The sequence below is a fragment of the Flavobacterium columnare NBRC 100251 = ATCC 23463 genome (assembly GCF_002530675.1).
Lineage (GTDB): Bacteria > Bacteroidota > Bacteroidia > Flavobacteriales > Flavobacteriaceae > Flavobacterium > Flavobacterium columnare.
This window is the reverse complement of the sequence record NZ_PCMX01000016.1, coordinates 1-98,775: the sequence shown is the minus strand read 5'-3', so window position 1 is coordinate 98,775 and position 98,775 is coordinate 1. Positions and strand designations below refer to the sequence as shown.

General features: G+C 31.9%; 82 protein-coding genes and 1 pseudogene. 35 read left to right on the top strand and 48 right to left on the bottom strand.

All coding sequences use genetic code 11. The annotated features are described in order from the left end of the window. Positions 1-58: 58 nt before the first annotated feature. Positions 59-283, top strand: a pseudogene (locus B0A78_RS02870) (IS982 family transposase); the annotation flags it as partial. A 288-nt stretch (positions 284-571) separates the two neighbouring features. Here B0A78_RS02870 and B0A78_RS02865 read toward each other — a convergent pair. After that, complete coding sequence (locus tag B0A78_RS02865) at positions 572-1,288, bottom strand: geranylgeranylglyceryl/heptaprenylglyceryl phosphate synthase (RefSeq protein ID WP_014166749.1); 717 nt, start codon at positions 1,286-1,288, stop codon at positions 572-574. A gap of 125 nt (positions 1,289-1,413) precedes the next feature. Beyond that, the gene (locus B0A78_RS02860; protein WP_065213792.1) at positions 1,414-2,055 is read right to left on the bottom strand and encodes a 4'-phosphopantetheinyl transferase family protein; all 642 of its coding nucleotides are present in this window, start codon (positions 2,053-2,055) and stop codon (positions 1,414-1,416) included. 252 nt (positions 2,056-2,307) lie between these two features. On the opposite strand from B0A78_RS02860, the gene ahcY reads away from it, so the two are divergent. The 3 genes from ahcY (at position 2,308) to B0A78_RS02840 (ending at position 6,965) form a co-directional block, all read left to right on the top strand. Continuing rightward, positions 2,308-3,624 carry an adenosylhomocysteinase gene (gene ahcY, locus B0A78_RS02855; RefSeq protein ID WP_014166747.1) on the top strand — a complete coding sequence of 439 codons (1,317 nt, stop codon included), beginning with the start codon at positions 2,308-2,310 and terminating at the stop codon, positions 3,622-3,624. A gap of 648 nt (positions 3,625-4,272) precedes the next feature. After that, complete coding sequence (pnuC, locus tag B0A78_RS02845; protein WP_041253606.1) at positions 4,273-4,905, top strand: nicotinamide riboside transporter PnuC; 633 nt, start codon at positions 4,273-4,275, stop codon at positions 4,903-4,905. After that, entirely contained in the window at positions 4,860-6,965 is a 2,106-nt protein-coding gene (locus B0A78_RS02840) for a DUF4301 family protein (RefSeq protein WP_077225472.1), read from the top strand. The genes pnuC and B0A78_RS02840 overlap by 46 nt, the downstream gene beginning before the upstream one ends. A gap of 328 nt (positions 6,966-7,293) precedes the next feature. On the opposite strand, the gene B0A78_RS02835 is transcribed toward B0A78_RS02840, so the two are convergent. From B0A78_RS02835 to B0A78_RS02825, 3 genes are all read right to left on the bottom strand, one after another. Beyond that, entirely contained in the window at positions 7,294-8,046 is a 753-nt protein-coding gene (locus B0A78_RS02835) for an enoyl-CoA hydratase/isomerase family protein (protein ID WP_014166743.1), read from the bottom strand. Positions 8,047-8,368: 322 nt separating this feature from the next. Further along, a complete protein-coding gene (locus B0A78_RS02830; protein WP_014166742.1) occupies positions 8,369-9,118 on the bottom strand; it encodes a uroporphyrinogen-III synthase in 750 nt (249 codons plus the stop codon). A 34-nt stretch (positions 9,119-9,152) separates the two neighbouring features. Next, positions 9,153-9,818: a DUF4271 domain-containing protein gene (locus tag B0A78_RS02825; protein ID WP_014166741.1), complete on the bottom strand. Its 666-nt coding sequence runs from the start codon at positions 9,816-9,818 to the stop codon at positions 9,153-9,155. 102 nt (positions 9,819-9,920) lie between these two features. On the opposite strand from B0A78_RS02825, the gene B0A78_RS02820 reads away from it, so the two are divergent. The 3 genes from B0A78_RS02820 to B0A78_RS02810 are packed head-to-tail and all read left to right on the top strand — an operon-like array spanning position 9,921 to position 12,399. Further along, positions 9,921-10,646 carry a polyprenol monophosphomannose synthase gene (locus tag B0A78_RS02820; protein WP_065213795.1) on the top strand — a complete coding sequence of 242 codons (726 nt, stop codon included), beginning with the start codon at positions 9,921-9,923 and terminating at the stop codon, positions 10,644-10,646. Between the two features lie 14 nt (positions 10,647-10,660). Continuing rightward, on the top strand, positions 10,661-11,998 hold the full coding sequence (locus B0A78_RS02815) for a dihydroorotase (protein ID WP_065213796.1): 1,338 nt from the start codon (positions 10,661-10,663) through the stop codon (positions 11,996-11,998). 14 nt (positions 11,999-12,012) lie between these two features. Next, positions 12,013-12,399 (top strand): DUF4296 domain-containing protein, encoded by a 387-nt coding sequence (locus tag B0A78_RS02810; RefSeq protein ID WP_065213797.1) that lies wholly within the window; start codon positions 12,013-12,015, stop codon positions 12,397-12,399. A gap of 125 nt (positions 12,400-12,524) precedes the next feature. On the opposite strand, the gene B0A78_RS02805 is transcribed toward B0A78_RS02810, so the two are convergent. Continuing rightward, entirely contained in the window at positions 12,525-13,502 is a 978-nt protein-coding gene (locus B0A78_RS02805) for an NAD-dependent epimerase/dehydratase family protein (protein WP_014166737.1), read from the bottom strand. 494 nt (positions 13,503-13,996) lie between these two features. Between B0A78_RS02805 and tyrS the strand changes: the two genes are divergently transcribed. The 3 genes from tyrS to B0A78_RS02790 all read left to right on the top strand — a co-directional run bounded on the left by tyrS (position 13,997) and on the right by B0A78_RS02790 (position 20,754). Beyond that, entirely contained in the window at positions 13,997-15,307 is a 1,311-nt protein-coding gene (gene tyrS, locus B0A78_RS02800) for a tyrosine--tRNA ligase (protein WP_065213798.1), read from the top strand. Between the two features lie 204 nt (positions 15,308-15,511). After that, the gene (locus B0A78_RS02795; protein WP_097609340.1) at positions 15,512-18,742 is read left to right on the top strand and encodes a reprolysin-like metallopeptidase; all 3,231 of its coding nucleotides are present in this window, start codon (positions 15,512-15,514) and stop codon (positions 18,740-18,742) included. 95 nt (positions 18,743-18,837) lie between these two features. Beyond that, positions 18,838-20,754 (top strand): S9 family peptidase, encoded by a 1,917-nt coding sequence (locus B0A78_RS02790; protein WP_014166734.1) that lies wholly within the window; start codon positions 18,838-18,840, stop codon positions 20,752-20,754. Between the two features lie 63 nt (positions 20,755-20,817). Here B0A78_RS02790 and glmS read toward each other — a convergent pair whose 3' ends face one another. Genes glmS through B0A78_RS02775 form a run of 3 tightly spaced genes read right to left on the bottom strand, consistent with a single transcriptional unit; the run spans position 20,818 to position 25,115 of the window. After that, entirely contained in the window at positions 20,818-22,665 is a 1,848-nt protein-coding gene (glmS, locus tag B0A78_RS02785) for a glutamine--fructose-6-phosphate transaminase (isomerizing) (protein ID WP_014166733.1), read from the bottom strand. Position 22,666: 1 nt separating this feature from the next. Further along, the gene (locus B0A78_RS02780; RefSeq protein ID WP_014166732.1) at positions 22,667-24,301 is read right to left on the bottom strand and encodes a DUF4270 domain-containing protein; all 1,635 of its coding nucleotides are present in this window, start codon (positions 24,299-24,301) and stop codon (positions 22,667-22,669) included. Positions 24,302-24,305: 4 nt separating this feature from the next. After that, positions 24,306-25,115 (bottom strand): glycogen/starch synthase, encoded by an 810-nt coding sequence (locus B0A78_RS02775; protein WP_014166731.1) that lies wholly within the window; start codon positions 25,113-25,115, stop codon positions 24,306-24,308. Between the two features lie 107 nt (positions 25,116-25,222). Between B0A78_RS02775 and panC the strand changes: the two genes are divergently transcribed. The 8 genes from panC (at position 25,223) to B0A78_RS02735 (ending at position 34,364) form a co-directional block, all read left to right on the top strand. Continuing rightward, entirely contained in the window at positions 25,223-26,071 is an 849-nt protein-coding gene (gene panC, locus B0A78_RS02770; protein WP_065213801.1) for a pantoate--beta-alanine ligase, read from the top strand. Between the two features lie 14 nt (positions 26,072-26,085). Next, entirely contained in the window at positions 26,086-26,436 is a 351-nt protein-coding gene (gene panD / locus B0A78_RS02765) for an aspartate 1-decarboxylase (RefSeq protein ID WP_014166729.1), read from the top strand. Beyond that, complete coding sequence (locus B0A78_RS02760; protein WP_014166728.1) at positions 26,411-27,400, top strand: lysylphosphatidylglycerol synthase transmembrane domain-containing protein; 990 nt, start codon at positions 26,411-26,413, stop codon at positions 27,398-27,400. The genes panD and B0A78_RS02760 overlap by 26 nt, the downstream gene beginning before the upstream one ends. A 139-nt stretch (positions 27,401-27,539) precedes the next feature. Then, positions 27,540-28,805, top strand: coding sequence for an alpha/beta hydrolase (locus B0A78_RS02755; RefSeq protein WP_014166727.1), 1,266 nt, complete (start codon positions 27,540-27,542; stop codon positions 28,803-28,805). Between the two features lie 6 nt (positions 28,806-28,811). Continuing rightward, positions 28,812-30,173 (top strand): DNA repair protein RadA, encoded by a 1,362-nt coding sequence (gene radA, locus B0A78_RS02750; protein WP_065213803.1) that lies wholly within the window; start codon positions 28,812-28,814, stop codon positions 30,171-30,173. Between the two features lie 11 nt (positions 30,174-30,184). Continuing rightward, complete coding sequence (locus tag B0A78_RS02745; protein ID WP_065213804.1) at positions 30,185-30,700, top strand: hypothetical protein; 516 nt, start codon at positions 30,185-30,187, stop codon at positions 30,698-30,700. A gap of 8 nt (positions 30,701-30,708) precedes the next feature. After that, positions 30,709-32,676, top strand: coding sequence for a transglycosylase domain-containing protein (locus B0A78_RS02740; RefSeq protein ID WP_065213805.1), 1,968 nt, complete (start codon positions 30,709-30,711; stop codon positions 32,674-32,676). Between the two features lie 65 nt (positions 32,677-32,741). After that, positions 32,742-34,364, top strand: a complete 1,623-nt coding sequence (locus B0A78_RS02735; protein WP_014166723.1) for a DUF4139 domain-containing protein — start codon at positions 32,742-32,744, stop codon at positions 34,362-34,364. A 124-nt stretch (positions 34,365-34,488) separates the two neighbouring features. Here the strand turns inward: B0A78_RS02735 and B0A78_RS02730 are convergent, their stop codons facing one another. From B0A78_RS02730 to B0A78_RS02720, 3 genes are all read right to left on the bottom strand, one after another. Beyond that, positions 34,489-35,523 (bottom strand): aldo/keto reductase, encoded by a 1,035-nt coding sequence (locus B0A78_RS02730; protein ID WP_014166722.1) that lies wholly within the window; start codon positions 35,521-35,523, stop codon positions 34,489-34,491. 94 nt (positions 35,524-35,617) lie between these two features. Continuing rightward, positions 35,618-36,586: an OmpA family protein gene (locus B0A78_RS02725; RefSeq protein WP_014166721.1), complete on the bottom strand. Its 969-nt coding sequence runs from the start codon at positions 36,584-36,586 to the stop codon at positions 35,618-35,620. A gap of 21 nt (positions 36,587-36,607) precedes the next feature. Continuing rightward, a complete protein-coding gene (locus B0A78_RS02720) occupies positions 36,608-37,366 on the bottom strand; it encodes an exodeoxyribonuclease III (protein ID WP_065213806.1) in 759 nt (252 codons plus the stop codon). A gap of 254 nt (positions 37,367-37,620) precedes the next feature. Between B0A78_RS02720 and B0A78_RS02715 the strand changes: the two genes are divergently transcribed. From B0A78_RS02715 to B0A78_RS02705, 3 genes are all read left to right on the top strand, one after another. Beyond that, positions 37,621-39,432 (top strand): GNAT family N-acyltransferase, encoded by a 1,812-nt coding sequence (locus B0A78_RS02715; protein ID WP_065213807.1) that lies wholly within the window; start codon positions 37,621-37,623, stop codon positions 39,430-39,432. A gap of 92 nt (positions 39,433-39,524) precedes the next feature. Continuing rightward, positions 39,525-39,947 (top strand): hypothetical protein, encoded by a 423-nt coding sequence (locus tag B0A78_RS02710; RefSeq protein ID WP_014166718.1) that lies wholly within the window; start codon positions 39,525-39,527, stop codon positions 39,945-39,947. Between the two features lie 70 nt (positions 39,948-40,017). Beyond that, positions 40,018-40,518, top strand: a complete 501-nt coding sequence (locus B0A78_RS02705) for a septal ring lytic transglycosylase RlpA family protein (RefSeq protein ID WP_014166717.1) — start codon at positions 40,018-40,020, stop codon at positions 40,516-40,518. On the opposite strand, the gene B0A78_RS02700 is transcribed toward B0A78_RS02705, so the two are convergent. Then, the gene (locus B0A78_RS02700) at positions 40,515-40,994 is read right to left on the bottom strand and encodes a CYTH domain-containing protein (RefSeq protein ID WP_014166716.1); all 480 of its coding nucleotides are present in this window, start codon (positions 40,992-40,994) and stop codon (positions 40,515-40,517) included. The genes B0A78_RS02705 and B0A78_RS02700 overlap by 4 nt on opposite strands. 84 nt (positions 40,995-41,078) lie before the next feature. Here B0A78_RS02700 and dinB point away from each other — a divergent pair, with 84 nt between their 5' ends. Beyond that, on the top strand, positions 41,079-42,155 hold the full coding sequence (dinB, locus tag B0A78_RS02695) for a DNA polymerase IV (RefSeq protein ID WP_014166715.1): 1,077 nt from the start codon (positions 41,079-41,081) through the stop codon (positions 42,153-42,155). 12 nt (positions 42,156-42,167) lie between these two features. Here dinB and pyk read toward each other — a convergent pair whose 3' ends face one another. The 12 genes from pyk to B0A78_RS02625 all read right to left on the bottom strand — a co-directional run bounded on the left by pyk (position 42,168) and on the right by B0A78_RS02625 (position 53,920). Continuing rightward, the gene (pyk, locus tag B0A78_RS02690; RefSeq protein ID WP_065213808.1) at positions 42,168-43,601 is read right to left on the bottom strand and encodes a pyruvate kinase; all 1,434 of its coding nucleotides are present in this window, start codon (positions 43,599-43,601) and stop codon (positions 42,168-42,170) included. A gap of 2 nt (positions 43,602-43,603) precedes the next feature. After that, entirely contained in the window at positions 43,604-44,089 is a 486-nt protein-coding gene (locus B0A78_RS02685; protein WP_014166713.1) for an IPExxxVDY family protein, read from the bottom strand. A gap of 819 nt (positions 44,090-44,908) precedes the next feature. Then, entirely contained in the window at positions 44,909-46,180 is a 1,272-nt protein-coding gene (bioA, locus tag B0A78_RS02675) for an adenosylmethionine--8-amino-7-oxononanoate transaminase (protein ID WP_014166711.1), read from the bottom strand. A gap of 55 nt (positions 46,181-46,235) precedes the next feature. Further along, the gene (gene bioD / locus B0A78_RS02670) at positions 46,236-46,853 is read right to left on the bottom strand and encodes a dethiobiotin synthase (RefSeq protein WP_014166710.1); all 618 of its coding nucleotides are present in this window, start codon (positions 46,851-46,853) and stop codon (positions 46,236-46,238) included. A 783-nt stretch (positions 46,854-47,636) separates the two neighbouring features. Next, positions 47,637-48,527: a DUF3078 domain-containing protein gene (locus tag B0A78_RS02660; RefSeq protein WP_065213809.1), complete on the bottom strand. Its 891-nt coding sequence runs from the start codon at positions 48,525-48,527 to the stop codon at positions 47,637-47,639. A gap of 11 nt (positions 48,528-48,538) precedes the next feature. Then, a complete protein-coding gene (locus tag B0A78_RS02655; RefSeq protein ID WP_014166707.1) occupies positions 48,539-49,045 on the bottom strand; it encodes a DUF2480 family protein in 507 nt (168 codons plus the stop codon). A gap of 69 nt (positions 49,046-49,114) precedes the next feature. Next, positions 49,115-49,438: an SUF system Fe-S cluster assembly protein gene (locus tag B0A78_RS02650; protein WP_014166706.1), complete on the bottom strand. Its 324-nt coding sequence runs from the start codon at positions 49,436-49,438 to the stop codon at positions 49,115-49,117. Positions 49,439-49,523: 85 nt separating this feature from the next. Then, a complete protein-coding gene (locus B0A78_RS02645) occupies positions 49,524-49,943 on the bottom strand; it encodes a SufE family protein (protein WP_014166705.1) in 420 nt (139 codons plus the stop codon). A 25-nt stretch (positions 49,944-49,968) separates the two neighbouring features. Then, a complete protein-coding gene (locus B0A78_RS02640; RefSeq protein ID WP_014166704.1) occupies positions 49,969-50,496 on the bottom strand; it encodes a hypothetical protein in 528 nt (175 codons plus the stop codon). Positions 50,497-50,509: 13 nt separating this feature from the next. Continuing rightward, positions 50,510-51,724: an aminotransferase class V-fold PLP-dependent enzyme gene (locus B0A78_RS02635; RefSeq protein WP_014166703.1), complete on the bottom strand. Its 1,215-nt coding sequence runs from the start codon at positions 51,722-51,724 to the stop codon at positions 50,510-50,512. A 62-nt stretch (positions 51,725-51,786) separates the two neighbouring features. Next, on the bottom strand, positions 51,787-52,950 hold the full coding sequence (locus tag B0A78_RS02630; RefSeq protein ID WP_014166702.1) for a hypothetical protein: 1,164 nt from the start codon (positions 52,948-52,950) through the stop codon (positions 51,787-51,789). After that, positions 52,937-53,920 (bottom strand): DUF2157 domain-containing protein, encoded by a 984-nt coding sequence (locus tag B0A78_RS02625; RefSeq protein ID WP_014166701.1) that lies wholly within the window; start codon positions 53,918-53,920, stop codon positions 52,937-52,939. The genes B0A78_RS02630 and B0A78_RS02625 overlap by 14 nt, the downstream gene beginning before the upstream one ends. 176 nt (positions 53,921-54,096) lie before the next feature. On the opposite strand from B0A78_RS02625, the gene B0A78_RS02620 reads away from it, so the two are divergent. Beyond that, a complete protein-coding gene (locus B0A78_RS02620) occupies positions 54,097-55,434 on the top strand; it encodes a serine hydrolase domain-containing protein (protein ID WP_065213814.1) in 1,338 nt (445 codons plus the stop codon). Positions 55,435-55,704: 270 nt separating this feature from the next. Here the strand turns inward: B0A78_RS02620 and B0A78_RS02615 are convergent, their stop codons facing one another. The 9 genes from B0A78_RS02615 to B0A78_RS02575 all read right to left on the bottom strand — a co-directional run bounded on the left by B0A78_RS02615 (position 55,705) and on the right by B0A78_RS02575 (position 65,197). Beyond that, positions 55,705-56,451 carry an SH3 domain-containing protein gene (locus B0A78_RS02615; RefSeq protein ID WP_014166699.1) on the bottom strand — a complete coding sequence of 249 codons (747 nt, stop codon included), beginning with the start codon at positions 56,449-56,451 and terminating at the stop codon, positions 55,705-55,707. 160 nt (positions 56,452-56,611) lie between these two features. After that, on the bottom strand, positions 56,612-58,408 hold the full coding sequence (locus B0A78_RS02610; protein ID WP_065213815.1) for a BatD family protein: 1,797 nt from the start codon (positions 58,406-58,408) through the stop codon (positions 56,612-56,614). 17 nt (positions 58,409-58,425) lie between these two features. Then, positions 58,426-59,181, bottom strand: coding sequence for a tetratricopeptide repeat protein (locus tag B0A78_RS02605; RefSeq protein WP_249030937.1), 756 nt, complete (start codon positions 59,179-59,181; stop codon positions 58,426-58,428). Positions 59,182-59,214: 33 nt separating this feature from the next. Next, entirely contained in the window at positions 59,215-60,258 is a 1,044-nt protein-coding gene (locus B0A78_RS02600) for a VWA domain-containing protein (protein WP_014166696.1), read from the bottom strand. A 35-nt stretch (positions 60,259-60,293) separates the two neighbouring features. After that, positions 60,294-61,295: a vWA domain-containing protein gene (locus B0A78_RS02595; RefSeq protein WP_014166695.1), complete on the bottom strand. Its 1,002-nt coding sequence runs from the start codon at positions 61,293-61,295 to the stop codon at positions 60,294-60,296. Further along, positions 61,295-62,881, bottom strand: coding sequence for a BatD family protein (locus B0A78_RS02590; protein WP_014166694.1), 1,587 nt, complete (start codon positions 62,879-62,881; stop codon positions 61,295-61,297). Before B0A78_RS02590 ends, B0A78_RS02595 begins: the two co-directional genes overlap by 1 nt. A 3-nt stretch (positions 62,882-62,884) precedes the next feature. Beyond that, the gene (locus B0A78_RS02585; RefSeq protein WP_014166693.1) at positions 62,885-63,178 is read right to left on the bottom strand and encodes a four helix bundle protein; all 294 of its coding nucleotides are present in this window, start codon (positions 63,176-63,178) and stop codon (positions 62,885-62,887) included. A 90-nt stretch (positions 63,179-63,268) separates the two neighbouring features. After that, the gene (locus tag B0A78_RS02580; protein ID WP_014166692.1) at positions 63,269-64,135 is read right to left on the bottom strand and encodes a DUF58 domain-containing protein; all 867 of its coding nucleotides are present in this window, start codon (positions 64,133-64,135) and stop codon (positions 63,269-63,271) included. A 57-nt stretch (positions 64,136-64,192) separates the two neighbouring features. Continuing rightward, positions 64,193-65,197: an AAA family ATPase gene (locus tag B0A78_RS02575; RefSeq protein WP_014166691.1), complete on the bottom strand. Its 1,005-nt coding sequence runs from the start codon at positions 65,195-65,197 to the stop codon at positions 64,193-64,195. Positions 65,198-65,370: 173 nt separating this feature from the next. Between B0A78_RS02575 and B0A78_RS02570 the strand changes: the two genes are divergently transcribed. Next, a complete protein-coding gene (locus tag B0A78_RS02570) occupies positions 65,371-66,507 on the top strand; it encodes an ATP-binding protein (protein WP_014166690.1) in 1,137 nt (378 codons plus the stop codon). 6 nt (positions 66,508-66,513) lie between these two features. Here B0A78_RS02570 and rnc read toward each other — a convergent pair whose 3' ends face one another. The 3 genes from rnc to B0A78_RS02555 form a co-directional block, all read right to left on the bottom strand. After that, entirely contained in the window at positions 66,514-67,260 is a 747-nt protein-coding gene (gene rnc, locus B0A78_RS02565) for a ribonuclease III (protein WP_014166689.1), read from the bottom strand. A gap of 9 nt (positions 67,261-67,269) precedes the next feature. Next, positions 67,270-68,520 carry a beta-ketoacyl-ACP synthase II gene (gene fabF, locus B0A78_RS02560; protein ID WP_014166688.1) on the bottom strand — a complete coding sequence of 417 codons (1,251 nt, stop codon included), beginning with the start codon at positions 68,518-68,520 and terminating at the stop codon, positions 67,270-67,272. 197 nt (positions 68,521-68,717) lie between these two features. Then, on the bottom strand, positions 68,718-68,954 hold the full coding sequence (locus B0A78_RS02555) for an acyl carrier protein (protein ID WP_014166687.1): 237 nt from the start codon (positions 68,952-68,954) through the stop codon (positions 68,718-68,720). Between the two features lie 220 nt (positions 68,955-69,174). Here B0A78_RS02555 and purN point away from each other — a divergent pair, with 220 nt between their 5' ends. Beyond that, complete coding sequence (gene purN, locus B0A78_RS02550) at positions 69,175-69,738, top strand: phosphoribosylglycinamide formyltransferase (protein ID WP_014166686.1); 564 nt, start codon at positions 69,175-69,177, stop codon at positions 69,736-69,738. Between the two features lie 19 nt (positions 69,739-69,757). After that, positions 69,758-70,237: a ribonuclease HI gene (gene rnhA / locus B0A78_RS02545; protein ID WP_014166685.1), complete on the top strand. Its 480-nt coding sequence runs from the start codon at positions 69,758-69,760 to the stop codon at positions 70,235-70,237. 737 nt (positions 70,238-70,974) lie between these two features. Here the strand turns inward: rnhA and B0A78_RS02540 are convergent. The 3 genes from B0A78_RS02540 to ileS form a co-directional block, all read right to left on the bottom strand. Then, the gene (locus B0A78_RS02540) at positions 70,975-71,568 is read right to left on the bottom strand and encodes a lipoprotein signal peptidase (RefSeq protein ID WP_014166684.1); all 594 of its coding nucleotides are present in this window, start codon (positions 71,566-71,568) and stop codon (positions 70,975-70,977) included. A gap of 112 nt (positions 71,569-71,680) precedes the next feature. After that, the gene (locus tag B0A78_RS02535) at positions 71,681-72,061 is read right to left on the bottom strand and encodes a TraR/DksA family transcriptional regulator (RefSeq protein WP_014166683.1); all 381 of its coding nucleotides are present in this window, start codon (positions 72,059-72,061) and stop codon (positions 71,681-71,683) included. Positions 72,062-72,116: 55 nt separating this feature from the next. Next, entirely contained in the window at positions 72,117-75,578 is a 3,462-nt protein-coding gene (gene ileS, locus B0A78_RS02530) for an isoleucine--tRNA ligase (RefSeq protein ID WP_014166682.1), read from the bottom strand. 159 nt (positions 75,579-75,737) lie between these two features. Between ileS and B0A78_RS02525 the strand changes: the two genes are divergently transcribed. Then, positions 75,738-76,445, top strand: coding sequence for a hypothetical protein (locus tag B0A78_RS02525; RefSeq protein WP_014166681.1), 708 nt, complete (start codon positions 75,738-75,740; stop codon positions 76,443-76,445). A gap of 5 nt (positions 76,446-76,450) precedes the next feature. Next, positions 76,451-77,116, top strand: coding sequence for a hypothetical protein (locus tag B0A78_RS02520; protein WP_014166680.1), 666 nt, complete (start codon positions 76,451-76,453; stop codon positions 77,114-77,116). Between the two features lie 5 nt (positions 77,117-77,121). On the opposite strand, the gene recO is transcribed toward B0A78_RS02520, so the two are convergent. The 4 genes from recO to gdhA form a co-directional block, all read right to left on the bottom strand. Next, a complete protein-coding gene (recO, locus tag B0A78_RS02515; RefSeq protein WP_014166679.1) occupies positions 77,122-77,841 on the bottom strand; it encodes a DNA repair protein RecO in 720 nt (239 codons plus the stop codon). Positions 77,842-77,847: 6 nt separating this feature from the next. Next, complete coding sequence (locus B0A78_RS02510; RefSeq protein ID WP_077225483.1) at positions 77,848-78,843, bottom strand: acyltransferase family protein; 996 nt, start codon at positions 78,841-78,843, stop codon at positions 77,848-77,850. A 3-nt stretch (positions 78,844-78,846) separates the two neighbouring features. Further along, the gene (gene porZ / locus B0A78_RS02505; protein WP_014166677.1) at positions 78,847-81,135 is read right to left on the bottom strand and encodes a type IX secretion system anionic LPS delivery protein PorZ; all 2,289 of its coding nucleotides are present in this window, start codon (positions 81,133-81,135) and stop codon (positions 78,847-78,849) included. Positions 81,136-81,245: 110 nt separating this feature from the next. Further along, entirely contained in the window at positions 81,246-82,589 is a 1,344-nt protein-coding gene (gene gdhA, locus B0A78_RS02500) for an NADP-specific glutamate dehydrogenase (protein WP_014166676.1), read from the bottom strand. A gap of 194 nt (positions 82,590-82,783) precedes the next feature. On the opposite strand from gdhA, the gene B0A78_RS02495 reads away from it, so the two are divergent. Continuing rightward, positions 82,784-83,587: a THC0290_0291 family protein gene (locus tag B0A78_RS02495; RefSeq protein ID WP_041253296.1), complete on the top strand. Its 804-nt coding sequence runs from the start codon at positions 82,784-82,786 to the stop codon at positions 83,585-83,587. A gap of 43 nt (positions 83,588-83,630) precedes the next feature. Here B0A78_RS02495 and B0A78_RS02490 read toward each other — a convergent pair whose 3' ends face one another. The 4 genes from B0A78_RS02490 to B0A78_RS02475 all read right to left on the bottom strand — a co-directional run bounded on the left by B0A78_RS02490 (position 83,631) and on the right by B0A78_RS02475 (position 88,606). Beyond that, positions 83,631-84,779: a cystathionine gamma-synthase gene (locus B0A78_RS02490; protein ID WP_097609337.1), complete on the bottom strand. Its 1,149-nt coding sequence runs from the start codon at positions 84,777-84,779 to the stop codon at positions 83,631-83,633. Positions 84,780-85,282: 503 nt separating this feature from the next. After that, a complete protein-coding gene (gene amaB, locus B0A78_RS02485; protein ID WP_014166673.1) occupies positions 85,283-86,851 on the bottom strand; it encodes an L-piperidine-6-carboxylate dehydrogenase in 1,569 nt (522 codons plus the stop codon). Between the two features lie 78 nt (positions 86,852-86,929). Further along, positions 86,930-87,460: a 3-hydroxyanthranilate 3,4-dioxygenase gene (locus tag B0A78_RS02480; protein WP_014166672.1), complete on the bottom strand. Its 531-nt coding sequence runs from the start codon at positions 87,458-87,460 to the stop codon at positions 86,930-86,932. 54 nt (positions 87,461-87,514) lie between these two features. Continuing rightward, complete coding sequence (locus B0A78_RS02475; RefSeq protein WP_014166671.1) at positions 87,515-88,606, bottom strand: endonuclease/exonuclease/phosphatase family protein; 1,092 nt, start codon at positions 88,604-88,606, stop codon at positions 87,515-87,517. A gap of 139 nt (positions 88,607-88,745) precedes the next feature. Here B0A78_RS02475 and B0A78_RS02470 point away from each other — a divergent pair, with 139 nt between their 5' ends. From B0A78_RS02470 to B0A78_RS02445, 6 genes are all read left to right on the top strand, one after another. After that, positions 88,746-91,556 (top strand): carboxypeptidase-like regulatory domain-containing protein, encoded by a 2,811-nt coding sequence (locus tag B0A78_RS02470; protein WP_065213819.1) that lies wholly within the window; start codon positions 88,746-88,748, stop codon positions 91,554-91,556. A gap of 10 nt (positions 91,557-91,566) precedes the next feature. Continuing rightward, on the top strand, positions 91,567-92,199 hold the full coding sequence (locus tag B0A78_RS02465; protein ID WP_158649152.1) for a choice-of-anchor J domain-containing protein: 633 nt from the start codon (positions 91,567-91,569) through the stop codon (positions 92,197-92,199). 6 nt (positions 92,200-92,205) lie between these two features. Then, on the top strand, positions 92,206-93,642 hold the full coding sequence (locus B0A78_RS02460) for a DUF5689 domain-containing protein (protein ID WP_014166668.1): 1,437 nt from the start codon (positions 92,206-92,208) through the stop codon (positions 93,640-93,642). Positions 93,643-93,737: 95 nt separating this feature from the next. Beyond that, positions 93,738-94,958 carry a GTPase HflX gene (gene hflX, locus B0A78_RS02455; protein WP_014166667.1) on the top strand — a complete coding sequence of 407 codons (1,221 nt, stop codon included), beginning with the start codon at positions 93,738-93,740 and terminating at the stop codon, positions 94,956-94,958. A 298-nt stretch (positions 94,959-95,256) separates the two neighbouring features. Further along, positions 95,257-96,183 carry a PfkB family carbohydrate kinase gene (locus B0A78_RS02450; RefSeq protein ID WP_065213821.1) on the top strand — a complete coding sequence of 309 codons (927 nt, stop codon included), beginning with the start codon at positions 95,257-95,259 and terminating at the stop codon, positions 96,181-96,183. Between the two features lie 89 nt (positions 96,184-96,272). Then, a complete protein-coding gene (locus B0A78_RS02445; RefSeq protein ID WP_065213822.1) occupies positions 96,273-98,171 on the top strand; it encodes an amidophosphoribosyltransferase in 1,899 nt (632 codons plus the stop codon). Positions 98,172-98,775: the final 604 nt, after the last annotated feature.

The window sequence follows — 98,775 nt, the reverse complement described above, 5'->3', positions numbered from 1 at the left end:
ATTTGAATTTTCTTTGGCATACCTAAAATTATAAATTATTCTAGTAAAATTAAAATGATATAAACCTCAGTTTTATCAGTACAAAAAATTCAGAAAACGAATAGAAACTTTATTCTCTCAATTATGCGACCAATTCATGATAAGAAGAAATTACGCTAAGTCTTTCCAAGGATTTAAAACAAGAATTCTTTCGAAAATAACAACACTAACAACTATACAATATTTAAACAGATTCGTATTCAATAGAAATATCAATAATTTAAAAATTAATCTAATTCAATAATGCACTACGGATTAAATTATAATTTGTAGCACTATTTTATCTAAAGTCTATACAATGGGTATATAGTCATTTTAAATTTATAAAGAATAAAGAAAACCAATCTTTTCCCTAAAATTTCTTTACTTTATAACATTTAGCTAACAGTAAAACCAGAAACCGTTTGATACATTTATATTATAAGACATAAAAGAAGTATAATTAAGAGATTTCAATATGTAAACTATTTTCCCGAAATTATATAGTATGTCTTTAAAACTATAAATCTTTAATTCTAAAAAACAACTTGAATCAATCAAAAAAGTTCGAATCATTTTCAAATGCAGTACCTATTACAACCATATCTGCACCCGCTTGATACACTTCTTTAATTGCTTCTTTTGATCGAATTCCTCCTCCAACAATGATTGGTATTCTAAGACTTTTTGAGATTTTACGAATCATTTCTAATGGTACTTTTTCTAACGCTCCACTTCCTGCTTCTAGATACATAAGTTTGTTTCCTAAATACTCGCCTGCTTTAGCTGTTTTATAAGCTAAATTAATATCGTTTCTCTCTATAGGTTTTGTTTTACTTACTCGTTCAACGGCTGTTTCTTTCCCCCCATTTACTAAAATGTAACCTGTAGGAATAATTTCTAAATTCGAGTTTTCGAGCAAATCTATGGCATTAACATGATGTTCTATTAAATACTCGGGGTTACGTCCTGAAAGCAAGCTTAAAAACAATACACCGTCTGCTTCATGTGAAATTTGCGAAGGGTGTCCTGGAAAAATCAATATAGGTAAGTTACATTCTTTTTTTAATTCTATGATTAATTCATCTATAATCCAGTTTTTAACAATACTTCCTCCTATAAAAATATGAGTAGCTGGAGATTCATTAATTTTTTTTACTAGTCTATTAATATTGGACAGTTCTATTTTATCTGGATCGATTAAAATAGCTAATAACTTGTGTTTTCTCTTTTTTGCATTAAAAATAGACTCATAAACCGTAATTGACATCATTAATTAATTTAACTCTGTAAATTTAATCTTTTTTATTAAAACTAATATTTTACGAATATTACCATTATAATTCTATAGAAGAAGTCACAAAAAACAAGCAATATCTTTCATTAATTTCATTCTCAGGATCTATAAGCACAAACTAACATATAATCCTCTATAGAACAAAAATCAATATCAAAATCTTCAATTAAATTTTTAAAACGCAATTGCGCTTTACAATGATTGTCATGTAAGTTAAACACTTCTTCAAAAATATGATCAGGAAAACTAATGCCTACTTCATTTTTTATTTTAAATATAGATTCTTTTATTCCCCAAATAACAATCGCTTTTTGCATTTGTTCCTTTACTGAAAGATTTTCGATATGCTTCATATTCATATAACGAGGAGCTATACGAAGAACTTTTTCTTTTATCTTCTCTAAATCTATCCCTACGGGTTCATTGCTTAATGCCAGTGCTGAAAATTCTCCAGAATGAGAAATACTTACTTCTACTGCTGACTTATTCTTTTCTGATTTAAGTATAGGTTTACCACTAACATCATAATATAAATCATGATCTGTATAACCACAATATTGCAATAGCATTCGAACGCCTAAAAAACTTTTTCGGTGATTTTCAGAACTCATTTTTTCAAGTCGAGCAAGGGACTGATCTTTTAGCAATACGTTTTCAAATAATTGATTGTAAGTTTCTGTGGTTTTCCAAAGATATATGGTAGTGTCTTTTGAAAAATGTATTTCTTTATAAAAAGGCATCTTGAATCTTATTAATTCCTAAAATTTGTTTAATTCATTTGAAAATAGATAATACAACTTCAAATTTTACTTTTAACAGTAGCACAAACAATAGAAAATGGATTTAAAAACATAAAATGTATTGATAATTAAATAGTTACAGTAAAAAAACAATTATTAATTTATACAAATCTGTTGGCAAATCAAAAACTAATCCGTAATTTTGCATCCGATTTATAAAATTTAATATTTAAAAACAAATATACTAAATAGATGAGTACTACAACAATTCCGTATGTACCTTATAAAGTTAAAGACATTTCTTTAGCAGAATGGGGAAGAAAAGAGATTCAATTAGCAGAAGCTGAAATGCCTGGTCTAATGGCTATCCGTGCTGAATATGGGCCGAGTCAACCCTTGAAAGGTGCTCGTATTGCAGGCTGTCTACACATGACTATTCAAACAGCTGTATTAATTGAAACTTTAGTAGCTCTAGGTGCTGAAGTAACTTGGTCTTCTTGTAACATTTTCTCTACACAAGATCATGCAGCAGCAGCAATTGCAGCAGCAGGTATTCCAGTATATGCTTGGAAAGGTATGAATGCAGAAGAATTTGACTGGTGTATTGAACAAACTTTATTCTTTGGTGAAGAAAGACAACCATTAAATATGATTCTTGATGATGGTGGTGACTTGACAAACATGGTATTTGATAAATATACTGAATTAGTTGAAGGAATCAAAGGTTTATCAGAAGAAACAACAACAGGTGTTCATCGTTTATACGAAAGAATGAAAAACGGTACGTTATACATGCCTGCTATCAACGTAAATGACTCTGTTACAAAATCTAAATTTGATAACAAATACGGTTGTAAAGAAAGTGCAGTAGACGCTGTTCGTCGTGCAACAGATGTAATGTTAGCAGGTAAGAGAGTAGTTGTTTGCGGTTATGGAGACGTAGGTAAAGGTACAGCAGCTTCTTTCCGTGGTGCTGGTTCTATCGTTACCGTTACCGAAATTGACCCTATTTGTGCTTTACAAGCAGCTATGGATGGTTATGAAGTTAAAAAGTTAGACACTGTTATAGGTAATGCAGATATCGTGATTACTACAACTGGCAATAAAGACATTGTAGTAAGTCGTCATTTTGAAGCTATGAAAGACAAAACTATCGTTTGTAACATTGGTCACTTTGACAATGAAATAGACATGGCATGGTTAAACGCTAACCACGGTGCTACAAAACAAGAAGTAAAACCTCAAGTAGATATTTACAACGTAAACGGTAAAGAAATTATCATCTTAGCTGAAGGTCGTTTAGTAAACTTAGGTTGTGCTACAGGTCACCCATCATTTGTAATGAGTAACTCGTTCTCTAACCAAACGTTAGCACAAATTGAGTTATGGACTAACAGTACAGCTTACAAAAATGAAGTATATATGTTACCAAAACATTTAGATGAAAAAGTGGCTGCTTTACATTTAACGAAATTAGGTGTTGAATTAGAAACTTTATCTGAAGAACAAGCTGCTTATATTGGTGTAGAAGTTAAAGGTCCTTTTAAACCTGAATACTATCGTTACTAATTAATTGATAAGATGATACTATCGACTTATATTAAAGTCTATTTTATTAGCTTATTAAAAAATATAAGATAAACTGTATAAGTATAAAGAGGCTGTCCAAAAAGTAATAAATTAACATTATGTGATTTCTCCCTTTGGTCGAAATGACAAGATTGCGAACTTTTTGGACAGTCTCTTTTTTAGAATATCTTCTATATTTTTACAATTTCTCAACTTTTAGTACCCTCAGTCATAATTTTTATTTTGAGTTTTTGTTCATAATAAAATTCCTTAACCTTCTGGTTTTCATAAATTCTATTTTTTATCAAAAAATACTCCTTTCTTTTCGAATATCAGGCATACATTCCTTCTTTTCGGATATAAACCCCATAAACTATACCGCTTCCTATACCAGAATTCAAATTTTACAGCTGTATTATACCCCATGTTTTCTACCAATACAGAAAAAGAAATGATAAACGATTTTATTCAATTATTGTATTTCTTAAAAAACAGTATTTTTCAAAAATATAACACAATATTCTTTCCTTTTTCTAATCCATTTTTCATTAGTTTTGCTAGAGAAGAATTTATATTTTACGGATTAATTAAGTCTAATCGACATTTTTCAAATTGTTTTTTAAAAAAACAAAAAAGCTTATAAAAAATATGATTAATGAAATACTTGCACAATACCAAAACATTCCAAACTGGCAAATTGCACTAGAAACTATTGCTTTTATTTTCGGAATTTTAAGTGTATGGTTTGCTAAAAAGGAAAATTACTTGGTTTATCCTACTGGAATTATTGCAACTACTATAACCGTTTATATTATGTATAAAGCCAAGTATATGGCCGACATGAGTATTAATATTTATTACACCTTCATGAGTATTTACGGTTGGCACAAATGGGTTCAGCCCAACCTGAATAAAAACAATACATCAAAAATCACAAGAACTAATAAAAAAGAAAAACTAATTGGATTTATAATGTTCTTATTAACAGGTATTATTTGTATTGGTATTTATACTATTTTTAAAGTCAAAATATATACAAATAATTGGATTGATATTTTCACTACTTGTATTTTTTTTACAGCTATGTGGTTTATGGCATTAAAAAAAATTGAAAGTTGGAGTTTATGGATTCTTGGAGATTTTCTTATCATCCCCATCCTTTGGTCCCGAGAACTTTATATCTTTGCCCTCCAATATATTATTTTCACAATTTTAGCTATATTCGCCTATTTAGAATGGAAGAAAATCTTAAACAAAGAAAAAGCAACATCCTCAGAATAACCACTTACGGACCCGAGAGCACTGGAAAAACCACATTAGCACGTGATTTAGCTAGATATTTTAACACCACTTGGATAGTAGAATATGCAAGAGATTTTCTTTTAGAAATTCTTGGTAAAGAAGGGCGTACTTGTGAAGAAAAGGATTTATTACCTATTGCTATTGGTCAAATTGCTATTGAAAATGAAGCTCTAAAAAAAGCTCATAGATTTTTATTCTGTGATACAAATGCACTCGTTACTAAAGTCTACTCAGACATTTATTACAATCAATGCTCTCCAGAATTAGAAGAAGCTGCTAATTTACACCACTACGACCTCTATTTCTTAACAGATAAGGACATACCATGGGAACCCGATGATTTGAGAGATAGTGCTGAATACCGAGATTCTTCCTTTGAGATATTTAAAAAAAATTTAATTCAATACAACAAACCCTTTGTTTTAATCAGTGGTAATAAGGAAGAACGCTTAAAAAAGGCAACCCAAATTGTAACCGATCTAGAAAAAGCCTTAAATGCAGGACTTACAAACCATGAATTTGTAGAACTCTACAACCAAAACAAAAACATTGATTTAATCATCAAACAAATTCATTCCTTAAAAAAAGGAATTGTTAAAACAACATTAGAAGCTCCCGCTACAATTGGAAATGGGATTATAAAACTAGACACACAAGAGCTAAATTATTATATCAATTATTTTGATGTCAATAAAACCGATAAAACATTAGAAAAATTCATTCCTGCTTCAGGTGCCGCAACTAGAATGTTTAAATTTTTAAATGATTTTATACTCGATTTTAACCCTGAGGAGGAAACCATAAACGGTTATATTAATAGAACGAACAATACTGCTTTAGAAACATTTATTGCAGGTATTGAAAAATTTCCTTTTTATCACCAAGTTGTTTCCAAACTAGTTCTACAAAATAATCAATACAAAAAGTTATCTACTTCTAGTAAAAATTATTTATTTATTAAAACAATACTGGAGGATCCTGATTTTAATTTTCTGAACAAACCAAAAGCAGTATTACCTTTTCATAAATACGAAGAGAAGATTATCACACCTATTGAAGAACATTTCAAAGAATCGAATCAATACGCTTCCTGTAGTAACGGAAATATCCACTTCACCATCTCAATTGAACATGAAACACTATTTTCTGAATTAATTAAACAGTTACCTAATGAATTAAAAGAAAATTTACGCATAAGTTTTTCTTATCAAGATCCTTCTACTGATTCTATTGCACTAACAAAAAATAATAAAATATTAAAAAATGCAAAAGGAAATTTTATATTTCGTCCAGGAGGACATGGTGCTCTACTCTACAATTTAAATCAAAGAGAAGCTGATATCCTTTTCATTAAAAACATTGATAATGTATCTCGAAATCATTCAGAAATTATAACAAAATACAAAAAAGCTTTAGCTGGCATTCTACTAGAAATCCGCAGTGAAAGTCACAACTACTTAAAAGAACTTAATAAAAATAAATACAACAATATTTTAATACAAGAAATTAAAAACTTTATTCAAGAGAAACTTTCTATCATTATTAATCCCGATTTTGATGAATACAAAGAAGAAAGTCAAATCAAAATTTTAAAACATTTCTTAAACAGACCTATACGCGTATGTGGAATGGTTAAAAATGAAAATGAACCAGGAGGCGGCCCTTTTTGGATAAAAGACAAAAAAGGAAACTCAACGCTACAAATCGTTGAATCTGCCCAAATTGATTTAGAAAATGACGAACAAAAATCTATTTTTAAATCCGCCACTCATTTTAATCCTGTGGATATTGTTTGCTCTATAAAAGACTATCAAGGCAATAAGTTCAATCTATTAGACTTTACAGATCCTAACACGGGGTTTGTAGTCAAAAAAAACAAAGACGGAATTCAATACAAATCATACGAATTACCTGGATTATGGAATGGCAGTATGGCCAATTGGATTACCCTTTTTGTAGAAGTTCCTCTTGATACTTTTACTCCTGTAAAAACGATTAATGACCTTTTAAAACCTGCACATCAACCAGAAAATTTATAATGGTTAAAAAACTTACTACAGCCCACATCCCGTGGGCTTTTTGCTTTATAATTCTATCCTCTTTTAAATTGTATGACAAACTCTAATCTTAAAAAAAACATTCCCATTCTTCTAATCTTCGTTTTTTTTCTAGGAACAGAGTTTCTAAATTAATATCCTCTTTTTGTCCCAGATTATGCGTTAGACTTTATAATGAAGATCAAAAGACAAAGAAGATAAAAAAGTCATTATTTATACTATGTAATACATTTCTAATCCCTAATCCAAGCTTAAACAATCTATATTTACAATAACCGTATTATAGTATAACAAACGTGATTCGTTTCCTTTATTTCTTAAAAGCGTTCAAAGCATTTTTTGTAAAATCAGATAAAACTAATTTTCCAGAAACAGCTGCACGATCATACAATAATTCATCCCAGTGACTTGTCCCTTCCCATAAGACTTTCTTAAATTCCAGCAAAGCTTCTGGATTATAGCCCGCTAATTGTTTTACAAATTCACCCAATGCCTGATCCATAGTTTCTACATCTTCAAACAACTTAGAATACAATTTATGTTGAAATCCCCACTCTGCACTTTTCCATTCTGTAGGTGAAAGCGTCATTTCGGCCATAGCTGATTTGCCTATTTTTCTTGAAACAGCTGGTTCTATTACAAAAGGGCCTATACCTATAGCTATTTCCGATAATTTTATAGCTGCATTATGGGTAGCAAAAGTATAATCGCAAGCAGACACAAGACCTACTCCTCCTCCAACTGTTTTACCTTGAACTCTTCCTATAATTATTTTTTCGCATTTTCTCATAGCATTGATAACATTTGCAAATCCACTAAAAAAAGTTTTCCCTGTTTCTAAATCATTTACTTCTAGTAATTCATCAAAAGAAGCTCCTGCACAAAAAGCCCCTATTCCTTCGCTTTGTAAAACAACTACCGCAACTTCTTTGTTTTCGCTAATTGCATAAATTTCTTCTGCTAATGATTTTAATTGTTCGCTTGGAAATGAATTACTAGCAGGATGTGAAAAAGTAATTCTTGCAATTTTGTCTTTTATAAGGGTATTAATGGCTCCTTTCATATTTTAATTTTTTATTTATTACAATTCAAATAGTCTTTTTTAATTATTAACAAGGCACTAACAAATTCCACTTTCACAAGTAATTTACTTCTAATTTTGTTACAGAGGAAACTATCCGAAAAGGTCACAATCTTATTGATTTCGACCTAAGGAAGGTTCAAACGAAGTGAACAGGCGAAAAAACCGCACAATCTTAATCATGTGAGTTCTCCTGTCGTCAAAGCGACACAGTAAACGTTGAGTTTTGACTTTTCAGACACCCTTATTTTCTTTTAAAAAAAAATCCCGATTTTATCGGGATTTAAGAATATACATATAAAAATTATTTTCCTTTATTTACTTCGGCTACATATTTCTCAAGTGCCATCGTCATAGAAGGCACTCCTGGTGCTGGTGCCATGATATCTATACGCAAACCATGATCAATAGCTTCTTTTTGGGTTGTGCTTCCAAATACCGCTATACGTGTGTCGTTTTGTTTAAAATCAGGAAAATTTTTAAACAATGACTGAATACCTGTTGGACTAAAAAAGGCTAATACATCGTAATATACATCTTTTAGATCCGATAGATCACTCATTACTGTTCTGTAAAAGGTACCTGGAGTCCAATCTAATTTTAAATTATTTAAAGTTTGAGGCACATCTGCATTTAGTTTATCAGACGCAGGTAGCAAAAATTTTTCATCTTTATACTTTTTAAAAAAAGAAGACATATCTGCAAAATCCTTTTGCCCTACATAAATCTTTCTTTTTCTGTAAACCACATACTTCTGCAAGTAATAAGCAACTGCCTCCGACTGACAAAAATAACGTAAATCTTCAGGAACCTTATAACGCATTTCCTCTGCCACTCTAAAAAAATGATCAACAGAATTCTTACTAGTTAAGATAATCGCTGTATAATTATTCAAATCAATTTTTTGAGCGCGAACCTCTTTAGCGGGCACTCCTTCTACATGAATAAAGGGTCTAAAATCAACTTTTATTTTATGTTTATTTTGTAAATCAAAATAAGGCGAGTTCTCAACTTTTGGCTCGGGTTGCGATACTAAAATCGTTTTCACTTTCATAGTCAAAAAATGTTGTTTTTGTACAATTATGCTTTTACCTATTTGTAATGTAATAATACATAAAAAAATACGGTGCAATTTCCAGGGCGCAAATATACAAAATAAAATAAAACAACTTCCTTAAAAGTAAGTTTTGATAATTTCGCAATGACACAAGATAAGTTACTGCATTTATTATTAAAATTATAACTAAAACTCCAAGAATAACATAGTGATTCATTAAATTAGTATAATATAATACCATATCTACAGGCAGCAATAAAATCCCCAAATAAGTCCTATAACTCACTTTAAAAAGATTAAACTGCTCCACAAATAACTCTGTATCAAATGAAGTGGCTATAATTTTTTCTATTAAATATTTTGACAAAACAAAAAAAGTCAAAAAGGTAATAATTTGAATAAAGCTTATCCAATTCGTTTTTGTGGTATATCCATAATAGGATAAAACTAATTGAATAAAAAAGGAAAACGATATTAACTGAACAAAGAACAATAATATTGTAAACCAAGTCATTAGGTTACTCGGATCCTTATAAATTTTTATGTATTTGTTATTATATACTAACTTAACAAAATCAGTAAAGCGTTTTTCAAAAACGGCCTTAGTAATCGTTACCACCCCTATAGTTGCAATAAAAACTATAGTAATCCAATTTTTACTCTCTACAATTCGAGGAATTAACTCATAGTTATTCATAATACAAAATTACAAAATTTTCATTCCCTTTATCGAATTATAAATAATTTAGGAGTCACATAATTTAAAAAGATTATTTTTGCAGCACAATTTAATAAACTTATGCAGGACTCCATCGTTATCATACCTACTTACAACGAAATAGAAAATATTGATGCCATTATTAGGGCTGTTTTTGCTCTACCTAAAAAATTTGATATTTTAATTGTCGATGATAACTCACCTGATGGCACTGCAGATCGGGTAATTGAATTACAAAAAGAATACCCCGAAGCATTACACCTTGAAAAAAGGCAGGGAAAGGCAGGATTAGGAACGGCTTATGTACATGGTTTTAAATGGGCTATACAACATCATTATGACTATATTTTTGAAATGGATGCTGATTTTTCACACAACCCTAATGACCTCATAAAACTTTACGAAGCTTGTAAAACACAAAATGTGGGTATGTCTATTGGTTCTCGATATATCACGGGAGTAAATGTAGTGAATTGGCCTTTAAACCGTGTTTTACTATCGTATTTTGCTTCTGTCTACGTCCGATGGATTACTGGAATGCAGATTCAAGATGCCACCGCTGGTTTTATATGCTACCAACGTCAAGTATTAGAAAAAATAAATCTGAACCAATTAAAGTTTACGGGATATGCTTTTCAGATAGAAATGAAATACAGAACTTTTGCTAATCATTTTAAAATTATTGAAGTCCCTATTATTTTTACGGATCGCACAAAGGGCGAATCTAAGATGAGTGGTGCTATCATACGAGAAGCTATTTTTGGTGTGATCCTGTTACGAGTTCGCAGAATGTTTAATCTACTATAAAAACTCAATATATTATGAAAACTATTTTAATTAAAAACGCTCAGATAGTAAATGAAGGCCATATTTTTAAAGGAGATGTTTTAATTGAAAACGAGTTTATCATAGACATCGCTGAGCACATTACTCCCTTAGAAGAATTTCAGGTCATTGATGCTCAAAACAACTATTTAATTCCTGGAGCTATAGATGATCAAGTACATTTTCGTGAACCTGGTCTAACCCACAAAGGAACCATAGCATCTGAATCCAAGGCCGCTGTAGCAGGAGGCATAACCAGTTTTATGGAACAACCTAATACTGTACCTAATGCGGTAACACAAGAATTGTTAGAACAAAAATACGAAATAGCCTCTAAAACTTCTTACGCTAATTACTCCTTTATGATGGGAGCTACTAATGATAATTTAGAGGAAGTACTCAAAACCAATCCGCGCAATGTAGCTGCTATTAAAATCTTCTTAGGCTCTTCCACAGGCAATATGTTAGTAGATCGTGAAGAAGTACTCGAAAAAATATTTAGCAATACGAATATGGTTATTTGTGTGCATTGTGAAGACGAAACAACCATTCAGAATAATTTAGCTGATTATAAACAAAAATATGGCGATAATATCCCTATGGAGTACCACCATTTAATAAGAAGCAAAGAAGCTTGTTATATTTCTTCTTCTAAAGCTATAGAATTAGCTAAAAAAACAGGTGCCCGTTTGCATATTTTTCATCTTTCTACAGCTAAAGAAACAGATTTACTAGACAATTCCGTTCCGTTAGAAAATAAAAAAATAACAGCCGAAGTATGTGTACACCACCTATGGTTTACCAATAAAGATTACACAGATAAAGGCACACTAATTAAATGGAATCCTGCCGTAAAAACAGAAACAGACAAAAACGCATTGTGGGAAGCCTTATTAGACAACCGCATTGACGTTATTGCCACAGATCATGCGCCTCATACACAAGAAGAAAAACAAAACCCTTACACAAGCGCTCCTTCAGGTGGTCCTCTTGTACAACATGCTGTAGTAGCATTATTTGAAGCTTTTCATCAAGATAAAATTTCTATTGAACGAATTGTTGAAAAAATGGCTCATAATCCAGCTAAATTATTTCAGATAGATCGTCGTGGTTTTATCAAAAAAGGATATTATGCTGATTTAGCCATTGTCAATACAAACTCTCCTTGGACAGTTTCTAAAGACAATATTCTATACCAATGCGGTTGGTCTCCTTTTGAAAATTACACTTTTAAATCAAAAATTACACATACTTTTGTAAATGGTAATTTGGTATACGAAAACAATCAAATTAAAAATCTTCAACAAGGGATGCGATTAGAATTTAACCGATAAATAATACTTATAATATGAACAAAATAGCTTGCTTTTTCTTAATTATCTTTTTTTTATCTTGCCAAAATGCTCCTATTAAGGAACCCGATAATCTTATAGATGAAGCAACTATGGAAAAAATACTATACGATTTGGCATTAATCCAAGCTATTAAAGGTCATGATGCCAAATTGCTACCAAAGAATCAGATTGATCCTCAAAAATATGTTTACAAAAAATACCATATAGACAGCTTACAACTTGTAAATAGCAATAAATACTATTCTTCTGACATTGTAAACTACAAAAAAATGTATGATCATGTCATAGAAAAAATCAAAACAGAAAAAATCAAAACAGAAAAACTACGACAAACCGAATTAAAAAAAGAAAAACTAAAAAAAGAAGAATCATCTAGGTAGAATTATTAAAAAAACCTATTATACTTTTTTATGTCCCTACTAAACATAGAGTTCACACGATCTGCATATAGTTGAGCAAAATTAACCCCAACCATCATAGAAAAATGTATTTTAACTAAATTTAATTAATTTATTTTTAAATAATCTTGTACGGTTATAAACTCAACATTAATTGCCTTCTTAACTTTTGAATGATCATAATAATCCATAGTTTGCAAAGTACGTATCATATCTTTAGATAAAACTCTAGTTTTACCAAATAATCCTAAGAACCAATCGAGAACATACGCTAATTTTAAAACTCCTGATTTTATCAAAATAGTTGGCTTTTTAACTCGTAATTTATCCGCTATAAGACTTGTTACTTCTTGGTACGAGATTGTTTGAGCAACCACTATAAAACGCTGACCTGAGATAGTACTTTCCATTAATTTTTTCATAATACAAACCACATCATTTACTGATACAAAACCAGTACCTCCATTTGTATAAAAAGGAATTTGAGAAGCCACTTTATTATATATATCCCCACTTCCTTCTCTCCAAAACAAAGGCCCTAAAACAACCCCTGGATTAACAATTACTACTGGTAATCCTTCTTGATAGGCACGCCATACCTCCATTTCTGCTCCATATTTAGAAATAGCGTAATCACTATGTGGTAACTCTGGATTCCATTCCGTTTCTTCTGTTATTTTATCTTCATACTCTTTTAGATCACCTAAAGCAGCAATAGAACTTACATAACATAACTTTTGAACTCCAAAATCAACAGACAAATTAACTACATTAGCAGTTCCTTCAATATTTACTCTTCTTAAATTTTCTTCTTGTTTGGGATCAAAAGATATTAAAGCGGCACAATGATAAACTTGGGTAACACCTTGAAAAGCCAATTCTAAAGAAGATAGATCTAGTATATCTCCTAGAATCCAATTTATTTTATCAAACTGATCTTTTTTATGATGGTACTCAAATACTTTTTTTACTCGCTCTTTGTTTTTTTCTGTACGAAATAAAGCCTTTACCTTCTCTCCTGAATCAATTAAGTTCAAAATTAAGTGTGAACCTACCAATCCTGTTGCTCCTGTAACTAAAATCATGGTTCAAATATAAAAAAGATTAAAATTATATCATCTAATTTAACTATAGTAAAACTCATTTATGTTAATTCATAAATAGCCATAAGTCTTTTGAACCTAGAAACTTTGTAATGAAGATAAAAAGAGCAAAGAAGAAAAAATACACATTTTTTTTTCGCAGATATAGTTTTGCTACATTAAGGACAAAAAATGAAGGATTTTTTTAGAGTCAACGTTATTTTCATCTATAATAAATTACAATGTATAATCTGAATTTAATTTGTTTTGACAACAAACACTAACGATATTAAAAAAGCAAGCAGAACAACTTTCTGAAAAAAAATTCGCACACATCTAAAAAACACCAAAAATTCATTGCCTCCCCTATAGTGTTGGAGTAAACAACCTAAACATTAACACTTCTTTTTAGAATACCCTGAGCTTATTAAAAATCTGATATAGGAGTTCTAAAATCTAAAAACTAAAAACTTATCTTTGCAAAAATTTTTTGAATAATGAAAAACATAATTGCTGAATTACAATGGCGTGGACTGGTACACGATATGATGCCAGGAACAGAAGAACAATTGTTAAAAGAAAGCACGGCAACATATATAGGGTTTGATCCAACATCTGACTCGCTGCATATAGGAAGTTTAGTTCCTATTATTTTGTTAGTTCACCTTCGAAACTTTGGACACAAACCTTTTGCTTTAGTAGGAGGTGCTACCGGAATGATTGGAGATCCTTCAGGAAAAAGCAATGAACGTAATTTATTAGATGAGGAAAGTCTTTCTAAAAATGTAGAAGGTATTAAGACTGTTTTATCAAAATTTCTTGATTTTGATGCTACCGATCATAATGCACCTGTACTAGTAAACAACTATGATTGGATGAAAACATTTTCTTTCATAGATTTTGCTCGAAATGTAGGAAAACGAATTACCGTTAACTATATGATGGCTAAAGATTCTGTAAAAAAACGCCTTTCAGGCGAAGCAGGCGATGGCATGTCGTTTACAGAATTTACCTACCAATTAATTCAAGGATACGATTTTTACCACTTACACAAAACATACGGATGTAAACTACAAATGGGGGGTAGCGACCAATGGGGGAACATTACCACTGGTACTGAGTTAGTTCGTAGAATGAATGTAGATACCGAAGAAGAAGGTGCTAAAGCGTATGCCTTAACTTGCCCTTTAATTACTAAGGCAGATGGATCAAAATTTGGTAAAACAGAAAGTGGTAACGTATGGTTAACAGCCGATAAAACCTCTGTATATAAATTTTACCAATTTTGGTTAAACACTACAGACATAGACGCGGAAAAATACATCAAAATATTTACTTTCTTAGATAAAGAGGTAATAGACACGCTAATTGAAGAACACCGTCAGGCACCTCATTTAAGAGTTTTACAACGCAAATTAGCAGAGGAAGTAACAACTTTTGTTCATAGCAAAAAAGATTTAGAAAAAGCCGTTGCCGCTTCTCATATTCTTTTTGGGAATTCTACTTCTGAGGATTTAAAAAATGTAGACTCAGAAACTTTTTTAGAAGCATTTGAGGGAGTCCCCCAAGCAACCATTTCAAGAGAAGCTATCGAGGAAGGAATCAATATTGTAGATGTACTTAACGCTAAAACAAGTTTTTTAAAATCAAATGGTGAAGCACGTAGAGCATTAACTGAAAATTCTATCTCTGTTAACAGAGAAAAAGTAAACGAAGAATTTATTCTTCAAACAAAAGATCTCATCAACAATGAATTCGTATTACTTCAAAGAGGTAAAAAAAACTATTTTGTTATAAAAATTAACTAAAAATACAATTTAACACAAAAAACCGCTTTAAACAAGCGGTTTTTTTTATTTAAAAAAAACCAGTATTTATAAGCATTTCAGCAATTAATTATACTTTACTTATTTTAAACTGTTTTTTTAATTCATTTTGTTACAAATTATTTTATTTTATTGAAAAAATATAAATATATTCGCAGCCATTATTAACACCAACCAACCAACAAAATGAAAAAGAAGCTACTTTCAATTGCCTTAATGGCAACGGGGGTTCTATTGGCTCAAGATGGCTTATGGAAACGTGCAAACGCCAATCAAAAGAATCTACTAGAAAGCAAAATTCAACTTCCTGAAAAAAATTTATTTGATTTAAATGTCGATTTAATCAAAGAGCAATTAGCAAAATCACCTAATCGATTTAGTCGTTCTACTTCAGCAACAATTATATCACTTCCTAACTCTGAAGGCAATTTAGAAAATTTTAGAGTTTATGAAAATTCTAATATGGATCCTGCTTTGCAAGCTAAATATCCTCAAATCCGATCCTATATAGGAATAGGCATTGACAATCCAACTTCAACTGCCTATTTTAGTATATCTCCTTTAGGATTTAAGTCTATGACATTAAACGCTGGAAAATCAGCCTCTTTTATTGAACCCTATTCAAAAGATCTAAAAACTTATTCTGTGTATAAAAAAGCAGATAAAAAACAAAATTTAAGTTCTTTTGAATGCAAGATACTTGACAAGATAGAGCCTAACCTAAAAACTACGGCTACAAATTTGCGTCCTAATGCGGATGATGCGACCTTAAGAACTTTTCGATTGGCACTATCCGTAACAGGAGAATATACGACTTATTTTGGAGGAACTAGAGCACAAGCATTGGCTGCTATGAATGCAACAATGACCCGTATAAATGGCGTATTTGAAAAAGATTTCAATATTCGAATGAATTTAATTGCTAACAATGATGTCCTTATCTATACCAATGCCTCTACAGATCCCTATTCAGCAGCATCCACAGGCACAAACGGTGCTTGGAATACGGAATTACAAAACAACCTAACTAATACTATTGGCAATGCTGCTTACGACGTAGGTCATCTTTTTGGAGCTTCAGGCGGTGGTGGCAATGCCGGTTGTATTGGTTGCATTTGTGTAGATGATACTTCTAGCAAAACTGATAAAAATAAAGGCTCTGGTTATACTTCCCCTTCTAACGGTATCCCTGCTGGTGATACTTTTGACATTGACTATGTTGCTCATGAGTTAGGGCATCAATTTGGTGCTAACCACACACATTCTTATAGCAGTGAAAGAACAGGAGCTAATATGGAGCCTGGTTCTGGATCTACAATTATGGGATACGCAGGTATTACTCCTCAAGATGTACAACGAAATTCAGATGCCTATTTTCATGCCTATAGCATTCAACAAGTAACAAATAACATAAAAAATAAGGCTTGTTCTGTAAATACTGCAACTGGCAACGCTATACCTACTGCAAATGCAGGTTTAGACTTTACGATTCCTAAAAGCACTCCGTTTATACTTACAGGAACAGGTACTGATGCTGATGGAGATGCTTTAACCTATATTTGGGAACAATTTGATAATGCTACTTCAACACAAACTGGAACAAGCTCTGCTGCTAGTGCTACCAAACCTTCTGGTCCTATATTTAGATCATATAACCCAACGAATTCTCCTTCGAGGTATTTTCCTCAAATGGCTTCAGTTCTAACAGGATCAACCACTACTCAAGGTATGGATATTTTAGTAGAAGCCTTACCATCTGTTGCAAGAACCATTAACTTCCGCTTTACCGTTCGCGACAATAGAGCTGGTGGTTCTGCTAATAATTCCGATGACATGATTGTTACAGTAAATGGAACCGCAGGTCCTTTTGCTATTACATCACAAGGAATTGCTACATCTTACACAGGAGGCACTTCTCAATTAATAACTTGGAATGTAGCAGGTACTACTGCAAATGGCGTTAACTGCTCTAATGTGGATATTTTATGGTCAACAAATAACGGTGCAACTTGGACAACTTTATTAGCTGGAACTCCTAATGATGGAACAGAAAGTATAACTATTCCTAATACCCCTACTCCTACAGGTAGAATTATGGTAAAAGGTTCTAATCATATCTTTTTTGATATTAATAATGCTAATATTACTGTAACTGCGGGTTCATCTGATACAATACCCCCAACAGCTCCTGCCTTAAGCGCATCTGGTACAACAACTTCTTCTACTAACTTGTCTTGGAGTGGTGCTTCTGATAATGTAGGAATTACAGGATATGACGTGTATTCAGGAACCACCTTATTAGGTTCCATCACATCCACAACTTATAATGTAACAGGCCTAACACCTTCTACAACCTATTCTTTTACAGTTAAAGCTAAAGATGCAGCTGGTAATATTTCTATTGCAAGTAATATTATTAGTGTAACAACTTTAACTCCTGTAGTTGATACAGTTGCTCCAACATCTCCAGTCTTAAGTGCATCTGGTACAACATCTAATTCAACTAACTTATCTTGGAGTGGCGCTTCTGACAATGTAGGAATTACAGGATATGATGTGTATTCAGGAACCACCTTATTAGGCTCCATCACATCCACAACTTATAATGTAACAGGCTTAGCACCTTCTACAACCTATTCTTTTACAGTTAAAGCTAAAGATGCAGCTGGTAATATTTCTATTGCAAGCAATGTTGTCAATGCAACTACACTATCTAATACACTCAATTATTGCACATCAAAAGGCAATAGTACTGCTGATGAAAAAATAGGAAAAGTTGTAATTGGAACAATCAATAATGCTTCTACTAGCACTGTTGGTTATGAAAACTTTACAATGCTATCTACTTCAGCAGTAAGAGGTTCAACTCAAACGATAACAATTACCCCATCATGGAAATCGACTGCTTATCCTGAAGGTTATTCTCTTTTTATTGATTATAACCAGGATGGTGATTTTACAGATTCAGGTGAAAGTGTTTGGACTAAAGCTCCTTCTACTACAACCTCTGTTTCTGGTACATTTACAATTCCAACCACTGCAACTTTAGGAGCAACAAGAATGAGAATTTCTATGAAATACAATGGAATTCCTACTTCATGTGAAACTTTTTCTTATGGCCAAGTAGAAGACTATACAATGAATATTACTTCTACTGCAAAAGAAAATGAAAAGAATGAAAATGGTATTTCAAATTTTGAAATTACCGTATTCCCTATTCCATCTTCTGAAACACTTACAATTAAAGGTGTTTCTGAAATGGCAACTTATAAAGTATACAACTTAGTTGGACAAACCGTTTTAGAAGGAAAAATAAACAATGAACAAATCAATGTAACCAATTGTAAAGCTGGAAGCTACATATTAGAAGTTTCTGACTCACATTCAACTGTTACTAAACGCTTTATCAAAGAATAACTTTGATAATTAACCCAACCCCCAACCAAAAAGCTATCTCCTAGAGGTAGCTTTTTTTGTAAATAAAATCATTATTTTAGCAAAAAAGATCAAAAATGAAAAAACTAGCGCTATTAAGCGTAACGCTTATGAGTATTAATTCTGGAATCGCACAAAACACCATGACTCCCGATTTGTTGTGGAAATTGGGTCGTGTAACACCTCTTGGAGTATCAAAAGATGGAAAAAATATTATTTATAAAGTAGCTACCCCATCTATTGAGGAAAACAAATCTATTAGTAAATTTTATACCATTCCTATTACAGGTGGTAATGCCAATGAAATTAAAGAGTACACAGAATTGATAAAAAACAAGAACATTTCTCCTGATGGAATGTACTTACTTTCTGACAAAGAAGTTAAAATAACTCCTGTATTAGGAAAAGATTTTTACCCAGAATTATCTCTATCAGAGGCTCAAGTGTACGACGGTCTTGATTATCGTCATTGGGATACCTGGAGAGACGGCACATACAATCATGTCTTCTTTGGCGGAGTACCTGCGCCTAATGTTCGTTTGGCTCCACCTATAGACATTATGGAAGGAGAACCTTACGATGCTCCACAAAAACCATTTGGAGGGGATGAAGATTATATTTGGTCTCCTGATAGTAAAAACATCATCTATGTCTGTAAAAAAAAGACTGGAACGGCTTATGCAACTAGTACGAACACTAATTTATATCAATATAATATTGAAACTAAACAAACTGTAAATCTTACGCCTAATAATCTGGGTTATGATACACACCCTGATTTTTCGCCAAACGGTGATCTTACTTGGTTACAAATGAAACAGGATGGTTACGAGGCTGATAAAAATGATATTATTGTAAAACATAAAGGAATTGAAATAAACCTAACTGCTAACTGGGATGGAACAGTAGAGAGTTTTAAATGGAGTAAAGATGGTAAAAAAGTCTATTTTATTGCTCCTATAGATGGCACAAAACAATTGTTTGAAGTAAACTTCCCTGGATTAACCAAAATAGCTATTGGAGTTAAACAAATTACTAATGGTGATTTTGACGTAACACAAATTATAGATTCTACACCTGATCAAATTCTTTTGATGAGAAATGACATCAATCATGCGTCTGAAATTTATTCTTATCATTTAAAAAACAAATCTTGGAATCAAATAACTCATGTTAATACAGAAATCTATAATAATTTAAATTTATGTAAAACAGAGAGACGTTACGTAACCACTACAGATGGTAAAAAAATGTTGGTTTGGGTTATACTTCCACCAAACTTTGATTCTACAAAAAAATACCCTACTCTATTATACTGCCAAGGAGGACCACAAAGTGCCCTAACTCAATATTATTCTTTCCGTTGGAATTTTCAAACAATTGCATCACAAGGCTATATAGTAGTTGCTCCAAACCGTAGAGGAATGCCTGGTCATGGTGTAAAATGGAATGAACAAATTAGCAAAGATTGGGGTGGTCAAGTAATGGATGATTATTTATCAGCTATTGACGATATAGCTAAAGAATCCTATGTAGACCAAACGCGATTAGGTGCCGTAGGCGCAAGCTATGGTGGGTATTCTGTATTTTATTTAGCGGGAATTCACAACAATCGTTTTAAAACATTTATTTCACACTGTGGGATTTTTAATACCCAAAGTATGTATGGAACTACAGAAGAAGTATTCTTTACCAACTGGGATTCAGGAGGTCCTTATTGGGAAAAAAATAACATTGTTGCACAAAAAACGTATACTGATTTTAACCCTATCCATTTGATTAATAACTGGAACACTCCTATTCTTATTATACAAGGAGGGAAAGATTATAGAGTTCCACTAGGACAAGGTCAAGAAGCTTTTCAAGCAGCTCAATTAAAAGGAATAAAAAGTCGTTTTTTACATTTTCCAGAAGAAAACCACTGGGTTTTAAAACCACAAAACGCATTGGTATGGCAACGCGAATTTTTTAAATGGCTCAAAGAAACACTATAAAAATAAAAGCGGTAGCCCCTCAAACAAGGCTACCGTTTTTTAACTTTATTATACTACGTATAATTATTCTACTGTAACTGATTTAGCTAAGTTTCTTGGCTGATCTACATTACAATCTCTTAGTACTGCTATATGGTATGACAATAACTGTAAAGGAATAGTTGTTAATAATGGTGATAAAGCGTCTGAACATTCTGGAATTTCAATAACGTGATCCGCTAAAGAGCGCACTTGTTCATCTCCTTTAGTCACTACAGCAATTATTTTACCACTACGGGATTTAATTTCTTGGATATTACTTACCACTTTATCATAGTGTCCTTGTTTAGGTGCAATAACAATTACAGGCATGTGTTCATCTATCAATGCGATAGGACCATGTTTCATTTCCGCTGCTGGATAGCCCTCAGCATGTATATAAGAAATTTCTTTTAGTTTTAAAGCACCTTCTAAAGCCACTGGAAAATTGTACCCTCTACCTAAGTACAAACAATTGGTAGCTTCTTTATAAACCTCCGCTATTTCTCTTGAAACCTCATTCGTTAACAACGCTTCTTCTACTTTTTCTGGCATTGCCTCTAATTCAGATAAATAACGATGGTAATCTGATTTTGACAAACTTCCTTTTGCCTTAGCTAAGCGTAAAGCAATCATGGTTAAAACCGTAATTTGCGTAGTAAATGCTTTTGTGGAAGCTACCCCAATTTCTGGTCCTGCATGCGTATAAGCTCCAGCGTGAGATTCTCTAGAAATAGAAGATCCAACTACGTTACAAACACCAAATACAAAAGCTCCTTTTTCTTTTGCCAACTTGATAGCTGCTAAAGTATCTGCTGTTTCTCCTGATTGAGAGATTGCAATTACGACATCTTTATCACTAATGATAGGATTTCTATAACGGAACTCAGAAGCATATTCTACTTCTACTGGAATGCGAGCAAACTCTTCAAAAATATATTCTGCTACTAAGCCTGCGTGCCAAGAAGTACCACAAGCAACAATTAGAATTCTATTTGCATTCGTAAACTTTTCTAGGTTGTCTTCCACCCCAGCCATTTTAATAATTCCTTCATTAGAGTGCAAACGTCCTCTATAAGTATCTTTTATTACGCTAGGTTGTTCGTAAATTTCTTTTAACATGAAATGATCATAGCCTCCTTTTTCAATCTGTTCCAAGTTCATTTTTAATTCTTGAACATAAGGATGTACTAATGAATCATCTTTAATTTTTCTTACTTTCAATCCTTTTTTCAAACGGATAATTGCCATTTCTTCGTCTTCTAAATAGATTGCGTTAGAAGTATACTCAATAAAAGGAGAAGCATCTGAAGCTATAAAAAATTCGTTTTCAGCAACTCCAATAGCTAAAGGGCTACCCAATCTAGCCACTACTATTTCATTGGGTTTTTTCTTATCAAAAACACAAATCGCATAGGCTCCGACTACTTGATTTAAAGCAATTTGTACGGCTTTCCCTAATTTTATGTTTTCTTGTTTTTGTACTTCTTCTATCAGATTAACTAATACTTCCGTATCCGTATCTGAATGAAAAACATAGCCTCTATTAATTAATTCTTTTTTTAAAGGTTCATAATTTTCAATAATTCCATTATGAACAATAACTAAGTCTCCAGAGTTAGAAGTATGAGGATGTGAGTTTACATCATTTGGAACCCCGTGTGTAGCCCAACGTGTATGACCAATCCCGATAGTACCATTTAATGATATTTGTGTTTTAGATTTTTCTTCTAAATCAGAAACTTTTCCTTTAGTTTTAGATAGTTTTAGGTCTTCGCCATCATACAGTACCAAACCCGCACTGTCATAACCTCTATATTCTAATCTTTTTAACCCTTTTACTACAATAGGATAAGCTTCTCTATATCCTATATATCCTACGATTCCACACATATTAATTTCGTTTAGTATAGCTTATTTTAAATTGAACTCTATTCTCTCCTTGCATTCCTCCTAAAACGACTCCTAAAGGACTTATTACTGTAGTTGAAGGAATACTTTTTAAAATATTTGTTGTGTTTTTTAATGCACTTATAGCCGATAATCCTTGTGCCTCAGGAGTAATATAAATACTTTCGGCAACAGCAAGCCCCAACCTTACATTTGTATACGTACCTGTCTTATCATTTATAATCTGGTTAATATGATCTGTTAAACGAATACGGTACATGTATTTGCCATTTACTTTTTGTAATATACCCCCATGAACATATTTATCCTTTTTAGGAAAATTAGTTAATTTAGTAATATCATTTGTATAATCTAACAATGATCTTGTTTTTTCTGCATTAAACAAGTACAAACGCATTGGATTAAGGTAATAAAATGACTTATTACTACTGCTTAGCGAGTTTACAAAATTTGGATCTACAGTAAAATACAAACTAGCATCATTAACCAATGCTCCTTTATTTTTCAAATCATCAATTAAAGCTTGGTCTATTTTAATTTCTGCTATTGATCCTTGACCTCCTTTTAAGAATAAGTTATCTGTTGGTACATCTGACGAAAGAGCACTTGAGTAAGCCGCTGACTTACTATGTTTTAACACATTTAAAGTATTACCCGTCATTTTCAATACTAAGGTTTTCATTTCTTTTCCCTTATTATCAGCTTTATCTTGCTTGTAATGTATCGTTACATCTCCTTTCTTAAAATCTAATCCCATCATCACCTCTCCGTTTCCAGAGGCTCTAAATGTCAATCCTCTATAATAATCCACAAAGGCACTATTACTTATTAAATGTCTTGAATCAGCCTTTATAATACTATTTTCAAAATGAGATTTATCTAAATGTAAACGCATACGGGGAGAAAGACGTTCTGCTATATTCTCTGGATTATATTTTATAGGTAATAATTTTTGTGTTAGTTCATCTACTTTTGGTTTTTCAAACTCCGCTTGGTTGGGTTTGAAATTAGTGTTTTCATTTGAATTAACAGCATTATTTAATTTTTCTCCAACTACTACGTTTAATATACTTTCTTGATCGGAATAATATTTTGCGTTTTTAGTAATATCATTCACATCATAACTATTCAAAGCAAAATTATTTCGAAAGACTTCTAAATTAAAAGTGGGTAATTTATCCGACTTAAAATCTGTATAATAATCTTTTGTATTAGTATAAATAGAATCTAATCTATAAATACCTCTACCATTAGTATTGGTACTTAATTTAGTACTAAAATAAGGCACCGAAAGTACCACACTATCCACCTCAATACCCGTTCCAAATACAGGTTCTGCGGTTTCTAATTGTAATTGCGTAACAAAAGAAGCGGTTGTTTCTCCAAAATAATCACTTTTCAACAATCCTAAATGATTTATAGGAAGATTATTAGACTGAACTGGACCTAGATCTAGATCATTAATAGTTACACTACTTGACTTATCTTCACCTCCTAAAAAAGCAAATGTTTCATCCCCTACTAAATCAGCGCCTAGCGTATTATAATCTTGATCACAAGATAAGAAAAAAACTGAAAATAAAAATATTGAAAGTTTCTCAAAAGTTTTGAATCTCATTGTATTAACTTAATATTTGAGTTTTATAAAATTCGGTATAAGCCTCAGCAAATACATCTTTAGGTGCGAAAGGTAAAAAAGGTTTTTTAGAAGCTTCTATAAATTTTGTTAAAGTTAAGGATATTTCTTCTGACCCCATTACTACACCGTCTGAATGGTTGATAGCTACCATCATTAAGTTTTCATACGTTGGATTATCCAATTCTTGAATCGCCTCTTTTGGCACCCCATCAAATTGAATTTTTTTTGAAATTTGAGCGTCTAATATCCCTTCATAGCCCTCCTGAAAAATAGATGTAACTATTTTTGTTTCTGAAAATAACGCATCATCTTTATAATAATGCTTCATATAAATAGGCAATAAAGAGGCCATCCATCCTTGAACATGGATAATATCTGGAACCCAATTTAATTTTTTTACTGTTTCAATTACTCCTTTTGCAAAAAAAATAGCGCGCTCATCATTATCTTCAAACAACACGCCTTCTTCATCCGTAAAAGTAGACTTGCGTTTAAAATATTCATCATTATCTATAAAGTATACCTGAATACGTTCTTTGGGTATAGAAGCAACTTTTATAATCAGAGGCATATCGACATCATTTACCACTAAATTCATTCCTGAAAGTCGAATTACTTCATGTAATTGATGCCTTCTTTCATTTACATTTCCATAACGTGGCATAAAAATTCTAATCTGCCCACCCTGGTCGTTAATCATTTTCGGCAAATCAAATGACATCAAAGACACCTCATTTTCAGGCAAATAGGGCACTAATTCGGATGACACATACAATATCCTTTTATCCTCCATCTTTACTTTACTGTTTTGTTTATTGGACACAAATCCACGCAAAATTACAAATTTTTACGGAGATAACGACTAAAATAGTAATTTTGCACTTATTTTAAGAATTTTATATGCCTTTATTTACCCAAAAAAGCGAATTAAAAAGACATTTAGATACTTTTTTAGATCCAAAAAAGACAATTGGTTTTGTTCCTACTATGGGAGCTTTACACCAAGGACACTTGTCGTTAATAGAAGAAGCTTTAACAGATAACGATCTTGCAGTTGTGAGTATTTTCGTAAATCCAACCCAATTTAACAACCAGGAAGATCTTGACAAATATCCACGAACGCTAGAAGAGGACTTAAGCAAAATTAACACTGTTCATTCTAACGTTATAGTTTATGCCCCAAATATTGACGATATATATGAAGGCAATACGGTATCAACTCATTTTGAGTATGATGGCTTAGAGTTTGAAATGGAAGGCAAGCACAGGCCTGGTCATTTTGACGGTGTTGGGACTATTGTCAAAAAATTATTTGAAATCATCAATCCTACAAATGCTTATTTTGGAGAAAAAGATTTCCAACAATTACAAATTGTTAAAAAATTAGTCAAAAACTACAACATTCCTGTCAACATTGTGGGTTGTGCTATTTATCGAGAAGCGAATGGACTGGCAATGAGTTCAAGAAATCAGCGTTTATCTCCACAACAAAAAACAGAAGCCTCCTTTATTTTTAAAACGCTAACTACTGTCAAAAACAATTTCCATAATCAATCCCCTGAAAGTTTAACAAAATGGGTTCAAGAGGAATTTTCAAAACAATCCTTATTTGATTTAGAATACTTTGAAATAGCAGAAGAAGAAACTTTAAAAACCTGCACAGAAAAATTACCGAACAAGATTTATCGCGCTTTTATAGCTGTTTTTGTAAACAATATACGTTTAATTGATAACATTTCATTAAAATAATATAATTTTGTACCATGCGAATTGAAGTTGTAAAATCAAAAATCCACCGAGTTAAAGTAACGGGTGCCGATTTGAATTATATCGGAAGTATAACTATTGACGAAGTCTTAATGGAAGCCGCAAATATTTTTGAAGGTGAAAAAGTATCTATTGTTAATGTTAACAATGGAGAACGCTTAGAAACTTATGCCATCAAAGGCCCTAAAAACAGTGGTGAAATTACATTAAATGGTCCTGCTGCACGCAAAGTACACCAAGGAGATATTATTATTATTATTTCGTATGGGAGCATAGAAATCAGTGAAGCCAAAAACTTCAAACCTTCTATTGTATTCCCTAATGAAGAAAACAATTCATTACAATAACGTGAGTAGTAAGTTACGCTCTTACGCCAGTTTGATTATTCCATTACTATTAGGTGCTGGACTGACTTACTATACGTATAATTCTTTTACAGAAAGGCAAATTGCTCAAATGAAATTGTATTTTACTACAGCCAACTATAGCTTTGTTACAATTTCTTTATTTATTGCCATTTTAGGCTGCCTATTCAGAGCTTATCGGTGGAAATATGCACTACAAGAAATAGGCGTACAACCCAATTTTAAGCTTAATTTCTTAGCTGTTTGTATAGGCTATTTTGTAAATTTAACAATACCACGATCTGGCGAATTTTCTAGAGCACTACTGCTAAAAAAATACCAAGATGTTCCTTTTGACAAAGCTTTTGGAACGATCATAGCAGAACGAATTGTTGATCTAATTTTTCTTTTATTATTTGTATTTAGTGCCTTAGTACTAGAAATAGATACGCTAAAAAGTTTTTTGCTCACCTATATTCCTATAGAAAAACTAATCCTACTTTTAATTATCGGTTTAATAGCAGGAATAAGTTTTATACTTATTTATAGCTTTTCTAATTGGAAGTATATCCTACTTTTTAAGTCAAAAATAGCAGGTTTAAAAGAAGGGATTTTCAGTTTATTATATATGCCTAATAAATGGAATTACTTGTTTTTTACATTCTTAATATGGTTTTCGTACGTATTAATGTTTTATATCACAGTATTTGCACTAGAAGCGACTAGCTCTATTAATTTTGGAACGATACTTGTGGCTTTTGTCATAGGAGGATTAACTATGTCATTTACCAACGGAGGATTTGGCTTTTTCCCCGTTTTAATAGCAAAAATTTTAGTATTGTATAAAATTCCTATAGAAGCAGGAAACGCTTTTGGGTGGATTGTTTGGACCTCTCAGCTTTTAATTACAATTCTTTTGGGTATCTTTTCATTTTCTGTTTTACCAATCGTTACTAAAAAAAAATAATTTAGTAACTTGCTTCACCAACTTAATAGATATTTACTATAAGATCTAGCCACCAATATCTATTTACATAAGTAAATAGAAAGATTTAATTAAACAAGGTTCCTATAGATGATTCTATTATAAATAAACTCACACATATATGAAAAATTTTATATGGGCACTTGCCTTCTTTTGCTCGTTATCTTTGTTTTCTCAAACAACTGTAGACCATTTTTTTTCAACAAAACTTAACACAAAAAGAGACATTATAGTTAAACTACCTGCTTCTTACGGATCTAATCCAAAACGCACTTATCCTATGATATTAGTCCTTGATGCTGAGTTTTTATTTACTTCTTTTGAAAGTACTTTACAATATGGTAATTATTGGGATGATCTACCAGAAGTAATATTAGTTGGAATTAATCAAAACAAAAACAATGAACGTTATGATGATTCACAATTTGATCCAGCAGAAGGTTTACCAACAAAGAAGGGTGCTGATTTTTTTGAATTTATAGGCACTGAACTTTTACCTCATTTAGAAAAAAAATACCGATTAGCCCCTTTTCGTATAATTGCAGGTATGGATGTTACTGCTGGTTTTTTAAATGCATTTTTATATAAAGAAAACCCTTTGTTCGACGGTTATATTTCTATAAGTCCTGAACTTGCAAACGGAATGGAAGGAATCGTAGCACAAAGACTATCAGAAACTAAAAAACCTCTTTTTTACTATCAAGCTACTTCTGATGGGGACTTGAAAAAATTTCAAAAAAACATTAAAATATTAGATCAAAACATACAAACCATCAAAAATGACTTCTTAAATTATAAGTTTGATGACTTCAAAAAATTAGCTCATTACGGAATAGCTCCTAATGCTGTCCCAAGTGCTCTTTACCAATTTTTTGAAATATACCAACCTATTACCGCTATGGAATATCAAGATAAAATCAGTCCTTTAAAAGAAGGTTTTGTAGATTATCTTAACAAAAAATATGAGGCAATAGAAAAATCATTAGGACTAAAAACGAACATACGTTTTAACGATATGAGGGCTATTGAAACCGCTATTAAGAAAAATGAAGCTTGGTATGAATACGAACTTTTGGCTCAGATTTCAGGTCAACAATATGAAAAAACTATGTTGTATGAGTACCACATGGGGATGTATTGGGAAAAAAGAGGGGAAATAAAAAAAGCCTTAAAATTTTATCAAGATTCTTTTAATAAAACAGAGATTGGAGACATTACCAAGGACTTCATGATGAATAAAGCGGAAGAACTTAAAACTAAACTTCCTAAAAAGAATAAAATGAAAGGGGGTAAAGCAAAAGATCAAAAAACAGAAGAAAACATTTTAGAAACGCCTTCTGAAACCTCAACAGAACCACTAAAAGAAGAAAATAAAAAAGAGAATTAATACCCAATGGCCAAAATAAAAACCTCTTTTTTTTGTCAAAGCTGCGGCAGTCAGTTTGCTAAATGGCAAGGACAGTGTACCTCTTGTAAAGAATGGAATACTCTAGTTGAAGAAATAGTTCAAAAAGAAGAAAAAGTGACTTGGAAAACCGAGTCTCCTACTCATAAAAGAGCTCCAAAGCCCCTTTTAGTTCATGAAATTAATTCTACGGAAGAAATCCGAATGAACACAACTGATGGAGAATTAAACCGCGTTTTAGGTGGCGGATTAGTTCCAGGTTCACTAACCTTATTAGGAGGTGAACCTGGCATTGGAAAGAGTACTTTATTGCTTCAAATATCTCTTAAGTTACCTTATAAAACGCTATATGTTTCAGGTGAAGAAAGCCAGAAACAAATAAAAATGCGAGCAGAACGAATTACTACCAAAAATGATAACTGTTATATATTAACAGAAACCAAAACTCAAAACATTTTTAGACAAATTGAAACGATTGAACCCGATGTGGTTATAATAGATTCCATACAAACTTTACAAACGGATTATATAGAATCCTCAGCAGGCAGTATTTCTCAAATTAAAGAATGTACGGCAGAGCTTATTAAATTTGCTAAAGAAACCAATACCCCTGTCATTCTAATTGGTCATATAACAAAGGATGGCACCATTGCAGGACCAAAGATCTTAGAACACATGGTAGATACCGTATTGCAGTTTGAAGGAGATCGAAATCATATTTATCGCATTTTACGATCGCTCAAAAACCGTTTTGGTTCTACATCCGAATTGGGTATTTATGAAATGCTTGGATCAGGACTTAGAGAGGTTAGTAATCCTTCTGAAATACTAATATCTCATAAGGATGAAGAATTATCAGGCACCGCTATAGCCACAACCATGGAAGGTATGCGCCCTCTAATGATTGAAATACAAGCACTCGTTTCTACAGCCGTATATGGAACACCTCAAAGAAGCACTACGGGTTATAATGCCAAAAGACTCAATATGATACTTGCTGTTTTAGAAAAAAGAGCAGGCTTCCGATTAGGGTCTAAAGACGTTTTTTTAAATATTACAGGCGGGATTACAGTAGATGATCCAGCCATTGACCTAGCAGTTGTAGCCGCCATACTTTCTTCTAACGAAGATATTCCCGTAGGAAAAGATATGTGTTTTGCAGGCGAAGTAGGATTATCAGGAGAAATACGCCCCGTTAATAGAATTGATCAACGAATACAAGAAGCGGAAAAACTTGGTTTTTCAACCATATTTGTATCTAAATATAGCAAAATATCATTGAAAAATCATCAAATAACAGTAAAACTAGTTGCCAAAATTGAAGATGTAATCAGTGAATTATTTGGATAAACAAAAAACCTATGAAATCATTGAGTGAAATCCTCCAAACTGTACAAACTTATCATGAATTAGGCGAAACTATAGCTGCTGCCGAATACGTTATTAAAACATTTGATATTATACATCCTAATTTTGGAGGATTTGAGCTCAGAGAGAAAGCAGCTCCTAAATTTATATTAATGACAACAGAAGGTGAATTTGGAAAACCTCAAAAAATACGCATTCCTGAAAATACTTTTGAATTTGAATTCAAACTTATGCTCAATCTGATAACACATGAAATGATACATGTAGGGCAAAAAGCACCCCATAACTTAGTCTGGGATAAAAACGAAAGAGAATGGCAAGCCTATTATGAAATGATTTTTCACAAAACCTACCCCCAAATACCCAGTCCAGCAAACAACCAACAACTTTTTTTTGCCAACAAAGCAATAGAATATTATAACCGTATGGAAAAAGAAGGCTCTCTTCAAAAAAAATATGCAGCACAAAAAAAAGAAATAGAAAATTTTATAGCTTCATTACCCCAATAACTTGATTTATGAAAACAAAAAAACAATGGCTATTTTTATTTATTAAAATATTACCTGTTCTACTTATCCTGTTCATAGGAATCCTGTATTTTTTCCGTGATACCTTATTAGAACAAGCTATTCTAAAAACTCAAAACAAACTCAAAACGGATTATGAAACAACTTTTCAAATAGGTAAAGCTTCTTTTACAGGTACCTCTAGCGTTATCTTAGAAGATATTCAAATACTTCCTTTGAATAAAGACACTTTAGTATCTGTTAAAAAGATTGAAACGGAAATCAGTCTTTTTAAAATTATCACAGGAGATTTACAACTCCAAAATTTAAAAATTGAAAAAGGTTTTATTCAGTTAGTAAAAAACGAAAAAGGAACCAATTTTAGTGCCTTTCTAAAAAAAGACAAATCGGAAGAAACAAATACTGGAAAGCGAAATTATGCACAACTTGCTAATCGTATTTTAACCAAAATACTAAATCTTATCCCTACTCAAATGCGTTTACAAAATTTAGCCCTTCGCATACAAGATATGGATAAAAAGCTAACTTTTCAAATGCAGGATCTTTCTTTAGAAGGTGAAAAACTAAACACTCAAATACAAATTACAACAGATCATTTTTCTCAAAAATGGAATCTACAAGGATATGCTAATGCTCGCAAAAAACAAATGGATTTATTAATTCAATCAGCCGATACAACTCAAATAACACTTCCTTATTTACAGGAAAAGTGGGGAGTCAAAACAGGTTTTGATAAAATTCGATTAAAAGTGGATCAAATTGATATGAATTTTGGAGAATTAACCATTAATGGATTAGCCTCTATAAACAACCTAACCATTAATCATCCTAAAATAGCCTCTAAAGATGTAGTTGTTAAAGAAGCTGAGTTTGATTATCAATTTGTATTAGGAAGTAATTTTATTTCACTCAGTCAAAACTCGTTAGCCAGACTTAATAAAATAAAGGTAAAGCCTTATTTAGAGTACAATACAGCCGAAGATACACTTTATAAACTCAAATTAGATTTAGAAAAAATCAAAGCCCAAGACTTTATCACCTCACTACCTACTGGTCTATTTAGCCATTTTGAAGGAATGCAAGCCCATGGTGACTTTGATTATCATTTAAACTTTCAAGTAAATAGTAATAAACCACATCAATTAATTTTTGATAGTAAATTAAATAAAAACAACCTGCAAATTCTAAAGTATGGACAGGCTAATTTAGAAAAATTAAATTCTGAATTTGAATACAGAGCGATTGAAAATGGAGTCCCTCAACGCCCCATTTGGATAGGGAATACGAATCCTCACTACACCCCTTTTGATTCTATTCCTTCTTATCTAAAAAATGCTGTCTTAACAAGTGAAGATCCCTCTTTTTTTAGACACCGAGGATTTATTACTGAAGCTTTTAAACAATCTATTACTAAGAATATACGTACTAAACGTTTTGCAAGAGGTGCCAGTACGATAAGTATGCAATTAGTAAAAAATGTTTTTTTAACTCGCGAAAAAACATTATCTCGAAAATTAGAAGAAATATTATTAGTTTATATTTTAGAGAACAATCAAATTACTTCTAAACAAAGAATGCTAGAAGTCTATTTTAATATCATAGAATGGGGACCTAATATTTATGGAGTAAGTGAGGCAGCCGAATTTTATTTTCAGAAAAAGCCGCAACAGTTAAGCTTAAACGAGTGTTTGTTTCTAGCTTCTATAGTTCCTAAACCTAAAAAGTTTATGTATCAATTTAATGAAATGGGAAAACAAAAATCAGGTACTGAAAAACATCAAAGATTCATAAAAAATCTAATGTTAAAAAGAGGTTTAATCACTCCTGATGATACCATTGGGCAATCCGTTCCTATATATATATCAGGAAAAGCAAGAAATTTATTACGTATTAAAATACCAAAAGACACAACTCGTTTGGATAGTTTGACAATTATTGAAAAAAAGATTTTTCAATAGTTTTTTATTTAATTTTCAAGCTTTTGCACTAAATTGTACTCTTATAAAGTATAAACTTTCATATTATGCAAAAGATTCTTATAAAATTCATTTTATTGACCTCTGTTTTTGCTTGGGCACAAAATCCTATTTTTACCCAAGCAAAAACAAAAGAAGCAACGGTTTATTTCAATTCAGCTGAAATAATACAACAAGCTAATATTCCTTTAACCAATGGTACTCATGAGGTCGTGGTTAAAAACGTAGCGAATTATTTAAATGAAAATTCAATTCAAATAAGCACCCCATCTCACGTTACTATTCTATCTATACAATTTACTAATGATTATATTTCGGAGTACGATACAAACGAAAGTTCTCCTGAAATAAAAAGAGTAAAAGATAGTATCTCATTACTCAAAAAAGAACTAAATAAAGTAACAAATATTCGAGTTTCAGAACAAAAAACAATTGAGCTTTTAGATAAAAACCAACAAGTTTTTGGTCAAAATTCAGGTTTGAGTGTTCTAGAACTTTCCAAAATGGTTGAGTATTACAAATTAAAACGAACCGAAACTAGTAACACCATTAATATTCTTGAAGAAAGAGAAAAAAAGTTACTCGAACGATTGAATCATTTGAATACTAAACTTGAAACCAACAATTTAAAAAACGAAAAAACCACAACAGGTAAATTGGTTTTACAACTTATGAATACTTCAGCGGGAAATATTCCTCTAGAAATTTCATATATAACACCCAATGCTAGTTGGATTCCTTTTTATGATCTTCGTACAGAAAATATAAAAGATAATATTAACTTGATTTACAAAGCACAAGTTTATCAAAGTACTGGACTTGATTGGAAAAAAATAAAACTCACATTATCTTCTGGAAATCCCAATCAAAATAATCAGGCTCCGATCCTAAATAGCTGGTTTCTTACCTATGGATATCCTAGTTATGGATCCCAACAAAAAAAAGGAGTCATGAATCAATTACAAAGTCGAGTAGCTGGGGGGCAAATAAATACAATAGAAGCGGAATCAGCTCTAGCCGCTCCTTCTTCTATAAGCAATTACACAAATATTGTAGAAAATCAATTACAGACTTCTTTTGAAATAGACATTCCGTATGACATTTTATCTAATGGTAAAGCTCATAGTGTTTCGCTAAAAGATTTTAAAATACCTGCTTCGTTTAAATACTATGCTGCACCAAAAATAGAAAAAGAAGCCTTTTTAATGGCTGAAATAAAAGATTATACAAAATACAACCTGTTAGCAGGCGAGGCAAATATTATTTTCGAAGGTTTATATGTCGGAAAAACTTTTATTAATCCGAATCAAACATCAGATACACTTAACCTAAGTATGGGACGAGACAAAAAGGTATCTATTAAAAGAGAAAAAGTAATGGATCTATCAGGTGTACGCTTTTTATCTTCTAAAAAAGAACAAACATTTACCTATGATATTGTCATTAAAAACAATAAAAAAGAAACTATTTACATGCTTCTAAAAGATCAATACCCTCTTTCAACTGACAAAGAAATAGAAATTGAACTTACAGAAAAAAATGGAGCAAAAGTAAATCCAGAAACAGGAATTTTAACATGGGATCTTCAATTAAAACCTAACGAAATTCAAAAAATACGAATACGTTATATTGTTAAATATCCTAAAGATAAGATAATAAGTAATTTATAATTTTGTAAAAAGGCTATCCCAAATACTATAACGCTTTTATTGAGTCAAAAAAATAGAATAAATCTTTTTTAATTGATACTTTAAATACTTTTTTGGGATAGCCTTAATGATTTATACACCCTTTTTATGGTGCTGGATTAGGATGTAATTCTTGTATTTTATTAACCTCTTTTATTACCTCATCAGTAAGTCGAACCTCAAAAGCATTGATATTCTCTTCTAATTGATCTAATGAAGTTGCTCCTATTATGGTAGAAGTTACAAAAGGTTGATGATGTACAAAGGCTATAGATAACTCTGTTAAAGTAAGTCCTAAGCTATGGGCCAATTCTTGGTATTTAGGGGTTACCTTATAACAGTTTTCGTTAGTATAACGAATAAAGTTAGGAAATTTTCCCATCCTTGAATCGGCAGGAGTCCCATCTAAATATTTACCTGTAAGGAATCCAAAGGCTAATGGTGAATAAGCTAGTAAAGCTAAATTTTCACGCATACAAATTTCTGAAAGTCCTACTTCAAAAAGTCTATTTAATAAGGAATAAGGATTTTGTATACTGGCTATTCTAGGCAAATTATGTTTTTCTGCTTCTATAAGATAACGCATAACTCCCCAAGGGTTTTCATTAGAAACACCTATGCTTCTAATTTTTCCCTCTTTTATCAAACCATCAAAAATGGTTAATATCTCAAAAATAGAGTCTTTCCATTGGTCATCAATTTCGGTCATACCTCTTTTACCAAACATATTCATAACTCTTTCTGGCCAGTGCATTTGGTAAAGGTCTATATAATCTGTTTGCAAATTTTTTAAGCTTAAATCAACTGCTTCATGCAAACTTTTTTTTGAAAAATCTAATGGTTGACGAATATAATCTAACCCTCTGTTAGGCCCTGCAATCTTGGTTGCTAAAATAACTTGATCACGCTTCCCTTTTTTTTTGAACCAACTTCCAATATAACGTTCTGTATTGCCAAATAGCTGTGCATTTCCTCCTATTGGGTACATTTCGGCAGTATCAAAAAAATTAATTCCTCTTTCAAAAGCATAATCCATTTGAATATGTGCCTCTGATTCTGAATTTTGATTCCCAAAAGTCATTGTTCCTAAACAAATATCACTCACTTCTAATTCAGTGTGAGGCAATTTGATATATTTCATCTATGAAATTTTTAATTTATTTAACCTAAAAGGTGTGTTATAAAATTTAAAAGGTTATCTTTTTAATAAAAATAACCTTTATTCAAAGTTTTAGTTACAACTCGTCTAATGCTTTTGTCAACTCATCTAACTTAGGAGTCAAGATGATTTCAATACGACGATTTTTAGCTTTACCCTCTGTCGATTCATTTGACACTAATGGACTGTATTCACTACGTCCAGCAGCTGTTAAGTTTTCTTTTTTAATCTTTGGATTAGCCGATAATAAATTTACGATAGCTGTAGCGCGTTTGGTAGATAAATCCCAGTTGTTTTCAACTCCTCCTCCTAATGTTCCTGTTATTTTATCATTATCAGTATGTCCTTCTATTAAGATTGAAATATCTGGATTATCAGCTAAAACTTTTGAGACTAAATCAACTGCTTTTTTACCGTCTGTTCCTACTGTCCAGCTTCCTGATTCAAATAATAATTTATTTTCCATAGAAACATAGACTTTTCCGTCTTTTTGATGAATCACGAGTCCTTTACCTTCAAAAGCTTTTAAAGATTTAGCTAATGTTTCTCTTAATTTTTTCATAGAAGCTTCTTTAGCTGCTACTAAATTTTCAAGTTCTGTTACACGATCTGAACGATCCTTAAATTCTTTACTTAATTTATCCAAACGGGCTTTTTCAGCAGCAAGGGCTTTTTCTTTTGCTTCTAATTGTGCTAATAATTCTCGGTTTTTGTCCATATTTGCTTTCAAAGCATCATCGCTATTTTTTTCTAAAGCATTATACGAATTTTGTAGCGTAGCCAAATTATTGGAAGTAGCACTATAATCAGCTGCTAACTTATCACGTTCTGCTTTTATTTTTTCCAGTTCAGACTTTACTTTTGCTAAATCTAGATTGGCCTGACTTTTACCAGATTTAAGTAACTCATTTTCATCGGCTAAAGCATTGCGTTCTTTTTTTAGTTCAGCAAACTTATTTTCTAAATCAGTATATATTTTCTTGGAAACACAAGAGGAAGTACTTAAGGCTAACAAAAGTAATCCTATAGAAGTTCTTTTTATCATAATTTAAAACATTTGGGGTTATTAAAATTCTACACACACGGGGCAATGATCAGAATGTTTCGCTTCTGGCAAAATATAGGCTCTTTTCATTTTATTTTGCAAGGGTTCATGCACCAAGCAATAATCAATTCGCCAGCCTTTATTATTAGCACGTGCATTGGCACGATAACTCCACCAGCTGTAATGATGCGGATCCGTATTAAAAAAACGGAAACTATCTATAAATCCTGATTTTATAAATTTATCCAACCATGCTCGTTCTTCAGGTAAAAAACCAGAAACTTTTGCATTTCTTATCGGATCATGTATGTCAATGGCTTCATGACAAATATTATAATCACCACAAATTATAAGATTGGGTACTTCTTTTTTTAGCTGATTTATATAGTTATAAAAATCATCCATATACATAAACTTGTGTTCTAATCTATCTATATTAGTGCCCGAAGGTAAATATAGGCTCATAACAGAACAATCATCAAAATCCAATCTTAGATTTCGTCCTTCCTTATCCATGTGTTCGATACCCGTTCCGTACACAACTTTTTTAGGTTCTATTTTAGAAAGAATAGCCACTCCGCTATATCCTTTTTTTTCTGCAGGAAAATAATATTGATACGGATAACCTGCTAATTCAATGTCCATCACGGGTATTTGATCTTGAGTAGCTTTTATTTCTTGCAAACAAATAACATCAGGATTTGCTGCTTGTAGCCACTCTAAAAAACCTTTTGTAATGGCGGCACGAATACCATTTACGTTGTATGATATAACTTTCATCAAAACGAATTAATAAATTAAACCTAAACGACTGATTATAAATACTATTAATGTAATTAGCTATAGTATAATTGATTTTTTCAAAAGTATAGAATATTTTAGGAGTCTCGCCTTTTTTTTTAAACAATTAACAAACATTTGAATATCAAACAAATCAGAGGATATTTAATAAAAAAATAAATGATTCATTGTTAAACCATTACATATTATATGACTTTTGCTATATTTGCAACTTGCATTAATCGTAAATATAAATGGGTTTAGTCACTGCCAAAGAAGTTGCCAAAGCAATTAAAACTGATAATTATGGTCCTATTGGGACCTTTTCGGGTTGGTTGTTAATGAAAGCACTTCAGATATCAACATTAAATAAAATTTATGACAGGAATAAACATCTATCGGATGTTGAGTTCTTGAATGCAATTTTGGATGAATTCCAAATTAAGTTTGAGATTCCTGAAGAGGATCTAAAAAGACTACCTAAAGGAGGCTCTTATATCACCATTTCTAACCACCCATTAGGCGGTATAGATGGTATATTACTTCTAAAATTAATGCTTGAACGCGAGCCTAATTTTAAAATCATCGCTAATTTCTTATTACATCGTATAGAGCCATTAAAACCGTATATCATGCCTGTGAATCCTTTTGAAAACCATAAGGATGCTAAATCAAGTGTAATTGGTTTAAAAGAAACTTTTCGTCATTTAAGCGATGGAAAACCTTTGGGTATGTTTCCTGCTGGTGAAGTTTCTACTTACAAAGATGGAAAACTCATAGTAGACAAAGAATGGGAAGAAGGAGCTATTAAAGTTATTAGAAAAGCACAAGTTCCTGTGGTACCTATTTATTTTCATGCTAAAAACAGTAAATTATTTTATTTCTTATCGAAACTAAGTAGCACTTTACGAACTGCAAAACTTCCTTCCGAACTACTTACTCAAAAAGATCGTGTAATAAAAGTTCGTATAGGAAAACCAATTTCAGTAGCAGAACAAAATGAGTATACAACTTTAGAAGACTATACGGATTTTTTACGCAAAAAAACATATATGTTAGCGAATGCTTTTGCCGAAGAAAAAAAGCTTTTTGAAGCACCTATTCTAAAACCTACTTCAAAACCCGCAAAAGCAATTGTAACAGGAGCTAATCAAGAAAAAATGATTGAAGAAGTAGCCAAACTTAGAAAAAAAGAGGCTCGATTGCTCCAAAGTAAAAATTATGAAGTATTCTTAACAGAAGCTAGTGAAATCCCTAATATCTTACATGAAATAGGTCGTTTACGAGAAATTACCTTTAGAGCCGTTGGTGAAGGCACTAACGAATCCATTGACTTAGACGAGTTTGACAACTACTACCACCACATGTTTTTATGGGATGATGATACCAAACAAATTGCAGGTGCTTACCGTATGGGATTAGGATCTAGGATTTTTGCTAAATACGGAATAAACGGTTTCTATTTACAAAACCTTTTCCGTTTTGAACCCGAACTGTACGATATGATGAGCAAATCCATCGAAATGGGTCGTGCCTTTATATGTAGTGAATATCAGCAAAAACCAATGCCTTTATTCTTATTATGGAAAGGTATTGTACACACTACACTAAGACATCCTGAACATAAGTTCTTAATAGGTGGAGTAAGTATTAGTAATCAGTTTTCAGAATTTTCAAAATCATTAATGATTGAATTCATGAAATCTAATTTTTACGATCCTTATATTGCTCAATATATTCATCCTAAAAAAGAATACAAGGTAAAATTAAAAGATGCTGATAAGGATTTTGTATTTAACGAAGCAGAATCTGATTTGAATAAATTTGATAAAATCATAGACGAAGTAGAACCTGGTAATTTACGTTTACCTGTTCTAATCAAAAAATACATCAAACAAAATGCTCGAGTAGTTGCCTTTAATGTAGATCCTTTGTTCAACAATGCTATTGATGGACTAATGTACATCCGAATTGCTGACTTACCAGAAAGTACTGTAAAACCAGTAATGGAAGAATTTCAAGCAGAATTAGAAAGAAAATTGAATGATGAACTACAATCTAAATAAGATTTAGTTCTTTTCACACAAAACACAAACACTCACTATATTTTTCTATTTATCATTTTTTACTTATATTTGTTTAAACCAAAATATTTAAAATGCACAATTTCATACAAAAATTTCACTCAGGATGGGCTTATGTAGCCTTAGCTTTATTAGTTTTTGCTATTATTAATAGTTTTTTAGGTAATTCCTCTAATAGAGAATTTACAGCTAAAGACAGAAAAATTGCTTTATTTGGTTTAATTGGTACACATATTCAATTTTTAGTAGGAATTATTTTATACTTTGTTTCTCCAATGGGGTTATCAGGTTTTAATATGAAAGAAGCTGCTTTAAGACTTACTTCTATGGAGCATCCTTTAATAAATCTAATTGCTATAGCATGTGTAACCATTGGATGGTCAAAACATAAAAAAATGGAAACAAGTCATGATAAATTCAAAAAAATAGCTATTTTATACAGTATTGGACTTATCCTAATTCTATCTCGTATACCATGGTCATCTTGGTTATCATAAAAAAACAGTAAGCCCTTTTAATGGGCTTATTTTTTTATACTATTACACAAAATGATTAAAAGAAAAAATTATGATCAACCGTATTTTAATGGGTGTTTCTACACTACTAGCTATACTTTTAACATCAAAATTTTCATTTAAAAAATTTGATTCAAACAGTTTTGAACCTATTAAAATCATTCCTGACACGATCAAAAAAGATTCTTTATCCCCTATTTTAGACAGTTTATCCGTAGAGGAAGGGCTTTACAATTACAAGCTTTACAAAAGCAAAGGACACGCCTCTTATTATGCCAATCGTTTTAACGGGAGGAGAACCGCTAGTGGCGAGCGTTTTTACAATCACAAATTAACTGCTGCCCACCGCAAACTACCATTTGGAACAAGAGTTAGGGTAACTAATTTAAAAAATGGTCGCAAAATAATCGTAAAGATAAATGACCGTGGTCCTCATATTCGCAATCGTGAAATAGACCTATCTCACAAAGCCTTTCATCATTTAGCTAAAGGAAAAGGAGGAGGAGAAATGCCTGTAAAAATTGAAATAGCTCTAAGAAAAGAAAAAAATTAAACTTTTATATCCCATTCGTTATAAGGGTGTCTGCTTAAATAGGCATTGTAAAAACGCATATCTGAGGTAACTTCTAAACCTAGCCATGAGGGCCTATCAAAAAACTCATTTTCTGTCTGCAGCTCTATTTCTGCTAAAAAAAGGCCTTGATTTAAACCTAAAAAAACATCTACTTCAAAGAGGTGTTTTCCAAAAGGAACTTCATAACGTATTTTTTCAACAATTCCCTTTTCACAAAGAGGCAAAAGCAGTTCAGCTTCGTTCAAAGAAATTTCTTTTTCCCATTCTAGTCTAGAAGTTCCAGTGGCATTACTAGCTCCTTTTATGGTAATATATCCTTTTTCGTCTTTTATTCGTACCCTAACTGTCCGCTCAGGAACTGAACTCAAATAACCTTGTACAATTCTATTATTAGACTTGCTTTCTTCCAAAAATTGATTATTTGTAACTAAAAATTTACGTTCTATCTCAATCATAAGATTTTTTTAAATACCCTAACGAAGATACTCTAAGTTTTTTAAATCGATTAACTTTTGATAAAACATTAGTAATTTTGCAATATGGAAAGCCCTATTCGCAAAATAATTCATATAGACATGGATGCCTTTTATGCGTCTGTTGAACAAATGGATCATCCTGAACTAATAGGCCTCCCTATAGCTGTGGGAGGCAGTGAAATTAGAGGCGTTGTATCCGCTGCTAGTTATGAAGCTAGAAAATTTGGCGTACGAAGTGCTATGACTGGCATACAAGCTAAACGCTTATGTCCTGAGTTAATTTTTGTAAAACCTCGTTTTGAGCGATATAGAGAGATTTCTCTGAAAATTAGAAAAATATTTTATGAGTATACTGATCTAGTAGAACCTCTATCTTTAGATGAGGCTTATTTAGATGTAACTCAAAACAAAAAAAACAATCCTAGCGCAACTCTTATAGCTTCTGAAATCAGACAACGTATAGTAGATGAAGTTGGTTTGACCGCTTCAGCAGGGATTTCTATCAATAAATTTGTAGCTAAAATAGCATCTGATTACAACAAACCAAATGGTCAAAAAACGATTCACCCCGATGATGTAACTCTTTTTTTGGAAAGTTTAGATATTAAAAAATTTTATGGTATTGGAAAGGTAACTACCGAAAAGATGTATCAATTAGGAATTTATACGGGTCAAGATCTAAAATCTAAAACAATAGAATATCTAGAGGAACATTTTGGAAAAAGTGGTACTCATTATTATCATCTGGTTAGAGGAATTTCTAACAGTCCTGTAAAACCCAATCGAGCCTCTAAATCTGTTGCAGCAGAACACACTTTTTATACCAATTTAACCTCTGAAATTTTTATGGAGGAAAAATTAGAACGTATTGCTGATGAATTAGCTAAAAGACTCCAAAAACATAAATTATCGGGTAAAACCGTAACACTTAAAATAAAATATTCTGATTTTAGCCAGCAAACAAGAAGTAAAACGCTTCCTTATTTTGTTGCCGATAGAAATGTATTGTTAGAGGTAGCTAAAGAACTTCTTTATCAAGATCGTATGAAAGATTCTGTTCGTTTATTAGGTATTTCTCTCTCTAATTTAAATACAGAAATAAAAAAAACCGTAGTGGTTCAACTACGGTTTGAATTTTAATATTTTTTATTCCTATTCTATTTCAGAAATTCTCAATGTATTTACCATTCCTTTTGCTACAACAGGCATGGCTGCTAAGTTTACCAAAATATCTCCTGGGCTTACAAATCCTTTTTCTACAGCTATTTTATTAATATCATCTATTGTATCATCTGTACTTACAAATTTATCATACATAAAAGCACGAACTCCCCACAATAAGTTTAACTGTGTTAAGATACGAGGATTGGATGTAAACACTAAAACATGGGCATTAGGTCTCCATGCAGAAACCTGAAAGGCTGTATAACCACTATTCGTTAGTGTCGTAATAGCTTTAGCCCCTATGTCACCAGCCAAAATAGCCGCGTGATAACAAATATGTTTTGTTACAAAGCGATTGGTTTTTACTTGCGGTTGTTTTTGAGGCACATGAATTAGTGGTGAATCTTCGACAGCCTCAATAATTTGTGTCATTTTTTCAATTACTTGTATTGGATAATTCCCTACTGAGGTTTCACCTGATAGCATCACTGCATCTGCCCCATCCATTACTGAATTAGCAACATCATTTACCTCAGCACGAGTGGGTGTAAGACTGGTAATCATGGTTTCCATCATTTGAGTTGCTACAATGACAGGAATACGAGCCAATTTGGCGCGGTTAATTAATTTTTTTTGAATTAATGGAACTTCATGTGCTGGCATTTCTACCCCTAAATCCCCACGAGCTACCATAAAACCATCACAATGAGCCACTAACTTATCTAGGTTTTCAATTGCTTCTGGTTTTTCTATCTTGGCAATAACAGGAATCTTATGATCCGAATGTTGTTCTATTAATTCCTTAAGATCTTTAAGATCTTCTGGCGTTCGTACAAAAGATAATGCAATCCAATCTACTTTACTTTCAATTGCAAATAAAGCATCGCGAATATCTTTTTCGGTAAGAGCGGGCAATGATACTTTAGTATTGGGTAAATTAACTCCTTTTTTAGATTTTAATGGTCCTCCTTGAATGACCTTACAAACAACCCTGCTCGTCTCAACATTGCTTGACACCGCTTCAAAAATCAGTTTTCCATCATCTAATAAAATACGTTCTCCTGGGTTCACATCTTTAGGAAATGATTTATAGGTCATATATATATTATCAGGAGTTCCTGGTACATCTTCTACGGTTTGAAAAGTAACTAAATCTCCTTCATTTACTACTACATCTTCCTTCATTACTCCTACACGTAATTTAGGCCCTTGTAAATCAGCTAATATGGCGGTTGTATAGCCATACTCTTCGTTTAATTCTCGAATAATACGAATACGCTCTGCAACATCTGCATAGTCCGCATGGGAAAAATTGATACGAAATACATCAGCACCAGCATCCATCATCTTTTTAATCATTTCTTTAGAACTACAGGCTGGGCCTAGAGTTGCTACTATCTTTGTTTTTTTTTGTGTACGCATTCTTAAAATATCAAATTATTTTTAGATTTAATTTCATTTGGGTTTACTTCATAAACTGTAGAAATCAAATCAATTTTATTCAACTTATAAATTATTTCTCTTAACTCTATTTGTTCATCATGTTCTATTTTTAATACAAAGTCCACTTTCTTTAAATCGGTTACCAAATTTACTTGAGTTGTAATACTATTTTCTTGAAACAATGAATTTCCGATATTTGAAGAAGGAAATTCTATTTCTTGTTTATTTTGTATTAAATCCCACGTCATCATTGCTTCATCGTCTTCGTATGTGAATCTTGAAAAAGTAGCTAGTTGTTTATTGATTTCAACTGGAATTTCATTATTATTTTTAGAAAGTAAAATCCCTAAATTTTGATTGATCTTATATGCCAATCGATAATCTTCTAAAGTAGTATGAATAGCAAGTAGATCATAATCTACTTGATCAAAATCCCCAAGATGAATTTGATGTTTAAGTTTAGTCATACTATTCAACATTAAAAACAAAGGTAAATCTTTTTTAAAAAAGCATTAATATTTATCTTTAAAAATAATCGACAAAAGACAAATTAGAGGAGACAAAATACACTTTTTGTGTTTTAATTATCTACTTATATTCTGCTTTTTATTAGTAGTAATTTATAAATCTGTTTTTTAACCGTTTCATTCTTTTCTAAGTTTTACGTCGATTGTTCAAAACTATATTTATGTTATTTAACCTATTATAATTTTGATTTAAAAACAAATTCCTGTGTGATTGTTTTTCTAATTTTAAATTTTCTGAAATTGCAAGTCAGCTATAATTCTATTTATTCTTTTTGTAAAGAACAAACAATAAAAGTCTTTTTTGTTTTTATTTAAAGCCTTTTACAGAAAGTAAAATTCGCTTTAACTCTATGTCTTATGCTAAATTTACAACTTTTTTTAAAACTAAATTCATTTATAATCCTTTTTATGATAAGTTTATAACTTTTTTAACGAATACCTTTCGTTTTTCTTTCTTAAAAATATATTTAAAGCCTATTTTAACCCAAATATGCGTTATACCCTTTGTAGATAAAGAAGAAAAGGGCAAAGAAGGTAAAATATACGGATTTTTTATCGCAGCTATAGTTTTACATTGAGAACTAAAAATTGAGTTTTTTTTAGATTCAAAGTCGTTTTTATCTGTAATAAATTTCTAATGCGTAATCTGGGTTTAAAAATCATCAATGTTCTTCCTAAAAACTTTCTTTTTATTTATTTTTATCAGATTCTATCTACTAAAGAGAATACCACAGATCAAACAAACGTCTATTAGAGTAACTAAAGGGTTGATAGTGCTTCTTCAATTGTGTCGTATATTTTTTTTAACTGTTGATCTGTTATGATATAAGGAGGCAAAATATAAACGACATTTCCGACAGGACGGAGTATAATTCCTTTGTCTATAAAAAAGTTATATAACTTATTACGAATACCTCCGTAATATGAAATTTCTTCATTTGTTCCAATTTCTAAAGCAAAAATCACTCCTATTACTCGAGAAGTTTTAACCTTTGGATGCGAATTAATTTTTGTTTGAAAACTTAAATGTTGATGATGAATTCTATCAATATTTTTTTGTGTTTCGTCTTTCTGTAGTAATTCAATACTAGCTAAAGCTGCCGCACAACCTGTTGGATTAGCTGTAAAAGTATGTCCGTGAAAAAAAGCATGATTAACCGATTCGTTTTTAAAACCATTAAAAACAAAATCGGTAAAAGAAGTAATGGCCATAGGAATCGTGCCTCCTGTTAAGGCTTTGGATAAGCACATCATGTCTGGATTTTGTTTTAGATAGTTACAAGCAAAAAGTCGTCCCGTTTTACCAAATCCAGTCATTACTTCATCGGCTATGGTAAAAACCGAATGAAATTTACAAATAGCAATCAACTCATCTAAAACAGTTGGCTCATACATTACCATACCTGCTGCCCCTAAAACTAAAGGCTCAAAAATAAATGCGGCTACTTGATTTTCTTTTAAGGCTTTTTGAAGCGCTTCTTTTGATGTTTCTTCTTTTCCTTTTATTGGAACAGGAATTCGGATAACGTTGATTAATGAATCTTGAAAAGCTTCTGTAAACAAACCAATTCCACTTACTGCCATGGCTCCAAAGGTATCTCCATGAAAAGCCTCTTCAAAAGCTATGATTGTATCTTTTTTTATTCCTTTATTAAAAAAGTATTGAAATGAAGCTTTTATAGCTACCTCAACAGCTGTTGATCCATTATCTGAATAAAAGAATTTTTTTTGGTTAGATGGTAATATTTCAACTAATTTTTCTGCTAGTTCTACTGCTCTATTATGTGTAAAACCGCCAAATAAAACGTGTTCTAAAGTAGTTAACTGATTATAAATAGCTTGTGCAATAAATTCATTTGAATGGCCAAAAGGATTTACCCACCATGAGGCAATAGCATCTACATATTCTTTGTTTTTTTCATCCCATAATAAAGCTCCTTTCCCTCTAACGATAGCAGGTAGGATACCCGTTGTTTGATGTTGTGTATAAGGATGCCAATTGTATAATTGGTCTTTTTCAGATAAGGTCATAAAACTGTTTTTTTAACTAAAGGGAATTGAGTATTTATTAATTTTTTCAAAGGTTTTAAAGTTCCAACAGGTTTTCTCTAAATTTATCAGCATAATACGAGATCACGTTTTCGTCAAAATAAGGTTCGTTATCTATACGTCCTATACTTTTTATCCCTGATTTATTAAGAATGATACTTTCTGTTGAAGTATTTTCATCGCCTGAAAAAATAATTCCTGCAACTTTTATCTTTCTATTTCTAAGCAATTCTAAAGTCAGCAGGGTATGATTAATACTTCCTAGATAGTGTCTAGAAACGACTACTACTTTATAATCGGGTTGGATAAGATCTATGACACAGTCTGTTTCGTTTAAGGGAACTAAAATTCCTCCAGCTCCTTCAATTACTAAATGATTATTAGTTATAGGCTCTACAACTTTTTTTAAATCTATCGTAAGATTGTCGATTGTTGCCGCAAGATGTGGACTCGCGGGGGTATTTAATGCGTAAGCATTAGGATGAATGGTTAGTTTGGTATTTTTTACTCTTGTTTTTATTTTATGGCTATCTGAGTTTTCTAAATCTCCTGCTTGAATAGGTTTCCAATAATCTGCTTCTAAAGCCTCTGTAATAATGGCTGATGCAATTGTTTTACCTACATCTGTTCCTATACCTGTAACAAAAATTTTCATTGTATACGATTCTAAATTTTCTACAAAAATAAGGAAAAGAGCTCTTTTTAGTTTCTTTTACTCTTATTCTTTATAGTTTTCAATAGGATTAAGAAATTAAGAAAAATTTATACAGTGTTTTGTAGAATGTCTTTAAAATGTAGCACAGCAACTGTTCTAAATCTAAATTCTGCATTAAACCTAGATTACGCATTAGAAGAAATTTATTACAGAAAAAATGCCTTTGAATTTAAAAAGATGATTGTTTTTCAAATTCAATGTAGTAAAACTACATCTGGGGAAAATTTTCTGTATCTTTTTTGCCTTTTTTATCCTCATGAAAAAGTTTAACGCATAATCTGGGTTAAACTCAATTAAGTGAGCTAACAAGACCCATCTACTTCCCTTGGGTTTTCTTCACAACAACGTCTGGTACGGAATAATATGGTTTTTTAAAAATTATCGTAACGATAGTAATAGAAAACGAAAATAAAAAATTGCGTGTTTATTAAAAAACAAATAGATTAGAGATGATTCAAAGAATTGTAGCTTCTTTAAAAGCAACTACTTAGTAAATAGAATTTGTTTATTGAATATTTCTTTTAAAATAATTCAAGAAGCCATTCGAAAAGTAATTATTTTACATTTAGTTATCCCTTCTCCTAGTTGTTGAAGTACGATTTCTGTAGCATGTAATTTTTCCTTCTGGTTGAAGCGACAAATTGTATTCTTTTTGGGTGGCTCCTTGAATTATAAGCTGGAGGTGTATTGTGTGTGTGTTTAGACGCTAGAATACTCTTTTAATTAAAAACCATAATTAAACCCTAAACCAAATACTTCTCTGATTTGAAAAGCTCCAACTGCATTATCGTCATAAATAGCCTGAAATGCTAAATTGGTAGAGATATATTTATTAACTTTCATTACTAAATTTGCTTGATAGTCTATATCTACATTTCGTGGTTTATCTAAATAATTAGAATATAGATTTAAGATATTTTCCCAAGTAACATTATCCATTAGTTTAAACTTATAATATCCTTGTAATCCGGCACCAAACTCAAAGCGGGTAGACTTACCTTGTTCAACTCCAAAAGAGCTTCCTTTTTCGGTAAAATGTGAATGAACTATTACTAAACGAGTAGTTGCAGGAGCTATATTTAATTTAAAATTTTCATGTTTTTTCCACATCATACCAGGACCTAACTGTAAATAGGCTGGAGAGAAGAAATGTGATATTTTAGTTCCATTTGTATCAAAACCAGAATCCATTTGTGTTTTAAACTCTAAGAAAACAGAATAGAACCAATATCCTTTGGCTCTTTTTCCTAGTACGGAATTATAAAGTAATCGGTCGTCTGACTTACGGACATCGGCATCTTTTTGTTTTGTTAGTCCATAAGCGGCTATGACTTTATTGTCCCAAATTAAGTCTTTTGCTTTGTAATTAAAGTCATAATTAATATTTATATTACCCGCAACGTTTGAGGTTCCACCACCACGCCATTTATCATTAAATGCTGATTGGTTAAATAAAAAATTAAAATTACCTCCTCTTTTCCAACCCACATTGGTAGTGTCTTGCGCTTTTTTTTCAGTTTCAGAAGTTCTTTTTATTAATTCTCCCTCAGTTGTTTGTGCATTAAGCAAAGTTTGACAGATTAAAAAAGCCAAACATAAAAGTGATTTTTTCATAATGTAAATTTTTATTTAGTTCTCTTAAAAATCGGAACCGCTGAACAAGCTTCACCAAACATTACACTTTTTGCTACTTTTTGTAATTGTGTAATGGCCATAATGTATGCTTCTTTCGGAACAGGCTTTCTTGAGCAACCCTTCAAAATTACTGGTTTATCAAGGTATTTACTGAAATCCATTCGTAGAATTTCTTCTATATATAAATTAACATCAATTTTATTTATATCACCAAGGATAATTTTTTTAGCGTATTTATCTAAGTAAGAAGCAACTAATATGGGGGCCCAAGTAGGTAAAATAGCATCCGAACTACAATAAATAGCGCAGTAATGATCTTTATATTGAGACCAATCGTGATTTTTTAAAGTTTCTCTAAAATCTTTTTCTTTTAACAAAAACCCTTCTATAAGCCATTGACTTAAATCAATCCCTGTTCTTACTCCATCGGGATAAAAATCCTCAAGATCAAACACTTCTAAGGAGCTATTAGTTACTTTATTTACAATTTCTTCCATATTTAGTTGCTGTGTTTAGTTTTCAGTCATCGTAAAACTGTCTACTACAACTGAAAACTAAATTTTTAATTAAAGCATTCCTAATTCTAACTTTGCTTCTTCACTCATTAAATCTTTACTCCAAGGTGGGTCAAAAGTAATTTCTACTTCACAAGACTTAACGGCTTCTAATTTTTCAATTTTTTCTTTTACTTCATTAGGAAGTGTTTCTGCTACGGGGCAGTTTGGAGATGTTAATGTCATAAGAATCTTTACATCCATATCTTCATTTACAAAAACATCATAAATTAAGCCTAATTCGTAAATATCTACGGGAATTTCAGGATCGTAAATTCGTTTTAACACTTTTACGACTTCTTCCCCTAAATTAATGTTATCGTTAAATTCTTCCATTTTTATTTCGTTTTGACTCTCATTTTTTCGAGTTTCAGTTAAATACTTTGTATTGGCACTACCTAGCCTAGCTGTGGCTTTAAAATTATTTTTTACTTAAAAATGCTAAAGCGTACATTTTTATTTGTTTAATCATAGATACTAAACCATTTGCTCGTGTAGGCGACAAATGTTCTTTTAAACCTATTTCGTCTATAAAATCTGTTTTAGCATCTAGGATGGCTTGTGCTGGTTGATTTGAAAATGTTCTAATTAATATTCCAATAATTCCTTTGGTTAAAATAGCATCGCTATCTGCTGTAAAAACGATATTCCCTTCTTTTTCTTCCGCATGAACCCAAACTTTAGATTGGCATCCTTTGATTATATTCTCCTCTGTTTTGTATTGTTCTTCGATTAGAGGCAATGATTTTCCTAGCTCAATTATGTATTCATAACGTTGCATCCAATCGTCAAACATTGAAAACTCATCTACAATTTCATTTTGAATTTCTTCTATGGTCATTCTTAATAGAATTTATTTCTGTTAATTATTCTTTGTTTATGTAAGAAACTAATTTGGATACAAATTTTTCAATTTCTACAGGTGGATGTCCATGATCAAATCCTGTTGATTGATATTCTTCTCCCTTTTTTGTTATTTTTAAATCAGCATGGGGTGCTCCATCGTGGTAACGCAATTCGGTAGGCGCTTTTATTTTTTCTAATTCTTTTAAATTAATTTGATCGAATAAGGTTTGCAACTCATCTATTTGTTTCGCCGTTAATTTGACCTCTTTAAAGTCATCTGCATCGCGATTTTCTGTATAACTTAAAGATTTTTGGGTCAGTTTGATTCTTAAACTATACCCTCTTGTATTAGCTGTGTATTCTACAAGCATTTCTTCTTGTTGATTCTTTTTTATTACACTTTCGGTGGATTCTGACGTTATATTGAGTTCTTTGTTTTTTTCATCTGTTATAGCAATTGTTTCAGATGTGGTTAGAGCTGTATTTTTACTTTTACAAGAAACTAGTAAAACTAAGATTGAAAATAAGGTGAGTGCATTTTTTTTCATCTGTATAAAGTTTTTAAGATAACATTATTTTTGCTTTTTTTACAGCTTCTACAAAGATATCTATCTCTTCTTTTGTATTATAAAAAGAGAAACTTGCTCTTACAGTACCTGGAATTTGAAAAAAATTCATGATCGGTTGTGTGCAATGATGACCTGTGCGAACGGCTATACCTAACTTATCTATAATTGTGCCAATGTCGTATGGATGGATTCCTTGAATATTGAAAGAAATTACAGAAGTTTTGTTTACTGAGGTTCCAAATATCTTTAATCCTTCTATTTTTAAAAGTTTTTCAGTAGCGTATTCTAAAAGTTCTTTTTCTTGTTTTTGAATGTTTTCAAAACCTATTTGGTTTAAATAATCAATGGCTGTACCCAAAACAATTCCATCGGCTATATTGGGTGTTCCTGCCTCAAACTTGTGGGGTAATTCAGCGTAAGTAGTTTTTTCAAAAGTTACTTCTTTAATCATTTCACCGCCTCCCATATAAGGAGGTAATTGGTTTAACCATTCTTCTTTTCCGTATAAGATTCCAACGCCGGTTGGTCCACAAATTTTGTGGCCAGAAAACACATAAAAATCGCAGTCTAGTGCTTGAACATCTGGTTTCAAATGAGGAGTCGCTTGTGCTCCATCTATTAAAACAGCAGCTCCTACTTGGTGTGCTTTTTCAATGATATATTCAATAGGATTTATCGTTCCTAAAGCGTTTGAAATATGATTAACTGCAACTATTTTTGTTTTATTAGAAAGGAGCCTGTCAAATTCAGACAAGATCAACTCTCCTTTTTCATTCATTGGTATTACCACTAATTGAGCCCCTGTACGTTCACATAACATTTGCCAAGGCACTATATTACTATGATGTTCTAATGCAGAAACCATTATTTCATCCTCTGAATTTAATAATGTTGTAAAACTACTGGCTACCAAATTAATTCCTTGGGTGGTTCCTGATGTAAATATGACCTCGTAATTATGTTTTGCATTAATATGCAATTGGATCTTATTACGAGATTCTTCATAAGCATCTGTTGCTAACTGACTCAAAGTGTGCACTCCACGATGAATATTAGCATTGATTTCGTTATAGTACTTTGAAATAGCTTCTATAACTACCTCTGGTTTTTGAGCAGTCGCTCCATTATCGAAATATATTAAGGGTTTTCCGTTTACTTTTTGATTTAAAATAGGAAAATCTTCTCTAACTTTTTGGATATCAAACATATTATTCAGAAAAATTCTAAAAGCAAAATTAGTTAATTAGTTAGGATATTTTATTAAAGTTTTCAAAAAGTTTCACCGCTCCCACCTCCACTAAATCCTCCTCCTCCAAATTCAACAGGGTCTTTTTGAATCGTATCAACTGTTGTATTCACTTGGGCATTCACTAAAATTACTTTTATTAAGTCAAAAGCCTTTGGATTTATACTTTTATCCTCTTTAAAAGTTATCCCAATCGTATTGTTTTTAATTTTTTGAATGAAAAAATAGACTATTGCAAACAATATTCCTCCTGCCAATAATAGAGCATATTCCATGGGTAAATAATCATGATAATATCTAATAGTTGCAAAGCTTAATCCAAGAGTTAATAGTCCTATCCATAAAAATGTTCTCTCTTTTTCTTTTAATCCATAAAAGATATAAAAAATTGGGATAACAAAAGTAGTAATGTAAAACAAGGAAGCTAAAGGGATCTCTTGGAGCTTAGAAAAATCGTCTTCTAATAAAATTTTGGATAATTCTCTAACTGAAAAATAGTTAAGTGATAGGTAAGCTAACAGTATACTAACTATTTTTGCTGTAAAAAACACATTTTTATAGATATAATAGTTTATGTATTGTGATATTTTTAATTGTATGCAGTAAATCCCTACTGCTGCAATAAAAAACAATAGAGCCAGTATAAAGGAAGAAATATTTTTTTGTATAATTGCCCAATATCCTACGTAACTTACTAAACTTACTAAAAAAATAAGAATAGATGGGGTATGCACATAACGTATAGTTGTAAAAGCGGTCGTTAGAATAATAGTTATAAAGATACAGTTTATATTTTCGCTAAATATACTTGTAGCAATTCCAAAGAATAATGTTATAGATACTATAAACGAATCATCTAATCCGTAGGAAAAATATTTTTGGTTGCGTAAAAATTCAGAAATGACAATTGTTATAATTCCTGCAATAAAAGCACACGCACCAAGCATTCTTGTGTTTTCTATAAACGAAAAAGCCAAACAAAACAAACCAAAAATAGAAGATAGTAAAAAGTTTCCTAGTATAAAAAATCCTATTCTAAGTAAAATATTAGAATTGGTTTTAGTTGTAATAGTTTTTTTTTCGAGTTCTTCAAACTGATTTTGATTGATAATTTCTAATTGGACTAATTTTCGTGTTTCTTCTAAAAGAAAATGATTTTGGATCGTATTGAAATTACTTGCTAGCATAAGCTTTCTTTTTAAAATTACGAATTTGTTTGATAAAAAACAGTATTGATCCCAGTACATAAAATGGCGTAAAAAGGGTTAAAAAAGTCGTAATTTGATCTAAATCAAAATAATATATTATTCTAAAAAATAATATATCAAAACCTATATAACCATAAAACAAGGTAAATATATACCAAGAAATTGTTGCATATTGCAGACTTTTCTTGTAAAAAAAACAAGCCACAAACACTAAAATAAATGAATATAAAAACCAAAAGTTTTTTTGTGCAAACCCTATTAAACCAATTAAAAAAAGTAAATGCAATGCAAAAGTTAGGAAGACAGTACTAAAATGAACCTTTAAGTTGTTTTTTTCTGAATAATATTCCCAAATAAGTAAAAGACCTCCAAATATTAATCCAGAACTAAGTAAAAGGCTATCATTTAAAAAATCGTTTTCAAATAACGTTTGAATCTTTAAAGTTAATCCTATAAAACTTCCTAAAGCAGTAATACTTATTACAAGCGCGTTTTTATTATCAAAGTAATAAGCCATTCCTAAAGCTATAAATCCAGATATTAAGGAGGTTAAACTATAATCTGTATTCTTTATATGAAAATGATATTGAGCATACCCTATTAAGGTACATATCAGAATGGTTGTAAAAAGGACTAGATAATCATATAGCGGATTTTCAAAGGAAATTTTTTCTTTTGAAAATCCTTTAGCTTTTCTATAACTAAAACAGAAACATACTAGTGTAACAATGGCTAGCAATAGAAGCAAAATAGTATGCCCTATAGTATTAATATTCTTATATATAATAATTCCTATTCCACTTGTAAAAAATAAAATGGATAGATAAACCAAAAATAACAACTCATTTCTAACAGAAAAAATACCTAGCTTGTAATATTCTTTTATTGCCTGATACTGTTCTTGTTTGATAAAATTTTTCGTAAAAAGCAAATCAAAAATTTTAGTCATAAAAATCTATTTTTCCAAATATAAAGAAGAATCGATCTATTTTTATATAATCCTAAAAAACTTTATCTTGCAATAAATAAACATTTTTATGAAATACCCGTTAATAGAAGTGGCAAGCCCACTGAAAAGAGATAAAAGGGTATTCTATCTTCCTTAATTTAAACTATTATATACAGATGAAAAAAATACTAGGTATTATTACTTTAGTTCTTATAGGTATCATAGGGACTTTACTATTTCAAAATTACCCTAAACTGGATTTAATTTCTGGCTTTTCGGCAAAGAGTGTAGCTTCGGGTTATTTTCTAGAGAATCGTTCTTTATCTATTATTGAAAAAACCGACAATGATATTAATCTGATTGATTTCGCTAAAAATGAAATTAATGATCAAGGTAAATTTGCAGAGGCATCAGTCTATGGATTTAAAAAACGAAAAGCTATATATAGAGAAGGTCTAGGAGCTGTATTAGTAAATGATGATTACGATCCAAACCAACCTTATTTAGTTCCTAAAAGAATTTTTACGGTTAATAAGAACATTCCTTTCCCTTATGGTAATGGAGAACCTTTGAAACCCTTTTTTGCAAACATTGATTACGATCAATTAAACAAAGCTGTTTCTCAAGCATTTGAACCTAATAAAAAAGGGAAAAGATGTACTCGCGCGGTACTTGTGGTATATAAGGATCAAATTATTGCTGAAAAATACGCTCCAAATTTCACAAAAAATTCACGATTACTGGGTTGGTCTATGACTAAGAGTATTACGGGAACCTTATTTGGAATTCTTCAAAAACAAGGTAAATTAGATATTAATCAACCTGCTCCTATTACTGAATGGAAAAATGATGCGCGCAAAAACATTACCATTCATAATTTATTGCAAATGAACTCGGGTTTAGAATGGGATGAAAATTATGATAAGATATCAGATGCCACCAGAATGCTATTTCAAGAAAGTGACATGACAAAATCCCAAATAAAAAAGCCTTTGGTAGGTAAACCCAATGCCTCTTGGAATTACTCTTCAGGTACTACCAACTTACTTTCTGGAATTATTCGCAACCAATTTAAGACACATCAAGAGTATTTAGATTTTTGGTATAGTGCTTTAATTGACAAAATTGGAATGCATTCAATGATCATTGAAACTGACTTAACAGGTCATTATATAGGATCTTCTTATGCTTGGGCTACTGCTCGTGATTGGGCTAAATTTGGTTTATTATATCTACATAAAGGGAATTGGAATGGCCAACAGTTGTTTGATCCTAGTTGGTCTCGTTATGTGGCTACTCCTACTCCTACTTCCAATAATAAATATGGTGCTCAATTTTGGTTAAATGCCTCTGGAGCATTACCTGACTGCCCTAAAAACATTTATTATGCTGATGGTTTTCAAGGCCAACGTGTATTTATTATACCTTCCCACGATATGGTAATTGTTCGCCTAGGTTATGGTCATATTGATTTAAATGCTTTGGTAAAAGAAGTTTTAGGAAGTATAAAATAATTCAATATAAATAGAACTGCTCGAAAATTTAGAATATTTGTTATAATGATTGTCCAATAATTTTTTCTCGATCAAAGAAATTAAAATACATGTCTTCCTCTTTGATCGAGAGAAAACAAGGGATTTTTAAAATAATTTTATCGTATATTCTTTTTCTACACCTATAGATTTGTCTTTTCAATTATATTTATGGATTAGCTTTTTGGGGGGATTTTAACCCCAGATTACGCATTAGAAATTTATTAAAGTAAAATACTTACTCTGAATCTTTTATTTCTTGATTTCTTTTACAACACTTCTATCCAACCAACCTTCTTTTAAATCTGCTATTTGAATTTTATAGTAATTATCTAAGCTTTCAAGAATATTCACTTTGGTTCCAGCATGTAAAATAAAAGCATTACTTGCGGTAGCATTAGGTTCACTTTTTACATTAACTACATCAACAAAAACAATAGCTGGCTTTTCGTTTAGCAAACGATTTTGCTCATAAAAACCTGAAAAAAGGCTTAATAATACAAAAAATAAACCCAATAAAATTCCAGCAAAGAAAATTCGTTTTACAGTAGTTTGATACGAATAATAATAAACTATAAAACACACCAATGCGAAAACAGCTAAAATTATGGATATCCAAGCCCATGTGTCATAATGAAAAATGGAAGTGAAATCTGCTATAATTTTTGAAAAGCCTACTTGTGATACTTGTTGAATATCATCAATTGCCATTTTTTGTGCAAATGCTAAATTATTTTCTATCTCTGTATCATTAGGACTCAGTAATAAAGCCTTTTCAAAGTTAAAAACTGCTGGTGCTACTCTACTTAATTTATAATAACAATTTCCTAAGTTAAAATAAACTTCTGCTGACTCTTGTCCTTGTGCTAAAATAGTTTCATAAGATTGAATGGCATCTTGGTATTTCCCTTTTTGATACAAATCATTTCCTTTTTCAAACGGATTATTTGCCCAAATAAATTGAGAAAGGAACAGGAATATGTAGGCTATTTTTTTCATTTTATTTAACCACTAGGAACAATAAACAAACACTAAAGACATTGTTTATGTTCGTTATTTTAATTTATTTTTCAACTGTTTAAGAAAACAAAAAAATCATCTGTTCTAATAATTTTAATCTTTTTGTTCATTAAGAATTTAAAACTTCTCTTTACTGCTTTTAAGCTATCTGTTTTTCCAAATCAGAAATAATACTTACCGCCAGATTGTAATCATTTTGAATACTCGTATTCGTCGAAGGGGCGTATCGAGCAAACTCACAACTTTCTACCAGAGCTATAAATTGCGCTACGGTATCTTCGGAGGCCTTCTTCTGAACTAATAACTCTCTAATTTTATCTTTACTTATATCCGATGTTTCGATATGTAATTTTGCTTTTAGAAAATTATGCAACGCACGTTCTAAAGCAATATAAAAAGGCTCTTTATTTCCTAACTGCTTTTGAGCTTCGGATAAATATTTTTTAGCTAATTTATTTGATAGCTTAATTTTGTTTCCTATAACGTCTGCATTGCTTTTTTCTCTCTTACGACGGAAAGCTATAATGAGTGGAATAGCTAAAAATGGTGCCATTAACAAACTGTAAAAGAAACCCGAACCTAAGAAATCCGAACTATTTTTTGGTTGTAAATTGGTTTTAGTTTTAATAAATCCAAAAGCGGATACTGCTGTTACTTTTGATTTATTAGAACTCATTGTATTATTTGCCAAGAGGTTTCCTTTTTCTACAAATAGAGTAATTTCTTTGGATGTAATTGACTTATAGACCTTTGAACTCAAATCAAAATATGTAAAAGTCATTGGTTTGATTAAATATTTTCCCTCACTTTGTGGGATAATAGTATATGTATCTTGAATACTTCCTGTCATCCCTGAAAGTGGTGTTTGTACGCTTTCCTGATGTTGTGGATCATAGATTTCTAATGAAGAAGGTACTACAGGTTTAGGCAATGTAAATAACTTTAAATTTCCTGTTCCTGAAACGGCTATTTTAAGATCAATTGACTCGCCTGCTTTTACACTGGTTTTAGAAGGAATTACTTTAAAATCAAAATTTCCTACTGCTCCTGTAAAATCAATTGGTTTTCCTGCTTCAGGAAGAGGTTTGACTGTAACGGTTTTTGCTCCTGCTGAAACTTTTTTATGTCCCATAGTCATAATAGGACGACCAAAAAAATCAACCTCTCCAGAAGGAACCTCTACTTCTACATCTAATGTCAAAGGCTCTATAACTAGCTTGCCTGCTTTTTGAGGATATAAAACCGTTTTACGTAATACGGCATAACGATACATTTCGCCTTTAAACTTTCCTTCTTCTACTTGTAATTGTTTGATATCTATATTCTGACTCCAAAAGTTATTGTACTTAGGATTTTGTGTTTCCTGCCACCCCCCTACACCTGAACGATGACTCACATAGATTTTATAAACTACGGTAATAGGTTCATTAAGATACGGATTAGTATTAGAAATTTCAGCTACTAGGTGTACTCCTTCTTTCCCCATAGCAGCTGACGGTGGTACTTGTTGACGCTGTTGTTGGTAATAAGGACTACTTCCTCCGTAAGGGTCGTAAGGATCCCGTTCTTCAGGAACGGCATTACCAATAGTTATCTTGATTGCATTGGATTTATAAGTCTGTCCGTTTATTTCAACGGAAGCTCCTTTAATAACAAAGGTTCCCTTTTTAGTGGGTTGAAGAAAATACGAATAGGTTTTTTCATAGGATTTTCTTCCATTAATCCATGAATAACTAACTGATTGATTAGGTCCCCCTATTATTCGGAAACCATCAAATGCTGGAGGATCAAAATTATCTCCGTCATCATTCATTGTAAAATCAATTCGTAAACGCTCGTTTATACCCAAATTGTTTTTGCTCACATTAGTTACAAACTGAACTTGAGCAGTAATTTTCACACAAAATAAAATAAGTATAAAAAATAGTTTCTTCATTCTTTTAATTTTCTTTTCTACCAATCTTTTCCTTCCTGTTTTGGAGCTCCTTTTACTTTTCGAGCATTTACTCGATCTTGGATTTTTTTCTCCTCATTATTTACCGCATCTAACAAATTTTGCATCCTATCTTTAGGAACATTATTGGGTTTAGGCTGCGGATTATTCTGGTTTTGATCTTTGTCTTGATCTTTGTCTTGATCTTTATTGTTAGGCTTTTCCTGTTTGTCTTTGTTTTTATCATTTTGTTTTTTATCCTTGTCTTGATTCTGATCTTGATTAGGCTTTTTATCAGGACTGTCCCCTTTTTTATCCTTTTTCTTGTCATCATTTTTTGAAGGTGGATTTTCCTTCAATAACTTCTTTGCTAAAGCATAATTATAACGCGATTCTTCATCCGCTGGATTATTGCGCAAAGCATTCTTATAGGCTTCAACGGCTTTATCATACGTCTTTTCTTTCATATAGGTATTTCCTAAATTATGATAAGCGTAATGTTTTTCATTTTTTGTTTTAGCAGTTTCTGCTGCTTTAGCATAGGCTGCTTTAGCTTCTGAAACTTGATTTTGTTTGTAAATTGCGTTTCCTAAATTATACGCTGATACTGCTTTTTTAGGATGATTGCTTTTTGAAACTCTAAAATTTGCTTCTGCTTCAACATACTGCTTCTTTTCAAATTGTGAAACGCCCTCTGGTAATTCAAAATCTTTTTTCTGTTGCGCAAAAATACTAACAGAAATTAATAAAACGATATGTAAAATAATTCTTTTCATTGACCCATCTCTAATCCCTCTTAAAAAGGGCATTTATTTTTTACTTTTTTCGTTAAACAAATCTAGTTTTTGTATCCATTTTGTTTTTGTTTCTAGAAGGAATACATCCACTAATAACAAGAAAAACCCAATACCTAAAAACCATTGAAACTGGGACTGAAAATTAGCCATTTCAGTAGCTTCAAATTGTGTTTTTTGAATATTGTTGAGTGATTTTCGCATAAAATCAACTACTTGTTTAGTATTTGTTCCATTAATATAACCTCCGTTAGCTGTTTTAGCAATTGCTTCTAAAGCTTCTGGACGTAATTTAGTGGTAACTGTCTCTCCAGTTTTTTTGTCTTTATGATATTCTATCGAATGACCATTTCTAATAGGAATAGGTCCACCGTTTGGAGTTCCTACACCTATAGTAATAATCTTTATTCTTTTTTTACGTGCTTGTGCTGCTGCGTCTTGGGCTTTTTCTGAATGATCTTCTCCATCAGTTACCATAACCAAAAGTTTACTAGTATTCCCGCTTCCTTCAAAGTATTTTTCTGTTAATTGAATTGCTTCATCTAAATTACTTCCCTGCGATGAAATCATTCCTGGATTCATACTCTGTAAAAACATCTTAGCAGCGTTATAGTCAGTTGTAATGGGCAGTACAGGAAAGGCACTTCCTGAATAAGCAATAATCCCGATGCGATCGTTTCCTAAACCATTAATAATCTGAGAAACTAATTGTTTACTTTTTTCTAAACGACTTGGAGCTATATCCTCACAAAGCATACTTTTAGAAACATCTATAGCAAAAACAATATCTATTCCTTCCCGTTTTACTTTTTCAACTTGGGTTCCTATTTTAGGATTTACTAAACCTAAAATCAACAGTATTAATGCAAAAAGCAATATCCCGAATTTTAACGTTGGCTTAAACGTTGACTTTTCTGGGCTTAATTTTTTAACTAGTTCTGAATCCCCAAATTCTTGTTGTTTTTTTCTTTTCCAAAATTGATTCCACAGGAAAAGGCCTACCAAGAAGGGCAACAAGAAAAATAAATACAGATACTTTGATTCGTCTAATTCGTACATTTCTTTTCGATTGCAATTATAAACAACAATTTTTATTATATAAAACCTTTAAAAATTGTTTTTCTTAATATTAATTCAATTAATAACAACAAACCTGCCAACCAAACCCAAGGACGGTATTTTTCGTCATAATTAACAAATTTTAACTCATCAACTTTCGTTTTTTCTAATTTATTGATTTCGCTATAGATGTTTTCTAGACTGGAATTGTTTGTAGCTCTAAAATATTTTCCCCCTGTTTTTTGAGCGATATTTTTCATTAATTTTTCGTCAATCTGAACAGGCATCATTTTAAATAAAAACCCTCCATTAGGAGCATACGCATAGGGGAATAATGCATTTCCGTTTGTTCCTATTCCTATGGTATAAACTTTTATTCCTAAATCAGCTGCAATTTCAGCTGCAGTTTGAGGATCTAAAAGGCCTGCATTATTTACTCCATCTGTCATTAAAATGATGACTTTACTCTTGGTTTTGCTGTCTTTTAAACGATTAACAGCAGTAGCCAATCCCATGCCTATTCCTGTACCGTCCTGTAAAACATTATCGTATTTAATATCATCAATAGCTTGTAATACAACTGCTTTATCGCTTGTTACGGGTGTTTTTGTATAAGCTTCTGCTGCATATACAACCACTCCAATACGATCATTTAAACGTTCTTTGACAAAGTTTGAGGCTACTTGTTTTAACGCTTCCATTCGGTTAGGCTTTAGATCCTTAGCCAACATACTTCCTGAAACATCGGAAGCAATAACAATATCAATTCCAAAAGTACTATTGGTTTTATTACTGACATCTACTACTCGGGGTCTTGCCATGGCTACTATTAAGGCTCCTAACGCCAATAACCGCATAGCAAAAAGCAGAGGTTTTAACTTAGGCAAGACGGAGGTTGTATTTTGAAAACCTTTTAATGAACTTATTTTTAGTATTGGTTTTTCTTTTTTATTCATAAAGAAATACCATATTATTGTTAAAGGTAATAGTAAAAACAACCAAAAAAATTCGGGGTTTAAAAATGTTACATTCTTCATTATGGTGCTTTTTTAAGTTCAACAGATTGCAACATACGATTTGCTATTTTTTGCCCATTTTCATCTCCTTCTCTAAAGGCTACCATTAGTTGTTGCACTCCCCCATCTTGGCTAAACAATAGTATTTGATAAATCATTTGCTCTCCGTTTTTGATCAAACTTCCATATCCTTTTAGACCTTGTAATCCTTCTTTAGTTTTAAAATCTTCTTGTTTCACTACTACATTTTCACACTCTTGATTTTGTAACGTTTGAATCATTCCTGTCAAGGCTTGCCCTAAATCTACTTCTTTTTTTTGTTTGAATTCAGTTGATGAAATAGCCATATAAAAACCTTGTATTAAACTTCCGTAATCAAACATTTGAGTACTTTTTACGATTCCTGCTGTATCATTTGGAATGGCTTTAGAAACATCTGTACGTTTCAATACCTCTGGAGTTTCTACCACAATAGCAGGATTTCCGTATTCTGATTTTATCCAATCTGCATGAACTAATTCTTTAGTAGATGGACCTGTAAAACCATTTTTAATAAAATCAATCCCTTTGGTAATTCCAATAAAGATGAATGCTGATATGATTAAAAAACTTACAATTCCTGCAATGGCTGTTGTCTTTTTTTTGCGTTCTTGCTTTTTTCGAATTTCTTCTTGTTCTTTTTTCCATTTTACACTTGTTTCATCTACTACTATCGGTATGGATTTATGAATGTTGATGATACTTGATTCTATTTTTTTTCTGTCATCTGCTATTTCAAAATCCAAAGGTTTCGATTGAGCAAACTTTACTAAATCTGCTTGTTTTAACACTTTTTCTAAACTTTTAACCGTTTCTTGAGAAAGTTTTAATTTTCTTTTTTGAGCGGCTTGTTGTAACCCTAGAATAAGCTCTGAAGTCGTACTTTCTTTTGCTGGAATTTCAATTGCTTCTTCTATATATTCACGCACAATATCTGTTAACTCTGAATAATAGGCTTTAATTTCTCCTTTTGCTAAAAGTTCTTTTTTTTCTAGTCGTTGTAATAGGTCTATAGATTTTTCTATGGGTGTACTATATACAGGCTCTATTTCTGCTGTTTTTTGATATTTTTTATACAATTTGTATCCCAAAAATCCTAAACCAATTAAGGTTAGTAACCCAAGCAAATATTTCCACCAATTGCCCAGTGGTCTTTCTGCCTCAATAATGGGTTTAATATCATACATTTTTTGTTTTAAAGTATCTACTTTTACGTTAAATACTTCTACCTTGATACTCTCTGAAAAATAGGGTTTGTTATTAATTAGAATAGGCATTTTAGGTATTACAAACTTACCTGAATCGAATTGAACTAAACCGTATTTTTTTATTAGTTCCATTTTTGATTCTGCTTTTATGGTATCAATAGGATAGGACTCTACTACCTCGAAGGAACCAAAATTTTTATCTTTTGGAAAAGTAATATGCCTTTTTGTATTTGATTTGACCTTTAAACTTAAAGTGAATTGCTCTCCAATTTTGTTTTGTTTTCTATCAATAGTAGTTTCTATCTTTTGTGTAAAACCAAATGATGAAAAAAGCAATAATATGTATAGTTTCGCATTCATTAATTAACAGTTTTTGATTTCTGAATTATCTTTAGCAGTAGGAATACTTACAACAACTATTGAAATCAATTGATTTGATTCATTTTTTGTTTGATTCACTTCTAAATCAAACAGGTATGATTTTGGTTTTTCTATAATTCTTAAACAATGACTAGTTTCTCTTATTTCTTTCAAACAAAGTCTTTTTTTGTTTACAAAATCTTTTTTACTTTCAACGTCACCGTAATTTAATGCTGGTGAGCTGGGGAAACGAATAATCTGATCTAAGAAATGATTTGCTATATAATTGTGTTCCACTTTTTAATAAATAAAATGATACTGGATACAAAATGTATTACTCTTTTTGCTAATTTCTTGTTGTTTCTTTTAGAAAGAACAATTTTTCACTTATCTTGATTTGAAATAACCTAATAGTTTTGTTACATAACTTTCGTCTACTCTTGTGTGTACTGTACCAGCACCACATTTTGAGAAAATGTCCTTAAAATAATTCACTTTTTCTTGATAGTATTTTTCATACTGCAAGCGAACGTTTTTAGAACTTGTATTTATCCATTGTATAGCATCTGTTTCAGCGTCTTGCATGGCTACTAAACCGATATCAGGTATTTTTTCTTCACGGATATCAAATACTCTTACCCCTGTTATATCGTGTTTTTTACTGGCAATTTTCAATATTTTCTCATAATTATCATCTGTTATAAAATCTGAAATCATGAATACAATAGCTTTTTTCTTTTGGGTTGCGGAAAGAAACTCCAGAGCATTTCCTATATTAGTCTGTTTGCTTTTAGGTTCGAATTCAATTAATTCACGAATAATACGTAATACGTGTGATTTTCCTTTTTTAGGTGGAATGTATAATTCTATTTGATTCGAGAATAAGATTAAACCTATTTTATCATTATTTTGAGTTGCTGAAAAAGCTAAAGTTGCTGCTATTTCTGTTACTACTTCGCTTTTTAATTGATTTTTAGTACCAAAATTTTCTGAACCTGAAACATCAACCATTAACATCATGGTTAATTCTCGTTCTTCTTCAAAAACTTTTATGTAAGGTTCTTTATATTTAGCCGTAACATTCCAATCAATTGCGCGTACATCGTCACCATACTGATATTGACGTACTTCCGAAAAAGTCATCCCACGTCCTTTAAAAGAGGTATGATACTCTCCCGAGAAGATATGGTCACTCAGTCTTCTGGTTTTTATTTCTATTTTACGAACTTTTTTGAGTAAGTCTTTTGTTTCCATTTTTTAGGCAATAGGCAACGGTCATAGATTAATGGTAATTATTTATATAGTTCCTTTTTATGGCACTTCTATTTCGTTTACAATTTTATTGATAATATCTACTGTAGTTACGTTTTCTGCTTCAGCTTCATAAGTAATACCAATTCTGTGACGTAACACATCGTGTACTACCGCACGTACATCTTCTGGAATAACATAGCCCCTGCGTTTAATAAAGGCATAACATTTAGCTGCTACAGCCAAGTTAATACTCCCACGTGGTGAAGCTCCAAAACTAATTAAAGGTTTTAATGATTCTAATTTATATTTTTCTGGATAACGTGTTGCAAAAATGATGTCTAAAATATATTTTTCAATTTTTTCATCCATATATACTTCACGAACGGCTTCTTGAGCACGCAAAATTTGTTCTATAGACACTACTGGTTTTACTTTATCGAAACCTCCTTTTAGGTTCTGACGAATAACCATTCGTTCTTCTTCAATTTTAGGATAATCAATTATCGTTTTTAACATAAAACGATCTACTTGCGCTTCAGGTAGTGGATATGTTCCTTCTTGTTCTACTGGATTTTGTGTCGCTAATACTAAAAAGGGTTTATCTAATTTAAACGTAGTATCACCAATTGTTACTTGCTTTTCTTGCATTGCTTCTAATAAAGCTGATTGAACCTTTGCGGGCGCACGGTTGATCTCATCTGCCAAAACAAAATTGGCGAAGATCGGTCCTTTTTTAATTGAAAAGGCATTATCTTTAATATTATAGATCATGGTCCCTACTACATCCGCTGGTAATAAATCAGGAGTAAACTGAATGCGACTAAAGCTCCCGTAAACTGCTTGTGATAAAGTATTTATTGCTAATGTTTTTGCTAATCCAGGTACTCCTTCTAGCAAAATATGTCCTTGCCCTAAAAGTCCGATCAACAAACGTTCTACCATGTGTTTTTGTCCTACGATGACTTTGTTTATTTCCATCGTTAATAGATCAATAAAAGCACTTTCTCTTTCTATTTTTTCATTAATTGCCCTAATATCTAAAGTAGTGGTATTCTCTTCCATCGATTGTTTTTTTAAAGTCGTGAAATTAATATCTTATTCAATATGATGCAAATTGAAAATTTAATTGATTTTAGGGTGTTAACAATCAGTTAAATATTTTTTTTACCCCCTTATTAAGACTCATTTTATGAAAGCTTTTAGTATTTTTAAGTGATTTTTGAAAAATTAGAGATATGATTAACAAAAGACTCCTTATAAAAAACTTATTAGCTCATAACGACGAAAATAGCTTTTATGATAAAAAGAGACAGCTAAATCTTCATAATAAAGAAGGAAAGGCTAAATTTTTGAAACATATCTGTGCGCTATCTAATTCTAATCCGAATAATAATTCGTACCTAGTCATAGGTGTTGAAGACGAAAGTAACGAAATTGTAGGTGATGATTTTTTTGACGACAGTAGAATACAAAATTTGGTAAATGCTTTTCTTCTAAATCCTCCACAAATACAATATGAGAACATTCCTTTCCCTCATTTGCCAAAAGAAAAAGTGGTAGGATTAGTTACTATTAAGCCCAATCATAAAGTCTCTTATTTTAAGAAAGGAATAAACACAATAGAAACAGGAAGTACGTTTAAAAGAATTGGAAGTAATACAATCCCTACCCTTGATAAAATAGGCTATAGTAAACAAAATACGCAAACGGTTATCAGTATTGAAAACAATTCTAGAAATAGCATTGAACACACTTTAGAAGCCGTTTTAGATTTCATGAATGTTAAACATAAAGACATGGAAACTCAATACAAAGTTTTTAAAGAGCTTTTTATTGTTTGTTGGGCTGGTAATAAAAAGGAATGGAAAGGTAAAACCTATTTTTCAAGGGTAGACATTGAATTAATTAATGAGCAAATTAAACTCTTTTATTCTACACTAGACGAAGTTATTATAGAGTTTTCAGAAAATAATTTTACAATTACTGAATTTATACAATTAGGGCTTAATGATAAAACCAGTTATTATCCACTTGAAAAGGTTTATATTACATTTTTTGACAACGGGTATTATAAAATAGAAAATGAGATTCTTTTTGAACCCCCTCAGTTTAATAAAAAGTTATTATATCATATCTATAAAACAAACCTATTACTACTGGATAAAGTAAATCAAAAAGCCTCTCTTACAGATAGGGACCTTAAGAATCTTGAAAACCTACCACATACACTGATGCTCTGCTATTTGAATGGTTTTAAAAACGCAAAAGAGAAACTTATTGAGTCTAAATTTCTTTTAAAACCCTATCATAAAGTTTATATTTCTTTTAAAGAAGCTTTAAGAGTATTACGAAAAATGAAATATAGTCATTAGCTTATCTTATTTGTTGTCTATTTGTGATTGAAAAACAAAATAAGCTCTCTTAGAAGCTATTTCTTCCGCTTTCTTCTTAGAGGTGGCACGAGCTTTCGTTATAACCTCTCCGTTTAAATGTAACTTTACTGCAAAATATTTTACATTTCCAGCAGCATTATCATCATAGGTTTCATAATGGAAAGATTTTTTTTCTTTCTGACACCACTCAATAAAAAGACTTTTATAACTTATTACTTTGCCTTCTAAACGATCAATATCTACGTAGGGTTTTATTATTTTTTTTTGAATAAATTGTTCACAAAAATCAAATCCTTTATCCAAATATATTGCTCCAATAAAAGCTTCAAAAATATTTCCGTGTACATTTTCGCCAAAATGTTGTGCGGAAACTTTCGTTTCTACGAACTCAATTAATTTAAAATCTTTTCCTAATTCATTTAAATGTTCGCGTGAAACTATTTTAGAGCGCATTTTAGTCAAATACCCCTCGTCTCCATTAGGAACCTTACTAAATAGATGGGCAGCTATCACAGAACCTAACATTGCATCTCCTAAAAATTCAAGTCGTTCATAATTTATTGGATAACCGTTTTCATCTGTTTTATTCATAGATCTATGAGTAAAAGCGCGACGATAATGCTCAATATTTTCAGGTTTAAAACCTAAGATGAAAGTAATTTTTTTAAAAAAATTCCCGTCTTCAGGGTTCTGAAAACGGTTTTTTTTAAATATTCTCTTAATAATTCTCATACTATAGAATTATTCTATTTTTTTAAATAAAACACAAGCGTTATGACCACCAAAACCAAAAGTATTACTCATAGCCACTTTAATATCCCGTTTTTGAGCTTTATTTAAGGTAAGGTTTAAGTTTGGATCAATATTTTCATCCACTACATTATGATTGATTGTAGGAGGAATAATACTGTTTTTAATAGCTAAAATAGAAGCTATTGCTTCAATAGCTCCAGCAGCACCTAATAAGTGCCCTGTCATAGATTTAGTTGAATTGATATTAATATTTTTAGCGTGTTCACCAAAAACAGAACTAATTGCTTTTAGTTCCGCTACATCTCCAAGAGGAGTAGATGTACCATGTGTATTGATGTGATCTACATCTTCGGGCCTTAAACCTGCGTCTTGTAGTGTATTATTCATTACTGCTATAACTCCAATTCCTTCTGGATGAGGGGCTGTTAGGTGATAAGCATCAGAAGACATTCCGCATCCTCCTACTTCACAATAAATTTTAGCGCCACGTGCCTTTGCGTGTTCATATTCCTCTAACACCAATGCTCCTGCTCCTTCTCCTAAAACGAATCCATCACGAGTGGCATCAAAAGGCCTAGAGGCCGTTTCTGGACTTTCGTTTCTTGTTGATAATGCCTGCATTGAATTGAAACCTCCCATACCTGCGATAGTCACAGCTGCTTCGGATCCTCCTGAAACGATTACATCACACATACCTAAACGAATGTAATTGAACGCATCAACTAAAGCGTTAGCTGAAGAGGCACAAGCAGAAACCGTGGTGTAGTTAGGTCCCATAAAGCCATTTCGCATAGAGATATGTCCTGGAGCAATATCAGCAATCATTTTAGGGATAAAGAAAGGATTAAAGCGCGGCGTTCCGTCACCTTTAGCATAACTTAAAACTTCTTCTTGAAAAGTTTCTAGTCCTCCAATTCCTGCTCCCCAAATAACTCCAACACGATATTTATTAATTTTATCTAATTCCAAGCCAGAGTCTTTAATGGCTTCATCACTTGCTACAATGGCATATTGAGCAAATTTATCCATTCTTCTAGCTTCTTTTCTATCAATAAACTCCTCTACCTTAAAGTTTTTTACTTCACAAGCAAATTTTGTTTTGTGTTTTTCTGTGTTATAATAAGTAATGGGAGCCGCACCGCTTCTTCCATTAATTAGACCTTCCCAGTATTCTTGAAGGTTATTTCCAATAGGAGTTAAAGCTCCTAATCCGGTTACTACTACTCGCTTTAGTTGCATAGTTTAGCTGGTTTTGTTTTAATATAAAAAACCCCAAAGCACTTTTAATAATAACTAAAAGAAACAATGGGTATTACAGAATATGCTATATGATTGTAATACAATCAATGTTTGTACAAATCTAAAAAAGATTTTGATAAAGACAGTAAAAAATAAGAACATCTGTAAGCTTTTTTACTTACAGATGCCATTATTTATTATTTTTTAGCTTCTTCGATGTAAGAGATAGCTTGACCTACAGTAGCAATGTTTTCAGCTTGGTCATCTGGAATTTGAATATCAAATTCTTTTTCGAATTCCATGATTAGCTCAACAGTGTCTAATGAATCAGCTCCTAAATCGTTAGTGAAGCTTGCTTCAGAAACTACTTCGTTCTCGTCAACACCTAATTTGTCCACGATAATCGCTTTTACTCTTGATGCAATGTCTGACATAATCTTTAATTTTAAATTTTAATTAGTTGGCAAAAATAAAAAAATTATTTAATTACTCCTTTTTTGTTTCATAAATCTAACTACGAAATTATAAAATTAATTTTACAAAGAGGATGGTTTTTTTATTATTTCTCCTGAATTATTCTTTTTTTTGCAACTTTAAATGTTTTTTAATTTCTGAAAGCCTATTTTTACTGCTATAACAACACATAAAAATATCATGAAAAAAATTGTACTATTTGCTTCTGGTTCAGGATCTAATGCTGAAAAAATCATATTGCATTTCAAAAGCAACCCAAAAATAACCGTAACACAAGTTTATTCTAACAATTTAAATGCTAAGGTTTTAGAACGAGCTAAAAATCATGGTATTCCAACGCTAACTTTCACAAAAGAAGATTTGAACTCAGGTTTTGTTTTGAATCAGTTAAACGAATCTACTCCTGATTTAATTGTTTTGGCTGGTTTTTTACTAAAATTCCCAAAAAACATCATTACTGCTTATCCCAATCGAGTTATTAATATACACCCAGCTCTTTTACCTAAGTATGGAGGCAAAGGAATGTATGGTATGAATGTACATCAGGCCGTTTTAGAAAACAAAGAAAAAGAAACAGGTATTACAATTCATTATGTAAATGAGCACTATGATGAAGGGGCTATTATTGCACAATATGCTACTAATATTGAAAATTGTAAAAAAGCAGAAGAAATAGCCACAGCAGTTCATCTATTAGAACACACTTATTTCTCTATTGAAATAGAAAAACTTCTAAATTCTTAACTCATAAAACATATACAACATGTCATACCAAGTACATATTTATACTGATGGAGCAGCAAAAGGAAATCCTGGACCTGGCGGCTATGGCTTGGTAATGGAACTGGTTGGAAGTTCTTATAAAAAAGAATTTTACGAAGGCTTTCGATTGACTACCAACAACCGAATGGAACTTTTAGCGGTCATTGTAGGGCTCGAAAAACTAAAACAACCCAATCAGCGTGTACTTGTCGTTTCTGATTCAAAATATGTAGTAGATGCTGTTGAAAAAAATTGGGTAATAGGCTGGGAAAAAACAGGTTTTAAAGGCAAAAAAAACCCAGATTTATGGGTTCGCTTTTTAAAAGTATACCGCCAACATCAAGTAGATTTTAAATGGATAAAAGGTCATAACAATCACCCACAAAATGAACGTTGTGATCAACTAGCGGTAATGGCATCGCAACTGAAAACACTCTCTATCGATCGTTTTTATGAAGGAGAAAGTAATAAATTAGTTTGAATGAGTCCGATTGGCTAATCAAAAGAGCAAAATCTACTCTATTCATATTAGATAAATTAATTGTAAAATGATAGAAAGAAATTATGTTACTTGTTGTACAAAATTTCATCTTAAACCTTGCCTTAAATCCAGATTACACATTAGAAGTTTACTACAGATAAAATGACTTTCTTTGTTCTTTGAATCTAAAAAGTCTCATTTTTTGCCCTCAATGCGTCAAAACTACAATGGCATAAAACAATTCCGCGTCTTTTTATCTTATTTTCTCTTTTCATCTTCATCACAAAATACACCCCATAATCTGTGTTAAAGATATTTACTAACACATTTACAATCAATCTATTTCTTTGAGTGATTACATACTACATCCCCAGAGAAAGAATAGATAAATGATCTCTAAAACGTATAAAGAAAATCTTCTTCTAGATAATTTTTAGAAAAAACTAAAACACAACACTAGGATACCTACTTCAGACTTAAATTGCAAATCTAGTATTCAAGTCTTTAGCTTTTCTTTTTTAAAAACTTTTAATAATAAATAATACCCTCTTATATAAAAAAGAAAGAGTATGTCCTAAAATTTTTCAATCTTTTCGAACCAAAGGAAGGTTCGAACAAAGCGAATAGTCGAAGCAAATCACATAACACTGATTCTGACTTCCCCTGTCGTCAAAAAGGACTAAACGTTAAGCTATTACTTCTTAAACACCGATAATTAATAACGTTTTGGATAATCTTTATTTTCCGAATACTTTTTTATTAAAAACAATCAATATCCCTACTCCTGTAGAGATGGCAATATCTGCTACATTAAAAATAGCGTTGAAAAAGGTAAAGTATTTTCCGCCAAAAACAGGCAGCCAAGACGGTAACTTGCCTTGCCAAATGGGAAAATAAAACATATCAACAACTTTCCCATACAACCAAGTGCCGTAAGGTTTATCTGAAAAAGGAATTGCTAATTGACCTTCGCTATGATCAAAAATAACACCATAAAAAACAGAATCTAGGATATTACCAAAAGCACCCGCTAAGATTAGCGAAATGGCTATAATTAATAAATTAGAAGCTTTTTCTTTTACTGATTGCCACAACCAATAACCAATTCCAAAAACTGCAAAAATTCTAAAGGTGGTAAGAATCAATTTACCGTAAATCCCTGGCAATTCAACTCCCCATGCCATACCTTCATTTTCTACAAAAAGAAATTTAAACCATTTAGCTACAACAACTTCTTCATGTAACATGAAGTTTGTCTTTACATATATTTTTGATATTTGATCTGTTAATAAAACTAGGAAAACTATTAAATAGGCTTTTTTTAGATTCATTTTTAAACTTTTGATGGGCAAAAATAAGGAATATTGTAATACAAAATAAGGAAACTTAAAGAAGATAAAAAACGCTCCATTAGGGAGCGTTTAGTCATTTGTTTTCGATATGTTATTTTTGCAAATTTTTAGCTTCGATACTCATCGTAGCATGTGGGACTAATTTCAAACGCTCTTTTGCAATTAATTTACCTGTTACTTTACAAATACCATACGTTTTGTTTTCGATACGAATTAAAGCATTCTTTAAATCTCGTATGAATTTTTCCTGACGAATGGCCAATTGAGAGTTAGCTTCTTTACTCATAGTTTCGCTTCCTTCTTCAAATGCTTTGAATGTAGGTGAGGTATCATCTGTACCATTATTCAAATCATTTAGATAAGCACTTTTTATAAGTTCTAAATCTGCTTTGGCTTTTTCTAATTTAGTCTGGATTAACTCCTTAAATTCCGCTAAATCTGAATCCGAATATCTAATTTGTTCTTCCACCATAATCTAATGTGTTTTGGGTTAATATCTGGTTTAGTTTGTTTCCGAAAAACTATTTTTATTTTGTTATATGAATTTTTGTTTTAAGGTTATCAAATTCAATTTCTGTGCCATTTTCTATGCTTTCAGCAAAAATTAATTCTTCTGTTAATGTTTCTGCTTGAATATAATCCAAATTGTTTGCTACAGCACTTTCTATTTCGTCTTGGTTTACCATTGTAACCTTAATTTTGTCTGTTACTTCAAAACCAGAATCTTTACGAATATTTTGGATACGATTTACTAATTCCCGTGCGATTCCTTCTTTTCTTAATTCATCGGAAATGGTAATATCCAAAGCTACTGTAATTCCTCCTGAGTTAGCCACTAACCACCCTTCTATATCCTGAGAGGTAATTTCTACATCTTGAATTGTTAAGATAACATTATTTCCGGAAATAGCAATACTTATTTCTCCTTTTGTTTCTATCTCTACTATTTGTTCTTGTGAAAAACCTTGTATTTCTTTAGAAATCAAACCCATATCTTTCCCAAACTTGGGACCTAAAGCTTTAAAATTAGGTTTAATCTGTTTAACTAAAACACCAGAAGCATCGTCTAAAAGTTGTATTTCTTTTACATTTACTTCTGCCTTAATCAAATCAGATACTGCTTCGATTTCCGCACGTTGTACTTCATCTAATACAGGTATCATTACTTTTTGAAGCGGCTGACGAACTTTAATCATTTCTTTCTTACGCAAAGACAATACTAAAGAAGAAACGGTTTGCGCCTTTAACATTTTGCTTTCTAACGATTTATCAACACGGTTTTCAACGTAAACTGGGAAATTTGCAAGGTGTACACTATCAAAAGTTTCTTTTTGTGTTGCCGCATTTAAATCTTTATACAAGCGATCCATAAAGAACGGTGCAATAGGTGCCGCTAATTTAGCTACAGTTTCCAAACAAGTATATAAGGTTTGGTATGCTGCTATTTTATCTGTTCCGTAATCACCTTTCCAAAATCTACGACGGCATAGGCGCACATACCAATTACTCAAATTTTCTTGAACGAAATCAGAAATGGCACGAGCTGCCTTTGTTGGCTCATAATCCGCATAGGCTTCATCTACTAATTGAATTAAGGTATGCAACTCCGATAAAATCCAACGATCAATTTCTGGTCTTTCTTCCAATGGAACTTCTGCTTCTGAATATTTAAATCCATCAATATTAGCATATAACGCAAAGAATGAATACGTATTGTACAACGTACCGAAAAACTTACGACGTACCTCAGCTACACCTTCAATATCAAATTTCAGGTTATCCCAAGGATTTGCATTAGAAATCATATACCAACGTGTAGCATCTGGACCATATTCTTTTAATGTTTCAAATGGGTCTACAGCATTACCCAAACGTTTCGACATTTTCTGCCCGTTTTTGTCTAATACCAATCCGTTAGAAACTACATTTTTATAAGCTACTTTGTCAAAAACCAAAGTTCCGATAGCATGCAATGTATAGAACCAACCACGTGTTTGGTCAACTCCTTCTGCAATAAAATCAGCGGGGAAGGATTGGTTTCCGTCTATCAATTCTTTGTTTTCAAATGGATAATGCCATTGCGCATAAGGCATTGCACCTGAATCGAACCAAACGTCAATCAAGTCTGTTTCACGATTCATAGGTTTTCCTGAAGGTGAAACTAAAACGATAGTATCTACTACATTTTTATGCAAGTCAACTAAGTCGTAATTGGTTTCATCCATAGTTCCTATTTGAAAACCTTTGTATGGATTTTCTGTCATTACTCCAGCCGAAATTGCTTTTTCAATTTCATTGAACAACTCTTCCACTGAACCAATGCAAATTTCTTCTGTTTTGTCTTCCGTTCTCCAGATAGGTAATGGAATTCCCCAATAACGCGAACGTGAAAGATTCCAGTCGTTAGCATTTTTCAACCAATTTCCAAAACGCCCTTCACCCGTGGCTTTAGGCTTCCAATTGATGGTTTCGTTTAGCTCGAACATTCTATCTTTTACCTCCGTTACTTTGATAAACCAAGAGTCTAATGGATAGTACAAAATAGGTTTATCGGTTCTCCAACAATGTGGGTAACTGTGCACATATTTTTCTACTTTGAACGCTTTATTTTGCTCTTTTAATAAAATCGCTATTTCTACATCTACGGATCTTTCAGGAGCTTCGCCTTCGTTGTAATATTCATTTTTAACGTATTTGCCTCCAAATTCTCCTAATTGTGCTACAAACTTACCTTGTAAATCTACTAAAGGAACGGGATTCCCGTTCTCGTCTAACACCAACATAGGTGGCACTTCAGGAGTCGCTTCTTTAGCCACTTTCGCATCATCAGCACCAAAAGTAGGAGCGGTATGTACTATACCCGTACCGTCTTCGGTCGTAACGAAATCACCTGCAATTACTCGGAACGCGTTTTCGGGCGTTTGGTATGGTAATGCCCAAGGCAATAATTGCTCGTATTTGATTCCAACTAAATCGGCTCCTTTACATTCTGCTAAAATTTGGTAAGGGATTAGCCCCCTAGCTCCCGAAGGGGGAACATGTAGAAACTTATCTTCTAACTCTTTAAATTCATCATTAGTTTCTACCGACTTATATTTTTTATCAAATTGTTTTGAAACCAAGTTTTTAGCTAATATCACATTAACCGGTTCAAACGTGTATTGATTGAAGGTTTTTACTAAAACATAATCAATTTTAGGTCCAACGGTCAATGCAGTGTTACTTGGTAACGTCCAAGGAGTAGTTGTCCAAGCTAGGAAGAAAGCCTCCCCCATTCCTTCCGAAGAAGAAGAGCTCAAACCGAACGCATTTAACACGCTGTTTGCCCCCCCTTCGGGGGTTAGGGGGCTCTTGAATTGTGCTACAATAGTCGTATCGGTCACATCGCGGTACGAACCCGGTTGGTTTACTTCGTGTGAAGATAATCCTGTTCCTGCTTTTGGCGAATACGGCTGGATCGTATAGCCTTTGTATAATAAATCTTTAGTATAGATTTGTTTTAGCAACCACCAAACCGATTCCATGTATTTGGATTTATAAGTCACATACGGGTCTTCCATATCTACCCAATACCCCATTTTTTCGGTAAGGTCATTCCAAACATCGGTATAACGCATCACAGTACGTTTACAAGCTTCGTTGTATTCGGTTACCGTAATTGTTTTCCCAATATCTTCTTTGGTAATGCCTAATTCTTTTTCGGTTCCTAATTCTACCGGAAGTCCATGAGTATCCCAACCGGCTTTACGCTTTACTTGGTATCCTTTTTGAGTTTTATAACGACAGAAAATATCCTTAATCGCACGTGCCATTACGTGGTGAATACCTGGTAATCCATTTGCTGAAGGGGGGCCTTCAAAAAACACATACGGGGTAGCTCCTTCTCGTGAAGTTACCGATTGTTTAAAGACATTGTTTTTTTTCCAAAAATCAAGTACTTCAGAGGCCACTGTAGGCAAGTCAAGTCCTTTGTATTCGTTGAATTTCATATCGCTATTCTCTATATTAAAAAATCAATCGGCGAATGTAATGATTTATAAGGCAATAGCAAAAAAAAAGACATAATTAATACGATATATAGAATAATTACTAGCTCAAAAATTAAAAAAAATGTATTTTTACATTCATACTTAATGAGCTCCTAAATGATGAAAAAAAATATACTCTTTTTTCTTTGGTTGTGTACAATCATTTCCTACGCTCAATCAAACGTTGGGATTAACACCACAACTCCTACTGAAACGTTAGATATTAATGGTGATCTAAGAATAGAGAACTTACCTGATGGAAATAATGCGAACACTTATTCAAAAACATTGGTAACTAATAGCTCCAATACGATACTAATGGATGGAGGAGCCTATACTGACGGGCATGTGTTTTTAGATGTTTTATCTACTTTAGCGGTCTATTACTGGAATACGACAAGTACGGCAGGTTTTGATATGATTACACAAAATTTTACTACTATAAAACCCAATCAAGTTGTTGACATTAATTTAGACCTTCCTTTTAGAATTTCTGCGTTTGCATCAACTACTCCACCTGGGCACAACGGAACACCTTTAATTTTTAGCGCGGATACTCGTGTTGTAAAGACTTTTATTTACCTAAATGGGGGCTCTTATATCAATAAATTAATTGCAGCAAAAACTCAATATCTAAGTGGAAGTTTCAAAGAAACTGGAATTTATGGTACTAATTTGAGTTCTCAGATTTCATTACCTACACTGGGTACATATACAATTACGGTTCGTGTAGAGACTAATTGTATAAACGGATCTTCATTTAGAATAAACTACAATCCTAGTACTGTAGGAAAAACAAATTATTTAAAACTAACCTCAGTAAATTAAGAGACATGAAAAATATTATAAAAACAATTATTATTTTGGTTTCTAATTTTTCGATAGCACAAGTTGGAATTGGAACAGACACACCAACAGCAACTTTAGATGTTAATGGAACGACGAGGATTAGAACTTTAAATGATGGTTCTAACAGCACTACCTATCCTTATTTTGTCGTAGCAGATGCACTAGGAAATCTGGCAAAAGCAGACAGACCGTCTAAATTATTCACCTCTTTAGAGCCTACTTTTACTTTGGATACAAATATAACAAGCGATACGCAAATTACTAGTACTTTGTATAGTGCTACTGTAACTACAAGTGTAGCTAATCAGGTATTACAAATTAGTTGTTTAATTCCTTATCGCCTTTGTGATAATACCATAACCACTAACCCACCATTATATCATGCTTCTACTAGAGCCTTAACCTATGAATGTATTTTAAACACTGGGACTGACAATACAATTGCACATGAAACGGTTTTCTTTAGTGGAGGAAATCGTTTGAAAGAAACCCATTACTGCAACCTATCAGGAAATATCACAATTACCACACCCGGCACCTATACCTTACGAATAAATATAAAAGCCGACGCTCCAAGTGGTGCAGCTTATCGAGTTGAACACAATATAAGTAGTACCACAGGCAGGGTTTTTATTTACTCCAGTAATTAAATTAATCAGGTATGATAAAACTCTTTTAAAACCTCTAATGAATAAGGCTTTCTGAAATTTTCTATATGCAAGGCGTAAAAATCTAAGAGAACTTCTAAAAGCCTTTGACGTTTTAGATAATCCAATTTAAAATCGGTAGTATCATCAAAACTTGAACACATAAAAAGTTTTAAATTTTGCGAAGTTTCCTCATCTACAACATAAGACGTAACCTCTGAAACAAAACACCCTTCATTCAAATCAAAAAAAGGGAAATCATCATTAATTAAGTATGGATAAAATCCTAAAAACTTAGTCAATTCTATTAAAAAATTAAGATGGAAATTGACTGCATGATCGTGAGTATCCAGCCACACCATGGCCGTTTCTAAAAACAAATAAAGTGGTTCATTGCCTTCTTCTTCCTTAATCACATGATGCAATACTTCTGACAAAAACAAAACAATAGTACTTTTAACAATATCAAAAGGAATACTTTTATAGGGCACAGCTATCTTAATTTCTTTAAAATACTCTAGCCCTCCTTTATTTTTATGATCAGCCTCAATTTCAAGAATTGTTAAAGGTTGAAAGTAAGCAATACGCTGACTATTTTTTTTAGTAGAGAAAGCGGAAGGTACAAAATATGAAATTACACCTTGGCTTTGTGTAAAACATTTTACAATCAAAGATTTTTCTTGATATCGAATAGCACTTAAAACAATTGCTTTAGTTTTGGTTAGCATAAATTTTTACTTTCGATTTAAAAATTTTTTTTCTATTAAATGCCATGATAGATAAGCACATACATAGGTTGTTAACATTGTTATTATCCCCACAAACAAAGGGTTGTATTTTTGAAAATATTCAAAATACACAAACAGTTGTATTATGGGAAAATGATACAGATAAATACCATACGTATAATCCGCTTTTAGACTAAAGTTGTTTAAAAGAGGGAGCGAATACGCAAGAAACAATACCGTAACGCCTAACACAAAAGGAAAAAAGAGATCAATGTCTAAACCATACATTTGAATTAAAAATAAAAACCATGCTCCTATTAGAAACTTCCATTTGTTCTGAATAAAAAAATCAAAGTTCAGATAGATATAGATCCCCATAACAAAATAAGCTAATTTTCCTGGGAGTTGCTTTTCTAGTAATGGTAAATGCAAAAATTCTAACATTACATGAGAATATAAAATAGAAGCCAAGTAGATAAAGACTAATACTGTGTTTTTATTTTTGAATTTATTGATTAGATAAAACAGCATAGGTAGTACAATATAAAAACCTTCTTCTATTTTCATAGTCCATAAAGAACCATTTATAAAAGGAATCGGATTTGTAGTAAAAACACTTGGAAGGCACGGTTCTACAAAATTCAAAAAAAACAGATTCCAAAAAAAATAACGATAGGTCCTCCTATTGGTAAAATAATCCTGATAGGAAAGAGTGGAAAGAGCGGATAGAATTATTACAGAAAGGATTATTATTGTAATGTATGCTGGTAAAATTCTTTTGGCTCTTTTTAGAAAATACATTTTTAAATTAGGAGTATTCACTAAACTTTTAGTTACCAAAAAGCCACTTAAGATAAAAAAACCGCTAACGGCTAAATTGGATTTACAAAAAAGACTTAAAAAATGCAATGATTTATCCTTTGTTAGCTCAGCTAAATGAGCCAACAGGATTATATTGGCCATTAGAAAACGAAGGAAATTAATACTATTCTTCCTTAGCATTATTTATCGAATAATTAAAAGTTTTTTAACAACGGTATCTTCACCTTCTTGATCTGAAACTAATACTACATAAACTCCTGATGATACTTTTGTTTTAGCAAAAGACAGGGTGTCCCACTCGATAGTTCCTCCTTGTGAGATGTTTTCAAAAACTAGATTGCCTTCTATATCGGTAATTTTAACATTGCTTTTATCTTTTAATCCTGTAATTCTAACCATTCCTTTATGTTCTGGTCTATAGGGATTAGGATAAATATAGGTATTAGAATAATCTTTAGTTCCTACTGTTGCTAAACTCTGATAAGAAACAGTTCCATTATTAGTTACAAAATAGACTTTACCTGTTGTTTGATCTATTTCAATATCATCTACTATATTACTGGGTAAAGGCGAATTTTCTTTTGTAAAATGTAATTTGGTCTGTTGCCCGTCTGGCGAAATTAAAAAAACACCTGATTCTTCGACTGAAACCCATTTGTTGTTTGCTCCATCTACTTCTATATCTAAAATATTAGATTGATAAAAAAGTTCTTGAGCGGTGCCGTCTTCTAATAAAATAATTTGTTTTGTATCTAGACTGGTATCCGTCAAAAAGGAATTAATATTTGGCAAATAACGCAAGCCATTAAAGGTGCCAATCCATAATTGATTATTGTTATCAAGGGCTAAAGAGCGAATATCATTATCTGGTAAACTCCCTTTTCCTTTAACATTGTTAATAATTATATTTTTGTTTAATTTTTCATTAAATCCTATCACTCCTGTTTTTAGCGTTCCCAACCATTTAGTTCCATTTTTATCAATTTTCATTGAAGAAAAATTTTCTTCTTTAGGGTTTACAGAAATGTTTTTAAATGAATAGCTTTTCCAATTATCATTTTTATCAAGACTAAAAAGCGCATTTTCTGCTCTGCTACTGGTAATCCATAAATTTCCATTTGAATCAAAGCTAGGTGTATTTACAAGAAGAACGTTAGGAATTAGTTCGTCTTTTAGTGGGGTATTTTCTTTATTATATAATTTAGTGGGAATAAAATTATCTAGTTTTAATAATCCGCTAAAAAAAGAACCTATAAATACTTCATTTTTATTTTTAGGGTTCAAAACAATACTCGACAGAGCTCTTGCCTCTAATAGATCTTTATAAGGTAGGTTTATCCATTTTTCATTAGAATAAACACTAATTCCTGATTTACTAGGACCTCCACAACAGTACCCATAAGGATTGTATTGGTTAGTATACCCTCCAAAAACCGCAAAAAGAGTACCGTCATTAACTTTTATTCTAAAAAAACGATTTTTTTCTGGGCAACTCGGTGTTAAATTAGCTACAAGTTGGGGATTATCGAAGTCTACTGAATACAAACCATTACTTTCTGTTCCTACATAAATTTTGTTGTTTCTAATAGATGAACTTGTAAAAAGTGATTGGAATTGATCTCTCCAAGCTAATTGCTTTATTACACTTCCATTTTCATCAAAAACATCAACATAGTTAGAGGAACTTATAATTAGTTTATCCTCATTATAATGAACGTCTTTAGGTTTTTGTAGAACAGAGGTTATATAAGAAAGTGAATTATCTGACTTTAATTCATGTATAGCTCCTGTTTCTGAGACTATAATCTTTTTGGTTTTGGTGGATTTTAAAAAAAGCCAACTACCTGGTTGCAGCATACTCCATTGATTAAAATCAATCAAGAAAGGGTTACTTAACTTAGCAGTATAAAGACCCTTTGATTTTACAATTGCATAAATGGTATCATTAATTATTGAAGTGCTTACAATATCCTGTTCTGTCCCTCCTGTCCCTATAAAAAATGTATCTCCAAATTGGGAATTATCCATATCTAAAACGGTAATACCATATCCTGTTGATATATATATTTTGTTTTTGTATTCTTCAAAATGATTGATTCTTTTTTTGCTTGCTAAAATATTAGATTTTTCTTTTATTCCTTTTAAATAAAACATTGAACCATCTGTTTCATTGACAATAATAACCAACCCACTCAAGTGTCCCACAATGGTTTTATTATAGGTTGGACTGTAATGAATTTGCGTGATAGGCTCCCCTGATAGACCTTCTATTGTTGATTTTTTTTCAGATTGGTTGGTATCTAAATTAGATGAAAAATAGGTGTTATCAGCAGCTATTAGTATCTTGTTCCCTACTAATTCAAGATCTTTAACTGCATTATAGGAATAATATCCGCTCCAAGGGTTGATTTCTTGAGCAAAAACGTGAGGAAAGTTTAAGAGTATAAATAAAAATGCAGTACAATTCTTCATGTCTTTCTGATTTCTTGCGACAAATATACTTTAAAAACAAGTTTTTTTGGGGTATAAATAAAAAAAGGCACTTGAAAAACAAGTGCCTTAAAATTATATAAAATTCAGGACTATACTACTCCTTGTGCTAACATAGCATCTGCTACTTTTACGAAACCAGCAATATTTGCACCTTTTACATAGTCTACAAAACCAGATTCATCTTTGCCATAAGTAACACACGCTTCATGAATATCACTCATAATACGTTGTAATCTTTGGTCTACTTCTTCTCTAGTCCAGCTTAAACGTAAAGAGTTTTGTGACATTTCAAGACCTGAAGTAGCTACACCACCTGCATTAGAAGCTTTTCCTGGAGCGAATAAAATTTTGTTTTTGATAAAAATTTCAACAGCTTCTGGGGTAGAAGGCATATTAGCTCCTTCAGCCACACAGATACATCCGTTATTTACTAATAACTGAGCCTCTTCTCCATTTAATTCGTTTTGAGTTGCACATGGCAATGCAATATCACATTTTACTTCCCAAGGACGTTTTCCTTCTACAAATTTAGCGTTTGGATACTTAGCTACATATTCATTAATTCTAGCGTATCTTACATTTTTAATTTCCATGATGTAAGCTAATTTGTCTGCATCGATACCATCAGCATCATAGATATATCCAGAAGAGTCAGAAGCTGTAACTACTTTAGCTCCTAATTGAGTAGCTTTTTCTATAGCATACTGAGCCACATTACCTGATCCAGAAACGACCACTGTTTTACCTTCAAAGCTTTCACCTTTTGTAGCTAACATATTTTGAGCAAAATATACATCGCCATAACCTGTAGCTTCAGGACGAATTAATGAACCTCCAAAAGTAATTCCTTTTCCTGTTAATACTCCTGTGAATTCGTTACGTAATTTTTTGTATTGACCGTACATATAGCCTACCTCACGACCTCCAACACCAATATCTCCAGCTGGAACATCTGTATCAGCACCAATATGACGTGATAATTCAGTCATGAATGCTTGACAAAAACGCATAATTTCGTTATCTGATTTTCCTTTAGGATCAAAGTTTGAACCTCCTTTTCCTCCACCCATTGGTAAAGTAGTTAAAGAGTTTTTGAAAACTTGTTCGAAAGCTAAGAATTTTAAAATACTTAAGTTTACAGAAGGATGGAAACGCAATCCTCCTTTGTATGGTCCGATAGCCGAATTCATTTGAATACGATATCCTTTATTAACTTGTGTTTGACCTTTATCATCTACCCACGCTACTCGGAACATAATTACGCGTTCTGGCTCTACCATACGCTCTAATAGTGTTTTTCCTTGGTACTTAGGGTTTGATTCAATAAAAGGTATAACTGTTTCTGCAACCTCTCTTACAGCTTGTAAGAATTCGGGTTCGTTTGGATTGTTTTTTGCAACTGCTTCAACAAAAGCTTCGATACTTTGCGACATAATTTTATTCTTTTATTTTCGTTTTAATATAAAAAAACGTTTTTCTGTTTGGTGAGCAAATATACATTTATCTGAATAATTTACATAGTAAAAATTTAATAAACTTCAAGCTTTTTTTTTAATATTTTCAGTAATTTATCTAGAAAGTGGATGATGTTTTTATATATTTGTCTAATCAAGTTAAAAATAAGTCTATGCAAAAAATATATCGTTTTGTTTTATTTTTTCTTTTAGGAATGAACTCTAATCTATTTGCTCAGTCTGGTTTTTCCAGTGAGCTAGGATTGGTGGTAGGACCTGTTGCCTTTCAATCAGATTATGGGGAACGCAATAATTTAGAAACAGACGCTGGAAATACAGGAATAGGGATTGGACTTGCATACTATTTAAATTTTGCCTACCGCTCGGATTGTAATTGTTACACACAAGACACCTACTTTAATGACCACTTTAAAGTAAGAGCCGAGTTATCATACAATAAGACCAAACTAAATCATTTTGGTAAATTAGCAGATAAGACTTCTATTGGTGGTAAACAATTAAATGCAATGGAAGGTTCTTCTTCAATAACCAACATTGGAGCGCAATTAGAATATTACCCCTTAAGCATTCGTGATTTTTCGGCTTATACTGGAAGTTTTGCACCATACATCAGTTTGGGTGCTCAGTATAGCTTTTTCAATCCTCAAGTCAAAACTTCTTATGGAGACGGAGTTCTTTTAAATCAGAACAATATTTTTCCAAAATATTGGAGCCCTTCTGACGGAAAACCTCACGGTTTTTCTAATGATTCTGGAAGTACTTGGTCTATTGTAGGAAGTGTGGGTTCTAGATATAAATTAAATTTAATGTCTGATTTAATAATTGACTTACGTTGGCAATATTTTAATTCAAACTGGGTAGACGGTTTGAACCCAAACCAAAAATTATATCCTGAAAACAAAGCCAATGATTGGTTGGTTTGGTTAAACTTTGGATATGTCTATTATTTAAATTAATAATAATTTGAGAAGCCTAAAAAAAGCCCTTTAAGGGCTTTTTTTAGGCTAATGCTTGTTGCAAATCTTCTATCAAATCTTGAATATCTTCAACACCCACACTCAAACGTACTAAATCGTCTGATATACCTATTTCTTTTCTTTTATCTTCTGGTATTGAAGCGTGTGTCATGAGAGCTGGATGATTGGCCAATGATTCTACACCTCCTAAAGATTCTGCCAAAGTAAACACTTTTAATTTCTTTAAGAAATCAACAGCATCTTGCTTAGCGCCTGATTTGAATGTAAAAGTTACCATTCCTCCAAAGCCTCCTATCATTTGTTTTTTTGCTACTTCATGAAAAGGATGGCTTTCTAAACCTGGATAATATACTTTTTCAACTTTGGGATGATTTACTAAAAATTCAGCAACTTTAACCCCATTTTCACAGTGACGTTGAACGCGCAAATGCAATGTTTTAATTCCTCTTAAAACTAAAAATGAATCATTGGGGCCTAAAGTAGCTCCTGTAGCAAATTGTTGAAAATGCAATTGGTTTCCTAACGCTTCATCTTTTACGATCAAAGCTCCAGCAATTACATCAGAATGCCCTCCTAGATATTTAGTAGCTGAATGCATTACGATATCCGCTCCTAAATCGAGTGGCTTTTGCAAATAAGGTGTTGCAAATGTATTATCAACAGCAAAAAGAATATTAGAATACTTTTTAATTATACCTGCAACAGCCTTAATATCAGCTAATTTCATTAATGGATTAGTAGGCGTTTCTACCCAAACTAAACGAGTGTTTTCATTAATTAATGATTCGAATTTTGGTAGATCATTCATATCTACAAAATGAAACTTGATACCTGACTCTTTATAAATACGGGTAAACATACGATAGGTTCCACCGTATAAATCATCCATAGCAATTACTTCATCTCCTGCTTTTAACCCTCTTAAAACACAGTCAGTAGCTGCTAAACCAGAAGAAAAAGCTAATCCACGTGTTCCGTTTTCTATACTTGCCAAAGCATTTTCTAAGGCTGTACGAGTAGGATTTGCTGCTCTACTGTATTCATATCCGTTATTTGGAACACCTGGATCATGTTGTGCAAAAGTAGAGGTATTATAAACAGGAGGCATAACAGCCCCTGTACTGGGGTCATGTTGTTGACCACCATGTATGGTTTTTGTATTAAATTTCATATATTTAAATTTTATTTTCAGAATAACATCGTATCGTCTTTTATCATTGGTATTTACATAAGCCAACTGCTAGTTTGCGGCAATTTTATCATTTTAGTTTAAAATCAAAAACAAACCGTTTTGTCTGAACAAAAATAATTAATTAAACACTTGTGCACCATTTTTTATAAAGGTTTCTTTTTCTGCAATTCTTTTATTTTATTTATGGAACTGATAAGCAAGCATTACAAACAAATCTTTTAAATACTTCTAAATACCTGAATCCTCTTTCTGAATATCGTCCCATATTTTAGCTTTATGCAAACAGACTTATTTTGGGATAAAACCGTGTGAAGTACAACAACATAATTAGGTTCTAGAACAACGAGAAACTCAAGTCTAATTTAAATGAAATGAGCCCGATAAAATACCGAGCCCATTATCATCAAAATTAAGTTTAAATTTGTCTAAAATTTTGAAACGGTTTATTTTTCGACAATTCTTTAAACATAGTTTGTAAAATCTTACAAATCAAATTTAATCCCTTGTGCTAAAGGCAAATCTGTTGTATAATTAATTGTATTTGTTTGTCTTCTCATGTACACTTTCCAAGCATCAGATCCAGACTCACGGCCGCCACCTGTTTCCTTTTCACCACCAAATGCACCACCAATTTCTGCTCCTGATGTACCGATGTTTACGTTAGCAATACCACAATCAGAACCTGCATGTGATAAGAACGCTTCTGCTTCGCGTAAATTATTTGTCATAATAGCTGATGATAAACCTTGCGCTACACCGTTTTGAATTTCAATAGCATTCATTACGTCTCCCGTGTATTTTAATAAATACAATACAGGCGCGAACGTTTCGTGTTGAACAATTTCGAAATGATTTTGAGCTTCGGCAATTGCTGGTTTTACATAACAACCGCTTTCGTATCCTTCGCCTGTTAATACACCACCAGGAACGATAACATTTCCTCCTTCTGCTACCACTTTTTCTAAGGCTTTATTATATGCTTCAACAGCATCTGTATCAATAAGTGGCCCTACATGGTTGTTTTGATCTAATGGATTCCCTATTCTTAACTGACCATAAGCTGCTACGATAGCATCTTTTACCTTATCATAAATATCCTCATGAATAATCAATCTACGAGTAGAAGTACATCTTTGGCCTGCTGTTCCTACAGCTCCAAAAACAGCTCCGATTACGGTCATTTTAATATCTGCATCTGGAGTAACGATAATTGCGTTATTTCCTCCTAATTCTAATAATGAATTTCCTAAACGTGCGGCACAAGCTTGAGCTACTATTTTCCCCATACGAGTTGAACCTGTAGCAGATACTAAAGGAACTCTTTTATCATGTGTCATTAATTCACCCACTTTATAATCACCATTAATGATACAAGAAATACCTTCTGGTAAATTATTTTCTTTTAAAACTTCAGCGATGATATTTTGGCAAGCTATTGAACATAAAGGCGTTTTTTCAGATGGCTTCCATACACATACGTCTCCACAAATCCAAGCTAAAGCTGTATTCCAAGACCAAACCGCTACTGGAAAGTTAAACGCTGAAATAATCCCTACTACCCCTAGTGGATGGTATTGTTCATACATTCTGTGTCCAAAACGCTCAGAGTGCATTGTTAAACCATGTAATTGACGTGAAAGACCTACTGCAAAATCACAGATATCAATCATTTCTTGCACTTCTCCTAAACCTTCTTGATAAGATTTACCCATTTCATAAGAAACTAATTTACCAAGAGGTTCTTTATATTTTCTTAATTTTTCACCAAATTGACGAACAATTTCTCCTCGTTTAGGAGCGGGCATCATTTTAAAAGTTTTAAACGCGGTAGTAGCCGCTTCCATTACTTTTTCATAATCTTCTTTTGTAGAAGCTTGTACTTTTCCAATTAATTGACCATCTACAGGTGAATATGATTCAATGATTTCACCATTAGCAAACCAATTAGATCCAGTTGATGTTCCTAAATTGATTTCTTTTACGCCTAATTGTTCTAACGCTTCAACAATTCCAAATTGTTGAGCTACTGCTGATTGTGTTATTGTTGACATTGTAACTTTTTTATCAAGTTTTGTTAAAATCGAATGCAAATTTATGATTTATTATCTAAAAAATTGAGTCCGTAATTATTAATCTTCAACAAATCGAGGATCTGTTTTCATAACATGACCACAATTTGTACAGGTTCTTTTTTCTAGGGAAGAATAAAATTCTTTAAAGTGAGTAAGAAAATCTTTTTCAATATCATTTAAGCTAAAATATACCTCGTGTAGTTTTTGGTTACAGTTATCACAAAACCATAATAAACCATCTGTTCCTTGGGGTCTTTTACGTTCTATTACTAGACCTATAGAACCTTCTGTTCGATTAGGTGAATGGGGAATTTTAGCTGGATGTAAATACATATCTCCTGCGGTTAGTATGATTTCTTTTTTTTCACCTTTTTCTTGAATGTAAACTACTATTTCTCCTTCTATTTGGTAAAACAACTCTTCTGTTTCGTTATAATGATAGTCTTTACGAGCATTAGGCCCGCCCACTATCATTACAATATAATCACCTGAATCAACATACAGATTTTTATTAGCTACGGGTGGTTTTAAAAGATGACGATTCTCTTCTATCCACTTTTTTAAATTGAATGGTTGTTGCACTGACATTTTTTATGTAAAATTATGAATAAAAAAATCCCGTTTATTCGGGATTTTATTTTTTTAGAATTCTTTAACTAAGTATATATAAGAAGGAAAGTGATCTGAAAAACCAGGCCCTTCGCTGGTATTTCTAAGAGCATATCCTTTGTATTGTCCTGTTTGTTGGATCATAAATGATTTATTATAAACACCTGCTTTCCAATATTTCCATGTTGAATAATCATTATTATGAGGTAATAAGGCTTCTGTAAAAATAATTTGATCAAAGAAATCCCACGCATCACGATGTGCTAAGGTGCCAATTCCTTTTTTCAACATTTTTTCTGCTGGATTATACAATCCTTGTGGTTTTACTTCTTCTATTTCTCCTTTGGCTCCTAAAATTTCTTTAACACTCTTATTGAATGGCCCGTCATTTAAATCGCCCATTGTAAAGATTTTCGCATTGGGATTAACGGTTTGTAAGGAGTCTATTATTTTTCTGTTTAATGCCGCAGCAGCTTCACGCAATGGACTGCTTGCTTTTTCTCCTCCGCGGCGTGAAGGCCAGTGATTTACTATAAAACTCATTTCTTCGCCATCAAGAGTACCTGTCATCAAAATTTGGTCTCTTGTATAAATTCTTTTCGTTTTAACATCTACACTATTTTCATCAGTATCTCCTTCATTTTTATCCTTATCTTTTGCTTTACTATCTTGTTGATCTTCTGAAATAATCAAAGGATAATTTTGATAGCTACTTGGATTAAAATGTTTTTTTTGATATAAAAATCCACAATCAATACCGCGACGATCTGGGGAATCAAAATGCACAATTCCGTAATTTAAATTAATCAGTAAGGGATGTTTAATAAGATCTTCTAAAACACGACGGTTTTCAATTTCTGCCACTCCCAATACTACAGGTGCATTTGTTTGCTTATCACTTGTACCTAGCTGTGAAATAACACGAGCTAAATTATCTATTTTTTTTGCGTAATTTTCAGGAGAGTAAACAAAGTCTTCGTCATTCGTATTAGGGTCATTTACAGTATCAAAGAAGTTCTCTAAGTTGTAAAATGCTATTGTATTAATAGCTACTCTTTTTGTCTGTGCAACGCCATCAATCGCTAATATCATAAAAAACAGACAAGTAATTTTAGTAAATTTCATACTTTTATATTAAAAAATCATTAAAACACAGAATATTTTCGGCATCAAAAGTAAATAATTATATCAAATGTCATACATTTGTTACCCTATTTTTAACGATTTAAATATAGGAAAAGTAAATTAATTTTTAATTTTATTTATGAAAAAACTAGTTTTTAGTACTTTATTGGTACTACAGGCAGTTTTAGTTTTTGCACAACAACCAACAGGAGTTTCAGGAAAGGTTATTGACTATAAAACTAATAAGCCTCTACAGAATGTAGTAACTACTATTGAAAACACTAATTTATCACAGTTAACCAACTCAGATGGTAAATTTTCTGTTAAAGGTGTTCCAGTAGGTAAACAACTTTTAAAAGTTAAAGGAGATGGCTACAAAGAACAGCTTCTATCTTTAGAAATTATTGCTAATCAAGTTTTAGATTTAGGAGTAATTGTTCTTGAAGATGATTCTCAAAATCAAGAACAACAATTAAGTTTAGTTACTTTAACAGAAAATGATTTGAGTGATGACAACAGCGGTTCGGAAAGCACTTCAGGTCTTTTACAAGCCACAAGAGACACTTATCAACAAGCTGCTGCATTTAACTGGGGAGGGGCTCGTTTTAGAATTAGAGGATTAGATAACGAATACGGGAATACTATGATAAATGGTGTTTCTATGAATAAATTATTCGACGGTCGCCCGCAATGGAGCAACTGGGGTGGTCTTAACGATGCCACTAGAAATCAAGAATTCACTATGGGAAGCACCGCTTCCGACTATACATTTGGTAGTATATTAGGTACTCAAGAAATAAATACTAGAGCTTCTTTGTACAGACCTGGAACTCGAGTTTCGTTTTCAGGAACTAACACTAACTATAACTGGAGAGCAATGGGTACTCATGCTTCTGGTCTAGACAGTAAAGGGTGGGCTTTTGTTGTATCTGCTAGTAGAAGATGGGCTCAAGAAGGACATTTTGAAGGAACGGATATGGCGGCCAATTCATTATTTGCAAGTGTTGAAAAAAGATTTGGTAAAAAACATGTTCTAAACTTCACTTCTATTTATGCTCAAAACAGAAGAGGCCGAACTTCTCCTAATACGAACGAGGTAACTGATATCAAAGGATATAAATACAATTCATATTGGGGTTGGCAAGAAGGAAAAAAACGCAATAGTAGAGACCGTATCATAAATGAGCCTATTATGATGTTAAATCATTACTGGAAATTTAACGACAAAACGAGATTAAATACTAATTTAGCATTTCAATCGGGTTCTATTGCCAATGCAAGACTAGAATATCCAGGGGGTAATAATCCTGATCCTACATACTACAAAAAGTTGCCAAGCACTTATCTAAACTTAACAAATGAAAATACGGGTGCATGGATTCCAGATTACGCAAGAGCTGCAAACGCTTTAGCAGATTTTAAAAACAATGGTCAAATTAACTGGGATGAAATGTATTATGCTAATACAAACCCTAACAATGTAGCTGGAAAAGCCTATTACTTATTGACTGAGCAAAGAAACGACGACACACAAATCACGGCAAATTCTATATTAAATTCTCAAATTTCTGAAAATATAAGCATTAATGCGGGTGTAAATTTCAAAAAATTAAAATCACATCAATATGCTGTAGTAACAGATCTTTTAGGTGCAAAATACACAGAAAACTTTGACCCTTTTTATGTTTCAAAAGGAAATTTTGCTCAATTTGACTTAAATAATCCTAATCAAAAAATTTATCTTAATGATATTTTTGGATATAATTATAACTTAAGAGCTACTGTAGTTGACGCTTTTACACAATTTAAATTTAACTTTAAAAAAGCTGATTTTTATTTTTCTCAAACTTTCTCTAAATCTGAATACGAAAGAGAAGGATTATATAAAAATGGAAAATATGCTTCTAATTCATTCGGAAAAAGCGAACGTCCTACTTTTGAAAACTACGGACTAAAAGGAGGAATAACATTTAAATTATCTAGTCGTCATTTACTAGACTTTAATGGTGCTTTTTTAACTAAAGCTCCTAACTTAAGAAATACGTTTGCAAATGCACGTTACAACAACAATGTAACGATTGATCTTGCTAGTGAAAAAATAGTAAGTGCAGACGCTAGTTATATCATCCGTACCCCTAAATTTAAATCTAGAATTACAGGATTTTACAATACCGTATCAAACGCAACTAATGTGGCTTTCTTTTTTGGTGAGGGCGTTGCTGATGAAGATACAAATGATGGTAACGAAGATGCTTTTGTTAGTGAAATCGTTACGGGTATGAACAGAAAAAATATAGGTGGTGAGTTAGGTGTAGAATACCAAATTACATCAACAATTAAAGCTTCGTTGGCTGGTTCATACGGTGAATATACTTATGATAATAATCCAACTCTCAGAGTTAATAATGATGCTGCCGCAACAGAATCTAACAACTATCCTATTGAAGATTTTGGAAAAACATATTTAAAAGGATATAGAGTTGGTGGTATGCCGCAAATAGCAGGTTCATTTGGTTTAGAATATCGCAATCCTAACTTTTGGTACATAGGTGCTAATTATAACTATTTTGATCAAACTTATGTTGGTGTTTCGAATATTTTAAGAACAAACAATTTCACTATTGATGATAAAACAGGTATTTCTTACGATGGTGTTAATGAAACTTCTGTAAGAAAAGCACTTCAACAAGAAAGATTACCTGCTTATTTCTTGTTAAACTTAAATGGAGGTAAATCTTGGAGAGCAAAAGGAGGAGTTACCTTTGGATTTTTTGCTACAGTTAATAACGTTCTTGACAAAGTATTTAAAACAGGTGGTTTTGAACAATCAAGAAAAGCAACATTCCCTTTACTAAACCAAGACTCACAAAGTGGTATCAGAACTTTTGGTTCAAAATACTTCTACGGTTATGGAAGAAATTTCTTTGTGAATTTATATGTTAATTTCTAAAAACACAACTATGAAAAAAATTTTAAATTCAATTATTATTTCAGTTATCGCTGCTGGATTATTCATAGCTTGTGATAAAGAAAAGGATTTTGACATTCCTGAAATTAAAATTGCTTATTTATTTGAAAACTTTGAAGCAACAACATCAGGTTCAGGATCTACAGAAATACCCATCAATATTAAAGGTTGGTCTAATTATAATCTAAGTACAACAGGAACTAGATTATGGAATAGTCGTTTAGCAGACTCTAATAAATATGCTGAATTTTCATCTTACTATTCTGCGGCTAATACAACAGATGAAGCCTGGTTGATCATTCCAAGTACCAAATTAGATTCTGAAAAAGAAACTTTTTTCTCTTTCGACACTAAAGTTAGATTTTGGACAGGTAGTAATTTGACGGTTTTGATTTCTGAAAATTACGACGGTACAAAAACAGGTATAAGTACAGCTACTTGGACTCCTTTAAACGTTAAGTTACCTACCTCTACAGAAGTAGATAAATTCATTTCTAGTGGGATCCTTAACTTATCAGCTTATAAAGGCAAAAACATCCAAATTGCGTTTAAGTACGCAGGAAACAAAACAAACGGTTTAACTACCACTTATCAGTTAGACAATATTAAACTTTTTATGAACTAAGACGTTATGAAAAATATAAATATTAAAAGTTTTTTGGTTTATTCGTTTATACTATGTACAAGTATAGCCTGTGTAAATGAAAAGTTCGATACCCCTAGTACGAATAACCTTTGTGAAACTCTAACGGCTAATAAAAAAGTTACCGATTTTACAAGTCAAGCTCCTACCAATGGTTTTACAACTCATAAATCAGATGATATCATTGAGGCAATCGTTACTTCAAGCGATGAAGGAGGTACTTTTTATAAATCCATTTCATTCGAATCAGTTGATAACGGATCTGGCACTGTAGGGTTTAGTATACCCGTAGATCAAAGCAATTTACATACTGAATTTGAGCCTGGAAGGAAAGTTTATATAAAAATGAATGGCTTATCTTACACTAATAAAAACGCTTCTACAATAATAGGTGAAATTTTTAATAATGAAACACCTAATAATACCGCAGACGATCAGGTTGGAAGAATTTCTTTCGTTACCTATAAAAATATTATCAAAAAGTCATGCGAAAACGTAGGAGAGGAAAGAATTGTTAAAAAACCTTTATTTATCAATCAAATATTAAATGATTCCTATATCAATAAATTAATTGAATTAAAGGATGTTCAATTTTTAGATGCTTCGGTTGGTAAAAAATACTTCGACCCTACTCTTAACAATTTAGGTAGCGCAACAAATCATTTAATAACAGATTTAAATGGTAATAAAATTATTGTAAGAATTAGTGAGTTTGCAAAATTTGCTAGTAAAACCATTTCAAACAAAAATGGTAAAATTAGAGGTGTCTTAACAAAATTTGGTTCTGATTACCAATTTATACCACGCACAGAAAGAGACATTCAGTTAACTGAAGACAGAAAAGAAGTGGATTTAGCTCCTGCTTTAGGAGGTTCTGCTTTAACATATTCTGGATCTTTTACAGAAAATTTTGACACCTATACTGCTGGAAGTGTTACAACCGGAACAAAAGATTTTCCTAAATATATTAATGACCCTTTATTAGGATCTAAATATTGGTATGTAACTAGCTTTAGCAATAATAAATACATCGTTATGTCTGCTTTTAACTCTGCATCTAGCGGACAAGAACAAAATAATAAATCTTATTTTATTGTTCCTGTAGACTTTACAGCAGCAAATAGTATGTCATTTAAAACACAGGATCGTTTTAATACAGGAAGTGTTTTAAAAGTTTACTATTCTACTAACTATGTTCCTTTTTCAAAAGTAAGTGATGCTTCTTTGACAGACATAACTTCTAATTTTACAATTGCTTCAGGTACTTTAACAGGCACAACGAAACCTTTCGTTAATAGTGGTGTATTTAATTTCCCCGTTAATGTAACAGGCAATGGTTATATCATTTTTGAATATTCAGGAGGATATAGTTTTAGTCCAGCTAAAACAACTACAATTCACATAGATGACATCGTAGTAAACTAAATAAAAATAAATTTATTATAAAACCCGATTCTCATGAATTGGGTTTTTTTATTTCTATCATTTTATTGCTTAATTTTGTACCTCAATTAAATACAATGTTAGAAAAAGAAAAACATATTTTTGAAAAGACTGTAATTGTAGGTATCGTAACACAAAGTCAAAACGAAGATAAACTAAATGAATATTTAGATGAATTGGAATTTTTGACCTTTACTGCTGGTGGTGAAGTAGTGAAACGTTTTACACAAAAAATGGATAAACCCAATCCAAAAACTTTTGTTGGAACAGGAAAGCTTGAACAAATCAATCTATACATTAAAGAAAACGATATCAAAACGGTTATTTTTGATGACGAACTTTCGCCCGCACAACAAAAAAATATTACACGTGAATTAGATTGTAAAGTATTAGATCGTACCAATCTTATTTTAGATATATTTGCTCAACGTGCCGAAACTTCGTACGCCCGCACACAGGTTGAATTAGCACAGTGCCAATATTTGCTTCCAAGACTAACAGGTATGTGGACACACTTAGAACGTCAACGAGGCGGTATTGGAATGCGTGGTCCTGGAGAAACAGAAATTGAAACCGACCGCCGTATTGTACGCGATCGCATTGCGTTATTAAAGGAAAAAATTAAAACCATAGACAAACAAATGGCTATTCAGCGTAGTAATAGAGGTGCTATGGTTCGCGTTGCCTTAGTTGGTTATACTAACGTAGGAAAATCTACTCTTATGAATGCCGTTGGAAAAAGTGAGGTATTTGTTGAAAACAAATTATTTGCAACTTTAGACACTACAGTAAGAAAAGTAGTAATCAAAAATTTACCCTTCCTCCTTTCAGATACAGTAGGATTTATTCGAAAATTACCTACTCAACTAGTCGAATCTTTTAAAAGTACACTAGATGAAGTCCGAGAAGCTGATCTCTTACTACATATAGTAGATATTTCACATCCTGAATTTGAAGATCATATAGAGTCGGTTAATCAAATTTTACAAGACATCAAGAGTTCAGATAAACCTACTATTATGGTATTTAACAAAATTGATTCTTACCAACATTTAACCATAGCAGAAGATGATTTGATTACTGAAAAAACAACCAAACACTACACTCTTGAAGATTGGAAAAACACTTGGATGAATCGTCTAGGCGAAAATCATGCTTTATTTATTTCAGCCACTGAAAAACATAATTTCGAAGAATTTAGAGAAAAAATTTACGAAGCTGTAAGACAAATTCACATTACACGCTTTCCTTATAATAATTTCTTATATCCTGATTATAAAGAAGCTGATGGAGAATAAAATAAACGAGAAAGCATCCGAAAAAGTAAAACAATTAGTTTATAACTTTTACTTACATAATAATCTTGTATTCTAAAGTATTTCAATCTTTAACCAACAAGAACAAACCAATTAAAGAAAACCACAAGATTTACTTTTTTGGATGCCCCCTCTTTTTATTGTCTTTTTCACAAAACTCTAGAAGCATTTGTTGTTTATTCTTTTTTCTTAAATTAACTCCTTCCCTTTTTCTAACAATCAAAACTTTGCACTTTACAACTTATAATTGTAACTTTGCGCTCTAATTTTCAATTCGTTTATGAACAAATTATTGATTGTAGGAACAGTAGCTTTTGATGCTATTGAAACCCCGTTTGGTAAAACTGATAAAATTTTAGGAGGAGCTGCTACCTTCATAGGTTTATCTGCTTCTAATTTTAATTTACAATCAGCCATCGTATCTGTTGTGGGAGAAGATTTCCCTCAAGAATACATTGACTTATTAAAATCTAGAAACATAGATGTAAGTGGCTTAGAGATTGTAAAAGGAGGTAAAACTTTTTTCTGGAGCGGAAAATACCATAATGACCTAAATTCTCGTGATACATTAGTAACTGAATTAAATGTATTGGCTGATTTTAAACCTGTAGTTCCTGAAAATTTCAAGAATACAGATGTAGTAATGTTAGGAAACTTACACCCATTAGTACAATCAAGTGTATTAGATCAATTAACAGAAAAGCCCAAATTAGTGGTTCTAGATACAATGAATTTCTGGATGGATTGTGCTTTAGAAGAGCTAAAAGCAGTTATGAAACGAGTGGATGTAATTACAATTAACGATGAAGAAGCACGTCAGTTGTCTGGCGAATATTCTTTAGTTAAAGCCGCTGCTAAAATCCACGAAATGGGTCCTAAATATGTGGTAATCAAAAAAGGGGAACACGGGGCGTTATTATTCAACGAAAAAGAAGTCTTTTTTGCCCCTGCATTACCTTTAGAAGAAGTATATGACCCAACAGGTGCTGGAGATACTTTTGCTGGAGGATTTTCTGGCTTCATTACACAAAGCGAAAATATTTCCTTCGAAAATATGAAATCCGCAATTATTCACGGATCCAATTTAGCTTCTTTCTGTGTGGAAAAATTTGGTACAGAACGAATGGTTTGCTTAACGAAAGAAGAAGCCCAAAACCGATTAAAACAGTTTAAAGCTTTAACACAGTTTGATATAGAATTATCATAAATTTACGCCTCGATTTTTCGGGGCTTTTTTAATTAAATTTCAAAAAAAACCGATGCTTTTCGGTCGTAATTACACACAACAACAACACAATGAGCGATGCAATTAAACACGAGTGCGGCATAGCACTTCTAAGATTAAAAAAACCCTTAGAGTATTACAAAGAAAAGTACGGCTCTGCTTTTTATGGGGTTGAAAAAATGTACCTGCTTCTTGAAAAACAACACAATAGAGGTCAAGATGGTGCTGGTTTAGCTAGCATTAAACTAGATGTAACCCCAGGAGTACGCTATATTAGCAGAATACGCTCTAACCAAGCACAACCCATTCAAGACATTTTTGCACAAATTAATTCACGCATCAATCAAGAATTAGAATTACATCCTGAATACAAAAATAATATAGATTTATTAAAAGAAAACACTCCTTATATAGGAGAAGTCTTCCTTGGCCACGTTCGTTACGGAACATTTGGAAAAAATAGTATTGAAAACGTACACCCTTTCTTACGTCAAAACAACTGGATGAACCGTAACTTAATCGTTGCTGGCAACTTCAACATGACCAATGTAAAAGAATTATTTAGCGATTTAGTCCGTTTAGGACAACATCCTAAACAAATGACAGATACAGTAACCGTTATGGAAAAAATTGGCCATTTTCTTGATGATGAAGTAACCGATTTATACCAAAAATGCAAAGAAGAAGGCCTCACCAAACAAGAAGCAACACCTGTTATTGCTGAACGATTAGACGTAGGACGTATTTTACGAAGAGCTTCTAAGAATTGGGATGGTGGATACGCTATGGCGGGCTTAATTGGACATGGAGACGCATTTGTTACGCGCGATCCAGCAGGCATACGCCCAGCATTTTATTACCATGATGAAGAAATTGTTGTAGTAGCCTCTGAGCGTCCTGTCATTCAAACCGTTTTCAATGTGCCTTTTGAGTCTATACAGGAAATTACCCCTGGACATGCCATTATTATAAAGAAAAATGGTCTCGTTATTGATGAAAAAATAAGAGAAGCTACTCTAAAAAAAGCCTGCTCATTTGAACGCATTTATTTTTCTAGAGGAAGCGATGCTGAAATTTATCAAGAACGAAAAAATTTAGGTAAATTAATTCTTCCACATGTTTTAAAAGCCATTAAAAACGACACAGATAATACCGTTTTTTCATATATTCCTAATACAGCAGAAACTTCGTTCTTTGGAATGATAGAAGCAGCTAATGATTTCCTAAATCAACGTAAAATAGATACTATTTTACAATACAAAGAACAATTATCCCCTGATAAACTAAAAGAAATTTTAGATGTAAAAATTCGATCTGAAAAAATTGCAATAAAAGACGCAAAACTCAGAACCTTCATTACAAATGACGATTCTCGCGATGACATGGTTGCTCATGTATATGATGTAACGTATGGAGTTGTGAAAAAATCTGATAATCTTGTTATTATTGATGATAGCATTGTAAGAGGGACTACTCTAAAAAAGAGTATTATTAAAATGATGGATCGATTAAATCCAAAAAAAATTATTATAGTATCTTCTGCTCCACAAATTCGTTATCCAGATTGCTATGGTATTGATATGGCTAAACTCGAAACATTAATAGCTTTTCAAGCTATGTTAGAATTATTAAAAGAAAACAACAAATACCATCTAGTAGACGAAGTTTACACAAAATGCAAGGCACAAGAGCACAAACAAGACTCTGAAGTTATAAATCATGTAAATGAATTATATGCTGAATTTACAGATGAACAAATTTCAGACAAAATTGCAGAAATGCTAAAAGAACCTAGTATAAATGCAGAAATAAAAATCATCTTTCAATCTGTTGAAAATTTACACAAAGCTTGTCCAAAAAATTTAGGCGACTGGTATTTTACGGGTCATTACCCTACAGATGGAGGAAATCGTGTTGTAAACAGAGCTTTTATGAATTTCTATGAAGGAAAAGATATGAGAGCGTATTAAAAGAATGTATTTCATCGGTTTTTTAAACACTTTGACGATTTTATTTTAATATAACCTATACTCTACATAGCTTTGCACCACCATTACAATAAGTAGGTTAAGTTTATGGTAGATTTGGGGCAAAAAAGACAGAACTTAGTTCTGTCTTTTTTATTTTTAATACTTCTATCCCTACTTAAGAAAACAGTTATCCTTTTAGCAATCAATTAGATACCCAATTAATAGTTCCTCTCTTTTAACGATTATTTATCCCTTTTAACGATTATTTTTGGAAAACATACCCCTCTACACTAGATTTGAACTACCATTACAATAAGTAGGTTAAGTTATGGTAGATTTGGGGCAAAAAAGACAGAGCTACGTTCTGTCTTTTTTATTTTTACACCTCTATCCCTAGTTAAAAAAAACAATTATCCTTTTAGCAATCAATTAGATACCCAATTAATAATTCCTCTCTTTTAACGATTATTTATCCCTTTTAACGATTATTTTTGGAAAACATACCCCTCTACACTAGATTTGAACTACCATTACAATAAGTAGGTTAAGTTATGGTAGATTTGGGGCAAAAAAGACAGAGCTACGTTCTGTCTTTTTTATTTTT

Excerpts from the sequence above, each read along its gene's own strand:
- B0A78_RS02865 (WP_014166749.1), bottom strand. The coding sequence starts at position 1,288 with ATGTCAATTACGGTTTATGAGTCTATTTTTAATGCAAAAAAGAGAAAA.
- B0A78_RS02860 (WP_065213792.1), bottom strand. The coding sequence starts at position 2,055 with ATGCCTTTTTATAAAGAAATACATTTTTCAAAAGACACTACCATATAT.
- ahcY (WP_014166747.1), top strand. The coding sequence starts at position 2,308 with ATGAGTACTACAACAATTCCGTATGTACCTTATAAAGTTAAAGACATT.
- pnuC (WP_041253606.1), top strand. The coding sequence starts at position 4,273 with ATGATTAATGAAATACTTGCACAATACCAAAACATTCCAAACTGGCAA.
- B0A78_RS02840 (WP_077225472.1), top strand. The coding sequence starts at position 4,860 with ATGGAAGAAAATCTTAAACAAAGAAAAAGCAACATCCTCAGAATAACC.
- B0A78_RS02835 (WP_014166743.1), bottom strand. The coding sequence starts at position 8,046 with ATGAAAGGAGCCATTAATACCCTTATAAAAGACAAAATTGCAAGAATT.
- B0A78_RS02830 (WP_014166742.1), bottom strand. The coding sequence starts at position 9,118 with ATGAAAGTGAAAACGATTTTAGTATCGCAACCCGAGCCAAAAGTTGAG.
- B0A78_RS02825 (WP_014166741.1), bottom strand. The coding sequence starts at position 9,818 with ATGAATAACTATGAGTTAATTCCTCGAATTGTAGAGAGTAAAAATTGG.
- B0A78_RS02820 (WP_065213795.1), top strand. The coding sequence starts at position 9,921 with ATGCAGGACTCCATCGTTATCATACCTACTTACAACGAAATAGAAAAT.
- B0A78_RS02815 (WP_065213796.1), top strand. The coding sequence starts at position 10,661 with ATGAAAACTATTTTAATTAAAAACGCTCAGATAGTAAATGAAGGCCAT.
- B0A78_RS02810 (WP_065213797.1), top strand. The coding sequence starts at position 12,013 with ATGAACAAAATAGCTTGCTTTTTCTTAATTATCTTTTTTTTATCTTGC.
- B0A78_RS02805 (WP_014166737.1), bottom strand. The coding sequence starts at position 13,502 with ATGATTTTAGTTACAGGAGCAACAGGATTGGTAGGTTCACACTTAATT.
- tyrS (WP_065213798.1), top strand. The coding sequence starts at position 13,997 with ATGAAAAACATAATTGCTGAATTACAATGGCGTGGACTGGTACACGAT.
- B0A78_RS02795 (WP_097609340.1), top strand. The coding sequence starts at position 15,512 with ATGAAAAAGAAGCTACTTTCAATTGCCTTAATGGCAACGGGGGTTCTA.
- B0A78_RS02790 (WP_014166734.1), top strand. The coding sequence starts at position 18,838 with ATGAAAAAACTAGCGCTATTAAGCGTAACGCTTATGAGTATTAATTCT.
- glmS (WP_014166733.1), bottom strand. The coding sequence starts at position 22,665 with ATGTGTGGAATCGTAGGATATATAGGATATAGAGAAGCTTATCCTATT.
- B0A78_RS02780 (WP_014166732.1), bottom strand. The coding sequence starts at position 24,301 with ATGAGATTCAAAACTTTTGAGAAACTTTCAATATTTTTATTTTCAGTT.
- B0A78_RS02775 (WP_014166731.1), bottom strand. The coding sequence starts at position 25,115 with ATGGAGGATAAAAGGATATTGTATGTGTCATCCGAATTAGTGCCCTAT.
- panC (WP_065213801.1), top strand. The coding sequence starts at position 25,223 with ATGCCTTTATTTACCCAAAAAAGCGAATTAAAAAGACATTTAGATACT.
- panD (WP_014166729.1), top strand. The coding sequence starts at position 26,086 with ATGCGAATTGAAGTTGTAAAATCAAAAATCCACCGAGTTAAAGTAACG.
- B0A78_RS02760 (WP_014166728.1), top strand. The coding sequence starts at position 26,411 with ATGAAGAAAACAATTCATTACAATAACGTGAGTAGTAAGTTACGCTCT.
- B0A78_RS02755 (WP_014166727.1), top strand. The coding sequence starts at position 27,540 with ATGAAAAATTTTATATGGGCACTTGCCTTCTTTTGCTCGTTATCTTTG.
- radA (WP_065213803.1), top strand. The coding sequence starts at position 28,812 with ATGGCCAAAATAAAAACCTCTTTTTTTTGTCAAAGCTGCGGCAGTCAG.
- B0A78_RS02745 (WP_065213804.1), top strand. The coding sequence starts at position 30,185 with ATGAAATCATTGAGTGAAATCCTCCAAACTGTACAAACTTATCATGAA.
- B0A78_RS02740 (WP_065213805.1), top strand. The coding sequence starts at position 30,709 with ATGAAAACAAAAAAACAATGGCTATTTTTATTTATTAAAATATTACCT.
- B0A78_RS02735 (WP_014166723.1), top strand. The coding sequence starts at position 32,742 with ATGCAAAAGATTCTTATAAAATTCATTTTATTGACCTCTGTTTTTGCT.
- B0A78_RS02730 (WP_014166722.1), bottom strand. The coding sequence starts at position 35,523 with ATGAAATATATCAAATTGCCTCACACTGAATTAGAAGTGAGTGATATT.
- B0A78_RS02725 (WP_014166721.1), bottom strand. The coding sequence starts at position 36,586 with ATGATAAAAAGAACTTCTATAGGATTACTTTTGTTAGCCTTAAGTACT.
- B0A78_RS02720 (WP_065213806.1), bottom strand. The coding sequence starts at position 37,366 with ATGAAAGTTATATCATACAACGTAAATGGTATTCGTGCCGCCATTACA.
- B0A78_RS02715 (WP_065213807.1), top strand. The coding sequence starts at position 37,621 with ATGGGTTTAGTCACTGCCAAAGAAGTTGCCAAAGCAATTAAAACTGAT.
- B0A78_RS02710 (WP_014166718.1), top strand. The coding sequence starts at position 39,525 with ATGCACAATTTCATACAAAAATTTCACTCAGGATGGGCTTATGTAGCC.
- B0A78_RS02705 (WP_014166717.1), top strand. The coding sequence starts at position 40,018 with ATGATCAACCGTATTTTAATGGGTGTTTCTACACTACTAGCTATACTT.
- B0A78_RS02700 (WP_014166716.1), bottom strand. The coding sequence starts at position 40,994 with ATGATTGAGATAGAACGTAAATTTTTAGTTACAAATAATCAATTTTTG.
- dinB (WP_014166715.1), top strand. The coding sequence starts at position 41,079 with ATGGAAAGCCCTATTCGCAAAATAATTCATATAGACATGGATGCCTTT.
- pyk (WP_065213808.1), bottom strand. The coding sequence starts at position 43,601 with ATGCGTACACAAAAAAAAACAAAGATAGTAGCAACTCTAGGCCCAGCC.
- B0A78_RS02685 (WP_014166713.1), bottom strand. The coding sequence starts at position 44,089 with ATGACTAAACTTAAACATCAAATTCATCTTGGGGATTTTGATCAAGTA.
- bioA (WP_014166711.1), bottom strand. The coding sequence starts at position 46,180 with ATGACCTTATCTGAAAAAGACCAATTATACAATTGGCATCCTTATACA.
- bioD (WP_014166710.1), bottom strand. The coding sequence starts at position 46,853 with ATGAAAATTTTTGTTACAGGTATAGGAACAGATGTAGGTAAAACAATT.
- B0A78_RS02660 (WP_065213809.1), bottom strand. The coding sequence starts at position 48,527 with ATGAAAAAATCACTTTTATGTTTGGCTTTTTTAATCTGTCAAACTTTG.
- B0A78_RS02655 (WP_014166707.1), bottom strand. The coding sequence starts at position 49,045 with ATGGAAGAAATTGTAAATAAAGTAACTAATAGCTCCTTAGAAGTGTTT.
- B0A78_RS02650 (WP_014166706.1), bottom strand. The coding sequence starts at position 49,438 with ATGGAAGAATTTAACGATAACATTAATTTAGGGGAAGAAGTCGTAAAA.
- B0A78_RS02645 (WP_014166705.1), bottom strand. The coding sequence starts at position 49,943 with ATGACCATAGAAGAAATTCAAAATGAAATTGTAGATGAGTTTTCAATG.
- B0A78_RS02640 (WP_014166704.1), bottom strand. The coding sequence starts at position 50,496 with ATGAAAAAAAATGCACTCACCTTATTTTCAATCTTAGTTTTACTAGTT.
- B0A78_RS02635 (WP_014166703.1), bottom strand. The coding sequence starts at position 51,724 with ATGTTTGATATCCAAAAAGTTAGAGAAGATTTTCCTATTTTAAATCAA.
- B0A78_RS02630 (WP_014166702.1), bottom strand. The coding sequence starts at position 52,950 with ATGCTAGCAAGTAATTTCAATACGATCCAAAATCATTTTCTTTTAGAA.
- B0A78_RS02625 (WP_014166701.1), bottom strand. The coding sequence starts at position 53,920 with ATGACTAAAATTTTTGATTTGCTTTTTACGAAAAATTTTATCAAACAA.
- B0A78_RS02620 (WP_065213814.1), top strand. The coding sequence starts at position 54,097 with ATGAAAAAAATACTAGGTATTATTACTTTAGTTCTTATAGGTATCATA.
- B0A78_RS02615 (WP_014166699.1), bottom strand. The coding sequence starts at position 56,451 with ATGAAAAAAATAGCCTACATATTCCTGTTCCTTTCTCAATTTATTTGG.
- B0A78_RS02610 (WP_065213815.1), bottom strand. The coding sequence starts at position 58,408 with ATGAAGAAACTATTTTTTATACTTATTTTATTTTGTGTGAAAATTACT.
- B0A78_RS02605 (WP_249030937.1), bottom strand. The coding sequence starts at position 59,181 with ATGAAAAGAATTATTTTACATATCGTTTTATTAATTTCTGTTAGTATT.
- B0A78_RS02600 (WP_014166696.1), bottom strand. The coding sequence starts at position 60,258 with ATGTACGAATTAGACGAATCAAAGTATCTGTATTTATTTTTCTTGTTG.
- B0A78_RS02595 (WP_014166695.1), bottom strand. The coding sequence starts at position 61,295 with ATGAAGAATGTAACATTTTTAAACCCCGAATTTTTTTGGTTGTTTTTA.
- B0A78_RS02590 (WP_014166694.1), bottom strand. The coding sequence starts at position 62,881 with ATGAATGCGAAACTATACATATTATTGCTTTTTTCATCATTTGGTTTT.
- B0A78_RS02580 (WP_014166692.1), bottom strand. The coding sequence starts at position 64,135 with ATGGAAACAAAAGACTTACTCAAAAAAGTTCGTAAAATAGAAATAAAA.
- B0A78_RS02575 (WP_014166691.1), bottom strand. The coding sequence starts at position 65,197 with ATGGAAGAGAATACCACTACTTTAGATATTAGGGCAATTAATGAAAAA.
- B0A78_RS02570 (WP_014166690.1), top strand. The coding sequence starts at position 65,371 with ATGATTAACAAAAGACTCCTTATAAAAAACTTATTAGCTCATAACGAC.
- rnc (WP_014166689.1), bottom strand. The coding sequence starts at position 67,260 with ATGAGAATTATTAAGAGAATATTTAAAAAAAACCGTTTTCAGAACCCT.
- fabF (WP_014166688.1), bottom strand. The coding sequence starts at position 68,520 with ATGCAACTAAAGCGAGTAGTAGTAACCGGATTAGGAGCTTTAACTCCT.
- B0A78_RS02555 (WP_014166687.1), bottom strand. The coding sequence starts at position 68,954 with ATGTCAGACATTGCATCAAGAGTAAAAGCGATTATCGTGGACAAATTA.
- purN (WP_014166686.1), top strand. The coding sequence starts at position 69,175 with ATGAAAAAAATTGTACTATTTGCTTCTGGTTCAGGATCTAATGCTGAA.
- rnhA (WP_014166685.1), top strand. The coding sequence starts at position 69,758 with ATGTCATACCAAGTACATATTTATACTGATGGAGCAGCAAAAGGAAAT.
- B0A78_RS02540 (WP_014166684.1), bottom strand. The coding sequence starts at position 71,568 with ATGAATCTAAAAAAAGCCTATTTAATAGTTTTCCTAGTTTTATTAACA.
- B0A78_RS02535 (WP_014166683.1), bottom strand. The coding sequence starts at position 72,061 with ATGGTGGAAGAACAAATTAGATATTCGGATTCAGATTTAGCGGAATTT.
- ileS (WP_014166682.1), bottom strand. The coding sequence starts at position 75,578 with ATGAAATTCAACGAATACAAAGGACTTGACTTGCCTACAGTGGCCTCT.
- B0A78_RS02525 (WP_014166681.1), top strand. The coding sequence starts at position 75,738 with ATGAAAAAAAATATACTCTTTTTTCTTTGGTTGTGTACAATCATTTCC.
- B0A78_RS02520 (WP_014166680.1), top strand. The coding sequence starts at position 76,451 with ATGAAAAATATTATAAAAACAATTATTATTTTGGTTTCTAATTTTTCG.
- recO (WP_014166679.1), bottom strand. The coding sequence starts at position 77,841 with ATGCTAACCAAAACTAAAGCAATTGTTTTAAGTGCTATTCGATATCAA.
- B0A78_RS02510 (WP_077225483.1), bottom strand. The coding sequence starts at position 78,843 with ATGCTAAGGAAGAATAGTATTAATTTCCTTCGTTTTCTAATGGCCAAT.
- porZ (WP_014166677.1), bottom strand. The coding sequence starts at position 81,135 with ATGAAGAATTGTACTGCATTTTTATTTATACTCTTAAACTTTCCTCAC.
- gdhA (WP_014166676.1), bottom strand. The coding sequence starts at position 82,589 with ATGTCGCAAAGTATCGAAGCTTTTGTTGAAGCAGTTGCAAAAAACAAT.
- B0A78_RS02495 (WP_041253296.1), top strand. The coding sequence starts at position 82,784 with ATGCAAAAAATATATCGTTTTGTTTTATTTTTTCTTTTAGGAATGAAC.
- B0A78_RS02490 (WP_097609337.1), bottom strand. The coding sequence starts at position 84,779 with ATGAAATTTAATACAAAAACCATACATGGTGGTCAACAACATGACCCC.
- amaB (WP_014166673.1), bottom strand. The coding sequence starts at position 86,851 with ATGTCAACAATAACACAATCAGCAGTAGCTCAACAATTTGGAATTGTT.
- B0A78_RS02480 (WP_014166672.1), bottom strand. The coding sequence starts at position 87,460 with ATGTCAGTGCAACAACCATTCAATTTAAAAAAGTGGATAGAAGAGAAT.
- B0A78_RS02475 (WP_014166671.1), bottom strand. The coding sequence starts at position 88,606 with ATGAAATTTACTAAAATTACTTGTCTGTTTTTTATGATATTAGCGATT.
- B0A78_RS02470 (WP_065213819.1), top strand. The coding sequence starts at position 88,746 with ATGAAAAAACTAGTTTTTAGTACTTTATTGGTACTACAGGCAGTTTTA.
- B0A78_RS02465 (WP_158649152.1), top strand. The coding sequence starts at position 91,567 with ATGAAAAAAATTTTAAATTCAATTATTATTTCAGTTATCGCTGCTGGA.
- B0A78_RS02460 (WP_014166668.1), top strand. The coding sequence starts at position 92,206 with ATGAAAAATATAAATATTAAAAGTTTTTTGGTTTATTCGTTTATACTA.
- hflX (WP_014166667.1), top strand. The coding sequence starts at position 93,738 with ATGTTAGAAAAAGAAAAACATATTTTTGAAAAGACTGTAATTGTAGGT.
- B0A78_RS02450 (WP_065213821.1), top strand. The coding sequence starts at position 95,257 with ATGAACAAATTATTGATTGTAGGAACAGTAGCTTTTGATGCTATTGAA.
- B0A78_RS02445 (WP_065213822.1), top strand. The coding sequence starts at position 96,273 with ATGAGCGATGCAATTAAACACGAGTGCGGCATAGCACTTCTAAGATTA.